At 66.6% G+C, this 112445-nt stretch carries 108 protein-coding genes and 2 tRNA genes (1 of these 110 running past the window's edge); 54 read left to right on the top strand and 56 right to left on the bottom strand.

The window, feature by feature from the left end; all coding sequences use genetic code 11:
• Window positions 1–603 carry the 3' portion of a hypothetical protein gene (locus ACQKLX_RS03260; RefSeq protein WP_427359460.1) on the top strand. It extends 69 nt beyond the left edge of the window, so only the last 603 of its 672 coding nucleotides appear in the window; its start codon lies beyond the left edge, outside the window; its stop codon occupies window positions 601–603.
• A 2-nt stretch (window positions 604–605) separates the two neighbouring features.
• Here the strand turns inward: ACQKLX_RS03260 and ACQKLX_RS03255 are convergent, their stop codons facing one another.
• A complete protein-coding gene (locus tag ACQKLX_RS03255; RefSeq protein ID WP_427359458.1) occupies window positions 606–1436 on the bottom strand; it encodes a DUF3108 domain-containing protein in 831 nt (276 codons plus the stop codon).
• Window positions 1437–1689: 253 nt separating this feature from the next.
• Here ACQKLX_RS03255 and rpmB point away from each other — a divergent pair, with 253 nt between their 5' ends.
• Window positions 1690–1977 (top strand): 50S ribosomal protein L28, encoded by a 288-nt coding sequence (gene rpmB, locus ACQKLX_RS03250; RefSeq protein ID WP_377800303.1) that lies wholly within the window; start codon window positions 1690–1692, stop codon window positions 1975–1977.
• Window positions 1978–2157: 180 nt separating this feature from the next.
• Here rpmB and ACQKLX_RS03245 read toward each other — a convergent pair whose 3' ends face one another.
• From ACQKLX_RS03245 to ACQKLX_RS03195, 11 genes are all read right to left on the bottom strand, one after another.
• Window positions 2158–3171, bottom strand: coding sequence for an esterase-like activity of phytase family protein (locus ACQKLX_RS03245; protein ID WP_427359456.1), 1014 nt, complete (start codon window positions 3169–3171; stop codon window positions 2158–2160).
• Window positions 3168–5063 (bottom strand): cobaltochelatase subunit CobT, encoded by a 1896-nt coding sequence (gene cobT, locus ACQKLX_RS03240; RefSeq protein WP_427359455.1) that lies wholly within the window; start codon window positions 5061–5063, stop codon window positions 3168–3170. Before cobT ends, ACQKLX_RS03245 begins: the two co-directional genes overlap by 4 nt.
• A complete protein-coding gene (locus ACQKLX_RS03235) occupies window positions 5060–5500 on the bottom strand; it encodes a GNAT family N-acetyltransferase (protein ID WP_427359453.1) in 441 nt (146 codons plus the stop codon). Before ACQKLX_RS03235 ends, cobT begins: the two co-directional genes overlap by 4 nt.
• Before the next feature lie 12 nt (window positions 5501–5512).
• Entirely contained in the window at window positions 5513–5863 is a 351-nt protein-coding gene (locus ACQKLX_RS03230) for a GFA family protein (RefSeq protein ID WP_427359452.1), read from the bottom strand.
• A gap of 67 nt (window positions 5864–5930) precedes the next feature.
• Complete coding sequence (gene cobS, locus ACQKLX_RS03225; protein ID WP_427359450.1) at window positions 5931–6923, bottom strand: cobaltochelatase subunit CobS; 993 nt, start codon at window positions 6921–6923, stop codon at window positions 5931–5933.
• A 158-nt stretch (window positions 6924–7081) separates the two neighbouring features.
• Window positions 7082–8221, bottom strand: a complete 1140-nt coding sequence (locus ACQKLX_RS03220) for a glycosyltransferase family protein (RefSeq protein ID WP_427359449.1) — start codon at window positions 8219–8221, stop codon at window positions 7082–7084.
• Window positions 8218–9489 carry a glycosyltransferase family 4 protein gene (locus ACQKLX_RS03215; RefSeq protein WP_427359448.1) on the bottom strand — a complete coding sequence of 424 codons (1272 nt, stop codon included), beginning with the start codon at window positions 9487–9489 and terminating at the stop codon, window positions 8218–8220. The genes ACQKLX_RS03220 and ACQKLX_RS03215 overlap by 4 nt, the downstream gene beginning before the upstream one ends.
• Window positions 9486–10151 (bottom strand): class I SAM-dependent methyltransferase, encoded by a 666-nt coding sequence (locus tag ACQKLX_RS03210; protein ID WP_427359446.1) that lies wholly within the window; start codon window positions 10149–10151, stop codon window positions 9486–9488. Before ACQKLX_RS03210 ends, ACQKLX_RS03215 begins: the two co-directional genes overlap by 4 nt.
• Before the next feature lie 73 nt (window positions 10152–10224).
• Window positions 10225–11985, bottom strand: a complete 1761-nt coding sequence (locus ACQKLX_RS03205) for an adenylate/guanylate cyclase domain-containing protein (RefSeq protein ID WP_427359444.1) — start codon at window positions 11983–11985, stop codon at window positions 10225–10227.
• A gap of 55 nt (window positions 11986–12040) precedes the next feature.
• A complete protein-coding gene (locus ACQKLX_RS03200; RefSeq protein ID WP_057189760.1) occupies window positions 12041–12490 on the bottom strand; it encodes a cyclic nucleotide-binding domain-containing protein in 450 nt (149 codons plus the stop codon).
• Window positions 12487–15213 carry an ABC transporter transmembrane domain-containing protein gene (locus ACQKLX_RS03195; RefSeq protein ID WP_427359442.1) on the bottom strand — a complete coding sequence of 909 codons (2727 nt, stop codon included), beginning with the start codon at window positions 15211–15213 and terminating at the stop codon, window positions 12487–12489. The genes ACQKLX_RS03200 and ACQKLX_RS03195 overlap by 4 nt, the downstream gene beginning before the upstream one ends.
• 319 nt (window positions 15214–15532) lie before the next feature.
• Between ACQKLX_RS03195 and ACQKLX_RS03190 the strand changes: the two genes are divergently transcribed.
• The 15 genes from ACQKLX_RS03190 to maiA all read left to right on the top strand — a co-directional run bounded on the left by ACQKLX_RS03190 (window position 15533) and on the right by maiA (window position 31736).
• The gene (locus tag ACQKLX_RS03190; protein WP_427359440.1) at window positions 15533–17422 is read left to right on the top strand and encodes an ABC transporter ATP-binding protein; all 1890 of its coding nucleotides are present in this window, start codon (window positions 15533–15535) and stop codon (window positions 17420–17422) included.
• Window positions 17422–19335 carry an ABC transporter substrate-binding protein gene (locus ACQKLX_RS03185; RefSeq protein ID WP_427359438.1) on the top strand — a complete coding sequence of 638 codons (1914 nt, stop codon included), beginning with the start codon at window positions 17422–17424 and terminating at the stop codon, window positions 19333–19335. Before ACQKLX_RS03190 ends, ACQKLX_RS03185 begins: the two co-directional genes overlap by 1 nt.
• 5 nt (window positions 19336–19340) lie before the next feature.
• On the top strand, window positions 19341–20339 hold the full coding sequence (locus ACQKLX_RS03180) for an ABC transporter permease (RefSeq protein WP_427360085.1): 999 nt from the start codon (window positions 19341–19343) through the stop codon (window positions 20337–20339).
• Window positions 20336–21514 carry an ABC transporter permease gene (locus tag ACQKLX_RS03175; RefSeq protein ID WP_427359436.1) on the top strand — a complete coding sequence of 393 codons (1179 nt, stop codon included), beginning with the start codon at window positions 20336–20338 and terminating at the stop codon, window positions 21512–21514. The genes ACQKLX_RS03180 and ACQKLX_RS03175 overlap by 4 nt, the downstream gene beginning before the upstream one ends.
• Window positions 21515–21542: 28 nt before the next feature.
• The gene (locus tag ACQKLX_RS03170) at window positions 21543–22682 is read left to right on the top strand and encodes a glycosyltransferase family 4 protein (protein ID WP_427359434.1); all 1140 of its coding nucleotides are present in this window, start codon (window positions 21543–21545) and stop codon (window positions 22680–22682) included.
• Window positions 22679–23470: a polysaccharide deacetylase family protein gene (locus ACQKLX_RS03165; RefSeq protein ID WP_427359433.1), complete on the top strand. Its 792-nt coding sequence runs from the start codon at window positions 22679–22681 to the stop codon at window positions 23468–23470. The genes ACQKLX_RS03170 and ACQKLX_RS03165 overlap by 4 nt, the downstream gene beginning before the upstream one ends.
• Before the next feature lie 93 nt (window positions 23471–23563).
• A complete protein-coding gene (locus ACQKLX_RS03160; protein WP_427359431.1) occupies window positions 23564–24844 on the top strand; it encodes a glycosyltransferase family protein in 1281 nt (426 codons plus the stop codon).
• 99 nt (window positions 24845–24943) lie between these two features.
• On the top strand, window positions 24944–26179 hold the full coding sequence (locus ACQKLX_RS03155; RefSeq protein WP_427359430.1) for a metal-dependent hydrolase family protein: 1236 nt from the start codon (window positions 24944–24946) through the stop codon (window positions 26177–26179).
• 33 nt (window positions 26180–26212) lie between these two features.
• The gene (locus ACQKLX_RS03150) at window positions 26213–27028 is read left to right on the top strand and encodes an ABC transporter permease (RefSeq protein ID WP_427359428.1); all 816 of its coding nucleotides are present in this window, start codon (window positions 26213–26215) and stop codon (window positions 27026–27028) included.
• Window positions 27028–28080, top strand: coding sequence for an ABC transporter ATP-binding protein (locus ACQKLX_RS03145; RefSeq protein WP_427359427.1), 1053 nt, complete (start codon window positions 27028–27030; stop codon window positions 28078–28080). The genes ACQKLX_RS03150 and ACQKLX_RS03145 overlap by 1 nt, the downstream gene beginning before the upstream one ends.
• Window positions 28081–28114: 34 nt before the next feature.
• The gene (locus ACQKLX_RS03140; protein WP_427359425.1) at window positions 28115–29164 is read left to right on the top strand and encodes an ABC transporter substrate-binding protein; all 1050 of its coding nucleotides are present in this window, start codon (window positions 28115–28117) and stop codon (window positions 29162–29164) included.
• Entirely contained in the window at window positions 29161–30030 is an 870-nt protein-coding gene (locus ACQKLX_RS03135; protein WP_427359424.1) for an ABC transporter permease, read from the top strand. The genes ACQKLX_RS03140 and ACQKLX_RS03135 overlap by 4 nt, the downstream gene beginning before the upstream one ends.
• 81 nt (window positions 30031–30111) lie before the next feature.
• Window positions 30112–30300, top strand: a complete 189-nt coding sequence (locus tag ACQKLX_RS03130; RefSeq protein ID WP_427359422.1) for a twin transmembrane helix small protein — start codon at window positions 30112–30114, stop codon at window positions 30298–30300.
• 100 nt (window positions 30301–30400) lie between these two features.
• Window positions 30401–31006, top strand: coding sequence for an acyloxyacyl hydrolase (locus tag ACQKLX_RS03125; protein WP_427359420.1), 606 nt, complete (start codon window positions 30401–30403; stop codon window positions 31004–31006).
• A 97-nt stretch (window positions 31007–31103) separates the two neighbouring features.
• Window positions 31104–31736 carry a maleylacetoacetate isomerase gene (maiA, locus tag ACQKLX_RS03120; RefSeq protein ID WP_427359418.1) on the top strand — a complete coding sequence of 211 codons (633 nt, stop codon included), beginning with the start codon at window positions 31104–31106 and terminating at the stop codon, window positions 31734–31736.
• 6 nt (window positions 31737–31742) lie between these two features.
• On the opposite strand, the gene ACQKLX_RS03115 is transcribed toward maiA, so the two are convergent.
• A complete protein-coding gene (locus ACQKLX_RS03115) occupies window positions 31743–31988 on the bottom strand; it encodes a hypothetical protein (RefSeq protein ID WP_427359417.1) in 246 nt (81 codons plus the stop codon).
• Between the two features lie 119 nt (window positions 31989–32107).
• Window positions 32108–32977, bottom strand: a complete 870-nt coding sequence (gene bla, locus ACQKLX_RS03110; protein WP_427359415.1) for a class A beta-lactamase — start codon at window positions 32975–32977, stop codon at window positions 32108–32110.
• 187 nt (window positions 32978–33164) lie between these two features.
• Here bla and ACQKLX_RS03105 point away from each other — a divergent pair, with 187 nt between their 5' ends.
• Window positions 33165–34055 (top strand): LysR substrate-binding domain-containing protein, encoded by an 891-nt coding sequence (locus ACQKLX_RS03105; protein ID WP_427359413.1) that lies wholly within the window; start codon window positions 33165–33167, stop codon window positions 34053–34055.
• 64 nt (window positions 34056–34119) lie between these two features.
• Here ACQKLX_RS03105 and ACQKLX_RS03100 read toward each other — a convergent pair.
• A tRNA-Val gene (locus ACQKLX_RS03100) sits at window positions 34120–34194 on the bottom strand.
• 123 nt (window positions 34195–34317) lie between these two features.
• Window positions 34318–34677, bottom strand: a complete 360-nt coding sequence (cpdR, locus tag ACQKLX_RS03095; protein WP_038363805.1) for a cell cycle two-component system response regulator CpdR — start codon at window positions 34675–34677, stop codon at window positions 34318–34320.
• A 289-nt stretch (window positions 34678–34966) separates the two neighbouring features.
• Between cpdR and ACQKLX_RS03090 the strand changes: the two genes are divergently transcribed.
• Both ACQKLX_RS03090 and hisN read left to right on the top strand, forming a co-directional pair.
• Window positions 34967–35887, top strand: a complete 921-nt coding sequence (locus tag ACQKLX_RS03090) for an N-formylglutamate amidohydrolase (RefSeq protein WP_427359410.1) — start codon at window positions 34967–34969, stop codon at window positions 35885–35887.
• Window positions 35888–36235: 348 nt separating this feature from the next.
• On the top strand, window positions 36236–37018 hold the full coding sequence (gene hisN, locus ACQKLX_RS03085; RefSeq protein ID WP_427359408.1) for a histidinol-phosphatase: 783 nt from the start codon (window positions 36236–36238) through the stop codon (window positions 37016–37018).
• Here hisN and ACQKLX_RS03080 read toward each other — a convergent pair.
• Window positions 36923–37993 carry an alpha/beta fold hydrolase gene (locus ACQKLX_RS03080; protein ID WP_427359406.1) on the bottom strand — a complete coding sequence of 357 codons (1071 nt, stop codon included), beginning with the start codon at window positions 37991–37993 and terminating at the stop codon, window positions 36923–36925. The genes hisN and ACQKLX_RS03080 overlap by 96 nt on opposite strands.
• A 177-nt stretch (window positions 37994–38170) precedes the next feature.
• Here ACQKLX_RS03080 and ACQKLX_RS03075 point away from each other — a divergent pair, with 177 nt between their 5' ends.
• On the top strand, window positions 38171–38632 hold the full coding sequence (locus ACQKLX_RS03075) for an Hsp20 family protein (protein WP_427359404.1): 462 nt from the start codon (window positions 38171–38173) through the stop codon (window positions 38630–38632).
• Between the two features lie 194 nt (window positions 38633–38826).
• Here ACQKLX_RS03075 and ACQKLX_RS03070 read toward each other — a convergent pair whose 3' ends face one another.
• Together ACQKLX_RS03070 and ACQKLX_RS03065 are read right to left on the bottom strand one after the other, a co-directional pair.
• Window positions 38827–39636, bottom strand: a complete 810-nt coding sequence (locus tag ACQKLX_RS03070) for a hypothetical protein (RefSeq protein ID WP_427359402.1) — start codon at window positions 39634–39636, stop codon at window positions 38827–38829.
• Window positions 39637–39738: 102 nt separating this feature from the next.
• A complete protein-coding gene (locus ACQKLX_RS03065) occupies window positions 39739–40797 on the bottom strand; it encodes a threonine aldolase family protein (RefSeq protein ID WP_427359400.1) in 1059 nt (352 codons plus the stop codon).
• Between the two features lie 610 nt (window positions 40798–41407).
• Here ACQKLX_RS03065 and gltB point away from each other — a divergent pair.
• Both gltB and ACQKLX_RS03055 read left to right on the top strand, forming a co-directional pair.
• Window positions 41408–46144, top strand: coding sequence for a glutamate synthase large subunit (gltB, locus tag ACQKLX_RS03060; RefSeq protein ID WP_427359398.1), 4737 nt, complete (start codon window positions 41408–41410; stop codon window positions 46142–46144).
• A 20-nt stretch (window positions 46145–46164) separates the two neighbouring features.
• On the top strand, window positions 46165–47589 hold the full coding sequence (locus tag ACQKLX_RS03055) for a glutamate synthase subunit beta (RefSeq protein ID WP_427359396.1): 1425 nt from the start codon (window positions 46165–46167) through the stop codon (window positions 47587–47589).
• 200 nt (window positions 47590–47789) lie between these two features.
• Here ACQKLX_RS03055 and mutT read toward each other — a convergent pair whose 3' ends face one another.
• The 5 genes from mutT to ACQKLX_RS03030 all read right to left on the bottom strand — a co-directional run bounded on the left by mutT (window position 47790) and on the right by ACQKLX_RS03030 (window position 51860).
• Entirely contained in the window at window positions 47790–48194 is a 405-nt protein-coding gene (gene mutT / locus ACQKLX_RS03050) for an 8-oxo-dGTP diphosphatase MutT (RefSeq protein ID WP_091838125.1), read from the bottom strand.
• Between the two features lie 8 nt (window positions 48195–48202).
• Entirely contained in the window at window positions 48203–48709 is a 507-nt protein-coding gene (locus ACQKLX_RS03045; protein ID WP_427359394.1) for a carboxypeptidase regulatory-like domain-containing protein, read from the bottom strand.
• Window positions 48706–49647, bottom strand: coding sequence for a DMT family transporter (locus ACQKLX_RS03040; RefSeq protein WP_427359392.1), 942 nt, complete (start codon window positions 49645–49647; stop codon window positions 48706–48708). The genes ACQKLX_RS03045 and ACQKLX_RS03040 overlap by 4 nt, the downstream gene beginning before the upstream one ends.
• Window positions 49616–50869, bottom strand: a complete 1254-nt coding sequence (gene argJ / locus ACQKLX_RS03035) for a bifunctional glutamate N-acetyltransferase/amino-acid acetyltransferase ArgJ (RefSeq protein WP_427359390.1) — start codon at window positions 50867–50869, stop codon at window positions 49616–49618. The genes ACQKLX_RS03040 and argJ overlap by 32 nt, the downstream gene beginning before the upstream one ends.
• A gap of 130 nt (window positions 50870–50999) precedes the next feature.
• Complete coding sequence (locus ACQKLX_RS03030; RefSeq protein ID WP_427359388.1) at window positions 51000–51860, bottom strand: peptidylprolyl isomerase; 861 nt, start codon at window positions 51858–51860, stop codon at window positions 51000–51002.
• Between the two features lie 306 nt (window positions 51861–52166).
• Here ACQKLX_RS03030 and secA point away from each other — a divergent pair, with 306 nt between their 5' ends.
• Complete coding sequence (secA, locus tag ACQKLX_RS03025) at window positions 52167–55013, top strand: preprotein translocase subunit SecA (RefSeq protein WP_427359386.1); 2847 nt, start codon at window positions 52167–52169, stop codon at window positions 55011–55013.
• 34 nt (window positions 55014–55047) lie between these two features.
• Here secA and ACQKLX_RS03020 read toward each other — a convergent pair whose 3' ends face one another.
• On the bottom strand, window positions 55048–55836 hold the full coding sequence (locus ACQKLX_RS03020) for a 2-keto-4-pentenoate hydratase (protein WP_427359384.1): 789 nt from the start codon (window positions 55834–55836) through the stop codon (window positions 55048–55050).
• Between the two features lie 139 nt (window positions 55837–55975).
• Here ACQKLX_RS03020 and ACQKLX_RS03015 point away from each other — a divergent pair, with 139 nt between their 5' ends.
• Window positions 55976–56533 carry a hypothetical protein gene (locus ACQKLX_RS03015; RefSeq protein WP_427359383.1) on the top strand — a complete coding sequence of 186 codons (558 nt, stop codon included), beginning with the start codon at window positions 55976–55978 and terminating at the stop codon, window positions 56531–56533.
• A gap of 3 nt (window positions 56534–56536) precedes the next feature.
• Here ACQKLX_RS03015 and ACQKLX_RS03010 read toward each other — a convergent pair whose 3' ends face one another.
• Window positions 56537–57742, bottom strand: a complete 1206-nt coding sequence (locus tag ACQKLX_RS03010) for an MFS transporter (RefSeq protein ID WP_427359381.1) — start codon at window positions 57740–57742, stop codon at window positions 56537–56539.
• Window positions 57743–57846: 104 nt separating this feature from the next.
• Between ACQKLX_RS03010 and ACQKLX_RS03005 the strand changes: the two genes are divergently transcribed.
• The gene (locus ACQKLX_RS03005; protein ID WP_427359379.1) at window positions 57847–58668 is read left to right on the top strand and encodes an AraC family transcriptional regulator; all 822 of its coding nucleotides are present in this window, start codon (window positions 57847–57849) and stop codon (window positions 58666–58668) included.
• 245 nt (window positions 58669–58913) lie between these two features.
• Here the strand turns inward: ACQKLX_RS03005 and ACQKLX_RS03000 are convergent, their stop codons facing one another.
• The 4 genes from ACQKLX_RS03000 to ACQKLX_RS02985 form a co-directional block, all read right to left on the bottom strand.
• Window positions 58914–59822: a TorF family putative porin gene (locus ACQKLX_RS03000; RefSeq protein ID WP_427359378.1), complete on the bottom strand. Its 909-nt coding sequence runs from the start codon at window positions 59820–59822 to the stop codon at window positions 58914–58916.
• A 211-nt stretch (window positions 59823–60033) separates the two neighbouring features.
• Window positions 60034–61452 (bottom strand): L,D-transpeptidase family protein, encoded by a 1419-nt coding sequence (locus tag ACQKLX_RS02995; protein ID WP_427359376.1) that lies wholly within the window; start codon window positions 61450–61452, stop codon window positions 60034–60036.
• Window positions 61453–61648: 196 nt separating this feature from the next.
• Window positions 61649–62602 (bottom strand): acetyl-CoA carboxylase carboxyltransferase subunit alpha, encoded by a 954-nt coding sequence (locus ACQKLX_RS02990; RefSeq protein WP_427360083.1) that lies wholly within the window; start codon window positions 62600–62602, stop codon window positions 61649–61651.
• 108 nt (window positions 62603–62710) lie between these two features.
• Entirely contained in the window at window positions 62711–63481 is a 771-nt protein-coding gene (locus tag ACQKLX_RS02985; RefSeq protein WP_427359375.1) for a class I SAM-dependent methyltransferase, read from the bottom strand.
• 135 nt (window positions 63482–63616) lie between these two features.
• Between ACQKLX_RS02985 and gloB the strand changes: the two genes are divergently transcribed.
• Genes gloB through ACQKLX_RS02970 form a run of 3 tightly spaced genes read left to right on the top strand, consistent with a single transcriptional unit; the run spans window position 63617 to window position 65620 of the window.
• Entirely contained in the window at window positions 63617–64381 is a 765-nt protein-coding gene (gene gloB, locus ACQKLX_RS02980; protein WP_427359373.1) for a hydroxyacylglutathione hydrolase, read from the top strand.
• A gap of 4 nt (window positions 64382–64385) precedes the next feature.
• Window positions 64386–64841, top strand: a complete 456-nt coding sequence (locus tag ACQKLX_RS02975; protein ID WP_346362594.1) for a cupin domain-containing protein — start codon at window positions 64386–64388, stop codon at window positions 64839–64841.
• Between the two features lie 2 nt (window positions 64842–64843).
• Entirely contained in the window at window positions 64844–65620 is a 777-nt protein-coding gene (locus ACQKLX_RS02970) for a GNAT family N-acetyltransferase (protein WP_427359371.1), read from the top strand.
• 3 nt (window positions 65621–65623) lie between these two features.
• Here ACQKLX_RS02970 and yddG read toward each other — a convergent pair whose 3' ends face one another.
• Window positions 65624–66508: an aromatic amino acid exporter YddG gene (gene yddG, locus ACQKLX_RS02965; protein WP_427359369.1), complete on the bottom strand. Its 885-nt coding sequence runs from the start codon at window positions 66506–66508 to the stop codon at window positions 65624–65626.
• 322 nt (window positions 66509–66830) lie between these two features.
• Window positions 66831–67661 (bottom strand): alpha/beta fold hydrolase, encoded by an 831-nt coding sequence (locus ACQKLX_RS02960; RefSeq protein ID WP_427359368.1) that lies wholly within the window; start codon window positions 67659–67661, stop codon window positions 66831–66833.
• 122 nt (window positions 67662–67783) lie between these two features.
• Between ACQKLX_RS02960 and ACQKLX_RS02955 the strand changes: the two genes are divergently transcribed.
• Window positions 67784–68770 carry a GlxA family transcriptional regulator gene (locus ACQKLX_RS02955; RefSeq protein ID WP_427359366.1) on the top strand — a complete coding sequence of 329 codons (987 nt, stop codon included), beginning with the start codon at window positions 67784–67786 and terminating at the stop codon, window positions 68768–68770.
• 33 nt (window positions 68771–68803) lie between these two features.
• Here ACQKLX_RS02955 and ACQKLX_RS02950 read toward each other — a convergent pair whose 3' ends face one another.
• Window positions 68804–69970, bottom strand: coding sequence for a pyridoxal phosphate-dependent aminotransferase (locus ACQKLX_RS02950; RefSeq protein WP_427359364.1), 1167 nt, complete (start codon window positions 69968–69970; stop codon window positions 68804–68806).
• Between the two features lie 44 nt (window positions 69971–70014).
• Here ACQKLX_RS02950 and ACQKLX_RS02945 point away from each other — a divergent pair, with 44 nt between their 5' ends.
• The gene (locus tag ACQKLX_RS02945) at window positions 70015–70674 is read left to right on the top strand and encodes a GntR family transcriptional regulator (protein WP_427359362.1); all 660 of its coding nucleotides are present in this window, start codon (window positions 70015–70017) and stop codon (window positions 70672–70674) included.
• A gap of 94 nt (window positions 70675–70768) precedes the next feature.
• Entirely contained in the window at window positions 70769–71965 is a 1197-nt protein-coding gene (locus ACQKLX_RS02940) for an MFS transporter (protein WP_427359360.1), read from the top strand.
• A gap of 81 nt (window positions 71966–72046) precedes the next feature.
• Here ACQKLX_RS02940 and phbB read toward each other — a convergent pair whose 3' ends face one another.
• The 3 genes from phbB to ACQKLX_RS02925 are packed head-to-tail and all read right to left on the bottom strand — an operon-like array spanning window position 72047 to window position 74220.
• A complete protein-coding gene (gene phbB / locus ACQKLX_RS02935) occupies window positions 72047–72772 on the bottom strand; it encodes an acetoacetyl-CoA reductase (RefSeq protein WP_427359358.1) in 726 nt (241 codons plus the stop codon).
• A 40-nt stretch (window positions 72773–72812) separates the two neighbouring features.
• Window positions 72813–73028, bottom strand: coding sequence for a DUF1737 domain-containing protein (locus ACQKLX_RS02930; RefSeq protein ID WP_427359357.1), 216 nt, complete (start codon window positions 73026–73028; stop codon window positions 72813–72815).
• A 13-nt stretch (window positions 73029–73041) separates the two neighbouring features.
• Window positions 73042–74220, bottom strand: a complete 1179-nt coding sequence (locus ACQKLX_RS02925) for an acetyl-CoA C-acetyltransferase (RefSeq protein ID WP_427359355.1) — start codon at window positions 74218–74220, stop codon at window positions 73042–73044.
• 250 nt (window positions 74221–74470) lie between these two features.
• On the opposite strand from ACQKLX_RS02925, the gene phaR reads away from it, so the two are divergent.
• Entirely contained in the window at window positions 74471–75046 is a 576-nt protein-coding gene (gene phaR, locus ACQKLX_RS02920; RefSeq protein ID WP_427359353.1) for a polyhydroxyalkanoate synthesis repressor PhaR, read from the top strand.
• Between the two features lie 39 nt (window positions 75047–75085).
• Here the strand turns inward: phaR and ACQKLX_RS02915 are convergent, their stop codons facing one another.
• The gene (locus ACQKLX_RS02915) at window positions 75086–76780 is read right to left on the bottom strand and encodes an EAL domain-containing protein (protein WP_427359351.1); all 1695 of its coding nucleotides are present in this window, start codon (window positions 76778–76780) and stop codon (window positions 75086–75088) included.
• Window positions 76781–76947: 167 nt separating this feature from the next.
• Here ACQKLX_RS02915 and ACQKLX_RS02910 point away from each other — a divergent pair, with 167 nt between their 5' ends.
• Window positions 76948–77166 carry a hypothetical protein gene (locus ACQKLX_RS02910; RefSeq protein WP_427359349.1) on the top strand — a complete coding sequence of 73 codons (219 nt, stop codon included), beginning with the start codon at window positions 76948–76950 and terminating at the stop codon, window positions 77164–77166.
• Between the two features lie 78 nt (window positions 77167–77244).
• Here the strand turns inward: ACQKLX_RS02910 and rpmF are convergent, their stop codons facing one another.
• Together rpmF and mtgA are read right to left on the bottom strand one after the other, a co-directional pair.
• Window positions 77245–77430: a 50S ribosomal protein L32 gene (rpmF, locus tag ACQKLX_RS02905; protein WP_057189713.1), complete on the bottom strand. Its 186-nt coding sequence runs from the start codon at window positions 77428–77430 to the stop codon at window positions 77245–77247.
• Window positions 77431–77569: 139 nt separating this feature from the next.
• Window positions 77570–78274 (bottom strand): monofunctional biosynthetic peptidoglycan transglycosylase, encoded by a 705-nt coding sequence (gene mtgA / locus ACQKLX_RS02900; RefSeq protein ID WP_427359347.1) that lies wholly within the window; start codon window positions 78272–78274, stop codon window positions 77570–77572.
• 100 nt (window positions 78275–78374) lie between these two features.
• Here mtgA and ACQKLX_RS02895 point away from each other — a divergent pair, with 100 nt between their 5' ends.
• The gene (locus ACQKLX_RS02895) at window positions 78375–79328 is read left to right on the top strand and encodes a polyprenyl synthetase family protein (RefSeq protein WP_427359345.1); all 954 of its coding nucleotides are present in this window, start codon (window positions 78375–78377) and stop codon (window positions 79326–79328) included.
• Between the two features lie 161 nt (window positions 79329–79489).
• On the opposite strand, the gene ACQKLX_RS02890 is transcribed toward ACQKLX_RS02895, so the two are convergent.
• The 3 genes from ACQKLX_RS02890 to ACQKLX_RS02880 all read right to left on the bottom strand — a co-directional run bounded on the left by ACQKLX_RS02890 (window position 79490) and on the right by ACQKLX_RS02880 (window position 83628).
• Window positions 79490–81475 (bottom strand): potassium transporter Kup, encoded by a 1986-nt coding sequence (locus ACQKLX_RS02890; RefSeq protein ID WP_427359343.1) that lies wholly within the window; start codon window positions 81473–81475, stop codon window positions 79490–79492.
• A 161-nt stretch (window positions 81476–81636) separates the two neighbouring features.
• Window positions 81637–82914: a flavodoxin-dependent (E)-4-hydroxy-3-methylbut-2-enyl-diphosphate synthase gene (gene ispG, locus ACQKLX_RS02885; RefSeq protein ID WP_427359341.1), complete on the bottom strand. Its 1278-nt coding sequence runs from the start codon at window positions 82912–82914 to the stop codon at window positions 81637–81639.
• 150 nt (window positions 82915–83064) lie between these two features.
• On the bottom strand, window positions 83065–83628 hold the full coding sequence (locus ACQKLX_RS02880; protein ID WP_427359339.1) for a transcriptional repressor: 564 nt from the start codon (window positions 83626–83628) through the stop codon (window positions 83065–83067).
• A gap of 117 nt (window positions 83629–83745) precedes the next feature.
• On the opposite strand from ACQKLX_RS02880, the gene ACQKLX_RS02875 reads away from it, so the two are divergent.
• The gene (locus ACQKLX_RS02875) at window positions 83746–84531 is read left to right on the top strand and encodes a 3-hydroxybutyrate dehydrogenase (protein WP_427359338.1); all 786 of its coding nucleotides are present in this window, start codon (window positions 83746–83748) and stop codon (window positions 84529–84531) included.
• Window positions 84528–85595 carry a patatin-like phospholipase family protein gene (locus ACQKLX_RS02870; protein WP_427359336.1) on the top strand — a complete coding sequence of 356 codons (1068 nt, stop codon included), beginning with the start codon at window positions 84528–84530 and terminating at the stop codon, window positions 85593–85595. Before ACQKLX_RS02875 ends, ACQKLX_RS02870 begins: the two co-directional genes overlap by 4 nt.
• 117 nt (window positions 85596–85712) lie before the next feature.
• Here ACQKLX_RS02870 and ACQKLX_RS02865 read toward each other — a convergent pair whose 3' ends face one another.
• The gene (locus ACQKLX_RS02865) at window positions 85713–86402 is read right to left on the bottom strand and encodes a hypothetical protein (protein ID WP_427359335.1); all 690 of its coding nucleotides are present in this window, start codon (window positions 86400–86402) and stop codon (window positions 85713–85715) included.
• A gap of 406 nt (window positions 86403–86808) precedes the next feature.
• Here ACQKLX_RS02865 and ACQKLX_RS02860 point away from each other — a divergent pair, with 406 nt between their 5' ends.
• Window positions 86809–87024: a DUF1059 domain-containing protein gene (locus ACQKLX_RS02860; protein WP_291672164.1), complete on the top strand. Its 216-nt coding sequence runs from the start codon at window positions 86809–86811 to the stop codon at window positions 87022–87024.
• Between the two features lie 17 nt (window positions 87025–87041).
• Here ACQKLX_RS02860 and ACQKLX_RS02855 read toward each other — a convergent pair whose 3' ends face one another.
• Complete coding sequence (locus tag ACQKLX_RS02855; RefSeq protein ID WP_427359334.1) at window positions 87042–87713, bottom strand: class I SAM-dependent methyltransferase; 672 nt, start codon at window positions 87711–87713, stop codon at window positions 87042–87044.
• Window positions 87710–88864, bottom strand: a complete 1155-nt coding sequence (locus tag ACQKLX_RS02850) for a glycosyltransferase family 4 protein (RefSeq protein ID WP_427359332.1) — start codon at window positions 88862–88864, stop codon at window positions 87710–87712. The genes ACQKLX_RS02855 and ACQKLX_RS02850 overlap by 4 nt, the downstream gene beginning before the upstream one ends.
• 143 nt (window positions 88865–89007) lie before the next feature.
• Here ACQKLX_RS02850 and ACQKLX_RS02845 point away from each other — a divergent pair, with 143 nt between their 5' ends.
• Window positions 89008–90432: a M20 family metallopeptidase gene (locus ACQKLX_RS02845; protein ID WP_427359330.1), complete on the top strand. Its 1425-nt coding sequence runs from the start codon at window positions 89008–89010 to the stop codon at window positions 90430–90432.
• Between the two features lie 85 nt (window positions 90433–90517).
• Here the strand turns inward: ACQKLX_RS02845 and ACQKLX_RS02840 are convergent, their stop codons facing one another.
• Window positions 90518–90835: a hypothetical protein gene (locus ACQKLX_RS02840; RefSeq protein ID WP_244543549.1), complete on the bottom strand. Its 318-nt coding sequence runs from the start codon at window positions 90833–90835 to the stop codon at window positions 90518–90520.
• 199 nt (window positions 90836–91034) lie between these two features.
• On the opposite strand from ACQKLX_RS02840, the gene ACQKLX_RS02835 reads away from it, so the two are divergent.
• Complete coding sequence (locus ACQKLX_RS02835) at window positions 91035–91562, top strand: hypothetical protein (RefSeq protein WP_427359327.1); 528 nt, start codon at window positions 91035–91037, stop codon at window positions 91560–91562.
• Window positions 91563–91565: 3 nt separating this feature from the next.
• Here the strand turns inward: ACQKLX_RS02835 and ACQKLX_RS02830 are convergent, their stop codons facing one another.
• From ACQKLX_RS02830 to rpsU, 5 genes are all read right to left on the bottom strand, one after another.
• The gene (locus ACQKLX_RS02830) at window positions 91566–92897 is read right to left on the bottom strand and encodes a TRAP transporter large permease (protein WP_427359325.1); all 1332 of its coding nucleotides are present in this window, start codon (window positions 92895–92897) and stop codon (window positions 91566–91568) included.
• Window positions 92897–93484, bottom strand: a complete 588-nt coding sequence (locus tag ACQKLX_RS02825; RefSeq protein ID WP_427359324.1) for a TRAP transporter small permease subunit — start codon at window positions 93482–93484, stop codon at window positions 92897–92899. The genes ACQKLX_RS02830 and ACQKLX_RS02825 overlap by 1 nt, the downstream gene beginning before the upstream one ends.
• An 87-nt stretch (window positions 93485–93571) precedes the next feature.
• Complete coding sequence (locus tag ACQKLX_RS02820) at window positions 93572–94687, bottom strand: TRAP transporter substrate-binding protein (RefSeq protein WP_427359322.1); 1116 nt, start codon at window positions 94685–94687, stop codon at window positions 93572–93574.
• A gap of 279 nt (window positions 94688–94966) precedes the next feature.
• Complete coding sequence (locus ACQKLX_RS02815; protein ID WP_427359320.1) at window positions 94967–95341, bottom strand: DUF6481 family protein; 375 nt, start codon at window positions 95339–95341, stop codon at window positions 94967–94969.
• Window positions 95342–95423: 82 nt separating this feature from the next.
• Window positions 95424–95687, bottom strand: coding sequence for a 30S ribosomal protein S21 (rpsU, locus tag ACQKLX_RS02810; RefSeq protein WP_110489825.1), 264 nt, complete (start codon window positions 95685–95687; stop codon window positions 95424–95426).
• 211 nt (window positions 95688–95898) lie between these two features.
• On the opposite strand from rpsU, the gene ACQKLX_RS02805 reads away from it, so the two are divergent.
• From ACQKLX_RS02805 to ACQKLX_RS02750, 12 genes are all read left to right on the top strand, one after another.
• A complete protein-coding gene (locus ACQKLX_RS02805; protein WP_427359318.1) occupies window positions 95899–96486 on the top strand; it encodes a hypothetical protein in 588 nt (195 codons plus the stop codon).
• Window positions 96487–96605: 119 nt separating this feature from the next.
• A complete protein-coding gene (gene proB / locus ACQKLX_RS02800) occupies window positions 96606–97745 on the top strand; it encodes a glutamate 5-kinase (protein ID WP_427359316.1) in 1140 nt (379 codons plus the stop codon).
• 96 nt (window positions 97746–97841) lie between these two features.
• Window positions 97842–99083: a glutamate-5-semialdehyde dehydrogenase gene (locus ACQKLX_RS02795; protein WP_427360081.1), complete on the top strand. Its 1242-nt coding sequence runs from the start codon at window positions 97842–97844 to the stop codon at window positions 99081–99083.
• Complete coding sequence (locus tag ACQKLX_RS02790; protein WP_427359315.1) at window positions 99080–99691, top strand: nicotinate-nucleotide adenylyltransferase; 612 nt, start codon at window positions 99080–99082, stop codon at window positions 99689–99691. Before ACQKLX_RS02795 ends, ACQKLX_RS02790 begins: the two co-directional genes overlap by 4 nt.
• A 123-nt stretch (window positions 99692–99814) precedes the next feature.
• Window positions 99815–100171 (top strand): ribosome silencing factor, encoded by a 357-nt coding sequence (rsfS, locus tag ACQKLX_RS02785; protein ID WP_427359314.1) that lies wholly within the window; start codon window positions 99815–99817, stop codon window positions 100169–100171.
• 111 nt (window positions 100172–100282) lie between these two features.
• Window positions 100283–100765 (top strand): 23S rRNA (pseudouridine(1915)-N(3))-methyltransferase RlmH, encoded by a 483-nt coding sequence (gene rlmH / locus ACQKLX_RS02780; protein ID WP_427359312.1) that lies wholly within the window; start codon window positions 100283–100285, stop codon window positions 100763–100765.
• Window positions 100762–102129, top strand: coding sequence for a murein hydrolase activator EnvC family protein (locus ACQKLX_RS02775; RefSeq protein ID WP_427359311.1), 1368 nt, complete (start codon window positions 100762–100764; stop codon window positions 102127–102129). Before rlmH ends, ACQKLX_RS02775 begins: the two co-directional genes overlap by 4 nt.
• Window positions 102129–103481 carry a S41 family peptidase gene (locus ACQKLX_RS02770; RefSeq protein WP_427359309.1) on the top strand — a complete coding sequence of 451 codons (1353 nt, stop codon included), beginning with the start codon at window positions 102129–102131 and terminating at the stop codon, window positions 103479–103481. Before ACQKLX_RS02775 ends, ACQKLX_RS02770 begins: the two co-directional genes overlap by 1 nt.
• Window positions 103482–103641: 160 nt before the next feature.
• Window positions 103642–104850, top strand: coding sequence for a divergent polysaccharide deacetylase family protein (locus tag ACQKLX_RS02765; protein WP_427359307.1), 1209 nt, complete (start codon window positions 103642–103644; stop codon window positions 104848–104850).
• Window positions 104847–105350, top strand: coding sequence for an RNA pyrophosphohydrolase (locus ACQKLX_RS02760; RefSeq protein WP_427359305.1), 504 nt, complete (start codon window positions 104847–104849; stop codon window positions 105348–105350). Before ACQKLX_RS02765 ends, ACQKLX_RS02760 begins: the two co-directional genes overlap by 4 nt.
• Before the next feature lie 62 nt (window positions 105351–105412).
• The gene (gene hisE, locus ACQKLX_RS02755) at window positions 105413–105829 is read left to right on the top strand and encodes a phosphoribosyl-ATP diphosphatase (protein ID WP_427359303.1); all 417 of its coding nucleotides are present in this window, start codon (window positions 105413–105415) and stop codon (window positions 105827–105829) included.
• A 137-nt stretch (window positions 105830–105966) separates the two neighbouring features.
• A tRNA-Arg gene (locus tag ACQKLX_RS02750) sits at window positions 105967–106043 on the top strand.
• A 284-nt stretch (window positions 106044–106327) separates the two neighbouring features.
• Here ACQKLX_RS02750 and ACQKLX_RS02745 read toward each other — a convergent pair.
• From ACQKLX_RS02745 to ACQKLX_RS02730, 4 genes are all read right to left on the bottom strand, one after another.
• Window positions 106328–107833, bottom strand: a complete 1506-nt coding sequence (locus ACQKLX_RS02745; protein ID WP_427359301.1) for a tripartite tricarboxylate transporter permease — start codon at window positions 107831–107833, stop codon at window positions 106328–106330.
• Between the two features lie 6 nt (window positions 107834–107839).
• Window positions 107840–108313, bottom strand: a complete 474-nt coding sequence (locus ACQKLX_RS02740; RefSeq protein ID WP_427359299.1) for a tripartite tricarboxylate transporter TctB family protein — start codon at window positions 108311–108313, stop codon at window positions 107840–107842.
• A 188-nt stretch (window positions 108314–108501) separates the two neighbouring features.
• Window positions 108502–109470 carry a tripartite tricarboxylate transporter substrate binding protein gene (locus ACQKLX_RS02735; RefSeq protein ID WP_427359297.1) on the bottom strand — a complete coding sequence of 323 codons (969 nt, stop codon included), beginning with the start codon at window positions 109468–109470 and terminating at the stop codon, window positions 108502–108504.
• Entirely contained in the window at window positions 109467–110213 is a 747-nt protein-coding gene (locus tag ACQKLX_RS02730) for a FadR/GntR family transcriptional regulator (RefSeq protein ID WP_427359295.1), read from the bottom strand. The genes ACQKLX_RS02735 and ACQKLX_RS02730 overlap by 4 nt, the downstream gene beginning before the upstream one ends.
• Before the next feature lie 101 nt (window positions 110214–110314).
• Here ACQKLX_RS02730 and ACQKLX_RS02725 point away from each other — a divergent pair, with 101 nt between their 5' ends.
• Window positions 110315–111223, top strand: a complete 909-nt coding sequence (locus tag ACQKLX_RS02725) for a dihydrodipicolinate synthase family protein (RefSeq protein ID WP_427359294.1) — start codon at window positions 110315–110317, stop codon at window positions 111221–111223.
• Window positions 111224–111302: 79 nt separating this feature from the next.
• Here the strand turns inward: ACQKLX_RS02725 and ACQKLX_RS02720 are convergent, their stop codons facing one another.
• On the bottom strand, window positions 111303–112016 hold the full coding sequence (locus ACQKLX_RS02720) for a TetR/AcrR family transcriptional regulator (RefSeq protein WP_427359292.1): 714 nt from the start codon (window positions 112014–112016) through the stop codon (window positions 111303–111305).
• Between the two features lie 154 nt (window positions 112017–112170).
• Here ACQKLX_RS02720 and ACQKLX_RS02715 point away from each other — a divergent pair.
• On the top strand, window positions 112171–112445 hold a 275-nt coding region (locus ACQKLX_RS02715), incomplete at its 3' end, for a Gfo/Idh/MocA family protein (protein WP_427359291.1).

Here is a 112445-nt window from a genome sequence, read left to right as displayed (position 1 = left end):
AAGGCTGGAACCCTTACTCTGCGACCTTTGCACCACGTCGTTAATCAGTTGATCGTCTGGCGAACGTCGGAGGCCGATCATTTCGAAGTAAACTGGCGCTGCTGCCCGGCATTCTCGGAGAAGTTCGCGGCCGGATGGGACGTCACTTTTTTGCAGGCGCAACACCAACTCTGGCGTTGGTCTACATCCGGCGTCCACGAAATCTTCATTGCCCGCGTCAATAACGAGATTTTACCACGAATGCAGGCCGCACAGACGATAGACGGCTTCTTCCAGCACGTCTCGGAGCCGGAATTTTCAGCAAGGCGGCTGGTCGATCACGTCGACACCGACATCCGCGTCGACATCGCTCGCGGCGATCTCGACACCGCCAGAATAAAATGCCGCGCGCTGCATGAACGCTGTGCCCGTGACCCGGAATCATACTGGGGACGCATCTGGCGCAAGACCACCGATCGCGCCGGCCCCCTGCTCGAAGCTGACGATCGACCCGCCTTGGCCGCCCTTTTATACGAATGGGAGCGCGAACTGATCAAGGAACGCGGCCTGGAATCGATCTACGAACCCACGCCCTTCCCGCTCGAACTCGCGGCCAGGGCCTGACCTCAATTCCGCGTCGCGGTCGCCGTCACGCCCGGATCGACCTTGAAGCTCGAGGCCTCGATCACCGCGGTGCCGATCATCGTCTTCACCGAGATGCGCACCGGCAGCATCATGTTCGTCCCGGCGACGGGGGCGAGCCAGGTCGAGATTTCCTTGTTCTCGGCCATGAACTTGGTCGAAGGGCGCAGGGAGCGGTGGCCGGCGATCGGCACATAGCGCGCCTGGCAGACCGAGACCGGTCCACTATAGCCGTCGATCTTGATCTCGCGCGTGCCGGAATAGCTCAGCTTGATGTCGTAGCGCGCCGCGCCATCGAAGATCGCCAGCGTGCGGTTACAGGCGGCCGCGCCGCCACTGCGGCCGGAGGCCTCGACCGGCATCAGGAAGGCGCTCAGCGGGTCCATGATGTTGCGCTGGTGCTCGTCCTTGAGCGGGACGCGATCGGGCTTGGCGTCGATCGGCGGCTCGATCGCCAGCGCCTGCACGGCATTGCCGCCGAGCGCCATGCGCACAGTCCGGCTTTCGCTGGAATTGGCCGAGGAGACCGCGAAGGTCGCAGGCGAAAGCCTGCTGCCGTTGAGATTGCCTGTGGCAGCGCCCGAGCCGCGCCCGCCGGTGAAGCTGCCGACAAGGCCGGTCAGCTTGGCATTGGCGTCGAGCTTGTAACTGCCGCCGTCGATGCCGCCGGAGAGATTGGCCTTGCCGAGCGAGAGGCCGAGCAGCGAAACGTCATAGGTCGCGTCGAGCGAGGCCGCCTGCGCGGCCGGAACCGGCAATGCGAGCATCAGCGCCGCGATCAGGGCGCTGCTGGCGGACGACAGAGCGAGCTTCATCTGGAGGCTCCGGGCGCGAGCGAGATCGTCGCATGCACTGAGATTCGGTCCGAATCGTGACTGGCTTTGCGTCAGCTTGGCGGGATAATGGTTACCGAGATGTTTCCGCAGGCGTTTCCACGCACGTGCCTTGACGGCCCGCCAGCCGGCAGCTATAGACCCGCCACTTCAATTTGACTTCCGGTGCTTGCCTGCCGGCACGTCGCGTGTCGGCAATTTGCGTTGAGCATTCGGAGATTTTGGGAACACGATCATGGCCCGCCGTTGCGAACTGACCGGGAAAGCCACCCAGACCGGCCACCTCGTCAGCCACTCGAACCGCAAGACCAAGACGGTCTTCCGGCCGAACCTCGTCAACGTCACGCTGCAGTCGGACACGCTCGGCCGTTCGGTCCGCCTGCGCGTCTCGGCGAATGCGCTGCGCACCGTCGACCATCGCGGTGGCCTCGACGCCTTCCTGGTCAAGGCTCCGGCCGGCGACCTGTCGACCGGCGCGCTGGCCCTGAAGCGCGACATCGAGAAGAAGCTCGCCGCCAACTGAGCGCGGGCTTCCCTCGGGATTGGATGAAGCGGCCGCAAGGCCGCTTTTTTCGTTTGAACTTGGTCCGTCATTCTCGGGCGGAGCGAAGCGCAGACCCGAGAATCTCCTGATGAGAAGGCGCTGATCGGAGCCTCATCCGGCCTGAGATGCTCGGGTCAAGCCCGAGCATGACGCGCACTGTTACTGCGCCAGCTCGAACTCCAGCAGCACCGTCCGCTGCAGGAAGGTCGAGAAATTATCGTCCGAGATCAGGGTGATGATGGTCCGCCCCCCTTCCAGGTGGATGGCCATCCCCTCCATATTGTCGATCTCCTGGCCGAGATCGGCCTCGATCAGAAGCGGCCCATCCAGCTTCGCGCCCGGCCGGATCGTGGCGCCGGCAATGCGGCGGATGCGCATGCCGACGCCGCGCAGCGGCCTGTACCAGCGCTCCAGCAGCAGCATGTCGCCGCCCGGCAGGAAGGCGAGATCGGTGATGTCGTAGCCGTCGCGGCGGACCACCTGCAGGGTACCGGGCTGGCGACCGCCGATGATGAAGCCCGCCGTTGGCTCATCCTCCCGGCCCGAGCGTTCGGAGATCGCGATCAGCGCACCGGCGAGCGGGTGGCCGGTCGGCATCACGCCGAGCGCTTCGAAACCACGATTGCTCGGCAGGCGTTTCGCAGCCGGCGGCGTCGGCACCAGCTGCGCCCGCGCCTCGACGCCATGGCGGGCGAAGTCGAAGCGCAGGATGTCATGGGTGCGCTCGACGCCGATGAAGGCGGTGCCGCCCTGCATGGCGAGCGCTTCGGTGTCGTAGTAGCGCGAGCGATGCAGCGGCTTGCCGGAAGCACCCAGGATCGGCGCGAGCTCGGCCTCCTCCAGCCCGGCGAGCTTGCCCTGGTTGCCTCGAACAAGCTTTGCCGTGAGCCAGAAGCCATTATCGGTGATGGCGATGAGGCGCACCCCGTCAGGCGAGCGCCACAGCCCCGAGAAACCGCCGAAGCGGGGATGGCTCCCGGTCAATTGAAGCCCGCCGCGGAAGACCAATTGGCCGAAGCGGGTCTTCGTCGAATTGCTGGCCTCGAAGCTCGCGATCGGTCGGGCCGAGATGCTGACGGGTATGCGTCCCGGCTCGAGGCTCTGCGCCCGCGCAGGCAGGCTGACAGCCGCCGCGCCGAGGCCGGCGAGAACGCTGCGCCGGCTTGGGCTCATTGCAGGCGGCGCGAGCCCCGCGAGGACGCCCCACCGGCATCCTCTTCGAACAATTCCGCCAGCTTCTCGGTCATCACGCCGCCGAGTTCCTCGGCATCGACGATGGTGACGGCACGCCGGTAATAGCGGGTGACATCGTGGCCGATGCCGATCGCGATCAGCTCGACTGGCGAGCGCGTCTCGATCTCGGCGATGACATGGCGCAGATGCCGTTCCAGATAGCTGCCGGCATTGACCGAGAGCGTGGAATCGTCGACCGGCGCGCCGTCCGAGATCACCATCAGGATCTTGCGCTGCTCGGAACGGCCGAGCAGGCGCTTGTGGGCCCAGTCGAGCGCCTCGCCGTCGATATTCTCCTTGAGCAGCCCCTCGCGCATCATCAGCCCGAGATTCTTGCGCGCCCGCCGCCAAGGGGCGTCCGCGGCCTTATAGATGATGTGGCGGAGGTCGTTGAGACGGCCGGGATTGGCCGGCTTGCCCGATTGCAGCCAGGCCTCGCGCGACAGCCCACCCTTCCAGGCGCGGGTGGTGAAGCCGAGCAATTCGACCTTGACGCCGCAGCGCTCCAGCGTGCGCGCCAGGATGTCGGCGCAGGTCGCCGCGACCGTGATCGGCCGGCCGCGCATCGAGCCGGAATTGTCGATCAGCAGCGTCACCACCGTGTCGCGGAAATTCGTGTCCGATTCCTGCCGGAAGGAGAGCGGCTGGAACGGATCGATGATGATGCGCGGCAGGCGCGACGGATCGAGCGCGCCCTCCTCCAGGTCGAACTGCCAGGAGCGGTTCTGCTGCGCCATCAGGCGGCGCTGCAGCCGGTTGGCGAGGCGCGCGACGACGCCCTGAAGATGCGCCAGCTGCTTGTCGAGATAGGCGCGCAGGCGCGTCAATTCCTCGGCGTCGCAGAGTTCCTCGGCAGTGACGATCTCGTCGAACTTCTGGGTATAGGCCTTGTAGTCAGTCTGTGGCCGGTCGTTGGCGCGGCTGTCGCGCGGGCGCGGCGCCTCGCCAGCTTCCTCGGCCTCGGAATTCTCGTCTTCCTCGTCCCAGTCGCCGGCCGGCGCATCGGCAGCCTCGGAGGCGCCCTCCTGCAGTTCCTCGGCGGCGTCCTCGCTGGTCTCGGTCTCGGAGCGCTCGCCCTGGCTCTGCTGCTCGGCCTCGCCCTCTTCCTGCTGCTGCTCGTCCGAGGACTGGTCCTGGTCGTCCTCATCTTCCTCGGCATCATCGCCCTGGCTCGATTGCTCGGCCATGTCGAGCGAGACGAGGAGGTCGCGCACGGTGCGGGCGAAGGCACGCTGATCCTCGATCGACTTCGCCAGCCGGTCGAGATCGTCGCCCGCCTTGGCCTCGATCTGCTCGCGCCAGAGATCGACCAGCTTCTCGGCCGCCTTGGGCGGCTTCAGGCCGGTCAGGCGCTCGCGCACCATGAGGGCGAGCGCATCCTCCAGCGGCGCATCGGCCCGGTCGGTGATCTCCTCATAGCGGCCGCCGCGATGATAGCGGTCCTCCAGCATCGCCGAGATGTTGCCGGAAACGCCGCTCATCCGGCGCGAGCCGACGCTCTCGACGCGTGCCTGCTCGACCGCGTCGAAGACGGCGCGCGCCGCATCGCCCTCGGGCGCGGCGCGGCGATGCACCGCGGCGTCGTGGCAGGCGAGGCGCAGCGCCATCGAATCGGCATGGCCGCGCAGGATCGCGACGTCGCCTGCGGTGAGCTTGCGCGGCGGCTCCGGCAACCGGGCACGCTCGCCGACCAGAGAGGGTTTGTCGGCGGCGAAGACGATCTCCATCTCGGGCTTGCGTGCGATCGCCTTCATCGCGCCCGAGACCGCCCGCTTCAGCGGCTCGGCCGGCGCTTCCTTCGGGGTTCCGGGCTTGCGGTTGGAGATGCTCATAGCGCCTTCATGAAATGGTGGAAGGTCTGCCCGGCGACCGGATAGCCCTCCATGCGGCCGCATTCGCGATAGCCCATGCGGGGATAGAAGCCCGGCGCCTGGATGCTCATCGTGCCGAGATAGACGCCGCGCGCGCCATAATCGCGCGCCGCCTGCTCTGCCATCGCCAGCAGCGCCTCGCCATGGCCGGCGCCGCGATGGGCTTCGTCGATCCAGAACAGATCGACATAGAGCCATTGCCATTTCAACTCGCCGACGAGGCCGCCCACCATCACGCCGCTCTCGTCGCGCAGGCTGAGCGCCAGGGGTTCCGCATTGCGCGGCCCGACCCTGGCTTCGTTATGGGCAGAAAGCCCGCGCACGACGACTTCGCGCGTCGCGGCGAAATCCGCCTCGCGCTGAATCGTGGCCCGCTTGCTGTCGGCGACGGCGCTCATCAACGCGCTCCCTTAGCGCGCCCGCCCGTCATACATCGTCGGACTCAGCTCGGTCGGCTCGACGCCGGCAAGGCAGCGCACATTGATCGCCACGGTCGGCGTACCGTCGGGTGCGTTGGCGCGCGCGAAGGATTCCATGCCGCAGGTCTCGCAGAACAGATGCTGGATCTTCTGCGAATTGAAGCGGTATTCGGTCAGCGCGTCCTCGCCCTTGGTCAGGGTGAAACTGGTCGCCGGGCTGAAGGCCAGCACCGAACCGCGGCGCTGGCAGTAGGAGCAGTTGCAGGTGATCGTCCGCGAGAGGTCGGCCTCGACCTCATAGGCGACCCGCCCGCAGTGACAGGAACCTTCATACCGAGCCATGGCCGGCCTCCTGCTAATTGAGCACGCTCCGATCGCGAAGGCGGGGCCCGCCCTCGCGGACCATGCTTCAGCTCAGAACGACGTTGACCGCGCTCTCCGGCAGCTCCTTGCCGAAGGAACGCTGGAAGAACTCCGCCACCAGCGTGCGCTCCATCTCGTCGCACTTGTTGAGGAAGGTGACGCGGAAGGCGAAGCCGATATCGCCGCCGAAGATCGCCGCGTTCTCCGCCCAAGTAATGACCGTGCGCGGGCTCATCACGGTCGAGAGATCGCCGTTCATGAAGGCGTTGCGGGTGAGATCGGCGACGCGGACCATCTTGTTGACGATGTCCTTGCCCTCCGGCGAGGCCTGATAGTGCTTCGACTTGGCGAGCACGATCGCGACCTCGTTGTCATGCGGCAGGTAGTTCAGCGTGGTGACGATCGACCAGCGGTCCATCTGGCCCTGGTTGATCTGCTGGGTGCCGTGATAGAGGCCGGACGTATCGCCGAGGCCGACCGTGTTGGCGGTGGCGAACAAGCGGAAGGCGGCGTGCGGACGGATCACGCGCTTCTGGTCGAGCAGCGTCAGCTTGCCGGACTGCTCGAGCACGCGCTGGATCACGAACATCACGTCCGGGCGGCCGGCATCGTACTCGTCGAAGACCAGCGCGATGTTGTTCTGCAGCGCCCAGGGCAGGATGCCGTCCTGGAACTCGGTGATCTGCTTGCCTTCCTTCAGCACGATCGCGTCCTTGCCGACGAGGTCGAGGCGCGAGACGTGGCTGTCGAGGTTGACGCGGACGCAGGGCCAGTTCAGCCGGGCCGCGACCTGCTCGATATGGGTCGACTTGCCGGTGCCGTGATAGCCCGAGATCATGACGCGGCGGTTATGGGCGAAGCCGGCGAGGATGGCGATCGTCGTGTCGCGGTCGAAGCGATAGTCGGCGTCGAAGTCAGGCACATGCGCCTCGGCCTTCGAATAGGCCGGCACCTCCATGTCGGACTCGATGCCGAAGACCTGACGCACGGACAATTTCATGTCCGGCATGCCGGGGGCGGAGGCAGTCGTCGTTGTCATCATTCTTCTCCGGGCGCAGGACAGGGGCCGGTAAGAGCCGGGTGTCCTTGTGAGCCGACCGAAAGGGAGGCGTGTAGAACCTCCTTAGATCGAAAGCAGCGGAGCAGCAATTCGCAAGAGGCATGCCGTCCCTTCGCCGGCATGCATTCACGCACGGCTCAGGCGCGGTTCGCGAGCAGCTTCGCAACCGCCGCGACGGTGCCCTTCGCGCCATTCAGATCGACCTTTGCGGCTGGTGGGACACCTCGCGCCAACGCTGCTTCGATCGCCGCAGCCAGTGTCTGCGGCTGTCCATCAAGTTTCACGACCTGCGCCAGCCCCGCCCGTTCCAGCGCCGAGGCGCGCAAACCCTGCTCGGTCTCGCTGCCGGCGTCGAAGGGAGCCAGCAGCGCCGGCCGCCCCGCCTGCAGCAGGTCGAGCGCCGTGTTGTAGCCGGCCTGGCTGATCGACAGCGCACAGGCGGCGAGCAAAGCCGGGAAATCCGGCCGTGCCCGCTCGACGCGAGCATTGTCCGGCGCCGATTGTCGCAGCCTCGCGAATTCAGCTTCGGCGATCCCGCGGCCGATCAGGAGATGGAAGGTTCGCTCCGGCAAGAGGCGTGCCGCCGCGAGGGTCATCTCGAACAACGGCAGGGCCGCCGCCGAGCCGCCGCCAGAGACGAGGATCGTCTTCGACGAGCCTTCCGAGCCCCCCGGCAATGACGGGAGCTCCGCCAGATACCCCGTATAGACCAGCTTGCCCGCGATCTCCGGTGTCACCGGCCAAGAGGCTTCGAGCGGCAGCACGCGCGGGTCGCCATGAACCAGCACAGCGTCGAACAGCGTCTCGACCCGCTCGGCCGTCTCAGCCAGTCGCTCCGACCGCTGCGGCGCGACCAGCACGTCACGGATCGAGGCGAGCACGAGCGCGCGCGAGTTGGCTGCGCGCGTCGCCGCGATCAGCGCCAGGAACTCCCCTGCGAGCTGGCGCCGCCCGAACGGGAAATGCTCGGTAATCACGATATCCGGAGACAGTTCCTCCGCCAGCGCAACCAATTGCTCACGTCGTGCCGCAAGCCGCTCAGGTGCCGCCGTAACGCCGTCCTCATCGAGAAGGTTGCGGAAATCCGTGCCTTGCGTGCGCACCGGCGGCACTTGCACGAAGCGATAATCCGCCGCGTCCTTGCCGTCCGGCATGCCGCCGCTGGCGAGCGTGACCTCATGGCCCGCTCCAGCCAGCGCCCGCGCCAGTTGTCGCGCCCGCACCAGATGCCCGATCCCGAGCAGATGCGTGACCGCGATCAGGATGCGCGCGTTCATGGCGCCCCGCCATCCTTGCCGGCGCCCGCGACCAGCAGCGCCCGGTGGACCCGCTCCACCCCGGCCTGCGCCGAGAACTCCGCCTTCAACCTGTCGAAGGCAGCCGCACCCAGTGTCGCCCGCCATTGCGGATCGCGGGCCAGTCCGTCCAGTGCCTTGGCCAGGGCCGTGACGTCACCGGGCCGGAGCAGCCACCCTTCTCGGCCATGCCGCACGAATTCCGGGATGCCGGCGAAATCGGTCGCGACGATCGGCAGGGCCTGGCTCGCCGCCTCCATCACCACATTCGGCAGGCCGTCGCGGTCGCCGTTCTCCGCCTGCTTCGAGGGCAGCACGAAGAGATCGGCCTCGCGCAAAGCCGCAATCACCGCATCCTGCGCCTGCGGTCCGCGCCATTCGATCCGCGCCGCGAGGTCCAGCTTCTCGGCTTGCGCCTTCAAGGCGGCGAGCATCTCGCCGCCGCCGATATGGATGAGCCGCCAGTTCAGCTCCGCCGGCAGGATCGCCAGCGCCGCCAGCAGGTCGTCGAAGCCCTTCTTCGCCACCGCCCGTCCGATGGTGATGAATCGCGCCGGCTCGGCCGGGTCGGAGCCGTCGCGCGCCGGGCGCGTCTCCGGCGCCGCCGGAAAGCGCGCCAGATCGAGCCCATGATAGAGCAGCGCGACCTTGCCCGGCCGGTCGGCGAAGCGCTGAAGCTCGGCATGGCCGTCGCGGGTGCAGGTCACGCCCCAGCGCGCATCCGCGATCTTCTCGCGCTTCTCCCAGTCCGGCGTCGTCCAGATGTCCTTGGCATGGGCCGAGAACGACCAGGTCAGCCCCCGGCTCAGCGCCGCATAGCGGATCACCGAGGCCGGCGTGTGCAGGTAATGGACATGGAGATGGCGGGTGCTCGCCGGCAGTTCGCGCGCCATCACGCAGGCCTGGCCGAAGCGGCGCAGCCGGTTGCGCGTGCGATCGCGGGAGAGATCGCGCAGGAACACGCCGAGCAGGCTGACGATGCTGGGCTTCGCGAAGGCCCTGATGATCCCGCGCAGCACGCGCGGCCAATCATCGTGCAGATACTCCGGCAGATAGTGCAGCGGCGCCGTGATCTCCTGGTGCATCATGTGCCGCGCCCCATCGGTCGGATGGCGCAGCGACCAGACCGCGAAGGGCAGGCCGAGCCTCTGCAGCCCGAGCAATTCCTGCGCGATGAAGGTCTCCGACAGGCGCGGATAGCCCTTCATCGCGATCGCGATCGCCGGCCCCTCGGACTCACCCGTGCTCATCTGCGACCGATCAGCATGAAGCGGGTGTAGTTCTTGGTCGGCAGCGCGCCGGCGAACCATAAGTCAGACAGCCCGGCCTGGGCCTTGAAGGCATCGAGCGAAGGCACGCAGCTACGATGGTCCGGCTCGCGGAAGTAGTCGTTCGACTGCAGGAGCAGCGGCAACCCGGCCGGAAGGCTCGCGATCCAGCCTGGCACATCGTCGAGATGCTCACAGCTCGTGTTGATCACCAGCCCCGGCCGCCTGCCCTCGGCTCCTTCGAAATCGAGGCTCATCATGTCAGCCGTCAATGCACGGAAGCGTCCCGTCGCCACATGGCGGTGATTGAGAATCTCTGCGATCGGCGCGCAGTCGGGGTCGATGTCGAGGCTGACCAGTTGCGGGACCACGAGCCGCTCATCGGCCAGCAGCATGGCGCCGAGGACGCCATGCCAGGCGCCGAGCACCCAGACAGGTCCGTCCGGCTTCGGCAAGACCTCGGCAAGCATCTCGACCAGCCAGCGCTTGGAGGCGATCTGCTTGGGATTGAAGGCGATCGAGATGTCGGCCCGCACGCCATTGCCGACCAGCCGAGCGAGATCGGCGACGATGGCGTTGTCGGTCAGCGCCGCGACGCCGCGCAGGATGTCGTGCAGCGCCTCGCGGGAAATCTCGTCGGTCATCGAAACTCTGGTAATCGGGAGGTCGGTCGCGGCGGGACCATAGGCAGGCAGACCGGGAATTGCCAGCCGGACCCTAACCGCGATCCGGGCCCGGATCGGCCAAGTCGGGCGTGGCGTCCTTCGCTGCCGAGACCCACCCCCCGGTTCCGTCCTTGGCCTGCGCCGCCTGTCCGGCATCAGCCTTGGCCTCGCCAGCCGGCGTGCTGCCGAAGCCGTAGACCTGCATCGGCTTGTCGCGTCCCTTGACCGAGATCTTGTGCGGGACGGTGTCGCGATAGCTGCGGCCGGTCGCGCTCACCGTCTCGGCCGAGACGACGATGTCCGAGAGGAGCCGGCGCGTCGCCGCCTCGAGCTGGCTCGCGATCATCACGGTCTCGCCGACCGTGATCTCGCGCCGCCCCATGCTCTCGTTCTCGACCGCGCCGACGATCGCCTGGCCGCCATGGATGCCGATGCCGATACGCAGCGGCAATGGCAGGGCGTTGGCGTATTCGCGGTTGAGCGCTTCGACGGCACGGACCATGTCGCCCGCCGCCGCGATCGCCGCCACGCTCGCCCGTGCCGGCGTCGTCTCCAGCCCGAACACCGCCATCAGCCCGTCGCCATAGATCGCCTCGATCCGACCGCCATGGGCCGCGATCGCCTGGGACATCTCGTCATAGAAGCGGTTGAGCAGATTCATCAGCTCATGCGGCAGTTGCCGCTCGGACAGCGCAGTGAAGGCCCTGAGGTCCGCGACCATCACGGTGAGGCCCTTCTTGCCGATCCTGTCGTCGGGATCGATGGTGCCGCTCGGGCCGGCGCCGCGCTGCTTGGCGGCCAGCAGGATCTGAACCTGGAGGTCGCGCTTCGGCCTGATCTGGCAGGCGAGCCGGACATGGTCGCCGGCCGAGATCCGGCGCAGCAGCCGCGCCTCGTTCGGGCCGGGCGGCGGCAGATCGTCGGCGCCGTCGAGCACCAGAACGCGGCAGGTGGCGCAGCGCGCCCGCCCGCCGCAGAGCGCCGCATGGGGAATGCCGAAGCGGCGGAAGATCTCGAGCAGGGTCGGGCCCGGAACGACGCGGCGCACGCCGTGGCCGACGAAGCGCACGGCGATGGCGCCGAGCGCCCGCGCCCGGAGCTCGCGCAGCACGACGAAGCCGGCGAAGCCACCGATCAGGCCGAAGAAGGCGCGCTTGGCCCAGGTCACGTTCAGGTTGAACATGTCGACCTGCTGGGCCGTATAGAGTTCGGGCGGCAGCGCCATCATCTGCGCCTCGCGCCCGGCCACCGAAAAGCCGATCAGCGCCAGCAGCGGCACTAGGATCGCCGCTAGCAGGAACGGGTCGCGCCAGCGCGCATAGGCGTCGCGCGCCCGGAAGGTGAAATGCAGGCCGATCACGCCATGGGCCCAGACCAGCAGCAGCAGCAGGCTTTGCGACAGAGCGAGATTGGGCCAGAGCCGTCGCAGCACGGCGTGATAGCTCTCGTCCTGTCCGAACAGCACGCCCTGCACCCGCGTGCTGACGATATGGTCGATCAGCAGCAGCGGGATCGCGACGCCGAGCACGATCTGGATCACTTCGCGGCCGGGCATGCGGAAGGTGCGCCGCTGTGCGACGCGCAGCAGGGCGAAGACCGGGTGGACGATCAGCGAGCCGTAGAGCGCGACCGTACCGATCCAGCTGTGCCAGAACCAGTAGCGCCACTCCTGCGCCGCCTCCATCGCCGCGACGCCGAAGATGCCGAGCGCGTGGTTGAGAAAATGCGTGGTCGCGAAGACCATCAGGATGCAGCCGGAGGCGAAGCGCACATCGCGGCTCCAGGACGACATCTGGTCGAAGCCGGAGTTCACAGGCCTGCCTCCCGCTGGCGTGCTCGGAACCGCAGTCATCGGCGCACCCGCCGCTTCAATGTGTCTTCTCGCCATGCAGCACGGAGTCCGCCAGACGGTAGAGCCGTCCGGCGAGGTCGCGCGAAAGCGCGACCGAGAACTCCGGAATGTTGTCGAGCAGCTCGAAGAACAATGTCCGTGGCAACCGCAGCGCCACCACATCGGTCTTCGCCGTCGAACGGGCGGCATTGGTCTGATTGCAGAGCAGCGGCACGTCGCCGATGATGCTGCCGGTCGCGAGCCGGAACGTCTTCCGCCTCCCGTCCGAGAAATCGTGCGACAACTCGACCTCGCCCTCCAGCACGCAATAGACCTCTTCGGGCTTGTCGCCTTCCTCGGTGATGACGGTGCCCGCCGGGAAATAGAGCCGCTCGCCCATCAGCGCGAGCAGCTTCAGCCGCGGCCCCGGCAGCCCGCGGAACAGGGGGATCGATTTCAGGCAGCCTATATCGCTCTCGAGCGTCATGTCCTTGCCTCGATCGGAACCGCGCGGTTGCGGATCGGCAGCTCGTCCGCCTCGTCGGCGGATCCGCCCTTGCTGCTCACCCGGGCCACGGCTCCGTTGAATACGACCTTCTCATGGATATCGGCAGCCAGCCCCGGGTCGGTCAAGAGCAGGAAGGCCGTTCTGTCCTGGCAATACTCGCCGATTCGCCGGATCAAACTGCCGGGATCGGAACAGGTGACGGCGAAGGCGTCGAGATCGAGCACCAGGATGTCCGGTCGCTTGATCAACGCCTGTGCCAGCGGCACCATCAGCCGCAGTCGCAGCGGCAGATAGCGGCCGCGCAGGCCGACATCGGTGTTGAGCCCGAGACGATAGGCGGAGGAATCGAGCCCGGCGCGCGACAGCGCCGTCCGGGCGATCTCCGCCACTTTGCGCGCGGCATCGGGAACGCCGAAGCCGATGCGCCCGAACAGCAGGTTGTCGCGCACGCTCGCGCCATGGATGACGTCGGCCGGATCGTAGAACTCGATCTCGTCGGCCTTCTCGCCGGGCAGATAGGTCTTGAAGCTGTGCCGGGCCCGCAAGACCCTGCGCCGCAGGGCGATGTCAAGCAGATTGAGCCGGTGCTTGGGCTCGATATAGCCGAGCGCGAGCGCAACGAGCTCGCGCTGCACCGTCGGGTCGAGCGGGCTGCGCCGGTCGTGTCGTCGCAGTGCCTCGGCGAGCTCGCCGAGCTTCTCCAGATCGACCTCGCCGCCGAACGCGTAGCGCTCGAACAGGACATGGCCCTGCGGCAAGCCGGCGAAGATCTCGACCAGCGTCGAGGCGATGCGCCCGCCAATCTCGGCCAGCGGCTCTTCCAGCGCCTCGGCCTGCAGCACAGAGCGGGCATAGGCGTCATCGAGCAGGAAATCGGCTGGCTGGCGGCCATTACGCATCGCGCCGAAGACCAGGTTCTCGGCGATCGTCGCATTGGCGTTGTAGCGATCGAGGTCGAAGGTCTCGATCAGCCCGCCGAGCTTTCCCTTGGTCAGCTCGGCCGCCACGACCTTGCGAGCCTCGATGATACGCTCGGCAGCCCCTTCCGGCAGCGGAGCGATCACCTTGGCGTCGAGGCCGAGCTCATAGACCTCGTCGGCGCAGCCGAGCGTGTCGAGCACGGCGAGCATGCGCTGCTCCAGCGCCTCCTCCCCGTCGAGGCCCACCCCCTCATAGTCTGTCCAGTCGGCCACGAACGGCAGGGGCGTGTTGCCGGCGCGCAGCGCCTCGATGAAGCGGCGATGCTCCTCCTGGTCGATGGTCCTGTCCGGCTTCACCACAGGGCGCCTGCGCTTCAGCGGCAACAGGATGTTGTCACGCAGCGAGCCATTGATGATCTCGACCTCGGAACCGGCATAGCCGATGACGTGGCTGGCGCGCTCGACGCTGATTGCCGCGAGCGGCTCGCCATCGATCAGGACGCGCCCGCCATAGCTCATCGTCTGCCGACCGAGGATGCGGCCGAGCGTGTCGCGCCCGCTGCCGGCCGGCCCGATCAACGCGACCCGGCCGGGCCGCTGGAACGTCGTCATCAGCGGGGCGAGCAGCGGCTGACCGCGATTGTCGATCATCTCGACCTTGTCGAGCCTGATCTCGCCGCGCAGCGGCAGCGGCGCGATCTCGCCCTTTTCCTCAAGCGTCACCACCTCGCTCGGGCTGAACTGGGCGATCACCTGCTCGTATTTGATGGTGACGTCGTTGCGCTGCTGCTCCCAGTCGATCAGCTCCTTGATCGGCGGCGGCAGGTCGCGATAGGCCGCGATCACCGCGACCAGCTGGCCGATGTCGAGCCTGCCCTGCAGGGCGAAGAAGCCGCCGACCGCGTAGAAGAAGAAGGGCGTGACCTGCGCCATCAGGTTATTGAGGAATTTGACGGCGAATTTGCGCTTGTAGAGCGCATAGCGGATGTCGAACAGCGCACCCAGCCGCCCGGCAATGTCGGACTGGATATAGGTGGTCGCGCCGTTTCCCTGGATGGTCGGCCCGGCATCGACGATCTCGCCGATCCGCCCCGCGAGCTGGCGCGAGGCGATCTGGCGCTCGCGGCCGAGCCGGAGCTGCTCCTTGCGCAGGATCGGGATGATCACCGCCTGCATCAGCACGATGACCAGGGCGATCGAACCGAGCCAGACGCTCTGCATCATGATGAAGGCGAGAGCGGTCAGCGCCTGGCTGAGCAGGAAGGCCGGCTGGATGAAGGCGTCGCCGACGAAGCTGCCAATCGGCTCGACCTCGTCCTTGATCATGCTGGCGACCTCGGCCGGCTTGACCGAGCGGATATCCTCCGGCCGGAAGCGCATCAGCTGGCCGAACAGATCGTAGCGCATACGCCGGAGCATGCGCTCGCCGAGCACGCCCTTCTGCAGGTTGACGATGTATTTGAAGCCGCCATTGATCAGGACGAGAGCGAGAAAATAGAAGCTCAGCGTCAGCAGCAGGCCGAGCTGGTTGACCTTGAAGCCTTCGAAGAGCTGGACGCTGCCGCCGCCGAGGAACTCCGGCCAGTGCAATGTCCAGTCGAACACCGTCGCCGTCGTTCTGCCGTCCTTGAAGGCGCCGCCCTGGATGGCGTCGTTGACGATGCGCTTGGGGACGTCGAAGGACAACCAGTTGAACGGGATCGAGACGAGGATCACCAGCAGAACGATGATCTGCTCCCGGCGGCTCTTCTGCCAGACATAACGGAAGAGACTTCTCTCCAAGGGGCTTTCCCATCCCGAATCCGGCAGAGCGGACACTGCGCCGGTTCGCTCCCATATGTGGGCAGTTCACGACGGCGCGCAACACGCCGCGGGACTCGACAAGTCCGGCGATTTCAAGTTCGGTCGGGTGAGGCGACGCGTCGGGAGCGCTCGCCTTGTTGCAAGATCGTCATCGAGACGGGACAAGGACGACGGGACGGGAAGACGAACGCAGCACGTAGCGGCAAAAGCAAAGTTTCGGCGGCAAACGGATCCGGATGGCGGGATCGGCCGTTGCTCCGGCGATGCGAACATCAGGGGACGACGGCAGCGGCCGCAGATGAACATTCTCGAGATCAACGACCTGCGGATCGGCTTCACCATTCACGGCTTCGCTCGCGATGTCGTGAAGGGCGTCGACTTTCGGATTCCAGCCGGCAAGACCGTGGCGCTCGTCGGCGAGTCCGGTTCGGGCAAATCGGTGATCTCGCAGGCGATCATGGGCCTGCTGCCGCGCGCCGGCGCCGTCACCGGCGGAAGCATCCTGTTTCGCGATCCGCAGACGCCCGATGCGGTGATCGACATCGCCGCCCTGCCCGCCGAGGGCCAGGAGATCCGCGACCTGCGCGGCGGCCGGATCGGCATGATCTTCCAGGAGCCGATGTCCTCGCTCTCGCCGGTCCATACGATCGGCAACCAGATCGAGGAGGCGCTGCAGCTGCACCGGCCGATGCCGAAGCCGCAGGCGCGCGAGCTGATCGAGGCGATGCTGAAGCGGGTCGGCTTCAAGGACCCGGCCCGCGCCTACGACTTCTACTCCTTCGAGCTCTCCGGCGGCCTGCGCCAGCGCGCCATGCTCGCCATGGCGCTGATCTGCCAGCCCGCGCTGCTGATCGCCGACGAGCCGACCACGGCGCTCGACGTCACCATCCAGGCCCAGGTGCTCGACCTGATGCGCGATCTCCAGGCCGAGATGGGCATGGCGATCCTGCTGATCACCCATGATCTCGGCGTCGTCGCCAACATGGCCGATGAGGTCGTGGTGATCTATCATGGCGAGATCATGGAAAGCGGCCCGGCCGAGGACATCTTCCGCCGCCCGCAGCACCCCTATCTCAAGGCCCTGCTCAAGGCCTCGCCGCATTTCGACATGCAGGAGGGCGAAAGGCTGGTCGCCCTGCGCGAGGCGAGGCCGCGGACACCGGCGGCGCCGAAGCCGGCGCCGGCTCCTGCTTTGCAGAATGGCGACCAGCGGGCGCCGCTGCTCGCCGTGCGGAATGTCACCAAGACCTATACGACCCACTCCAGCCGCTTCTTCGGCAAGGGTACGACCTCGACCGTCACCGCCGTCAACGACGTCAGTTTCGACATCGAGCGCGGCGAGTGCCTCGGCCTGGTCGGCGAGAGCGGCTGCGGCAAGACCACGCTCAGCAAGGTGATCATGCGGGCGGTGACGCCCGATTCCGGCGAGATCCGCTTCGACGACGGCAAGGATTGCCTCGACATCCTCTCGCTGCAGGGCGAGGATTTGCGTGGCTTTCGCCCGAAGCTGCAGATGATCTTCCAGGACCCGGTCTCGTCGCTGTCGCCGCGGATGACCGTGATGAACATCCTGCGCGAGCCGCTCGTCATCCACGAGCGCGGCGGCGGCGCCGAGCAGAAGGCCCGGGTCAAGGCCCTGATGGACGATGTCGGGCTCGATCAGCGCTTCCTCTCGCGCTACCCGCACTCCTTCTCCGGCGGCCAGCGCCAGCGCATCGGCATCGCCCGGGCGCTCGCGCTCGATCCGGAACTGATCATCTGCGACGAGCCGGTCTCGGCGCTCGACGTTTCCGTCCAGGCGCAGATCCTCAACCTGCTCAAGGACCTGCAGGCCGAGCGCGGCCTGACCTTCCTGTTCATCTCGCATAATCTGGCGGTAGTGAACTACATGGCCGACCGCATCGCTGTGATGGCGAACGGCCGCATCGTCGAGCTCGCGCCGCGCCATACCCTGTTCACCGCGCCGGTCCACCCCTACACCAAGGCTCTGCTGAAATCGGTGCCCTTCGCCGATCTCGACCGCAAGCTCGACTTCAAGCTGGCGGCCCCCGGCGGCGCCTCCGACACGCGCCACTGGCCGGCCTCGTTCAAGCCCGATCCTGCCGGCGAGGCGCTCGCCCATCTCGATCTCGGCGCCGGACATCTCGTCCTCGCCAAGCCCGGCGCCGATGTCAGGGAGCTCGCCTGATGCGGATCGCACGCAGGAGCTTCCTGATCGGAACGGGCGCCGCATTGCTCGCGCCGCGGCTCGTCCGCGCCGGCGTCGAGACGCTGATCGACAGCCCGGCGTTCGCCGCCAAGGTCACGGCCGGCGAACTGCCACCGCTAGCCGAGCGCCTGCCGAAATCGCCGCGGCTGATCAATGTCGCCGCGATGGGGCGCGCGCCCGGCCGGCATGGTGGCAATATCCGCATGCTGATGGGCGACCAGCGCGACATCCGCATGATGACGATCTATGGCTACACCCGCCTCGTCGTCTACGATGACAAGCTCGAACTGGCGCCGGATCTGCTGGAGAGCTACGAGGTCGAGCGGGGCCGCGTCTTCACGCTGCGGCTGCGCGCCGGCCATCGCTGGTCGGACGGGCACCCCTTCACCGCCGAGGACTTCCGCTACTGGTGGGAGGACGTCGCCAACAACAAGCGGCTCTCGCCGGGCGGCCCGCCGCAGGCGATGCTGATCTCCGGCCAGCCCTGCCACTTCGAGATCCTCGACGAATTCACGTTGCGCTATAGCTGGACCGAGCCGAACCCGGTCTTCCTGCCGGCGCTGGCCGGCGCGCAGCCGCTCTACATCACCATGCCGGCGCATTACCTGAAGCAGTTCCACCAGCGCTATGCCGGCAAGGAGGAGCTTGAGCAGAAGGTCAAGAACGCCCGCGTCAAGGACTGGGGCTCGCTGCACGAGCGCTTCTCGCGCCAGTACCGGCCCGAGAATCCCGACCTGCCGACGCTCGACCCCTGGCGCAACACCACGGCGATCCCGGCCGAGCAGTTCAGCTTCGTCCGCAACCCCTATTTCCACCGGATCGACGAGAACGGCCGGCAACTGCCCTATGTCGACGAGGTCACCATGACCATCGGCAGCTCGGCCCTGATCCCGGCAAAAACCGCTGCCGGCGACGCCGACCTGCAGGCCCGCTATCTGCGCTTCGACAACTACACCTTCCTCAAGGACGCCGCGAAGCGGATGAACTTCGAGGTTCGCTTGTGGAAGCGGGGCGAAGGCGCCTGGTTCGCGCTGATGCCCAATCTCAACGCGATCGACCCGGTCTGGCGCGATCTGAACCGCGATGTGCGCTATCGCCGCGCGCTCTCGCTGGCGATCAACCGCCGCGACATCAACCGCGTCATCTTCTTCGGCCTCGCCAAGGAAAGCGGCAACACCGCGTTGCCCGAGAGCCCGCTCTATGACGAGACGCTGGCCGGGCTCTACATGACGCCCGATCTCGCCGAGGCCAACCGCCTGCTCGACCAGATCGGCCTCACCAAGCGCGACGGCGAGGGCATCCGCCATTTCCCGGACGGACGTCGCCTGGAATTCACCGTCGAGACCGCCGGCGCCTCGACCGAGGAGACCGACATCCTCGACCTGATCAAGCAGGATTTCGTCGCGATCGGCATCAAGATCCACCCGCGCTCGAGCCAGCTCGACGTCTTCCGCCGCCGCATCCTCGCCGGCCAGACGATCATGTCGGGCTGGACCGGCATGGACAATGCGCTGGTCGCGGCCGAAATGGAGCCCGACGCGCTGGCGCCGACCTCGCCGGCGCAGTTCAACTGGCCGCGCTGGGGGCAGTATCTCGAAAGCGGCGGCCGCGAGGGCGAGGCGCCCGACATTCCCGAGGCGAAGGAGCTCGTCGCGCTTTACAGGGCCTGGCGCCATTCGACGACGCATCAGGAGCGCCGCGAGATCTGGCAGACCATGCTGAGGATCAACGCCGAGCAGCTGTTCACGATCGGCGTGGTCAATGCCACGCTGCAGCCGATCGTGGTAGCGAAGTCGCTGCGCAACCTGCCGGAAAACGGTCTCTACAGCTTCGAGCCGGGCGCCTTCTTCGGCCGCTATATGCCGGACACGTTCTGGTTCGAGGGGAAGTAATCGTGCTGCTGAAGTACATCTTCAAGCGCATCCTGGTGATGATCCCGACGCTGTTCGTCACCAGCGTCCTGATCTTCACCGTGATCAATCTTCCCGAAGGCGACTATTTCGAGACGATGGTCGCCGAGATGCAGGCCCAGGGCGAGAAGGCGGACATGAGCCGCGTCGAGTTCCTCAAGAAGGAGTACGGGTTCGACAAGCCACCGCTCGAACGCTACTTCTGGTGGGCCACCGGCCTGCTCCGTGGCGACATGGGCTATTCCTTCGAGTACCAGCTTCCGGTGCGCGACGTCGTCGGCGACCGCCTGCTCCTGACGATGATCGTCTCCTTCTTCACCATCATCTTCACCTGGATCGTCGCCTTCCCGATCGGCATCTATTCAGCGACGCACCAGTACAGCTGGGGCGATTACGGCCTCACCTTCATCGGCCTGCTCGGCCTTGCCGTGCCGCATTTCCTGCTGGCGCTCATCTTCCTCTATTTCGCCAATATCTGGTTCGGCACCTCGATCGGCGGCCTGGTCGATCCGCAATATCTCAACCAGCCGATGAGCTGGGCAAAGTTCAAGTCGGTGCTGGAGCATCTCTGGATCCCGGTGATCATCATCGGCGCCGGCGGTACTGCCGGCATGATCCGCAAGCTGCGCGCCAACCTGCTCGACGAGCTGCAGAAGCAGTATTACGTCACCGCCCGCGCCAAGGGGCTGCCGCCGGGCAAGGCGCTGCGCAAATACCCGCTGCGCATGGCGCTCAACTTCTTCATCTCGGATATCGGCGACATCCTGCCATCGATCGTCTCCGGCGCCGAGATCGTCGCGATCGTCCTCTCGCTGCAGACCACCGGCCCGCTGCTGATCCGAGCCTTGCAGAGCCAGGACATGTATCTCGCCGGCTCCTTCCTGATGTTCCTGTCCTTCCTGACCGTGATCGGCGTGCTGATCTCCGACATCGCGCTCGCGCTCCTCGATCCACGCATCCGCCTGCAGGGGACGGCGACCAAGTGACGACGCCTTCCGCCCCGCCACCGTCCGAGCCGCTGCCGCATCGCTGGTCGACCGCGCCGTTCGAGCCCTATGCGATCGAGAAGATGTCGCCCGAGCAGGAACGGGTCTATCTTGCGCCGCAATGGAAGCTGATGTGGTGGAAGTTCCGCAAGCACAAGCTCGCGGTGATCTCCGGCGTCGTCATCCTCCTGATGTATCTGTCGGTCGCGATCTGCGAATTCCTCGCGCCCTATCATTACACGACGCGCAACACCGACTTCATCCGTGCCCCGCGCCAGGAGCTGCATCTCTTCCACGAGGGCAGCTTCGTCGGGCCCTTCGTCTACCCGTATACCCAGCGCCTCAACATGGAGAACCTGAAGCGCGAATACGACGTGGACGAGAGCAAGCCGCAGAAGCTGCGCTTCTTCTGCCGCGGCGATTCCTACGAGTTCTGGGGCCTCATCCCCGGCAACCTCCATCTGGTCTGCCCACCTGAAGGCGGCACGCTCTATCTGCTCGGCACCGACCGGCTCGGCCGCGATATGCTCTCGCGCATCCTCTATGGCGGGCGGATCTCGCTCACCATCGGCTTGCTCGGCGTCAGCGTCTCCTTCGTGCTCGGCATCATCATCGGCGGCATCGCCGGCTACTATGGCGGCAAGGTCGATCTGATCGTCCAGCGCATCATCGAGATCGTGCAATCGCTGCCGCATATCCCGCTCTGGCTGGCGCTCGGCGCGATCATGCCGCCATCCTGGAGTCCGCTGCTGGTCTATTTCGGCATCACCGTGATCCTCGGCCTGATGGACTGGACCGGGCTGGCGCGCGCCGTGCGCTCGAAACTGCTGGCGCTGCGCGAGGAGGACTATGTCGTCGCCGCCCAGCTGATGGGCGCCAAGCCGGCCCGCATCATCGGCCTGCATCTTGTGCCCGGCTTCATGAGCCATCTCATCGCCGCGGCGACGATCACCATCCCCAAGACCATTCTGGGCGAGACCGCGCTCTCCTTCCTCGGCCTCGGCCTGCGGCCTCCGATCACCAGTTGGGGCGTGATGCTGAACGAGGCGCAGAACATCAACGTCGTCGCGCTCTACCCTTGGCTGCTCTACCCCTGCGTTCCGGTCATCGTGATCATCCTCGCCTTCAACTTCCTCGGCGACGGCCTGCGCGACGCGGCCGATCCGTATCGCTGAGGCCCGCTCGCCCCATCGCAAACCAGTCGTGAAGATCGCCTTCCACACGCCGCTGAACCGCTATGGCGACGGTGCTCCCTCGGGCGACCGGCTGATGGCGCGCCAGCTGGTAACGCTGCTGGAAAGCCTCGGCCACGCCGTCGCGATCGTCCCCGCCGAACGCAGCTTCATGCGCCAGCCCGATCCGGCGCTGCTCGCGGCTCACAAGGGCGTCGCACGGGGCGTGATCGCCTCCCTGACGGAACGCTGGCGGGCGCCGGAGGCTCGACCCGACCTCATCTTCACCTATCACTGCCATTATCGCGCGCCGGATCTGATCGGCCCTGCCCTCGCCGAGCGCTTTGACCTGCCCTATCTCGTCGCCGAGGCCAGCGATGCGCAGAAGCGCTTCGACGGGCCTTGGGCCGAGGCCGCCGCCCTCGCCCGCACCGCGATCCTGCGCGCCGATCTGCATCTGTGCATGACCCGACGCGACCGCGAAGGCCTGAGCCGGCTCATCCCGGAGCCGGACCGCATAGTCGAGCTGCCCCCCTTCCTGCTCGGCGTCGACAAGATTCCTGAGCGTACCGCCGCACTTCGTGCAGACGAAGAACCTGTCCGGCTGATCGCCGTCGCAATGATGCGTCAGGGCAACAAGGCCGCCTGCTACCACTTCCTCGCCCGCACGCTGGCCCGTATCGCCGACCTGCCATGGACGCTGACCCTGATCGGCGACGGACCAGAACGTGCCGCCGTCGAGGATGCCTTCGCAGGTTTCTCGCCTGGCCGGGTCAGCTTCCTCGGGAAACAGGCTCGCGCCGACATCCTCGGCCAACTCACGACGCACGACCTCTTCGTCTGGCCCGGCCTGAACGAGGCCTATGGCGTGGTCTATCTCGAAGCGCAGGCGGCGGGGCTCCCCGTCGCGGCGCTGGACAGCGGCGGCGTGCCTGCCGTGGTCGCGCGCGACCGCACCGCCCTGCTCGCGCCTCATGGCGACGACGACGCGCTGGCGGAGACCATCGCTCGTCTGATCGGCGATCCCGCACTGCGCGTCGGCATGGGCGCGGCCGCCCGGAGCTTTGCCCGCGGGGAGCGCAATGGCGACAGCGCGCGCATGATCCTCGCCGAGGCGCTGGACGCCGCCATCGCCCGGCATGATCGCAGGACCTCGGAGGTGATACCGTGACCGAGGAAGCCGCCTGGGCCGCCCTGCTCGCCGAGCTCGATCGCTGGGCGGAAGCCGGCAGGCGCCTCGAGCTCTGGCTGCGCGACGACGACGCGACCGTGCCCAGCGACCAGCTCGACCGGCTCGTCGCTCTCGCCGAGCGCTTCGCGGTCCCGGTCCTGCTGGCCTCGATCCCGATGCTGGCGCAGGAGGCGCTGGCGCGGCGGCTCGAAACCGCGCCGCTTCTGCGGCCCTGCCAGCATGGTTCCTGGCATCGCAACCATGCGCCGGCGGGCGAAAAGAAGAGCGAATTCGGCCTGCATCGGCCGCTCCCAGACATCCTCGCCGAGATCGCCATAGGCCAGCAGCGCCTGCGCCAGCTGTTCGGCGATGCTGTCCTTCCCGTCTTCGTGCCGCCATGGAACCGCATTCATCCGGATGTCGCGGCGGAGCTTCCAGGGCTCGGCTTCGCCGGCCTGTCCTGCTTTCGCAACTTCGGGCTCGGTCCCGCCAGCGGCCCACGCCTAGTCAACACCGATCTCGACCTCATCGACTGGCATCATGGCCGTGTCGGACGGCAGCCCGCCGACCTCCTGGCCGAGATGGTTGGACTGCTCGCCGAGAACCAGGCGAAGCCCGAGCCAGGCCAACCTTTCGGCCTGCTGCTGCACCATCACGATCACGACAGCACCACGTGGAGCTTCCTCACGAATCTGCTGTCACGGCTGTCCGGTCATGCAGCCGTCGCATTCTCCGGTCCCGATACGCTCTTCGGCGCGACAACCTACTCGGCAATGGGCTTGGATTGACGCGCCGGCAGCGCTATGGTTTTGGCCAGTTCGGGTGCGTTCTTGCGTCCCCCGAAGGCCATCTGACCTTCAAGCAGAGGACGCGACGGACGCATGGGGCTCAGTCTGATCGACGATAGCGGGGTGCGCCGCCCGCCATGCAGCCCGCATGCACCGCGCGTCCTGATCTATAGCCACGACACCTTCGGTCTCGGCCATATCCGCCGCTGCCGGGCGATCGCCAATTCGCTCGTCGCGAGCTACCCTCATATATCAGTGATCATCGTCTCCGGCTCGTCGATGATCTCGAGCTTCCAGTTCGGCGACGGCGTCGACTATGTCCGCATCCCCGGCATCGAGAAGCAGAGCGACGGCCGCTATCTGCCGCATCATCTCAACCTCGAGCTCGCCGACACGATCCGGCTGCGCACCGACCTGATCAAGCAGACGGTGCTCTCCTTCGACCCGGACATCGTCATCGTCGACAAGGAGCCGATCGGCCTGCGCGGCGAGCTCATCCCCTCGCTCGAGATCCTGCGCCGGCGCGGTGCCCGTATCGTGCTCGGCCTGCGCGACGTGCTCGACGAACCGACCAAGCTGCACGAGGAATGGCGCCAGAGCGGTGCGCTCGACGTGCTCGCCAATACCTATGACGACATCTGGGTCTACGGGCTCGACAGCATCTACCGGCCGCTCGACGGCTTGCCGAACCAGCATCTCTTCGCCGACAAGATCCGCTATACCGGCTATCTCAAGCGCGCCGTGCCCTCGCCGATGCCGCCGAACCGGCATCCGCGCATCACCAAGGGCCCATTCATCCTGGTGACGCCTGGCGGCGGCGGCGACGGCGCCGGTGTGATCGACTGGGTGATCTCTGCCTATGAGGCCGATCCGACCATCGAATTGCCGGCGCTGATCGTCTTCGGCCCGTTCATGTCGCGCGAGAAGCGCAAGGAGTTCACCGAGCGCATAGCCAAGCTGCCGAAGCTGGAGAGCATCGGCTTCGAGCCGCGCCTCGAACTCCTGATGAACCGCGCTCACTGCGTCGTCGCCATGGGTGGCTACAACACCTTTTGCGAAATCCTCTCCTTCGACAAGCCGGCGCTGATCGTGCCGCGCGTCCGGCCGCGCCTTGAGCAGGCGATCCGGGCCGAGCGCGCCGACAGCCTGCGCCTGATCGACGTGCTGTTCGACCCGACCCAGACAGGCGCCAGCACGCGCGACCCGATGCAAATGGCCAAGGCGCTGCACGCGCTGCCCAAGCGCCTGCCGCCCTCGCAAGCCTTCCTGCCGGACCTGCTCGATGGGCTGCCGGCGATCAATCGCGCCCTCGCCGACGATCTCTCGCTGCCGGTCCGCGGGCGGGCGCTGGCGCAGAACGCCGCCGCTGGCTGATCAGAAAAGGCGACTCTGCCGCTCCATTACGCGCAAGGCGCGATGGACACCGCTGGCGAAGCTCATAATATATCAGGAGCTTTGCCGGGAGACATCGCCATGACGCAGGTCCTGTTCCGCAATTTCGCGATGCTGGAGCCCGATCACGGCGAGCTGCGCAAGGGCCATGAGCTGCTCGTCGAAGGCGAGCTGATCCGCGAAGTCTCGGACAAGTCGATCAAGGCCGACAAGGCTGATGTGATCGATTGCGGCGGGCGCACTTTGATGCCCGGCCTGATCGACAGCCATGTCCATGTCATGCTGTCGGAAGTCTCGATTCCCCTGCTGGAGAAGGTGCCGCTGACGCTGGCCACCGCCCGCGCCGCACGCTTGATGAAGGGCATGATCGACCGCGGCTTCACCTCGGTGCGCGATACCGGCGGCGCCGACTGGGGCATCAAGGAAGCGGTCGAGAAGGGCGATGTCCCCGGCCCTCGCCTGTTCATCGCCGGCGCCGCGATCGGCCCGACCGGCGGCCATAGCGATCCGCGCCGGCGCACCGATTTCGGCTCGCGCTGCCATTGCTGCAACGCCATGGCCTATTCGATGAACATCTCCGACGGCGTCTCCTCCGTCATCAAGTCGACGCGCGAGCAGATGCGGTTAGGCGCCGACCACATCAAGATCATGATGTCCGGCGGCGTCGCAAGCCCTTACGACCCGCTCGACTCCATGCAGTTCACGGTCGAGGAGGTCACCGCCGCCGTCACCGAGGCCAAGGCCTTCGGCCGCTATGTCTGCGCCCATGCCTATACGCCCGAAGCGATCACTCGCGCCGCGCAATGCGGCGTGCGCGCCATCGAGCATGGCAATCTGATCGACGACGCCTCAGCCAAGCTGATGGCGCAGAACAACATGTTCCTGACCGCCAATCTCGTCGCCTACTATGCGATGCGGGAACGTGCCGCCGAGTTCGGCATGAATGCCGACATGCTGGCCAAGAACGACCTCGTCATCGATGGCGGCCTGAAATCCCTCGAGATCTGCAAGCGCGCCGGCGTGCCGGTCGCCTATGGCTCCGACCTGCTCGGCCAGCTCCAGGTCGACCAGTCGCGCGAATTCCTGCTGCGCCGCGAGGTGCTGTCGCCGATCGAGATCATCCGCTCGGCCACCTCGGTCGGCGCGCAATTGCTGCGCATGGAAGGCAAGCTCGGCACGCTACGTGCAGGGGCCTATGCCGACATCATCCTGGTCGACGGCGATCCGCTGAAGAGCCTGGAGCTGTTCCAGGATCAGGGCGCGAAGCTGCCCGTGATCATGAAGGGTGGCGCGTTCCACAAGAATACGCTCCACTGAGAGCGGGTAGCTGGTTATGAAGAGGGCAGCAATTTGAGCGTCGCGCGACCCAGCCTGGGACGTCTCGCGCTGAACGGCGCCGCCACGCTCTCGCTCGGCTTCATCCTGATGCCGCTGTTCTTCGTCGTCTGGCTCGCCTTCTTCCGCCAGGAAATCCCGTCCTTCCCGCCGGAGGGCTATTCGCTCAAGTGGTTCCAGGCGGCGGCGAACAACAAGCCCTTCGTCGACGGCTTCATCCTCAGCCTGCAGGTCGGGGTGCTCGCGACCCTGATCGGGCTCCTGCTCGGTGTGCCGGCCAGCCTCGCTTTGATGCGCCATCGCATCGCGCTCGGCCCTGCGATCAATACCCTGCTGCTGCTGCCGCTGGTGATGCCCGGCATCGTGCTCGGCACCTCGCTCTACGTCTTCCAGATCGAGACCGAGATCAATACGGGCCTGCCGGTACTGGGCTCGCTCGGCGGCCTCGTCGCGGCCCATAGCCTCGTCGTCATCCCCTGGGTGGTGAAGCTCGTCACCGCCAGCCTCGCCGGCTTCGATCGCACCATCGAGGAAGCCGCGCAGAATCTCGGCGCCGGCCCCTGGACGACCTTTCGCCGCATCACCCTGCCGAGCATCAGGCCGGGCCTCGTCGCCGGCTCGCTCTTCGGCTTCGTCACCTCCTTCGGCAATCTCGAGATGAGCCTGTTCCTGGTCGGGCCCGGCCGAACGACCCTGCCGATCGCGATCCTGCAATACCTCGAATGGAAGATCGATCCGACGGTCGCCGCCGCCTCGGTCATCCAGATCGTCCTGATCGGAGCGGCGATGATCGTCACAGACCGTTACGTCAAGCTGAGCCGGGTGGTCTGATGGCCAGATTGTCGATCAGCCACCTGCGCAAGGTCTATGGCGAGTTCACCGCCGTCGACGATTGCAGCATCGACATCGCCGAGGGCGAGTTCCTCGTCCTGCTCGGCCCCTCCGGCTGCGGCAAGACCACGACCCTGCGCATGGTCGCCGGCTTCATCCAGCCGACCGCCGGCAAGATCACCATCGGCGAGCGCGACGTCACCAATCTGCCGCCCTGGAAGCGCAATTGCGGCCTGGTCTTCCAGTCCTATGCGCTCTTCCCGCATATGACGGTCGCCGAGAACGTCGCCTTCGGCCTGGAGATGCGCAAGATCGCGCCGGCCGACCGCGCGCCGCGGGTTACCGAGGCCTTGCGGCTCGTCCGCCTGACCGGCCTCGACGAGCGCTATCCGCGCCAGCTCTCCGGCGGCCAGCAGCAGCGCGTCGCGCTCGCTCGCGCCCTCGCCATGGAACCGGACGTGCTGCTGCTCGACGAGCCGCTCTCCAATCTCGACGCCAAGCTCCGGCAGGAAGTCCGCGTCGAGATCCGCGACCTGCAGCGCAAGCTCGGCTTGACCACGATCATGGTCACGCACGATCAGGAAGAGGCCCTCACCATGGCCGACCGGCTGGTGGTGATGGAGAAGGGCAAGGTCCGCCAGATCGGCTCGCAGCGCGAGCTCTACGAGAAGCCGGCCGACCGCTTCGTCGCCGGCTTCATCGGCCGCAGCGCCTTTCTCGAAGGCGAAGCGACCGGCGGGCGCTTCCGCAGTGAGGGAGGCCTCGACATCAATTGCAAGGCAGCCACGACCGGCCCGGCGACGCTGGCGCTCCGGCCCGAGCGCCTCGCCATCGGCACGGACGCTGCGGCCTGCGCCAACCGCTTCCCGGCGCGGGTCGAGCACGTCTCCTATCTCGGTGCATTGCTCGACATCGACGTCCGGCTGAGCGAGCAGGATCGCATCCTGCTGCAGGTACCCAACCGCCCGGGCGCGGCCGAACCGAAGCCGGGCGACATGATCACGATAGGCTGGGCCGAAGACGCCGGGCTCGTCTATCCGCGCGAGCCCTGAACCAGCTCGACGGGCGTCCAACAGGGGAACGAACATGAAAAAGATCGACAGACGCGATGTCCTGAAGGGCTTGGCCGGTGCAGCGGTTGCTATGCCTGCGCTCGGTGGCGCCGCGCAGGCACAATCCGGCGGCAAGGTCGTGGTCGGCACCTGGGGCGGCGACTATGCCCGCCTGCTGACGAAGAACATCGAGGACCCGCTGCTGAAGCCCAAGGGCCTCGAAGTGGTGCAGGATCAGGCCGGCGACGCGCCGCGCCGCGCCAAGATGGTGGCCGAGCGCCGCCTGCCGCGCGGCACGGTCGACATCCAGGGCTTCTCGGCAGCCAACATGTTCGAGATGAACGAGGCGGGAGTCACCGAGCCGCTCGACTACGCCAAGATCCCGAACGCCAAGAACCTGTTGCCAACGATGAAGTATCCGTACGGCATCGGGCACATCTATTCCGGCAACGTCGTCATCTACAATCCCAAGCTGATCAGCCCGGCCCCGACCGGCTTCAAGGACTGGCTCGATCCGAAATGGGGCAACAAGATCGGCTTCATCGACATCCAGTACCAGGCGATCATGATCGCCGCCTCGATGGCCGCCACCAACGGCGCCAGCATGAACGACATCGACAAGGCCAAGGAGGTCCTGCTCGCGGTCAAGAAGGCCGGCGCGCGCGTCTACCCGACCAACGAGGCCTTCGCCCAAGCGATGAAGAACGAGGAAGTCGGCATCAGCGCGATCTGGAAGGCGCGCGTGGTGCAATGGCAGAACGCCGGCATCCCCTGCGAGGCCGTCTCCCCGGTCGAGGGCATCCCGGCTTATGTCTCCGGCTTCGTCATCGCCAAGAACGCGCCCAACAAGGAGAACGCCTACGCCTATATGAACGCGATGCTGGCCAAGGAGCCGCAGGAGGCCTTCGCGGTCGACATGGGCTATAACGGCACCGTCTCCGGCCTCTCCGTCGCACCCGACCTGCAAAAGCGTATCGGCTTCACCCCGGACGAGGAGAAGCGCATCAAGGATCTCGACTACGCCTTCCTCGCCAAGAACGACTCCGCGATGAAGGAATGGTGGGACAAGGTGTTCAAGGGGTGAGCGCAGCTCCCGAACCAGTCGCGGGTGCACGCACCAGCCTTGCCGGGATGCTTGTCGTCCCGGCAACGATCTTCGTCGCGATCGGGCTGATCGGCCCGATCGCGATCCTGTTCCGCTACTCGCTCAACCAGTTCATTCCCGGCCAGTTCATGGTCGACGGGCTGACGATCGAGAACTACGTCAAGTTCTTCACCGACGCCTTCTATCTCAACGTGCTCTGGCGGACCGTCCGCGTCGCGGTGATCTGCACCGTCGTCTGTTTGGTCATGGGCTTCCCGCTCGCCTATGTGCTGGCGCGCACCGAGAGCCGCTTCAAGAACCTCCTGATCATGCTGGTGGTGCTGCCGCTCTTCGTCGGCAACGCCGTGCGCGCCGCCGGCTGGATGACAGCTTTCGGCAGCAAGGGGGCGCTCAATGCCTCGCTGATGGGCCTGGGGGTCATCGACCAGCCGCTCGAGATCATGTTCACCGAGACCGCCGTGATCATCGGCATCATCGCGGTCAACCTGCCCTTCATGGTGCTGACGCTGCAGAGTGTGATCGAGGGCATCAATCGCAATGTCGAGGAGGCCGCCTTCAGCCTCGGCGCCGGCCCGGCCGCGATGTTCGCCCGCGTGCTCTGGCCGCTCGCCATGCCCGGCATCCTCGCCGGCACGATCCTGACCTTCATCCTGGCGATGAACGCCTATGCCACCCCGGTCCTGCTCGGCGGCCCGAAATTCCAGACCATGGGCCCGCTGGTCTACGGCCAGTTTGCCCAGCAGAACAACTGGCCCTTCGGCGGCGCCATCTCCTTCATCCTGATGACGGCGACGCTGCTGCTCACCATCGCCGCCAATCTGATCGTGCAGCGGCGCTATCGCTAGCCTGGCTGTTCTCCACGGCTGTGGCGCTTCGCCGCCACGGCCATGCTGGTCAACCGCCCCCGCGAGGATTAAAGCACGGCGATGAACGTCTCCTCCGCCATCGTCCCGATCGCTGTCGGTGCCGTCGCCGTCGTGCTGCTGCTCGGCCTGGTCAACATGCTGCGCGGCGGCAGCTCCAACACCTCGCAGAAGCTGATGCGGCTACGCGTGGTGCTGCAATTCGTCGCGATCCTGGTGATCCTCGGCGTGCTCTGGTGGCGCTCTGGCTGATCGTTCCGCGGTGCGTAAGGCTGGCGTCGTCACATTGCGGCCACCACTCTCTGCGCCTCTCTAACCTTTAAAACCTCCGCCGAAAGCCCAACTCACCGCCATGGTTCGCGTCGCGTCGCTGTTCGTTGCCTTCTCGGTCCTGTCTGCGCCCGCGCTGGCGCAGGGCGACCGCGGCGGCACCCGCGCGCTCGGCTACGCCCCCGCCACGGAAGCGCCCGCCCCGGCCTGGGAAGCACGCTTCGGATTGGGTGCTGCCAATCCCGGCGGGCGCGAGAGCGGCCTTGTGAACTTCGGCGGTGAGATCCTGACGCCACGCATCGCCACGCTGAACGACCGCTTCGCCAACGCCTTCGTGCCGCGCTTCCATCTCGGCTCCAGCCTCAACGTCAACGGCACGCAATACGCCTATGCCGGCGCGACCTGGACCTTCGACGTCTCGCAATCGGTCTTCCTCGAGGCCAGCCTCGGCGCTGCCGTCAACAACGGCAAGACCGGCGCCGTCATCCCCGAGAACCGCCTGAATGTCGGCTGCAATACCGGCGCGCGCAGCGCCGCCGCCCTCGGCTTCCGCCTCAGCGATCGCTGGAGCCTGATCGCGACGCTGGAGCATTTCAGCACGACCGGCTGCTCGGACAATCCGCTCGCCAATGCCGGCAATCCGCGCGGCCCCTCGAATTTCGGCGCCCGCCTCGGCTATACGTTCTAGAAGCAATTCCAGCAGAAGTGTGCAGCGGTTCCGCGTCCGGAATTGCGTAGCAAGAAACGGCCGGTCGCTCGAGCCGGCCTTCCCGGGAGGCGGCACAATGAAGCTGCATGGCTATTTCCGCAGTTCCGCCGCCTGGCGCGTGCGCATCGCGCTCAATCTCAAGGGCGTCGACGTCGAGCACGTCTCGCACCATCTGCGCCATGGCGAGCAGCGCGACCCCGCCTATCTCGCCCTCAACCCGCAGGGGCTGGTGCCGACGCTGGAGCTCGACGATGGCACAGTGCTGACCCAGTCGCTCGCCATCATCGAATGGGTCGACGAGACCCGCCCGGACCCGGCGCTGCTGCCGAAGGAGCCCTTGGAGCGGGCCAAGGTCCGCGCCTTCGCCCAGGCGATCGCCTGCGACACCCATCCGGTCCAGAATCTGAAAGTGCTCAACCGGCTGCGCGAGCTCGGCCATGACGGTGCGGTGGCGCTGGCCTGGGCAGCCGGTGTCAATGTCGACGGGCTATCAGCCTGCGAGCGGCTCGCGGCGAACAATCCCGGTCCCTTCTGCTTCGGCTCTGAACCCAGCCTCGCCGACATCTGCCTCATGCCGCAGCTCGGCAACGCCCGGCGCTTCAAGGTCGATGTCGCGCAATTTCCGCGACTGTTGCAGGCAGAAGCGGCCGCGATGGAACTCGCCGCCTTCCGCGATGCGGCACCCGATCGTCAGGCCGACGCCGAGTAGCGGCGCTCACCAGCGCCGATACGGCCACGGCCCCCAATAAGACCCATAGAAGCCGGACGCCTCCAGCCTTGCCCGCCGGCCAGCCGAACGGTCGAGATCGACTTCCAGCAGGCAATTGGCGAAGCTCTCCGCTCCCGGTTTGAATCCGTAGGAACGGCAGCGCGCTTCATCGGCGCTGCGCTGCTCAGCCGCCGTCATGCAGCCGCCGAGGGCAGCTGCCAGCCCCAATGCGATGAGCCAGGTCGCACGCATCGTCAGATCCTCCAGGCCGTGCGGGATTCGCTGGGATTATGCCATGAAAGCGGCGCTTTGACGCTAGTTCTCACGGGCGGCCTGTAACGACCTTCTGTTTTTGAGGCTTTTGCTGCTTTTCAGAGCGAGGAGGCGAGCCGCCCGACTTCCGCCAGCACGGCTTCGCGCTCGGGGAAGGCTGCAGACGATTCCGCATAATAGGCCGTGACAACCAGTGGTGCTCGGCCGGGCGGCCAGATCACGCCGATATCGTTCGTCGCATTGTTGTTGCCGGTCCCGGTCTTCTCGCCGATGCGCCAGCCCTTCGGCACGCCGGCCCGCAAGCGCTTGTCGCCGGTCTTGTTGGCGACCAGCCAGGCCGTCAGCTGCTGGCGCGACGCCGGCGACAATGCACCGCCGAGCACAATCTGGCGCAGCACGCCGGTCATGGCAACCGGCGTCGTCGTATCGCGCGGATCGCCGGTCCTGGCCTCATTGAGCTCCGGCTCGCGCCGGTCGAGCCGCGACGCCTCGTCGCCGAGCGAGCGCATATAGTCCGTGAGCCCCTTCGAACCGCCGAACGAGTCCAGCAGGAGATTGCCGGCGGTGTTGTCGCTCAGTGTGACCGCCGCATCGCAGAGCTCGGCCACGGTCAGGCCCTTCTCAACATGTTTCTCGGTCACCGGCGAATAGGTGATGAGATCGGCCTTGCTGTAGCTGACACGCCGTTCGAGCTCCTCCTCGCCGCGGTCGACCCGCGCCAGTGCAAACGCAGCTGCGACGAATTTGAACGTGCTGCACATGGCGAAGCGTTCCTCGCCGCGGTGGGCGACGATGCGGCCAGTGCCGCTGTCGAGGATGGCGACGCCGAGCCGCCCGCCATGCTTACGATCGAGCGCGAACAGCGCTTCGCGCACCTTGTCTTCGCGTTCCTGCGCCAAAGCAGGCAGGCCGCCCAGCATGGGCGCGGCCATCAGGGAGCCGATCAGCAGCTCTCGGCGTCGGATCATCGGTTGTCTCCATGCGCCAGCCATCGCTCACGAGCGGCATGCCGGCGCGGGAAGCGGAAATCGGTTCTGGTGGGGACGCCGCGTTCCACGCAGTGGGGGCGATGCCCGCCGCTGTTCTCGCCGCGGGCTTGCCTAATCGCAAACGATGATATCTTGACGGAGCCATTAGATTTCCTAAGGCTCGTTCATGCTCCGACCGCATCTGCCGCTGAACGCATTGCGCGCCTTCGAAGCCTCGGCCCGCCATCTCAGCTTCACCAAGGCTGCGATCGAGCTCTGCGTCACCCAGGCCGCGATCAGCCATCAGGTGAAGGGGCTGGAGGAACGGCTCGGCGTCGAGCTCTTTCGCCGCCTGCCGCGCGGCCTTGCCCTGACCGATGAAGGCCGCAGCCTGCTGCCGACGCTGCGCGACAGCTTCGACCGCATCGCCGGGCTGCTCGAGCGCTTCGAAATCGGGCGCCCTGTCGAGGTGTTGAATGTCGGCGCGGTCGGCACCTTCACGCTCGGCTGGCTGCTGCCGCGCCTGGCCGGCTTCCGCCAGGCCCATCCGCAGATCGACCTCAGGCTCACCACCAACAACAACCGCGTCGACCTCGCGGCCGAGGGGCTCGACTATGCCTTGCGATTCGGCGACGGCGCCTGGCACGGCACGGCGGCACTGCGCCTGTTCGAGGCGCCGATGGCTCCCGTCTGCGCGCCAGGCACGGCAAGCGTCCTGAGGCGCCCGTCCGATCTCGCCGAACAGGTCCTGCTGCGCTCCTATCGCGCCGATGAATGGAAACTGTGGAGCGAAGCGGCCGGGATCGAGCTGTTGCAGGCGCGCGGACCGGTCTTCGACACCTCGATCGCCCTGGCCGAGGTCGCAGCCGCCGGCGAAGGCGTCGCCCTCGTGCCGGCGCTGCTGTTCTCGCGCTATTTCGACGATGGCAGGCTGGTCCGCCCCTTTCCCATCGCGGTCTCGCTCGGCAGCTACTGGCTGACCTGGCTGCAATCGCGTTCGTTGACGCCGGCCATGCTGGCCTTCCGCGACTGGCTGACGGATGAAAGCCGCAAAGAGGCCGCACCACCAGCGGACTGACCCGCCATAAGCAAAACGGCCGCCCGGTAGGGCGGCCGTCTGTCCTTGGATCCAAGGAGGAAAATGGTGGGCGCGACAGGGATCGAACCTGTGACCCCTACGATGTCAACGTAGTGCTCTCCCGCTGAGCTACGCGCCCGTTTCGCCCGAAGGCGTCCGGAACGACACCGGCCCGGGGGCGGCATCGCTGCGAGGTGGAGGGGCTATAGCGGAGGCGTGCGCGCCTTGCAAGGCGCTTAATCGGCTTCCTTGCAGGAAACCGTCACGCCGCCAGCAGCTTCTCGACCTCGTTGACCAGTTCGCGCAGATGGAAGGGCTTCGACAGCACCTTGGCATCCTTCGGTGTCTGCGAATCCGGATTGAGCGCGACCGCCGCGAAACCGGTGATGAACATCACCTTGATGTCGGGATCGAGCTCGGTGGCGCGGCGCGCCAGCTCGATGCCGTCCATTTCGGGCATGACGATGTCGGTCAGCAGCAGCTCGAACGGCTCCTCGCGCAGCCGGTTATAGGCCGATAGCCCGTTGTCGAACGAGGCGACGTCGTAGCCCGCATTCTGCAGCGCCTTCACCAGGAAGCGGCGCATGTCGTTGTCGTCTTCGGCCAGGAGAATCTTCGTCATGGCGCCTTGCTTCGTCCGTGATGTTGCGCCGAGCCCACGCCACCTGCCCGCCTGGCCGGAAGCCGATTCGCTCGCCTCGTCGTCCCTCGTACCGGGTGGCCGTCCCTGCCATTCCGGGCTTCGCCGGTCCAGCCCGGCGTGAGGCGAGTTCATCGCTCGCACACACCCTGATAGATCAGCCAGTTCTATTTGGCGACATTACGGTAAACAACCAGTGAAGCCCCGCAAGCCAAATGACGAAAGGTCAGGCCCTTCAACCGGGATCGGCTTTGTGCTTGAGTCCGGCGACATGACGCCGACACCCAGTTTCTCCTTTCCTCGCCCGGACGACGTGATCGCCGAGATCGAACGGCCGTTCACGCTCCATCAGCCGGCGCTGCAGGTCGTTCCCGTCATCGTCGACGTGCCGCATGCCGGGCGGCGCTATCCGCGCGCCTTCGTCGAGGGCTCGCGCCTGCCGCTGCGGGCGCTGCGCCGCTCGGAGGACGCTTATGTCGACCTGCTCTTCTCCCATGCGGTCGCGCTCGGCGCGCCCCTGCTCGTCGCCGAGTTCCCGCGCGCCTTCCTCGACGCCAATCGCGAGCCCTATGAGCTCGACCCGCGCATGTTCGACGGCCGCCTGCCCGGCTTCGCCAACACCCGCTCGCTGCGCGTCGCCGGCGGGCTCGGCACCATCCCGCGCATCGTCGGCGAAGCCTATGAGATCTATTCGGGCCGCATCCCGGTCGAGAGCGCGCTCAGCCGGATCGAGGAGCTCTACCGGCCCTATCATGCCGGCCTGCGCCATCTGGTGAACCGCACCCAGGCCAGCTTCGGCAGCTGCATCCTGGTCGATGCCCATTCCATGCCGTCGACCGGGCTCGACCGTGACGGCATCGCCAAGGCTGACATCATCCTCGGCGACCGCTTCGGCACCAGTGCCGCGAGCTTCGTGGTGGATGCGGCCGAAGAAGCGTTCACGCGCGCCGGGCTGACCGTGACCCGCAACCGCCCCTATGCCGGTGGCTTCATCACCGAGCATTACGGCGCGCCTGGTTCCGGCGTCCATGCCTTGCAGATCGAGGTCAGCCGCGGCCTTTACATGAACGAGGCGACGCTCGAGCCGAACAGCGGGTTCCCGGCGCTTCAGCAGGTGATCAGCGCCGCCATGGCCGAGTGCTTCGCGCGCTGGAGCGGCTGGAGTGACGACTGGCGCCAGGCGGCGGAGTAAGGACCTCCGAACGCCGCCAACTCCCTGGGATGCAAAAGAAAGAGGGCCGCGCACTTTCGTGGCGGCCCGAAGTCTAGGGAGGAAACGCCCAAGGAGGGCAACGAAGGTTTGAGGTCATCTCCCCTTCGCAGTGCACAATAGCGCATTGCGCTGCAAAAACGCAAGTCCAAACGCAAATCCAGCCATGCAAAATTTGCATGACAGACGACGCATTATCCGCAGTTCGTCCGATTTTGCAGAACTGAATGAAGCTGAACTGTCCTGGCCTGATCGGACTCCAGCCCGCGACGCTTGTCTTCCCGCCCGCCGCACAGCATGAAAGCGGCGGATGCAGCCAAGGGAACCCTGATGAGCGCGGTCGATTTCACGGAATTCGTCTCCCAGCTAGCAACCTTGTCGGGGCAGGCGATCCTGCCCTTCTTTCGCGCCCGGCACACCACCGAGGACAAATCCGGCGGCGGCGTCTTCGACCCGGTCACCGAGGGCGATCGCGCCGGCGAGGACGTGATGCGCAACCTGATCAAGCGCACCTTCCCGGCCCATGGCATCCTCGGCGAGGAATTCGGCTCCGAGAATGCCGATGCCGACTATGTCTGGGTGCTCGACCCGATCGACGGCACCCGCGCCTTCATCTCCGGCATCCCGGTCTGGGGCACGCTGATCGGGCTGACCCGCAAGGGCGTTCCGGTCTACGGCATGATGAACCAGCCCTTCACCGGCGAGCGCTATTCCGGCGACGGCCGCATGGCGCGCTATGAGGGGCCGAACGGCCCGCGCACGCTGCATACGCGCCAGGTCACGAACCTCGCCGAGGCGACTCTGATGACCACCAGCCCGCATCTCTTCGTGGAGGGGCAGAAGGCGGCCTATGGCCGCGTCGAAAGCGCCGTGCGCATGGCCCGCTATGGCTGCGACTGCTACGCCTACTGCATGCTCGCCGCCGGCCATGTCGATCTCGTCATCGAGAGCGGGCTGAAGCCCTATGACATCGTCGCGCTGATCCCGATCATCGAGGGCGCCGGCGGCATCGTCACCTCATGGGACGGCGGCAGTGCCGCCCAGGGCGGCACCATCCTCGCCGCCGGCAACAAGGCCTTGCACCAGGCCGCCCTCGCTTTGCTCAACGGCTGAAGCGGATTCGCCGGCTTTTTCGTCCGGCAGTTCCTCGCCCGGGATGAAGGCGTCGAATGCCGCCCAAAACTGCGCGCGGATCGCGTCGCTCTCCATCAGGATCTCGTGGCGCGCGGTCGGAAGCACCAGGGCCGAGCCGGTCTTGAGCCGCGCCGCGAAGCGTTCGATCGCCGGCGTCGACACGACAGGATCCTGCCCGGCAGCGATGATAAGCGTCGGCACGCGCACCTCCAGCGGTGCGCGCGGCATGGCGAGCCGGTCCATCAATTGGAAGGCGGCATGGATCCAGCCGACGCTGGGGTCGCCGATCGCGAGCTCGCGCGCCGCCGCCGACAGGGCCGCGTTGCGGGCATAGCGGACCGGATCGGAGCTCAGCCGGTTGCCCTCGAACGGCTTGGTCCCGATCGCGGTGTCGCCGCCGCCGGGCACGAAGGCCTTGCCGAAGCCGAGCCAGTACAGCACTCGCGCCAGCCAGCGCGCCCCACGCGGATTCTCGATCATGCTGATGCCGAGCATCGGCGCGATCGCGACCAGCCGCGCCACCGGCAGCGCCTCGCGCCTGGCAGCATCAAGGCAGAGCGCCGCGCCCATCGAATGCGTCAGAGCGAAATAGGGTGGCGGGAAACGTTCCTGCATCTGCGCCACGACGAGAGCGAGGTCGCGCTCGTAGTGCACGAGGCGGCCGACATGCCCCTTGCGTTTCCTGTCGGTGAAGCGTTGCGAACCACCTTGCCCGCGCCAGTCGAAGGTCAGGACATGGAAGCCGCGCCGGCGCAGTTCGGCGATCGTCTCGCTGTAGCGCTCGATGAATTCGGCCCGTCCCTGCGCGAGGAGAATCGTGCCCTTCTCGCGCCGCACGCTCGGGCGCCAGCTCGCCAGCCGCAGGCGCGCCCCGTCGCTGGTCGCGGCGAACCAGACTTTGCCATGACCTGGCACCGGGTAATCCGGCTGATGGAAGAATTCGGCCTCGCTCATCGGCGCTCCGGCAGACTCATGGCCTCGTTATGCCCGTCGGGCCCGGCTCTTGAAAAGCCGGAAACGCCACCCAGATCATTGTTGCGCAGGCCGTCAAGCGGCTGTGCAAAGCCAAACCTGGCCCGCGCTCATGACGAGGCGGGCTGACACGAATGTCGCTTCCTTTGGAGGACAATCATGCGTTCCTACGATCTTTCCCCGCTCTATCGCTCGACCGTCGGCTTCGACCGCCTGTTCTCGCTGCTCGACCAGGCCGGCAGCGTCGACAACGCCCCGAGCTATCCGCCCTACAATATCGAGCGCACCGCCGAGAACGCCTATCGCATCTCGATCGCGGTCGCCGGTTTCGGTGAAGCCGACCTCTCGATCGAGAGCAAGGAGAACGCCCTGACCGTCCGCGGCGAGAAGAAAGTCGCCGATGACGAGCAGAAGCGCGAAGTCCTGCATCAGGGCATCGCTGCCCGCGCCTTCGAGCGCCGCTTCCAGCTCGCCGACTACGTTCAGGTCACCGGCGCCAGCCTCGAGAACGGGCTGCTCCACATCGACCTCGTCCGCGAGATCCCCGAGGCCAAGAAGCCGCGCCTGATACCGATCGGCGGCGGCGCGCCGAAGGTGATCGAGGCCAAGAAGGCCGCTTAATCTCCAGCTCGGCGACACCATCGCCGGCCTGAAGCGGGAGAGCCTCCCTGGGAAGCCCGGGAGGCTCTTTTCTTGTCCGGAGCATCGAACCGAAAAGTGGAATCCACTTTTCGGAGAAATCCGATGCCGAAACAAAAAGCTAGATCGCCACTTTGCGTCCGGTAGGACGCGCGGCGTTCTAGAGCCGCGCGAGCTCAGTTCGGCGGATTGACCGGCGCGATCGCCGTTTCCGACTTGGGCTGTGCCGTCTTCATGTCCTCGATCTGCACTGGCGGCAAGGTCGTATCCGGCACCGGAATGCCGCTCGGATGCGCTCGCGCCAACGGCGGCAGGCGATCGGGCTCATCGGTCCCGCGGACATCCTGCGGATTGACGAGCTTCGGCTTGCCGATGTCGCTCGGCGCAACCGAGGGCACCGCAGCAGGCTTCGCCGCCGGTGCATCGGGCTTCGGCACGGCCGGCGACGGCGGAACGGTGGTCGCCGGCGCGCTCGCCTCCGCTGGCGGCTGGGGCGGCTTCAGCGCCGCCGGCCGCTCCGGCGGACGCGGCGTCAGCTTCTTTTGAGCCGGACGCTCCTCCTCGCGCGGATCGAGCCTGACGGTCCGTGGCGGCGGCTGCAGCACGATCCGGTCGATCAGCTCGCCGCTGAACCGGTCGATGATGAGCCGCAGCCGCGACCCGTTCGCCGCCAGGCCGTCGACGATGATGGCCGAGCGGGTCCGCATCGTGCGCTGCACGTCGCGCAGGCCGAACTCCTGCACGGCGATCCGCTCGACCGTCCGCGGCGGCATCGGCGCCGCCCGGCGCGGCGCATAGTCGTAGCGCGGGCCGTAACCGTCGTCATAGTCGTAGCCATAGCCGTAGCGAGCATAGCCGCCGCCATAGTCGTCGATCTGCGCCAGGGCCGGGCCGCTCGCACCGGCCATGACGGCCAGGACGGTGAGGCCGGCCAGGCGGCGGCGCAGGGGACGCGGCGCGGCGGCGGGCGAAACGAAGACTGCCATGGTCTGTCCTCTGTCAGACGAAATTCGCAGCCTTCAGTTCTCGGTAAGGATTGCGGCGCGCTTGCGGCGTGAATCCGCTGCGAAACAGGCGCTTTCTGAGGCTCAGACGTCAGCCAGCACGGCGGCAAGCCGATCGACCTCTTCTGCCCGCGTCGCAAAGGAGCAGACGAAGCGGCCGACCACCTCACCGGGCTGCAGCTGCTCCCGTTCCGGCAAAGCGTCGCCCGACCAGGCGATATACTGCACGCCTTGCGCCGCCAGCGTGGCCTGTGCCTGTGGCGGCAGCACCAGGAACACCTCGTTCGCCTCGCAGGCCCAGGCCAGCTGGAGCTTGCCCGCAGCCGCGACCGCATCGGCCAGGCGCTTGGCCATCGCATTGGCGTGGCGGGCAAGGTCGAGCCAATGGCCGCCGGCCAGCAGTCCCTCGAACTGCGCCCCGATCAGCCGGCCCTTGGACAAAGTGTGCCCGGCCCGCTTGCGCCGCCATGGCATCTCACCGGCATTGGCCGGATCGAAGACGATCACCGCCTCGGCGGCAAAGGCACCGTTCTTGGTGCCGCCGAAGGAGAGCACGTCGACGCCCGCCTTCCAGGTGATCTCGGCTGGCGTGCAGCCGAGCGCCGCAACCGCATTGGCGAAGCGTGCGCCGTCCATGTGCAGCCTGAGGCTTCGCGACGCGATCGCCTGCTTCAGTGCCGCGATCTCGGCCGGCGTGTAGACCAGCCCGCACTCGGTCGCCTGCGTGATCGACAGCATCTGTGGCTGCACCTGGTGCAGCGAGCCCGCTCGCATGCGCGCGAGCTGCTCGGTTACGACCCCCGGCGCGAGCTTGCAGCCATCGCCGGGCAGGCCGACGATCTTGGCCCCGCCGGTGAAGAATTCGGGCGCGCCGCATTCATCGGAAGCGATATGCGCCTCGTGATGGCAGAGTATCGCGCCCCAGGGCTGGACCAGGCTCGCCAAGGCCAATGAATTCGCCGCCGTGCCGGTCGTGACGAGGAAGACCGCGACCTCGCGCTCGAACAACTCGCCGAACAGGTCCTCGACCCGCTTCGTCCAGGCATCATTGCCATAGGCGGCGGCGAAGCCGTCGTTGGCGGCCGCCATCGCCTGCATCACCGGCGCGCTCGCCCCGGCCAGATTGTCGCTGACGAAATTCATGGCAGGCTCATATCCGGCGGGCGCTGAGTGGTCGCTGACGGATAAGCAGCCTCCTGCCGCAGCGCAATCGGTGGCGACGCAGAACAGCCCCGATTCCTGCGACCGACAACTTCCGGCTTGGCTCACAGGGCCGCACGATGCGAAAATGTCCAGACGTCTATGTAGATAGCAATAAAATGTCGCCGCAGTGCAAAATCGCCGCTTGTGCCCAGATTGGAATTCTGGCAAGGTCAAGGCAATAGGACAGCTATGCTGTCCCATTTTCAGAGTGGGCCTCGCCGAGGCCCTGGCGCGAGCGGACGGAGCGGACGATGACGGGAGGTACGGCGAATAAAGCCAAAGCCAACCGTACGACGCGCGCCGCCCGCAAAACGGCGGCGTGACCAGGCGCGACAGGGCAAGATAGAGCCCGAGGCGCCTGCGGAGGACGCGGGCGCAAGAGAAGACCGGCGCAAGCAACCTTCGCAAACCGAGACTAAAGCCGGACCGGCCCGATCCTTGCTCGGCAAGGACCAAGGCCGGCGCGGCAGCGGCGCTGACACGCCGTGTGGACTTTGGCTGGCTTCCAAGCAGATGCTTCGGAGCCCAAGGCGGATGGGCGGAGGTGACGATGAGCGAAGGCAGGAAGGCGAGCGCGATGGCCAACACCACTGCTAAAGCTGCCACCACGACGACGACCGCTGTCGAGCGTTTTCCGGAGGTGCGTGACCCCGCCATGCCGGAGCGCCAGGGCCTCTACGATCCGTCCTATGAGAAGGACTCCTGCGGCGTTGGCTTCATCGCCGACATGAAGAACCGCAAGAGCCATGCGATCGTCGCGCAGGGCCTGCAGATCCTGCACAATATCGACCATCGCGGCGCGGTCGGCGCCGACCCGAAGCTCGGCGACGGCTGCGGCATCCTCACCCAGATCCCGCATCGCTTCTTCAAGGAAGAATGCGCCAAGGTCGGCATCGACCTGCCCGAGCCCGGCCATTACGCTATCGGTCAGTTCTTCATGCCGCAGGAGGCCGACAACCGCGCCGTCTGTGAGGAGATCGTCGCCCAGACGGTCGAGGAGGAAGGGTTGATCTTCCTCGGCTGGCGCGACGTGCCGGTCGACAACAGCGACCTCGGCGAGGCGGTCAAGGAGACCGAGCCCTGCCATCGCCAGATCTTCGTCGGCCGCCCGGCCGAGATCACCGGCGAGGACGAGTTCGAACGGCAGGTCTATGTCCTCCGGAAGTCGGTCTCGAACAAGGTCTACAAGCGCCATGACCGGGCGACCGCGACCTATTATCCGGTCTCCTTTTCCTGCCGCACCATCGTCTACAAGGGCATGGTGCTGGTCACCCAGCTCGGCGACTACTTCAAGGACCTGACCGACGAGCGCTTCGAGAGCGCGCTCGCCCTCGTCCACCAACGCTTCGCCACCAACACCTTCCCGTCCTGGCGCCTCGCCCACCCCTACCGGATGGTCGCCCATAACGGCGAGATCAACACGCTGCGCGGCAACGTCAACTGGATGGCGGCTCGCCAGGCTTCAGTCGATTCCGATCTCTTCGGCGCCGACATCTCCAAGCTCTGGCCGATCTCCTATGAGGGCCAGTCCGACACCGCCTGCTTCGACAACGCCCTCGAATTCCTCGTCCAGGGCGGCTATTCGCTCGCCCACGCCATGATGATGCTGGTGCCCGAGGCCTGGGCCGGCAACCCGCTGATGGACGAGAGCCGGCGCGCCTTCTACGAATACCACGCCGCCCTGATGGAGCCCTGGGACGGCCCAGCTGCGATCGCCTTCACCGACGGCCGCCAGATCGGCGCGACGCTCGACCGCAACGGCCTGCGCCCCGCGCGCTATCTCGTCACCGATGACGGGCTGGTCGTGCTCGCCTCGGAATTCGGCGTGCTGCCGATCCCGGAGGAGAAGATCGTCCAGAAGTGGCGGCTCCAGCCCGGCAAGATGCTGCTGATCGACCTCGAAGAGGGCCGCATCATCGGCGACGACGAGATCAAGAGCACGCTCTGCCTCGCCAACCCCTACAAGGACTGGCTGAAGCGCACCCAGATCGTCCTCGAGGAGCTGCCGCCAGTCGAGGCGCGGGCCTCGCGCACCGACGTCGCCCTGCTCGATCGCCAGCAATCCTTCGGCTACACCCAGGAAGACACCAAGCTCCTGATGGCGCCGATGGCGGTGACCGGCCAGGAAGCCGTCGGCTCGATGGGCACCGACACCCCGATCTCGGCGCTCTCCTCGAAGTCGAAGCTGCTCTACACCTATTTCAAGCAGAACTTCGCCCAGGTCACCAACCCCGCGATCGACCCGATCCGCGAGGAGCTCGTGATGAGCCTCCTCTCCTTCATCGGGCCGCGGCCGAACATCCTCGACCTCGAAGGCACCTCGCGCCGCAAGCGCCTGGAAGTGCGCCAACCGATCCTGACCAATGACGATCTCGAGAAGATTCGCTGCATCGGTCACTACGAGGACCGCTTCGACACCAAGACCCTCGACATCACCTATCCGACGCGCGAGGGCGCAGGCGGCATGGAAGGCGCGATCGAGCGCCTGTGCGAGCGCGCGGAAGCCGCCGTCCACGGCGGCTACAACATCATCATCCTCTCCGACCGGCAGGTCGGGCCCGACCGCATCCCGATCCCGGCGCTGCTGGCGACGGCAGCGGTCCACCACCACCTGATCCGCAAGGGCCTGCGCACCTCGGTCGGCCTCGTCATCGAATCCGGCGAGCCGCGCGAGATCCATCACTTCGCCCTGCTCGCAGGCTTCGGCGCCGAGGCGATCAACCCCTATCTCGCCTTCGAGACCATGGAGGCGCTGCTCGAGGCCGGCGAGTTCCCGCCGGAGGTCGACCGCTACGAGGTGGTCAAGCGCTTCATCAAGTCGATCGGCAAGGGCCTGCTCAAGGTCATGTCGAAGATGGGCATCTCGACCTATCAGTCCTATTGCGGCGCCCAGATCTTCGACGCCGTCGGCCTGCGCACCGAGTTCATCGACAAGTACTTCACCGGCACCATCTCCTCGATCGAGGGCGTCGGCCTCGCCGAGATCGCCGAGGAAAGCGTGCGCCGTCATCGCGACGCCTTCGGCGAATCGCCGATCTACCGCGACGCGCTCGACATCGGTGGCGAATACGCCTTCCGCCTGCGCGGCGAGGCGCATGCCTGGACGCCGGAGAACATCGCGCTGCTCCAGCACGCCGTGCGCGGCAATGCCCGCGACAAGTTCAAGGCCTATTCCGAACTGGTCAACGACCAGAGCGAGAAGCTCTCGACCATCCGCGGCCTGTTCCACGTCAAGATGGCCGGGGAGCTCGGCCGTCAGCCCGTACCGCTCGACGAAGTCGAGAGCGCGGCCTCGATCGTCAAGCGCTTCTCCACCGGCGCCATGTCCTTCGGCTCGATCAGCCACGAGGCGCATTCGACGCTGGCGCTGGCCATGAACGCGATCGGCGGCAAGTCGAACACCGGCGAGGGCGGCGAGGAGCCGGAGCGCTTCAAGCCGCTGCCTGATGGCCGCTCGATGCGCTCGGCGATCAAGCAGGTCGCCTCGGGCCGCTTCGGCGTCACCACCGAATACCTCGTCAACTCGCAGATGATGCAGATCAAGGTCTCGCAGGGCGCCAAGCCCGGCGAGGGCGGGCAATTGCCGGGCCACAAGGTCGATGCCCGCATCGCCAAGGTCCGGCACTCGACCCCGGGCGTCGGCCTGATCTCGCCGCCGCCGCATCACGACATCTATTCGATCGAGGATCTCGCCCAGCTGATCTTCGACCTGAAGAACGTCAACCCGGCCGCGGACGTTTCGGTCAAGCTCGTCTCCGAACTCGGCGTCGGCACGGTCGCCGCCGGCGTCGCCAAGGCGCGGGCCGACCACATCACCATCGCCGGCTATGAGGGCGGCACCGGCGCTTCGCCGCTGACCTCGATCAAGCATGCCGGCTCGCCCTGGGAGATCGGCCTCGCCGAGACCCACCAGATCCTGGTGATGAACAAGCTGCGCGGCCGCATCGCCCTGCAGGTCGACGGTGGCCTGCGCACCGGCCGCGACATCGTCGTCGGCGCGCTGCTCGGCGCCGACGAGTTCGGCTTCGCCACCGCGCCGCTGATCGCCGCCGGCTGTATCATGATGCGCAAGTGCCATCTCAACACCTGCCCGGTCGGCGTCGCGACGCAGGATCCGGTGCTGCGCAAGCGCTTCAAGGGCCAGCCCGAGCACGTCATCAACTTCTTCTTCTTCCTCGCAGAGGACGTGCGCGAGATCATGGCGGAGATGGGCGTGAAGAGCTTCGACGAGCTCGTCGGGCGCTCCGACTGGCTCGACAAGAAGCAGGCGATCGACCACTGGAAGGCCAAGGGGCTCGATTTCGCCCGCATCTTCCACAAGCCGGAGCCCGGCAAGGGCGTCGCCATCCGCAATGTCGAGCGCCAAGTCCACCCGATCGAGTCGGTGCTCGACCGCACGCTGATCGCCAAGGCCGGTGCTTCGCTCGACACCGCTGCGCCGGTGGTGATCGAGAGCGCGATCCGCAATGTCGACCGCTCGACCGGCGCGATGCTCTCGGGCGAAATCGCCAAGCGGCATGGCTCAGCCGGCCTGCCAGAGGACACGATCACGGTGAAGCTCACCGGGACCGCCGGCCAGAGCTTCGGCGCCTGGGTCGCCGGCGGCCTGACGCTCGACCTCACCGGCCAGGCCAACGACTATGTCGGCAAGGGCCTGTCGGGCGGCAAGCTGATCATCCGGCCCGATGCCAAGTCACGCGCGCTGGCCGAAGAGGCGATCATCGTCGGCAACACCGTGCTCTACGGCGCGATCTCCGGCGAATGCTACTTCCGCGGCGTCGCCGGCGAGCGCTTCGCGGTGCGCAACTCCGGCGCGATCGCGGTGGTCGAGGGCACCGGCGACCATGGCTGCGAATACATGACCGGCGGCGTCGTCGTCGTGCTCGGCCAGACCGGACGCAACTTCGCGGCCGGCATGTCGGGCGGCATCGCCTACGTCCTCGACGAGGACAAGAGCTTCGCCAAGCGCTGCAACCTCTCCATGGTCGATCTCGAGCCGGTGCCGGAGGAGGAGGAGCTGACCCAGCGCCTCTACCACCATGGCGGCGACCTCGAGTTCAAGGGTCGCATCGACGTCATGGCCAACATGTCCGGCTACGACGCCGAGCGCCTGCACCAGCTAATCGCCAACCACCTGAAATACACCGGGTCGGCGCGGGCGCAGGCGATCCTGGAGAATTGGGCGGACTACCTGCCCAAATTCGTCAAGGTCATGCCGGTCGAGTACCGGCGCGCACTACTGGAAATCGAGCGGGCCCAGGCCGGCGTCTCGGTCGCGGCCGAGTAATCGAACAGGCGGATGAGACGATGGGCAAGGTAACCGGTTTTCTCGAGATCGACCGTCGCGACCGGAAGTATCTTCCGGCGTCCGACCGGATCAGGAACTACAAGGAGTTCGTGATCCCGCTCGGCCGGGAGGCGACCCGCGACCAGGCGGCGCGCTGCATGAATTGCGGCATCCCGTATTGTCACAATGGCTGCCCGGTCAACAACCAGATCCCCGACTGGAACGACCTCGTCTACAACGACAAGTGGCAGGAGGCGCTGACCAACCTGCACTCGACCAACAACTTCCCGGAGTTCACCGGCCGCGTCTGCCCTGCCCCGTGCGAGGCATCGTGCACGCTGAACCTCGAGGACACCCCGGTCACCATCAAGTCGATCGAATGCGCGATCGTCGACAAGGGCTGGCAGGAAGGCTGGATCAAGCCCGAGCCGGCTTCGACGAAGACAGGCAAGAAGATCGCCATCATCGGCTCCGGCCCGGCCGGCCTCGCCGCCGCCCAGCAGCTCGCCCGCGCCGGTCACGAGGTCCATGTCTATGAACGCCAGGGCCGCGCCGGCGGCCTGCTGCGCTACGGCATCCCCGACTTCAAGATGGAGAAGTCGCATGTCGACCGGCGCGTCGCCCAGATGGAGGCCGAAGGCGTGGTCTTCCACTACGGCGTCAATGTCGGCATCGACATCGATCCGCAGGAGCTGCTCGCCCAGTACGACGCGATCGGCCTGACCGGCGGCGCCGAGAAGCCGCGCGACCTGCCGATCGAGGGCCGCGACCTCGACGGCGTCCAGTTCGCCATGGACTTCCTGCCGCAGCAGAACCGCCGCAATGGCGGCGAGCCGGACACCACGGGCAATGCCCGCCCGATCCTTGCCGGCGGCAAGCATGTCGTCGTCATCGGCGGCGGCGACACCGGCTCCGACTGCATCGGCACCTCGGTCCGCCAGGGCGCGCTCTCGGTCACCCAGCTCGAGATCATGCCGCAGCCACCGGAGAAGGAGAACAAGGCGCTGACCTGGCCGAACTGGCCGCTGAAGCTGCGGACCTCCTCCAGCCATGAGGAAGGCGCCGAGCGCGACTTCGCCGTCGGCACCGTCAAGTTCACCGGCGAGAACGGCAAGGTGAAGACCCTGCACTGCGCCAAGGTCGATGCCCAGTTCAAGCCGATCGAGGGCAGCGAGTTCCAGCTCAAGGCCGATCTCGTCCTGCTCGCCATGGGCTTCGTTTCGCCGGTGCATGACGGGCTGCTCGCCAAGCTCGGCGTCAAGATCGACGGGCGCGGCAATGTCGACGCCAACATGCTGGCCTACAAGACCTCGGTCGAGAAGGTCTTCGCCGCCGGCGACATGCGTCGCGGCCAGTCGCTGGTGGTCTGGGCGATCCGCGAGGGCCGCCAGATGGCGCACTCGATCGACAAGCACCTGATGGGCGAGACCATCCTGCCGCGTTGAGCGATTGAGACAAACGCGGGGAACCCCTCTCCCGGATGGGAGAGGGGCAGGGGTGAGGGACCGCCGCTGATTGTTAGGGAGGCGGCGCCGTTGCACCTTCTCTGGGTCGGGCAGGCCCTCATCCCTGCCCTTCTCCCACACGGGAGAAGGGTTCCCGGCGCCTTTCAGTTACGCATTCACCCGAGAATGACGGCTGAGATTCACGCCCCCAGCAAATCCACCAGCGGCGGGATCAGCGGCTCGTCGGCCGGCGGCATGGCGAGATCGCGCAGCTTGCCGGGCCGCACCCATTTCAGCGCCTGCCCCTCGCGCGACATCGCCGTCCCCTCCCAGCGCCGGCAGATATAGAGCGGCATCAGGAGGTGGAACTCGGGATAGGCGTAGCTGGCGAAGGTCAGCGGCGCGAGGCACGCCTCCTTCACCTCGATGCCGAGTTCTTCGGCGAGCTCGCGGATCAGCGCCGGCTCCGGCCGCTCGCCGGCCTCCAGCTTGCCGCCGGGGAACTCCCAGAGGCCGGCGAGTGCCTTGCCCTCGGGACGTTGGGTGACGAGCACGCGATTGTCGGAATCGACCAGCGCGCAGGCGACGACGAGCAGCAGTTTCACGGCAAGAACTAATGTCCCGAGAGGATGACCTCGACCGGCTCGGTTTCCTTGCCGGTCAGCGTGACCTCGTCATAGACCGTCCCGCCCTCGCGGAAAATCGCATCCTCCTCGCCCCAGATCACCTGGGTCGAGACGAAGTAGGTACCAGGCGCGACCTTGTCGAAGCTGAAGCGCCCTCTGGCCGTTGTCTTGGTCGTCCGGGTGAACTGAGCATAGAGCGGATCGACCTGGCCGTTGGGATAGCGCCAGTGCGGCAGGAACTTGGTCTTCTCGAAGAGGCTGCTGAAGCGTTCGCGCGCATAGGATGTCGCCGGGATCAGCCTGACGACCTCGCCGGCGGCGTTGACGACCTGTCCCTTCGAGCGCGTACGGAAGGCATGACCCGCGATGACGCCGGTCCCGGTCTTCCGGATGAACCCCGCCTCCTCGGCCGAGAACGACGTCGTCGTCACCGGCTGCTGCACACAGGCACCTAGCAGGGCCGCAAGGCCCAGCACATATGCGATCCTCGTCATCTGGTTCGTCCCCCCGCAGGCGCCGTCGATACCAGGAAGACGCCTGCGAGGATGATGCAACCTCCGATAATCTGCCGCAACTCCAGCGTTTCACCGAGCACGAATACACCCATTCCGGCAGCGACCGCCGGAACGAGATAGCCGGTCATCGCCGCGCGCGTTGGACCGGCGGCGCGGATCAATCGCATGAAGAACGTCACCGGCAGCGCCGTCGCGAACACGCCGAGCGCCAGGACCGCCTGCCAGTGCGGCACAAGAGCAGCGAGCGCCGCACCGCCGGAGAAGGTAAGCGTCAGCAGCAGTGCGCCCGAGCCCGAGACCATCTGCTGGCCGAGCGCCAATCGGATCGGGTCACCCGCCCGCGGCGGCACGGCGCGCGTATAGAGATTGGCGCAGGCATAGGACAGCGTCGCGCCGACCATGGCGAGAAGACTGAGCGCCGTGCCGCCGCCCTCGAGCAGGCGCGGCCCGATCAGGATGGCGACGCCGGCCATGCCGACGAGGATGCCTGTAAGGCGGCGCCGGCTCAGGCGTTCTTCGGAGAACAGGACATGCGCGAACAGCGCCGTGACCAGCGGCCCCGCCGCCTGGATCATCGCCGCCGGGCCGCTGGCGAGCTGAATCAGCGCATAGGCGACGAGCACATTCGGCAACCAGCCATTGCATGTACCGAGCACCAGCCAGTGGCGAAGCTCATGGCGACGCGGCAGAGGGCTCTGGCCGCGCATGGCGACGTAAAGCGCAAGCGTCGCAGCGCCAAGCAGCCCGCGCCCGGCAGCGATCGCCCAAGGGCTGACCTCGCCGGCCATCAGCTTGATGAACAGGTAGCTGCTCCCCCAAAGGAAAGAGCAGGCAGCGAGGTTGCCGACGATGAAGGCCTTGCTGGGGCCAATCGGCCCCGAGGGCTCAGGAGCGATAGTCGCCGTTGATCTCGACATAGGCCTTGGTCAGGTCGCAGGTCCAGACGGTGGCCTTGCCGCGGCCGAGGCCGAGATCGGCGGTGACGACGATGTGCTCGCCCTTCATGTAGTCGGAGACGGCCTGCTCGTCATAGGAGCCGGCGCGAGCGCCCGCTTCCGCGACCTTGATCGCGCCGAAGGAGATGTCGAGCCGATCGCGGTCGGCCGGCTCGCCCGCCTTGCCGACGGCCATGACGATGCGGCCCCAATTGGCGTCTTCGCCGGCGATCGCGGTCTTGACCAGCGGCGAATTGGCGATCGAGAGCGCGACCTTCTTGGCCGAGCGCGCCGACTGTGCCCCGACGACGCGGACCTCGACGAATTTGCGGGCGCCCTCGCCGTCCTTGCAGACCAGATGCGAGAGCTCCAGCAGCAGGGCGTTCAGCGCCCGCTTGAAGCCGGAGAGCCGGGCATCGCTGGGATCGGTGATCTCCGGCACGCCGCGGGCCTTGGCCTTGCCGGTCGAGAACAGCATCAGCGTGTCGGAAGTCGAGGTGTCGCTGTCGACCGTGATCGCGTTGAACGAGCCCTTGACGCCCTTCGACAGCAGAGCCTGCAGCACGGGAGCGGCGATCGGCGCATCGGTGAAGACGAACGAGAGCATCGTCGCCATGTCGGGCGCGATCATGCCGGCGCCCTTGGCGATGCCGGCGATGACGACCTCATGCCCGTCGATCTTGGCCTTGCGCGAGACCGCCTTCGGGAAGGTGTCGGTGGTCATGATCGCCTTGGCAGCATCCGACCATGGGCCGTCGGCGGCGCGCTTGGCGCAATCGGCCAGCACGCCCTCGAATTTGGTCGCATCGAGCGGCTCGCCGATCACGCCGGTCGAGGCGATGAAGACCTCCTCCGCCTTGCAGCCCGCGGCCTTGGCCGCGATCTTCGCCGTCAAGGCGACCGAGTCGCGGCCCTTCAGGCCGGTGAAGGCGTTGGCGTTGCCGGAATTCACGACGATGGCGCGCGCCTTGCCCTGCGCCAGATTCTCACGGCACCAGTCGACCGGCGCCGAGGGGCATTTCGAGCGGGTGAAGACGCCGGCAGCCTGCGAGCCCTCGTCGAGCAGGACGAGCACCACGTCGGTGCGGCCCTTGTAGCGGATGCCGGCCTCGGCAGTGGCGAAGCGCACGCCCGGCACGGCTGGGACCTTGGGCTGGCGCTTCGGCGCGAGCGGAGAAACGGGAACATCCTTGCCGGCCATCATGCGTCTCCTCGTATGGTTGGCCCGATGTGCCGCAGCGGCGGGGCGAAGACAAGAGTCCGAGCCCCTCCAAAAGCAAACGCCCGGGCATGGCCCGGGCGCATCACGACGATACGATGAAAAACGCGGCCGATCAGGGCTTCTTCGGTTCGGCCGGAGCCGGGGTCGCAGGTGCGGGTGTCGCCGGAGCGGCCGGCTTGTCGAGGCGCTCGACCTTGGCCTTCTCGCGCAGCGCCACGATGATGTCCTGCTGCGCCTTGCGAACCAGGTACTGGTCGATCTGCGGCTTGACCTCGTCGAAGCTCGGCAGCGGCTTGCTACGCTTGTCCTCGACCTTGATGACGTGCCAGCCGAACTGGCTCTTCACCGGCTCGGAAACCTGACCCTTGTCGAGCTTGAAGGCGGCTTCGGCGAACTCCGGCACCATCCGGTCCTTGGCGAACCAGCCGAGATCGCCGCCCTCCTTGCCCGAACCGGGATCCTTGGAGAGCTCGGCAGCGACCTTGGCGAAGTCCTCGCCCTTCTTCACACGCTCCAGCGCCGCCTTGGCCTGTGCCTCTTCCGGCACCAGGATATGGCGGGCATGGACCTCTTCCTCAGGCTTCATCGCCTTGACGGTGTCCTCGAACAGCTTCTTGGCCGCTTCCGGCGTCGCGGCCTTCTTGGCCTCGACCGTCAGGTACTCGTCGAGCAGCAGCTTCTCTCGGTTATAGGCGAGGCGCTTGGCGAACTCCGGCCCGTCACCGATCTTGGCGGCCGTCGCGGTCTTGGCGCCGAGCTTGAGGTCGACCAGATAGTTGATCAGTTCCTCGCGCTTGCGCTCCTCCGGCATCTGCGCGGTGCGCTCGCCGAGATCTTCCTCCGCGAGCTTGAGGTCGCCCTCGGTGATGGTGATGCCGTCGACCTTGGCGACGGGCTTGTCCTGCTGCGCGAGGGCCGGCGCGGCGGCCAGCGCGAAGCCAAGCGACAGCATGGCGAGACGGGAGGACAACATCGGTGCGGCCTTTCAACTGGACGGCGCGGAGATCGATCTCGCCGGCTGAGTGCCAGCAGAACGCGGCGTTGGCAAGACGAGGCTTCGCACATCAACGCGAGCCGGCAGGCATGGTTCAATCGGCCGCAGCACCTGGCGCCATGGCCGGGGCCTCTTGGAACACGCCCTGCCGGACCCCACATCCGCGCGACAAGCGCGTGCTGGACCACGCGCCCGCGCCCGTCTAAACACGCGCGTGAATTTCTGAGGGTTACCGCTTCGGCCGCGCTCCCGGCGCCGGCTGGATTCGCCATTGAAAGGCCAGACATGCTTGGCGCGCTTGCAAAGAAACTCTTCGGCTCGTCGAACGACCGGCGGGTGAAGGGCTACCAACCCCGCGTCGCCGCGATCAACGCGCTTGAAGCCGAGGTCTCCCAGCTCTCCGACGAGGCTCTTCGCGCCCGCACCGAAACCTTCAAGCAGCAGCTCGCCGACGGCGCCAAGCTCGACGACCTGCTCGTGCCGGCCTTCGCCACCGTCCGCGAAGCGGCCAAGCGCGTGCTCGGCCAGCGCCCTTACGACGTCCAGCTGGTCGGCGGCATGGTGCTGCACGAAGGTTCGATCGCCGAGATGAAGACCGGCGAAGGCAAGACTCTGGTCGCGACCCTGCCGGTCTATCTCAACGCGCTCGCCGGCAAGGGCGTCCATGTCGTCACCGTGAACGACTATCTCGCCCGCCGCGACGCCGAGTGGATGGGCAAGATCTACAACTTCCTCGGGCTCACCGTCGGCATCATCGTCCATGGCCTCGACGACGAGGAGCGCCAGCGCTCCTATGCCTGCGACATCACCTACGGCACCAACAACGAGTTCGGCTTCGACTACCTGCGCGACAACATGAAGTACGAGGTCGCGCAGATGAGCCAGCGCGGCCACCATTTTGCTATCGTCGACGAGGTCGACTCGATCCTGATCGACGAAGCCCGCACACCGCTGATCATCTCCGGCCCGCTCGACGACAAGTCGGATCTCTATGTCGCGATCGACAAGGTTCTGCCCAAGCTGATCAAGGGCGACTACGAGGTCGACGAGAAGCAGCGCACGGCCGCGCTGACCGAGGCCGGCAACGAGCATATCGAAGAGCTGCTGCGCGAGGCGGGCCTCCTCACGGAAGGAGACCTCTACGATTCCGCCAACGTCACCCTCGTCCACCACGTCAACCAGGCGCTGCGCGCCCATACCCTGTTCACGCGTGACAAGGACTACATCGTCCGCAACGACGAGGTCGTGATCATCGACGAGTTCACCGGCCGCATGATGCCCGGCCGGCGCTATTCGGAAGGCCTGCACCAGGCGCTCGAGGCCAAGGAGCACGTCACCGTCCAACCCGAGAACGCGACGCTCGCCTCGATCACCTTCCAGAACTATTTCCGCCTCTACAAGAAGCTCGCCGGCATGACCGGCACGGCCGGCACCGAGGCCGACGAATTCGAGCAGATCTACAAGCTCGAAGTGGTCGAGATCCCGACCAATGTCCCGGTCGCCCGTATCGACGACGACGACGAGGTCTATCGCAGCTTCCCGGAGAAGGTGAAGGCGATCATCAAGGAGCTGGAGCGCGCCAGCGAGCGCCTGCAGCCGGTCCTGGTCGGCACCGCCTCGATCGAGAAGTCCGAGCAGATCGCCGAGATGCTGGTCGCCGCCGGCTTCAAGCAGATCGACTTCAGCCAGCCGAATGCGCTCGACAGCCTCTACGCCGCCGCCCGCACCGGCAAGAGCACCAAGCAGTTCGCCGTGCTGAACGCCCGCTTCCACGAGCAGGAAGCCTTCATCGTCGCCGAGGCCGGCGTGCCCGGTGCGATCACCATCGCCACCAACATGGCCGGCCGCGGCACCGACATCAAACTCGGCGGCAATGTCGAGATGCGCGTCGCGATCGAGACGGCGGGCATGGATGACGGGCCGGAGAAGCAGGCCAAGATCAAGGAGATCGAGGCCGAGGTCGCCCGCTTCAAGGAGATCGTCCTGGGCGCCTCCGAGACGATCGAGCTCGAGCCGGCCAAGGGCTCGCGCCCAGCCAAGACCATGACCCGTCCGGGCGGTCTCTACATCATCGGCACCGAGCGCCATGAGAGCCGGCGCATCGACAACCAGTTGCGCGGCCGCGGCGGCCGCCAGGGCGACCCGGGCCGCTCCAAGTTCTTCCTGTCGCTGCAAGACGATCTGATGCGCATCTTCGGCTCCGACCGGATGGACGGCATGCTGCAGAAGCTCGGCCTGCAGGAGGACGAGGCCATCGTCCACCCCTGGATCAACAAGGCGGTCGAGAAGGCGCAGGGCAAGGTCGAGGCGCGCAACTTCGACATCCGCAAGAACATCCTGAAATACGACGACGTCATGAACGACCAGCGCAAGGTCGTGTTCGAGCAGCGCCGCGAGTTCATGCGTACGGATAGCGTGCGCGAGACCATCGACGACATGCGCCACGGCGTCGTCGAGGACACCGTCTCGCGCCGCATCCCCGAGGACGCCTATCCCGAGCAGTGGGATGCCGCCGGCCTGAAACAGGACGTCGTGACCTATCTCAACCTCGAGCTGCCGATCGAGGACTGGGCCAAGGAAGAGGGCATCGCCGACGCCGAACTGCGCGAGCGCATCCGCAAGATCGCCGACGAGGACTATGCGGCGCGCATCGAGCGCAACACCGAAGAGGTGATGACCTATATCGAGAAGCAGGTGCTGCTGCAGACGCTCGACCATCTCTGGCGCGAGCATCTGGTCACGCTCGATCATCTGCGCCAGGTCATCGGCTGGCGCGGCTATGCCCAGCGCGACCCGCTGAACGAGTACAAGCAGGAAGCCTTCGAGCTGTTCGATGGGCTGATCGGCCGCCTGCGCGAGCAGGTCACCGGCAATCTGATGCGCGTCGAGGTCCGCTTCGAGCAGCCGACGGAGGACGGCCAGGTCATCGATCAGGGCGGCAACGACGCCCTGCCGCCCCCGCCCGCCGGCTTCTTCGCCAACCAGCCGCAATTCGCCGCGACCGATGGCGACGTCGCCCTCGCCGAGCGCAATCCGGCCGATCCCTCGAGCTGGGGCAAGGTCGGCCGCAACGAGCTCTGCCCCTGCGGCTCCGGCAAGAAGTTCAAGCATTGCCACGGCCAGTTCGTCTGAACCGCGGCGCCGGAGTTCTCCTCCAGCACGGACTTCAGGCGAAACCAGCCTCTATGGCTCCGAGCGCATCGATCTCGATGCGCGCTGTCGCACCGGCACTGAGCCATTGCGTCCTGACCAGGCTGCCGAGCAGGACGATCTCGCCCGCCTGTAGCGGCTGACCGCGCTCGCGGGCGTGTTCGGCAAGCCAGGCCAAAGCGGCGTAGGGGTGGCCGAGCACATCGGCGCCGATGCCGGTGCCGACCTCGACCCCGTCGATCAGGATTCGCCCGCGTAACGTCGCGAGGTCTGGCAGCGCCGCAGGATCGTGCTCGCGGCCAAGCACCGCTCCGGCAGCGAAGAAATCGTCGGCGACCAGCATCGGCGTGCCCGTGCTCTGCCAGTCGACATAGCGGTCGTCGACGATCTCGATCGCCGCCATCACCGCTCCCACCGCATCTCTCACGCTCGCCGGCGTGAACGGCCCTTCCCGCAGATCGCGCGCCAGCCGCACCGCGATCTCACATTCGACACCGACCCTTACGAAATCGCCGTGCCGAAGCACCGCGTCGCCACGATGCGTCGTACCGACGAAAAGCCCGGCCGCACACGGGTGAGCGATGCCAAGATAGGCCTGCATCACCGGCGTGGTGCAGCCGATCTTCCAGCCGATACGCGCGCCGAAACGGCTGCCAGCCAGGCGCACATGAACCGCGTCGCGAACCGCATAGGCCTCGGCAAGATCGCGCGGCGCGGCCCCGGCGGGCGGGGGCGCCAGAGGCATCAGGCTCAGCCGCGCCGTGCTGACCTGTTCGGCTGCTGCGGCGATGGTCGTGTCAGGCAAGGCAAGGCTCCGCAGGTTGGATAAGGCAACCTGCCATGCCAGGGCTTCCGCTGGCCAGCACAGGCGCAACCGATGCCAGCGAGATCCGGTCTCGCTATAGCAAGGGGACATGAGCGCCCGATCACGAGGATATCTGGCTGTGCCGGCTGCTGGCGAAACCGCGAAACAAGCCCGTATCGAGCTCATCCTCGACTACACCGATGACGAGCTCGCCCGGTTCGACACGCTGCTGGCGCAGCAAGCCATTGCCGAAGCCAAGCCGACGGTCTGGGAAGGCTGGCCCGCCTTCATCGGGCTGGGCGTCGCCGTGGCGATCGGCGCGACCCTGCTCGCCACCGCCGGCGGGATCGTCGCACCCCGCTCCGGCGCCGGCATCGCCGCGCTCTGCTTCGGGGCGTACTGGATCGGGATGACCGCGCCGGGCCTGGCAGCCGGCATCGCCGACAAACGGCGGCGGCAGGCGACCTATGACGCCTTCCGCGCGGAATGGAACGGCACGCGCCTGCTGGCGACGCGGAACGGTGTCTGGTTCCGGCGCGCAGGGCTGCGCAGCTTCATCGGGCGCAGCGCGATCCGCAAGACGAGCAGCGGCGACGGCTTGTTCCTGCTGCACCTGCGTGTTGGCCAGCCGACCATGATCCCGCTGCGTCTGCTGACGACGGAGCAGCAGGAATCCCTTGCCGCCCTTGCGTCGTAAGGGTCAGTCCTGCGCCCGCCTCGGCAGCCGCGGCAGCAGGATCGTCAACAGCCCCAGCAGCGGCAGGTAGGAACAGACCTTGTAGACGAAGGTGATGCCATAGGCGTCGGCGAAGCCGCCGAGGAAGGCGGCGCCGAGCCCGCCGGCGCCGAAGGCGAAGCCGAAGAACATGCCGGCGATCAGGCCGACGCGGCCCGGCACCAGCTCCTGCGCGAACACCACGATCGCCGAGAAGGCCGAAGCGAAGATCAGGCCGATCATCACGCTCAGCACGCCGGTCCAGAACAGGTTGGCATAGGGCAGGAGCAGCGCGAACGGGATGACGCCGAGGATCGAGAACCAGATCACGAAGCGCGCGCCGAAGCGGTCGCCGATCGGCCCGCCGGCGAAGGTGCCGACCGCGGCCGCACCGAGGAACAGGAACAGCATCAACTGCGCGTCGCGGAAGCCAAGCTGGAACTGCTCGATGACATAGAAGGTGAAGTAGCTGGAAATGCTCGCCATGTAGACGTTCTTGGTCGCAGTCAGCAGTACCAGGACGAACAGAGCGAAAGCGACACGACGCCCCGGCAGCGGCAAGGCACGGCTCGCCGGCGGCCGGCCGGCCTGGGTCCGACGATGGGCCGCATACCAGTATCCGACGCGGCTGAGCACGATGACTCCAGCCATGGCGATGACCGAGAGCCAGGCGACGCTGCCCTGGCCGAAGGGCAGCACGACGAAGGCCGCCAGCAGCGGCCCCAGCGCCGAGCCGAGATTGCCGCCAACCTGGAACAGCGACTGCGCCAGGCCATGCCGCCCACCTGACGCGAGTCGCGCGATCCGCGACGCCTCCGGATGGAAGATCGCCGAGCCCAGCCCGATCAGGCAGGCCGCCAGGATCAGCACCGCGAAGTTGTGGGCATTGCCGAGCAGGATCAGGCCGCCGAAGGTCGAGGCCATGCCGACCGGAGCCGAATAGGGCATCGGCCAGCGGTCGGTGACCATGCCGACGACCGGCTGCAGCAGCGAGGCCGTGACCTGGAAGGCCATGGTCAAAAGGCCGATCTGGACGAAGTCCAGAGCGTAGTTCGCCTTGAACAGCGGATAGAGCGAGGCCAGCAGCGACTGCATGACATCGTTCAAGAGGTGGCAGAAGCTCACCGCCAGCAGGACGGAGATCGTCGTCTTCTCGAAGCGGGGACGGCTCCCCTCCATCGTGGCAACCATTGCGATGTCCCTGCGCGCAAACCTCGACCGGCGCTCCTTCTACCGCGCTTGCCCATGACCTGCTTTCGTGTTTCGGTCGAATTCTTTCGAGTTTGGGCCATTCGATGAGAAAGCTGCCGCAGCAACAGGTCGATACGCTCCATGCCGATCATCGCAAGGTTCACGGCTCGGTTGCCGACGCCGACGGCGATGTCCTGGTCCGCATCTCCGACAACCCCGCCGGCTATACGATACCCCTGCACAGCCATCGCCAGATCCAGCTCCTCTGCGCCTTCTCCGGCGTGGTCCAGATCAACACCGAGCGCGGCAGCTGGATGATCCCGCCCGGCCATGGCCTGCTCATCCCGGCCCAGTTGCAGCATTCCGTGGAGATGCTGAGCGATGTCAGCATCAAGTCGGTTTATCTCTTGACCGGCCATGAGGAGCTGGCGCAGCGCCTGCTGCAGGTGCTTGGCGTCACCGATCTCGCCCATGCACTGATCGTCGAGGCGATCCGCCTCAGCGACACGCCACCCGGCACCCGCAAGCTCGCGCTCGTGCTGGAGTTGCTGACGGCGGAGATCGCCGCCCTGCCGATCCGGCCGCTCGGTCTGCCCTTCCCCGTCGACAGACGCCTCGCTGCCCTCTGCCGCGCCTATATGGCCGCCCCGTCGGTCAATGAGCGCCTCGACGACTGGGCCGCGAAGCTGGCGATGAGCCGGCGGACCTTCACACGGCTTTTCCAGCGCGAGACGGGCCTGAGCTTCGTCGCCTGGCGCCAGCAGGCCAGCCTGTTCGCCTGCCTTCCCAGGCTGGCTGAAGGCGTACCGGTCACTGAGGTCGCCATGCTGGCGGGCTATGACAATGTCGCGGCGTTCACCACCATGTTCAGGCGACGGCTGGGCACGGCGCCGCGCAATTACATGAAGGCTTCGCTGGCGCGATAGAGCGCGGATTTGCTCAGGACCACGCCGTCATCCCGGACAAGCGGCGAAGCCACGCAGATCCGGGATCCATCATAGGGCTCCGGAGCTCTACGATGCTTCCCGGGCCGAGCTTCGCTCGCCCAGGATGACGGGAGTGGTTCCGGGCGAAGGCAGCACGCCCTAGCTTCCTCATACGTGGTCGCGACAACGGAAAAGGGCCGCTCTCGCGAGCGGCCCTATCCAAAGCACTTTGTGCGACCGAGCGCTTACTTCGGCGCGAAGATGCCGACGCTGCTGGCGGTGATGTCGAAGGAGAGCGTCGCCACTACGGTCGGATTGCACCACTTCGAGCGGCCCGAACCGGAGGTGATGCCGCGCGGATCGGCGGTCAGCAGGAAGCAATCGCTCTTCGACAGATTGGTGTCGTGATAGCGCAGATCCGCCGTCAGGTTCTTCCAGGTGTAGGAGACGCCGGCGTTCCAGTAGGCATAGTCGGGCAAGTTGGTCGGCGGCACCGTCGACCAGATCGCGAGGTTGGTCGTGCCGAGCCAGTAATGGCCGAACTCGCCGGACACCGACAGGCCTTCGAGGAACGGCAGGTTGTACTTCGCCGTCACCGAGGCGTAGGTGCCGGAGGCGCCGGTGCCAAGCCAATCCCAGGCGTAGAAGACGTTGGCGCCAAGGATCAGCTTGTCCTCGAAATTATAGCTGAGCTTGCCGTAGACCTCGGTGAAGTCGGTGTTCTTCGGCGTCCAGAACACGCCGGCCGTGTCGATATAGGCCTTCTCGCCCGGGTAGTAGTACTGCCAGACGCCGACATCGACGGTGACCGGGCCGAATTTCGGCCGGATGCCGGCGTAGAAATCGATCTCGGCCGGCGGGCTGGTCGCCAGGTCGACATTCGAGGCGTAGACGCCGGCATAGACCAGGTTGTCGTAGAATTGCAGCTCGGCGCCGCCCTGGATCGCCGGCTTGCGGTCGGTCTGCGAGATGCCGCGGAAGTTATAATCCGTCATGCCCTTCACGCTGACCGCGATGTCGAACCAGGTGATGCTGGGCGCCACCGGCGCCGGCGGCGCGCCTTTGCGGCTCGGCAGGTCAGAGGCGAGCGCCGAGACCGCGAATGCCGTCGACAGCGCCAGGCCCGTCAGCAAACCCGAAATCTTGAAAGCCATTACGAACTCCATCGAAGGTCCGCATGACCGCGTCATGCCTTCGTCACGATGAAGCCTTCGCAACCGCGAAATCGGCAAGACGAGCTTTTCGGCAACCTGCCGCGGCAATGGGCAAAGACGCCGATTTCGGCGGGTTTCGCGCCTAGAAAAGCGCCCGCGGCCATCGCTGGCCGCGGGCGTGATATTTTTACATCAGCTGATGGAGAGGCGGTCAGCGCGCCGTGGGCTGGCTCGCATAGGCGGCGTCAGGCTGCTGCAGTTGCGAGGTCCGCAGGGTCGAAGCCCGGCGCGGCGGCAGCGGCGCTCTCACCGTCTGCGGGGTCTCCGGCGCGGTCGAGACAACCGGCGCCTGCTCCTTCGACTCGGAGGAGCCACCGAGCAGCGGCACGAAGCTCAGCGCCCGCTGATAGAAGGAAGGCTGCGCCGGCTCGGCCGAGGCCGTCTGGATCGGTTCCGGCGTCGCGGCTCCGGCCGTCGCCTTGGCGACCTGCGTCGCCGCATCGCCAGCCGGCTTGACGGCAGGCTGGGCAGCCACCGGCTTGGCCGGCGCGGCCGCGACCACGGGCTTGGCCTCCTCCGCCTGCGCGCTGCTGACAGCAGCGAGCACGGCGTCGTTCTCAGCCGATTCGGCCCGGACTGTCGCCTTGGTGCGACCCTTGTCATCGAGTACGACGACGCGCGGGCCGATCAGCGAATCGACGCGGCTGATGCCGACATCGCGCGAGCCCCAGGCCACCGACCGGTTCATCGAATCGGCGCCGGACTGGGCCAACTGGCGCTTGAACGAGGAGTGCTGGTCGCCGTCGTCATAGATCAGCTTGATCGCCGGCGTGCCCTTCGACACCAAAGCCGCGACCTGGATTTCGTCCTGCTGGCGCTTCTGCGCGATCGCCTGCGTCAGCGACGGATCGATCTGAACGCCGTCGCGGTTGAAGGCATAGCGCCCACTCACCACCGAAACCGAAGGCTCGTCCTTGGCAACCTCGAAATAATCCGAGCCTTCCTTCAGGTTCTTCCAGAAGGCGATGTTCGGATCGGCTCGGTGCTTGGCGAGGTTCTCCGGTGTCATCCGGAAGGGATAAGCCTGCATCTGCACGGCGCGCTGCCCGCCATTCTGGGCTTCGCGCACCAGCGCATAGATCTCGCCGATCTGGTCGTCGGTCATCGAATAGCAGCCGGCAGAGGAGCAGGCGCCGTGCACCATCAGATGCGCGCCGGTGCGGCCATGCGCCCGGTCATAGGCGTTGGGATAGCCCATGTTGAACGAGACGTAGAAGGACGAGTTCGGGTTCATCTGCGCCGGGCTGATGGCGTAGAAGCCCTCCGGCGCCATGCGGTCACCCTCGCGCACCTTCGGGCCGAGCTGGCCGGACCAGCGGCACATCGGGTAGGTCTTGAGCAGCGCGTACTTGCCGTCGGCGCGCTTCTTCCAGACCTCGAGCTCCGACTCCTTCTTGTAGGAGCGAATCACGATCGGCTGGCTCTTGCTCATGCCCTTCTCGGACATCAGCGTGTAGGTCGCCGACGGAATCGGGATATTGTGGCGCGCGGAGCCGCGATAGCGGTCCTCTTCGCAGGCTGCCAAAGTGAGGCCGAGGAGCGCCGCCAGCGCGAAATGTCTCACAGCCACGTCGTCAATCCCATCTCGCGCGGACGCGTCAAGCCGACAATTCACCACGCAACAAGGCCAAATTATGCCCGTTGCCCGGTTGTAGGACCGTTAGCCTTGACCGTTCCTTACCACAGGGGGTCTGCAGATGGCCATATGGTGAAGCCGCGGTAAAGCGTCCGCCTGGCCGAGCGCGCGGTTGCGCACAAGTCCCAGGCTAGAGGGCCCGGCCGATCGCCAGATACTTCTGCGCCCGGCGGTCGATGATCTCGTCGGCGCTGAGGCCGGCAAGATCGGAGAACGCGGCCTCGATCGCCGCGCCCGCGCGCTCGATCGCAGCCTGGGGATCGCGATGGGCCCCGCCGGTCGGCTCGGCGACGATCCTGTCGATCACGCCGAAGCGCAACAGGTCCTGAGCGGTGATCTTCATGCCTGTCGCGGCATCCTGCGCGCGCGCCGTGTCGCGCCAGAGGATCGAGGCCGCGCCTTCCGGCGAGATCACCGAATAGATCGCATGCTCCAGCATCAGCACCTTGCTGGCGGCGGCGATGGCGATCGCCCCGCCCGAGCCGCCCTCGCCGATCACCAGCGCGACGCTCGGCGTGCGCAAGGCGAGGCAGGTCTCGGTCGAGCGCGCGATCGCCTCGGCCTGGCCGCGTTCCTCCGCCTCGATGCCGGGATAGGCGCCGGCGGTGTCGATGAAGCTCAGCACCGGCAGCCCGAACCGGTCGGCCAGCTCCATCAGGCGCACCGCCTTGCGGTAGCCCTCCGGCTTGGGCATGCCGAAATTGTGCCTGATGCGGGTCTCGGTCGAGTTGCCCTTCTCTTGGCCGATGACGCAGACCGGCTCGCCACGGAAGCGGCCGAAGCCGCCGACGATCGCCTCGTCCTCGCCGAAGGCGCGGTCGCCCGCCATCGGCGTGAACTCGTCGATCAGGGCCGAGCAATAATCGAGGAAATGCGGGCGTTGCGGATGGCGCGCCACCAGTGTCTTCTGCCAGGGCGTGAGCGCGCCGTAGAGGTCTTTCAGCGCCTGCGAGGCCTTGGCTTCGAGCTTGCCGATTTCCTCGGCCAGCGAATAGCCGTCGCCCTTGCCGTCGAGCGCGCGCAGTTCATCCGCCTTCGCCTCAACTTCGGCAACCGGCTTTTCGAAATCGAGATAGCTTCGCATCGACATCCAGATCTGGTCCCGCTTCCTCGGGGAAAGGCCACGCCCAGGGTCGCGGCGACGGAACGGTCAAAAAAGGCGGCGGACCTTGGCCGCGCCCCGGCGAAATTGTCAACCCGCCGGCATCTTCGTCTCTTCCTGCCGCGGCAGCCGGCTCGAAGGATGGGCTTGCGGCAGCAGCACCGGCCGGAAGGCGAAGCTGCGCCGCGTCGCGCGCAGGGGCGCGCGGCGGTAGAACTGCTTTGTCGCGTCGATGACGTAGACGCCGGCGAAGGGCAGCGACAGGCCGGCTCCGACCTTCTCCCAGGCCATGGCCGAGCGCATGAACAGGCGCCGGCGCAGCGGCGGCACATAGAGCGCCTCGGCCCAGTGCTCCGGCGAGAACATGGCGCGGCGCATCAGCGCTTCGATCTGCGAGCGGCTGAACGGCCGGCCATGGCCGAAGGGCGTCGTATCCATTCGCGCCCACAAGCCGCGCCGGTTCGGCACGACGACGATCAGCCGCCCGCCTGGGCTCAGCACCCGCGAGATCTCCTCAAGCAGATCCTCCGGGCTCTCGGTCTCTTCCAGCGCGTGCACGAGGAGTACCCGGTCGATCGAGGCGGTTGGCAGCGGCAGCAGGGTCGGCTCGACCAGGGCCGAAGCGGACAGTCCGGGCAAGGGCCAGTTCACCACGCCCTGCGCCGCCGGCATGAAGGCGATGACGCGCTCCGCCTCGCCGCCGAGCAGCGGCAGATAGGGCGTTGCAAAACCGAGACCGAGCAGGCGCTGGCGTCGACAATCCGGCCAGAGCCGCAAAATCATCTTGCCAACGACCCGACGCGCCACATGCCCGAGCGGGCTGGCATAGAAGGTGCGCAGGTCGACGACGTCCAAGGCCATGTCGACGGAGATGGCGCAGCAGCCTTGCAAGCGCAAGAGCGGGCGGCGCCGGACGGCCGTAGGGAGAGCAGATTGTCTTGCTCCCGACGCCGGCTTGCTTCAAGCAGGCGTCCCGACCGATTGCCGGAGCCTCCCATGCCTCTCGACATCCATGTCTTCCGCACGCTCAGCGACAATGCCGGCGCGCTGCTGCGCGATCCCGCCACCGGCGCCTGCGCCACTGTCGATGTTCCCGATGCCGGCGAGGTGCTCGCCGCCGCCAGGGCCAAGGGCTGGACGATCGACCAGGTGCTGGTGACTCATGAACATGCCGACCATGTCCAGGGCATCGCGGAGCTGAAGCAGGCGACCGGCGCCAAGGTGTTCGCTCCGGAAGCCGCGCGCGCCGGCGCTCCCGTCGACGTCGTCATCGGCGAAGGCGACCGCGTCTCGCTCGGCAGCTATGACTTCGAGACCTGGGCGACGCCCGGCCATGCCGAGGGCCATGTCAGCCTCGTCAGCCAGAAGGCGAAGCTCGCTTTGGTCGGCGACGTCGTCTTCGTCATGGGCTGCGGCCGCGTCATGCCGGGCCGGATGGAGGCGATGTGGACCTCGCTCTCGCGGGTCATGACGCTGCCGGACGCGACCACGCTGATCGGCGGCCACGACTACACACTCTCGAATGCCCGCTTCGCCGCGGCGATGGATCCGAGCAACGCCGCCGTTGCGGCGCGTCTCGCCGAAGCCGAGGCCGCGAAGGCCGAGGGGCGCTTCTGGGCCGTGACCACGATCGGCGAGGAACGGGCGACCAACCCGTTCTTCCGCGCCGGCGAGCAGGCTCTGGCTGCGACGCTCGGCATCGTCGGCAAGCCGGCAGGCGAGGTCTTCGCCGCGCTGCGCGAGGCCAAGAACAGGTTCTGACCGCATGAACACGCTGAGCGGCCTCAGCGCCGCCGAGGTCATCCGCCTGCTCGAGCTGAAGCCCCATCCGGAAGGCGGGCACTATCGCGAGACCTTCCGCGACCCCGCCGGGCCGGAAGGGCGCGGCTTCTCGACCGCGATCTACTATCTGCTCGATGTCGGCGAGACCTCGGAATGGCATCGCGTCGACGCAGCCGAGATCTGGCACCACTATGCCGGCGCGCCATTGGTGATCACGCTCTCGCCAAATGGGCATGACGCCTCGGCCCATCATCTCGGCAAGGACCTTGCCGCCGGCCAGCGGCCGCAGATCGTCGTCCCCGCCGGGCACTGGCAGAGCGCGACCTCGCTCGGCGCCTGGACATTGGTCGGCTGCACGGTCGCACCGGGCTTCGCCTTCTCCGGCTTCGAGATGGCTCCGCCTGACTGGCGGCCGACGCCGCGGCCGGCCGGAGGCTGAGCATGGACAAGCCCGTCACCGACATCCTTGCGATCGACTTGGCGCTGGTGAGTGCCTGCGAGACCCGCATCGTCAACGCCTGGCCGGCGCCGACCACGCTCGTCGTCGATCAATGGGTGGTACGCTTCGCCAATGGCTATTCCGGCCGGGCCAACTCGGCCTCATCGCTGCGCGAAGGCGGCGACATGGACGAGGCGACCCTGGCCTTCGTCGAGGACCTCTATCGCCAGGCCGGCCTGCCGCCGCGCATCCGCTTCACGCCGCTGGTCGCCGAGGACGCCCGTCGCCGCTTCGCCGAGCGCGGCTACCGCATCGAGACCGCTTCCTTCGGCATGGTCGCCGAGCTCGATCCCAATCTGCACCCACCCGTTCCCGGCATGATCGCGACCGCGCAGGCGGAGGATGCCTGGATCGACGGCGTCTGCGCTCACCAGACCGGCAACAAGCGCAATCGCGAGCATCTTGCCGCCATCGTCTCCGGCGTGCGCGTGCCCGCCGCCTTCGCGACGCTGCTGCATGAGGGGCGCCCGGCCGCCTATGCGATGAGCGTCGCCGAGCGCGGCATGGCCGAGATCGGCGCGGTGATCGTCGACGAAGCCCTCCGCGGCAAAGGCCTCGGCAAGCAGATGATGCTGGGACTGATGGGCTGGGCGGCGGCGCAGGGCTGCAGCCAGGCCTATCTCCAGGTCGACCAGAGCAATGGCCTTGCCTTCGAGATGTACAAGCGGCTCGGCTTCCGGTCGGTCTACGCCTACGAAACGCGAATCCTCGACATCTGAATTCTAGCTGCCGGCGGCTTTCGGCTCAGTGCTTCGTCCTGCTGACCCGAAGCTCGCGACCAGCGCCCCGACGACGATCAGGATGCAGGACACGGCGAGGAGCCAGCTCGCCGGCGCATAACCGGCGATGACCAGGATCACGGTCGAGAGCACCGGCGCCGCATAGGAGGCGACGCCGAGAAAGGCGACGTCGCCCTTCTTCATCCCGATGTCCCAGCAGATGAAGGCGAGCCCGATCGAGCCCAGGCCGAGGCCGAGCACCCCGCCCCATTCGACTGCGTTCGGCGCCCACAGGGTCGTCTCGAAGGCGAGGTGGCAGGCGAAGGCGGGAATGGCGCAGCCGAGCATGGTGATGGCGAGGCTCTCCGACGGCACGCCGGCGAAGCGCCGCGACAGCACCGAATAGCTCGCCCAGACGAAGGCCCCGAGCGCCGCCAGCATATGGCCGAGCTGGATGCCGGCGCCGGAGCCGAGGCTGCCGGAGATCAGCAGCGCCGTCGCGACGAGGCCGATCAGCGCCCCGACCAGATGGCGGGCCTTGAGCCCACCACCAGGCAGCAGCGCCGCGAACAGCACGATCAGCAGCGGCCAGAGATAATGGATCAGATTGGCCTCCGCCGCCGGCGCCGTCTTCACCGCGGCATAGTAGAGCGCGGTGTCGCCGAACGGCCCGTAGAGCCCGAGCAGGAAGGAGGCCGGCGTCGGCCGCGCCAGATGCAGGCGGCCGCGAACGGCGGCGATCGCCAGCACGAAGATGCCGCCGATGACGAAGGTCATGCCGACCAGTTGGAAGGGGGGCACCCGCCCGGACATGGCAGTGAACAGCGCCAGCGTCGACCAGAGCAGGATGGCGGCGAAGCCGGTCGTGGTGGCGGTACGGGAGGTCATGACAACGAGTTTCAGCGTGACGGCTGGAGACCCGTTAAGCGCTGCGCCGCGTCCCCGCCAGTGCGTTTCGGTACTCTTTGCCGGTCAGCAACCCAATTTCATGCGAAAGGCTGATCGCCCAAGCTCCTCTCTTCCCCCTTGTGGCGAAGGGATGGGGATGGGGGGCGAGCGACCGGGTGCAAGGTTGCTGGTAGCAGTGGACCGGCCCAACTCCCGGCGAATTTGCTCCGACTTTGCGCCCCCCACCCCTGCCCCTCCCCACAAGGGGGAGGGGTTAGCGTGCCCCCCATCTGGTTTCGCAGGGGAATTCCTCTACGTCGCATCAGCCCTTGATGAAGGCGAGCAGGTCGGCGTTGATCACGTCGGGATGGGTGGTGCACATGCCGTGCGGCAGGCCGGCATAGGTCTTCAGCGTACCGTTCTTCAGCAGCTTGACCGAAAGCGGGGCCGAGTCGGCATAGGGGACGATCTGGTCGTCGTCGCCATGCATCACCAGCACCGGTACATCGATCTTCTTGAGATCCTCGGTGAAGTCGGTCTCGGAGAAGGCCTTGATGCAGTCGTAATGGGCCTTGGCGCCGCCCATCATGCCCTGCCGCCACCAATTGTCGATGATGCCCTGCGAGACCTTGGCGCCTTCGCGATTGAAGCCGTAGAACGGGCCGGTGGGGATATCGACATAGAACTGGGCGCGGTTGGCGACCAGCGCGGCGCGGAAGCCGTCGAAGACCTCGATCGGCAGGCCACCCGGATTCGCCTCGGACTTGACCATGACCGGCGGCACCGCGCCGATCAGCACCGCCTTGGCGACGCGGCCAGCTTCAGCCCGGGCGACGTAATGGGCAACCTCGCCGCCGCCGGTGGAATGGCCGATATGGACGGCGTTGCGCAGGTTGAGATGCGCGGCGAGCTCGGCGACATCAGCGGCGTAGGTGTCCATCTCGTTGCCGGTCGCCGTCTGGCTCGAGCGGCCATGGCCGCGGCGGTCATGCGCGATCACCCGGAAGCCCTGATGCAGGAAGAACAGCATCTGGTTGTCCCAGTCGTCGGCACTGAGCGGCCAGCCATGATGGAAGACGATCGGCTGCGCGTCCTTCGGCCCCCAGTCCTTGTAGAAGATCTCGGTGCCGTCCCTGGTGGTGATCGTGCTCATCTGTCGCTTCCTTCGGCTTTCCGGGCGGCGGGAGCGTCGCCCTTCGATGTGGACGGTTATAGGCGGGGCGTTGCATGCTGCCGCTTGGCGGAACCGACAATCAGCAGGGCAAAACTGACAACATGACGACAGGCAAGCAGATTGTCGCAGAGATCGGACTCCTGCTCTATCCGGATGTGCAGCTCGCCGCCGTCTACGGCCTGACCGACCTGTTCCGCATCGCCGGCGAGATGAGCCAAGCAAGCGGTGGGCCGGAAGCGCCTGCCATCCGCGTCAGCCATTGGCGTCAGTCGGCGGACGGCGCCGGCGTGGAGTGCGTCTTCGACAGCCATCCCGGCGCCCTGCACGATCCGAGCCATCTGATCGCGCCGCCGAGCCTGATCATGCCGGCGAAGATGCAGAAGATGAACGGCCTCGCAAGCTGGCTTGCCGAGCGCCATGGCGAAGGCGCGACGCTCTGCTCGGTCTGCGCCGGCGCCTTCCTGCTCGGCGAGGCTGGCCTGCTGGAGGGCCGCGAGGCGACGACGCATTGGGCCTTCGCCGAGGAGCTGGCCGCGCGCTTCCCGGCTGCGAAGGTCGATACCGACCGCATGGTGATCGACGATGGCGACATCATCACCGCCGGCGGCATCCTGGCCTGGACCGATCTCGGCCTGACCCTGGTCGAGCGCCTGCTCGGGCCAAGCGTGATGCTGGAGACCGCCCGCTTCTTGCTGATCGACCCGCCGGGGCGCACGCAGCAGCCCTATAGCCATTTCGTGCCGCGACTCGACCATGGCGACGCCGCGATCCTCAAGGCGCAGCACTGGCTGCAGGCGAGCGGCGCCAGGGATCACGACGTCCCGGCGCTGGCGAAGCGGGCGGGGCTGGAGGAGCGCACCTTCCTGCGCCGCTTCCGCAAGGCGACCGGCCTGCGCCCGACCGAATACGCCCAGCAGGTCCGCATCGCCAAGGCGCGCGAGGCGCTGGAACTAAGCCGCCGCCCGGTCGCGCAGATCGCCTGGGATGTCGGCTACGAGGACGCTTCGGCCTTCCGCAAGCTGTTCCAGCGCATCACCGGGCTCGCCCCGGCCGACTACCGCCGCCGCTTCGGCGTCGCCGCCGCCTGAACAGGTAACCGACTTCGCCGATTGAACCAGTAGCTACAAGCCGAGCGCTGCACGAACGCGGTCGCCAAGTCTGCGCAGGCGCTCGACCGGTTCGTTGGCATAGACGAAGCGGATGTGCTGCGTGCCATGCGTCTCGCCCCAGCCGGCCATGGCGGTGGCGCAGACGCCCTGCTCCAGCAGCCGCTCCGACATCGCCGCGCCGTCCAGCCCGAAATCCGAGACGCGCAGCAGCAGCGACCAGCCGCCGCCGGGGACGCCGACCGGCAGGCCGCGCAGCTCCTCGAGCATGCAATCGCGCCGGGCTTGCAGTTCGTCGACATAAGGCGCCAGCGTCGTCGCGGAATTCTCCAGCGCGGTCGCGACCGCGTCCTGCCCGATGCCGACCGGCACCACGACATTGGCGAGCGACACGGCGACGAGATCCGGCATGAACGCCTCCGGCGCCACGATCCAGCCGACGCGCCAGCCGATCATCCGCAGCTCCTTGGCCGAGGAACCGACGGTGATCGTCCGCTCCGCCATGCCGGGCAGGCCAGCCGGATGCAGCACCGGCCTGCCGTCGAAGACCAGCCGCTCCATCGCCGTGTCGAGGATCAGCAAGAGGTCGTGCGCGACGCAGAGTTCTGCGACGAGCGCCCAGTCGCCGGCATCGAGGCAGCCTCCCGAGGGCATCGAGGGCGACATCAGCAGCATCGCCGTGGTCTTCGGCCCGATGCTGGCACGCAGCGCCTCGCGGTCGAGCCGCCATTCGCCGCCCGGTTCGAAGATGAAAGGCGTAAAGCGCGGCACGCCGCCGGCGAGCCGCACGCGGTTGATCAGCCCGGCATAGGTCGGATCGGTGACGACAACCTCGTCGCCGACCTCGATCGTCGCCAGCAGCACGTTGAGGATGCCGGAGAGGCCGCCGGCCGAGATCACGCAGTTGCGCTCGCCGCTATAGCTCACGCCCGAAAGCGCCGAGACATGCCGCGCCGCGACCTCGCGCAAACGCGCCTGGCCGATGAAGGGCAGATAGCTGTTGTCGGCATCCTCGCTGGCAGCGCGGAGCGTGCGCGCAATCGCCTCTGGATCGGGAAGAATGTCGGTGTCGAGGTTTTCCAGCCGCAGGAAATCCTTGCCGGAGGCGTCGGCGATTGATCCCATGCGGTCCACGCCGATTCCGGCGATATGGCGTAGGCGGGCTGGACGAGAGCGTGACATCGTGACACCTCATTTCATATATTATCTATGAAATCATACGAGCCATGAGCTTTCAAGACGAGAACGAGGCCGGCGCCTCGCTGACCAGCCGCATCGCCAGGAGTCTGTCGCAGCGCATCCTAACCGGGGCGTTGGCGCCCGGGGCCGCCGTGCGGCAGGACCATGTCGCGGCCGAGTTCGGCGCCAGCCATGTGCCGGTGCGCGAGGCCTTCCGGACATTGGAGGCGCAAGGGCTGCTCGTCAGCGAGCCCCGGCGCGGCGTGCGCGTCGCACCGCTGGAACCGGGGCTGGTGCTGGAAGTGACGGCAATGCGCGCCGCGCTGGAGGTCCTCGCCTTGCGTCGCGGCTTCCCGAGGCTCGCGGCACCCGATCTGGAGGAAGCAGCAGCAGCGATCGCCGAGTCCGAGACGAGCGACGCGGTCCTGGTCTGGGAGGCCGCCAACCGCCGTTTCCATCACGCGATCACGGCCCCTTGTGGCATGCAGCGCCTGCTTGCGACGATCGAGGACCTGCAACGGACGAGCGCGCGCTTCCTGTTCGCCACCTGGCGGGAGCTCGACTGGCAACCGCGCTCGGAGGCGGAGCACCGGCAGATCCTCGCCGAACTCCGAACAGGCCGGATCGAGCCCGCTGCCCAGGCGCTCGAAACGCACATCCTCGAAGCGGGCAAGGCGCTGGCGACAAAGCTGCTGGCGTCACGCTGATGCGCCTTCGGCGCGCGCATGTGCGATAGCGGCCATGCAACCTGCGCGCCGTGCGGCGATTGACCGCGCTCGCGCGCAGGCGCATGCGTGCGCCATGACCACGCTCCCCCTGCCGACCGCCGCCCGCCCGCTGATGCCGGTCCTGGCGGCCCTCAGCGTCGCCCATCTGCTCAACGACCTGATCCAGTCGATGATCCCGGCGGTCTACCCGCTGATCAAGGAGGCCTATCAGCTCGACTTCGTGCAGATCGGCCTGATCACCTTGGCCTTCCAGGTGACCTCCTCGCTGCTGCAGCCGCTCCTCGGCTATGTCACCGACAAGAAGCCCTGGCCCTATGCGATGGTCGCCGGCATGGGCGCGACGCTGGCCGGCCTGCTCTCGCTCGCCTTCGCCCACAGCTACCCGATGGTGCTGGTCGCCGCAGCGCTGGTCGGCACCGGCTCGGCCGTATTCCATCCCGAAGCGACCCGCATGGCCCGCCATGCGGCCGCCGGCCGGCAAGGGTTGGCGCAGGGCGTCTTCCAGGTCGGCGGCCATGCCGGCTATGCGATCGGCCCGCTGCTCGCCGCTGCCGTGGTCGTGCCGAACGGCCAGCAGAGCCTGTCCTGGTTCTCAGGGATCGTGCTGGTCGCCATGCTGCTGATGGCCTGGATCGGCTCGCGCTACTCGGCCTTCCGCCGCGAGCAGGTCGCCTCTAAGACCCATGCCGAAGACGTCGCCTCGCATGGCATGCCGCGCAGCCGGGTCCTGCTCGCCATGGCGGTGCTGATCGTCATCCTGTTCTCGAAGAACGCCTATACCGCCTCCTTCACCTCCTACTACACCTTCTACCTGATCGAGCGTTTTCAGGTCTCGCTGCAGCTCTCGCAGATCCTGCTCTTCCTCTATCTCGTGGTCGGCGCCGTCGGCGTGATCATCGGCGGCATGATCGGCGATCGCATCGGCCGCCATCGCGTGATCTGGCTCTCGATCCTCGGCTGCCTGCCCTTCGCGCTTGCCCTGCCCTATGCCGATCTCCTCTGGACCGCGATCCTCAGCGTGATCATCAGCTTCATCATGGCGAGCGCCTTCTCGGCGATCCTGATCTACGCCATCGACCTGGTGCCGCATCGCGTCGGGCTGGTCGGCGGGCTGTTCTACGGCCTCGCCTTCGGCCTCGGCGGCCTGGCAGCGGCAGCGCTTGGCGCGCTGGCCGACAGGATCGGCATCACCCAGGTCTTCGCGCTCTGCGCCTGGCTGCCGGCCTTCGGCCTGCTGACCTTCCTGCTGCCGAAGGAAGCGCGCCGCTGAATGGTGCCGACACCAGTCATTAGAACGAAAAAGGGCGGAGCCAGTCGGCTCCACCCTTCGCATATCGGCCGATGAATGGCCTCAGGCCATGTACTGGCCGCCATTGGCGGAGAGCGTCGAGCCGGTGATGAAGCCGGCATCGTCGCTGGCCAGGAACACGACGGCCCGCGCGATCTCTTCGGGCTCGCCCAGGCGCCCGACGGGGATATGCGGCAGGATCGACTTCTCGATCACGGCCGGGTCGATCGCCTTGACCATCTCGGTCGCGATGTAGCCGGGACAGATCGCGTTCACCGTGATGCCGGCCCGCGCGCCCTCCTGCGCCAGCGCCTTGACGAAGCCGATGTCACCGGCCTTGGCAGCCGAGTAGTTGACCTGACCCATCTGACCCTTCTGGCCGTTGATCGACGAGATGCAGATGACGCGGCCGAACTTGCGCGTGCGCATGCCCTCCCAGACCGGGCGGGTCATGTTGAAGAGCGAGTTGAGGTTGGTGTTGATGACGGCGTCCCACTGCTCCTTGGTCATCTTGTGGAACATGCCGTCGCGGGTGATGCCGGCATTGTTGACGAGCACGTCGACCGGCCCGAGCTCGGCCTCGACCTTGGCGATCCCGGCCACGCAGGACTCATAGTCCGAGACGTCCCATTTATAGGTCTTGATGCCGGTCTCTGCGGTGAATTTGGCCGCAGCCTCGTCATTGCCGGCATAGCTCGCCGCTACAGTGTAGCCGGCCGCCTTGAGGCCTTTCGAGATCGCCGCGCCGATGCCGCGCGAGCCCCCTGTCACCAATGCAACCTTAGCCATCGTCGTCTTCTCCCTCTTAGACGCGGCTATGAAGGCCGCGTTATTCTTTGCTGAGATCAAGACCGGGCTCGTAAGTCCGGTCCACATCCTTGATGATCGCTTGGCCGCAGATCACCCGCCCCACCTTCTCGTCATAGGTCAGGGTCGGGTGCCCATAGAGCACCCAGCCCCGGCTCAGCGCATCCGAGACCCGATGACAGAACGAAGCGTCATCGGGGCCGGTGAGATAGCGGTAGAGCGTGGTCTGCTTCGGCATGACGGAAAGCGGCTCAGCGCTCCACGGCAAGAGCGATACCCATGCCGCCGCCGATGCAGAGCGTCGCGAGCCCCTTCTTGGCGTCGCGCTTGGCCATTTCGTGCAGCAGCGTCACCAGCACGCGCGCGCCCGAAGCGCCGATCGGATGGCCGATCGCGATCGCGCCGCCATTGACGTTGACGATCGAGGGATCCCAGCCGAGATCCTTGTTCACCGCCAGCGCCTGCGCCGCGAAGGCCTCGTTGGCCTCGACCAGATCGAGGTCGCCGACCTTCCAGCCGGCCTTCTCCAGCGCCTTGCGGGTCGCCGGGATCGGGCCCGAGCCCATGATCGCCGGATCGACGCCGGCCGTCGCCCAGGAGGCGATGCGGGCGAGCGGGGTCAGGCCGCGCTTGCTTGCCTCTTTGGCGGTCATCAGCACGAGCGCGGCGGCGCCGTCATTGATGCCAGAGGCGTTGCCGGCGGTCACGGTGCCGTCCTTCGAGAAGGCCGGCCTGAGCTTGGCCATGGCCTCCAGCGTCGCGCCGTCGCGAATGTATTCGTCGGTGTCGACGACGATGTCGCCCTTGCGCGTCGAGATTGTGATCGGCGCGATCTCGTCCTTGAACCGCCCGGCCTTCCTGGCCGCCTCGGCCTTGTTCTGCGAACCGACGGCGAAGGCGTCCTGCTCCTCACGGCTGATCTGCCATTTGGTCGCGACGTTCTCGGCCGTGGTGCCCATGTGATAGCCGTGGAAGATGTCCCACAAGCCGTCCTTGATCATGGTGTCGATGAACTTGACATCGCCCATCTTGGTGCCGGCGCGCATATGGGCGGCATGGGCCGAGAGCGACATCGATTCCTGGCCGCCGGCGACGATGATGCTGGCATCGCCATTGGCGATCTGCTGCATGCCGATCGCCACCGCGCGCAGGCCCGAACCGCATACCTGGTTGAGGCCCCAGGCGGTCGCGCCCTGCGGGACCCCGGCGTCCACCGCCGCCTTGCGGGCCGGGTTCTGGCCCTGCGCCGCCGTCAGCACCTGGCCGAGGATGACCTCGTCGACCTCACCTGCGTCGACCTTGGCGCGCTTCAGCACATCCTTGATCACCGCCGAACCGAGATCGTGAGCCGGCGTGTTGGCGAAGGCCCCGTTGAAGGAGCCGACCGCCGTGCGCGCTGCGCCGACGATCACGATGTCATTCTCAGCCATGGGGCTCATCCTCCGGTTCTCTCGCCGGCCACACGGCCGAACGGCTTGTCTTGCCCACCTTCGAAGCGCGAAACGACGCCGTCAAGACGGCTAAGCGGCCAAGCTCATCTTCAAGGCAAACTCGGCGCGATCTCGCCTCGCGCTCAAAAAACTTGCAGCAAGCAGCCGAAGAGTTATCGTTCCTTTCGGGACCGTTCTCCGGCCTTGCCCGATCCCTGAGGCTTGGCCGCAACTAGCCGTGTGGGTGTCGATGGCCAGCGACAAAGAACCGACTGTCATCAAGAAATACGCCAATCGGCGATTATACCACACGGGTACGAGCTCCTACGTGACGCTGGAGGATCTGGCCGGGCTGGTGCGCAAGGGCGAGGATTTCGTCGTCTACGATGCCAAGAGCGGCGAGGACATCACCCGCTCGGTGCTGGCCCAGATCATATTCGAGGAGGAGAGCAAGGACGGGCAGAACCTCCTGCCGATCGCCTTCCTGCGCCAGCTGATCCGCTTCTATGGCGACAGCATGCAGGCGCTGGTGCCGCGCTATCTCGAATTCTCGATGGAGAATCTGACTCAGGACCAGAACAAGTTCCGGGAGCAGATGAGCAAGGCCTTCGGCACCGGCGCGATGGATGCGCTCCAGGCCCAGACGCGCGCCAATATGGCGATGTTCACCGAGGCGTTCCGCCTGTTCAACCCGTTCGCGGCCGCCGCCGCCGCGAAAGGCAAGGGCGAAGCCCCGGCCCAGGGCGAGAACGGCGAGCTCGGCGACCTCAAGCGCGAGCTCAACGAGATGCGCGAGCGGCTCGACAAGCTGGCCAAGGGCAAGTGAGGCGGCTCAGCCCCTTGCTGGGCTGATCACAGCGATCTCTCAGCCCGCCGCGCGCAGCGGCGGGTTCTGCTCTGCATCTGCTGGCGCGCTGATCTCGGCCTTCCCGACCAGGTGTCCCTGCAGATAGGTGACGCCCCAATCGCACAGCATCGAGGCCTGCAGCTCGTCGTCGACCCATTCGGCAACCGTCTCCACGCCGAGGTGATGGGCCAGTTCGAGCAGTGTCCGCACGAAGAAGCGGTCATCGGTCGAACGCCGCAGATTCTGCGTGAAGGCGCCGTCGAGCTTGAGGATGTCGATCGGAAAAGCGCGAAGATGCCGGAGCGAGGTGTGCCCCGCTCCGAAATCATCGATCGCGACCCGGGCGCCCCGCTGCTTGATCCGGGTCAGCAGCTCGGCCATCCGGCCGGGATCCTCGATCGTCGCCGTCTCCGTGACTTCGACGATCAGACGCTTCGCCGCAACCGGGTTCGCCCTGGCGCTCGCCTCGAACCCCTCGATCCAGTCCGCTTCCGCCAGCGTACGCGGCGACACGTTGATCGACAGCACCGTGTCCTGCCGTTCCGCCAGATGCGTCATCGCGAGCTCGAGCACGCGATGGTCGAACAGGCTGACCAGACCCCGCCGTTCGAGCAGCGGCACCAGTTCCGCCGCGGCGAGGAAGCCGCCCATCGGGCGCTCGACCCGCAGCAGCGCCTCGTTGAACGCGAACGCACGGCCCTTCGCCGTCACCACCGGCTGGAAGGCGAGCCTCACCTTGCGCTCGTTGAGGGCGGCGACCGCTTCGAGATCGAGCCGCGGCGCAGCGCCACCGGCTTCGGGCGCGATGGCCCGACGCGCGATCACGGCATTGTCGAAACCCATCGCTTCTGCACCGGCGAGCGCGTTCTCGGCCGCCTTGACCAGCACCGAGCCGTGACGGGACAGGTCCGGAGCGATCGCGGCGCCGACACGCAGCCGGGCCAGCGCGATCCCGCGCGAGGTCTCGACCGCCGAACGTGCCACGGCCTTGGTGAAACGCTGCGCCGCCGCCTCGATCTGGTTCGCCGGGCAGCCGCTGAGCAGGATGGCGAAGCGGTTGCCGGAATAGTGCATCAGCTGGTCGCGCCGGCGCATCACCGAGTGCAGGCGCTGGCGGACCTCCTCGATGATCTCTTCGGTGCCCTCATGGCCGAAATCGCTGTTGAGGCGCGAGAGCTCGCCGATCGCCGCGATCAGCACGACCACGGGGCGCTCGGCCGGCAGATGCTCGGCCAGGGCCTCCTCGACGCGCTCGACCAGCGCATTGCGGTCGCAGAGATCGGTATCGCTCGCCATCAGCTCTTCAGGCCGCACCGCGCGCTCCAGTCTGAGCACGCCGCGGGCACGGCTGGGGCGGCCATCGATGCCGGCGAACCAGCGCCCGGCGTCCTCGATCCACATCTTGCGGCCGGCGAGGTCGGCGGCGTAGCGCGTGCGATAGACCGCGCCGTCGCCGAAATCATGCCCTCCGGAGGAGAAGATCGCATCATAGCGGCTGCGGCCACTGCCGGGCTCGACCAGTCCGGCAAAGGCAAGACCGCGCTCCAGCACCGCTGCCGGCACCGGCCCCAGCACCTCGGCCGCGTTCGGGCCCCAGCTCAGCGTGTCGCTACCGATGTCCCAGCTATACGCGACTTCGCCAATCGAGGAGAGCAGGCTGCGCGGCTCGACGATCCTCTCGTCGCGGGAACCGAACAGGGACGGCGCAGACATGGTGCGGCTGCCTTGGACGACGGAGTGGGGGACCGTCCCATTCTGGAGACGGCGGGCAAGAATCTGTCTCGAAACGATGCATATTCTTGCGTGAATGAACGGTTAAGATCGGCACGCTGATTGCTGTGATTCGCTCTCGAAACCCCTGGTTTTTTCGGAGCGCTAGGATGATCGGGACGGAATCGCCCTCTGCGACGGCCTCCATGGAACAGGACGAGCGCACCCCGCGCGTTCCTTCGGCTTTCCTCGTCCAGCTCGCCGCCAGCCAGGCTGGGATCGGCCCGTTCGCCGGCCGCGACCGCGAGACGCCCTTCATCGGCGCCCGCCGGTACTATGAGGGAATGGCGCGCCGCCGACCGCCGTTGAAGTTTCTGCGCTCGGCCTGAGGCACAAACGAAAAAGGCCGGCCTTGCGGCCGGCGCTCTTCGGTCTTGAAGACGGGGGCCCCGAAGGGCCTCGCCATATCAGGCCTCGGTCTTGGCCTTCAGCACCTGACGGCCGCGATACATGCCGGACTTCAGGTCGATATGGTGCGGACGGCGCAGCTCGCCCGAGTTCTTGTCTTCGATATAGGTGGGCTGCTTCAGCGCGTCGGCCGAGCGGCGCATGCCGCGCTTCGACGGCGAAGTCTTTCTCTTCGGAACGGCCATCGGTACTCTCCATCATGCCTTCGCGCGAGGCGGGGCATTTCACCCGCACCACTGTCGCGACGACGTCACATTCGTGATGAGGGCTGGCCTTTACACGCTCGCGCGGGCTCTGGCTAGTGCGCCGGGCGGAAAAAGTAGTCTAAGTTCTCGGCAGCGCACAATCACCAAGTGACCCGAGCTGGCTCATCCGTCGCTGCACCCGCCCTGCCGCCGACTGCAGGCCCCTGCTCGGCCGCGAAGGGTTGCGCAGGATCGGATTGGGCAGCGCGCCAGCGAGCCGCGCCGCCTCTGCCGGCGTCAAGCGCAAGGCCGACTTGCCGAAATGATGCTGGGCCGCCGCTTCCGCCCCGAAGATGCCGTCGCCCCATTCGGCGATGTTGAGATAGACTTCGATCACCCGCCGCTTTGGCCAGGCGAAGTCGATCGCCAGCGCCATCGGCAGTTCCATCCCCTTGCGCAGATAGGAGCGGCCCGGCCAGAGGAAGAGGTTCTTGGCGGTCTGCATGGTCAGCGTCGAGGCGCCGCGGCTCGGCCCGTCCTCATCCTGCAGCACGGCGTTGAGCTCGCCCCAGTCGACCCCCCTGTGCGAGCAGAAGCGCTGGTCCTCCGAGGCGATCACCGCACGGATCAGGTGCGGCGAAATCTGGGCGAGCGGCACCCAGTCGCGCTCCACCGTGCGCAAGGTCAGCCAGCGCCCAAGCATCAGCGTCGAGGGCGCCGGCGCGAAGCGGTAGAGCAGCAGAAGAGCGACGAAGACGATCGCCAGCGCCAAACCCAGCCGCACCAGCCCGCGAACGATCCGCCCCGCGAGGCTCCCGCGTCGCGGAGCCGGATTGTCAGCCATCTGCGTCATCCCCCCACGCTTGACGATCGCAGCGGCCTCCGGCAAGCCCCGCGCGCCAAACTAGTACGTCAGGTCAGGCAGCCAAACGCGAGAGATGATGATGAGTTCCGTGGAACGGACCGCCCCCGCCGCGGCGCTTGCCAGCGCCCTTTCGGAGACGGCGGCGGCCATCGAGACCCTGCTCGATGCATTGCTGCAGGACAAGGCCGAGGCGGGCGAGGTCCATCGTCCCGCCCGGTTGCTCGCGGCGATGCGCCATGGCGCCCTCGCCGGCGGCAAGCGCCTGCGCCCCTTCCTCGTCGTCGAGACCGCAAAGCTCTTCGGCGTGCCGGTTGAACAGGCTCTGCGCGCCGGCGCTGCCGTCGAGCTCGCCCATTGCTACTCGCTCGTCCATGACGACCTGCCGGCCATGGACGACGACGACACTCGCCGTGGCCGGCCGACCGTGCACAAGGCCTATGATCAGGCGACCGCCATCCTCGCCGGCGACGGCCTGCTGACGCTCGCCTTCGACGTCATCGCCGATCCAAGGACGCATCCTGACGGGCAGACACGCGCCGCGATCATCCTGCTCTTCGCCCGTTCGCTCGGGCTTGGCGGCATGGTCGGCGGGCAGATGCTCGACCTCGCCGCCGAAGGGCGCTTCGCCGGCGACGGAGCTCCGAGCAAGCTCGGCGAAGCCGAGATCCGCCGGATGCAAGCGATGAAGACCGGCGCCCTGCTTGCCGGCAGCGTCCTGATCGGCGCCCGCCTCGGCCAGGCCGACGCGAGGCAGACGGCCGCGCTGGAACGCTATGGCAAGGCTCTCGGCGCCGCCTTCCAGGTCGCCGACGATATTCTCGATATCGAGGCCAGTCCCGAGCAGATGGGCAAGGCGACGGCGAAGGACGACGCCAAGGGCAAGGCGACGCTGGTCACGGCGCTCGGGCTCGACGCAGCCAAGCGCGAGCGCGACCGGCTCAGCGAGGAGGCGATCGCGGCGCTCGCCGGTTTCGGGCCGGCGGCGGCGATGCTGCGCGCGGCGGCCGAGTTCACCGCGCAACGCAAGAGCTGAAGGAACTCGTCATTCCGGCGCACTGCGCAGCAGCGAGCCCGGAACCCATGACCACGACGCTTGCCGGACCATGCACTCAGCGTCGGCACTCGACTTGTCGACGACAATGTTCATGGATTCCGGGCTCAGGCCTGCGGCCTGCCCCGGGATGACGAGGAACCTTAAACCGTCACCTGCGTGCCGACCTCGACGACGCGGCCGGTCGGGATCTGGAAGAAGTTGGTGGCGTCGGTCGCGCTCTTGGTCAGGCCGATATAGAGATTGTCCTGCCAGACCGGCATGCCCGATTGCGGCGAGGCCTTGATCGAGCGGCGCGACAGGAAGAACGAGGTCGACATGATGTCGAACTTGAAGCCCTGCTTGCGCAGGATGGCCAGGCCCTTCGGCACGTTCGGGCTTTCCATATAGCCGTAGACCATCTCGACGCGCCAGAAATCGTCGGTGATGCGTGAGAGCCTGACGCGCTCGCTCTCGGCGACGCGCGGCGTATCGGCCGAGCGCACGGTCAGGATCACGTTGCGCTCGTGCAGCACCTTGTTGTGCTTGAGGTTGTGCAGCAGCGAGGCCGGCGCGGTCTCGGGGTCGCTGGTCAGGAACACCGCCATGCCCTTGACCCGGTAGGGCGGGCTTTTGGTCAGCATGCCGACCAGTTCGAGCAGCGGCACGTCGGTCTTGCGGGTCTTGTCGAACAGGATCTTGGTGCCGCGCACCCAGGTCCACATCAGCACGATCAGCGCAGCGGCGAACAGCACCGGCACATAGCCGCCGCTGAGCAGCTTGAGCAGGTTCGCCGAGAAGAAGGCGACGTCGATGATCAGGAAGGGCAGGATCACCGCCGCAGCGGCAGCCACGCCCCAGCGCCAACCCTTCCAGATCACGATGAAGGCGAGCAGCGAATCGACCAGCATCGCGCCGAACACCGAGATGCCGTAGGCATGCGACAGGTTGGACGAGGTCTTGAAGGTCCAGACCAGCAGCAGCACCGTGAACAGCAGCAGCACGTTGATGCGCGGGATGTAGATCTGCCCGGAGGTGTGCTCCGAGGTGTGGCGGATTTCCAGGCGCGGCAGCAGGCCAAGCTGGATCGCCTGGCGGGTCAGCGAATAGGCGCCGGTGATCACCGCCTGGCTGGCGATGATGGTGGCGAGCGTCGCCATGATCACCAGCGGCAGGATCAGCGCCGGCGGTGCCAGCTTGTAGAACGGATTATCGATCGTAGTCGGGTCGGCGAGGATCAGCGCGCCCTGGCCGAGATAGTTGAGCCAGAGCGCCGGAAACACCAGGAAGATCCAGGCGCTGCGGATCGGCCCGCGGCCGAAATGGCCCATATCGGCATAGAGCGCCTCCGCTCCGGTCACGGCCAGGCAGACGCTTCCGAGCACCGCGAGCGACAGCCCCGGATGATCGAAGAAGAAGCGCACGCCGTAATAAGGGTTGATCGAGGCGAAGACGCCGAGATCGTCGGCGATATGGTAGATGCCCAGGCCCGCCAGGGTCAGAAACCAGATCGTCATGATCGGGCCGAAGAAATTCGCCACTTTGCCTGTGCCGCGGCTCTGCACCAGGAACAGCGCGATCAGGATCACCGAGGCGATGGTGATGACGTAGTCGTCGAACACCGGCGTCACCAGCTTCAGGCCCTCGACCGCCGAGAGCACCGAGATCGCCGGCGTGATCACCGCATCGCCATAGAACAGCGCCGCGCCGGCCATGCCGAGGAAGAGCACGATGCCGCCGCGGGTGCGCCCGAGCGCGCGCTGCGCCAGCGCGACCAGGGTCAGCGTGCCGCCCTCGCCGTTATTGTCGGCACGCAGCAGCAGCACGACATATTTCAGCGTCACTACGACGACGAGCGACCACAGGATCAGCGAGAGCACCCCGATCACCGCCGCGCGTGGCAGCGGGCCGGTCAGGACGATTTCGGCGCTGCCGCCATGCCCGCCGGAGGCCGCGCCGGTCGCGGCCAGGATCGTCTCGCGCAGCGCATAGAGCGGGCTGGTACCGATATCGCCATAGACGACGCCGAGCGCCCCCAGGGCCAGCGCTGCATAGCTGTGCGTGGAGTGGCCGTTGCCGGCCGGCTCGTCGAGCCCGAAGCGATCCCCATCCGGCTTGGAGGCCGGCGGATGCTGCTGGTCATGACCCATCAGGGCGCTCCGCGGGTGCTGCAATGCAGCGAAAGGCCGGGGCCTCTAGCACGGCATGTCTTTCAGGCAAAGACGCTAGAGCATGTTCCACGGAGGGAGGAGGTATTTTGTAGGGCCACGGCGCTGAACCGATTTAGCCGACCCGCTACCGGTTGAACGGCCTATTCCGCCGCGGCCGCAGGGGCGCCGTAGCGCCGCTCGACATAATCCTCGACCATCGCCTTGAACTCGGCCGCGATCGAAGGGCCGCGCAGGGTCGCGACCTTCTTGCCGTCGACGAAGACCGGCGCGGTCGGCGCCTCGCCCGTGCCCGGCAGCGAAATGCCGATATCGGCGTGCTTGGACTCGCCGGGACCGTTGACGATGCAGCCCATCACCGCGACGTTGAGCGCCTCGATGCCGGGATAGCGCGTCTTCCACTCCGGCATGGAGGTCGAGATCCAGCTCTGAATGTCCATCGCCAGCTCCTGGAACACCGTCGAGGTCGTCCGCCCGCAGCCCGGGCAGGCCGCAACCAGCGGCACGAAGGCGCGAAAGCCCATGGTCTGCAGCAGTTCCTGCGAGGCTTTCACCTCCAGCGTACGGTCGCCGCCAGGCTCCGGCGTCAGCGAGAAGCGGATGGTGTCGCCGATCCCGTCCTGCAGCAGCACCCCGAGCGCCGCCGAGGAGGCGACGAGCCCTTTCGAGCCCATGCCGGCCTCGGTCAGGCCGAGATGGATGGCGTAGTCGCCGCGCTCCGCCAGCATGCGATAGACCGCGATCAGGTCCTGCACGCCCGAGACCTTGGCCGAGAGGATGATCCTGTCCTTGCCGAGGCCGATCTCCTCGGCCCGCTCGGCCGAGAGCAGGGCCGACTGCACCATCGCCTCGCGCATCACCGCGCGCGCGTCGAGCGGCTTGGCGGCGGCGGCGTTGATGTCCATCAGCGAGGTCAGCAATTCCTGGTCGAGCGAGCCCCAGTTGGCGCCGATCCGCACGCTCTTGCCGTGCCTGATCGCAAGCTCGACGATCTGGCTGAACTGCTTGTCCTTCTTGTCCTTGAAGCCGACATTGCCGGGGTTGATCCGGTACTTCGCCAGCGCCTCTGCGCACGCCGGATGGTCGGTCAGCAGCTTGTGGCCGATATAGTGGAAGTCGCCGACCAGCGGCACGTCGATGCCGAGGATGTCGAGCCGCTCGCGGATATGCGGCACGGCCGCCGCCGCCTCGTCACGGTCGACCGTGATCCGCACCAGCTCCGAGCCGGCGCGCGCCAGCGCCGCGACCTGTCCGACCGTCGCCGGAATATCGGCGGTGTCGGTATTGGTCATCGACTGCACGACGATCGGCGCACCACCTCCGACCTGCACATGGCCGACCATCACCGGCACGGTGCGCTTGCGCGGCGCCGGCGCGGCTTCAGGCCCTTCGGGCAGGCAGGTCAGCGGCTGGTCGCTCATGGAATGGTCCGGATCCTTCGCCGGCAGCGGCTCGTCGCGGCTGCACTGCGCCCTTGCTCGGTGATCGTCAAGCCGTCCAGGAGCCGGATCCGATCAGGTTGAACCAACCTGATCGGTGAATCCGTCTCCCACTTTAAGATGGAGACCGTTTTACCGACCAGCTTGCAGTGCAAGCTGGTCGGAACGGGCTCCAGCGTCGCGACAATGCTCGCAGCGGCCGACGATCTCGACCACCTGATAGGAGGTCTGGAAGCGCCTGCCCTCGGCCATGCCCCTGATCGCCTGGCGCATCGCCGGTGAGGCATCCTCGTCGACGCCGCCGCAGATTTCGCAGATCAGGAAGGCGACCGCCTCGTTGGCGCCATGGCCGTGCGGGCAGGCGATGAAGGCGTTGCGCGAGCTCAGGCGGTGCACGAAGCCCTGCTCGACCAGGAAGTCGAGCGCCCGATAGATCGAGATCGGCGCTAGCCGGCGTCCGCCCGGCGGCGAGATCCGGTCGGCAAGGTCATAGGCGCCGACCGGCTTGTGGTCGGCATAGAGCGCCTCCAGCGCCTTGCGCCTGATCGGCGTGAGCCGCAGGCCACGCTCGCGGCAGACCTTCTCGGCCCGCGCCAGACCCGCGGCGGCATGGCGGGAATGGTCGTGCGCGTGCTGGCACAGACCATGCTCGTGATCGTGATGATGGGCGTCGCTCGCAGGCTGCATTTTCGTCATGTTGCGTTGCAATAGCACATCGGGCACCGTCCTGGTGACCGACGCTCCCTCGCTGGCGCAATGCCAGCTTTCGCCGGTAAGTTAAGCGTTCTCAGGCCAAATGTCAGGAGCCGCCCCATGTTCCTCAAAGATCGCACCGCCCTCGTCACCGGCTCCACCTCCGGCATCGGCCTCGCCTACGCCCGCGCGCTCGCCGCCGAAGGCGCCAATGTCGTGATCAACGGCTTCGGCGATGCCGACGCGATCGAGAAGGAGCGCGCCGGCATCGAGACCGACTTCAAGGTCAAGGCACGCTACTCCGCCGCCAACATGATGAAGCCGGACGAGATCGCCGCCATGATCGCCGAGGCCGAGAAGGAGTTCGGCGCGATCGACATCCTCGTCAACAATGCCGGCATCCAGCATGTCGCGCCCGTCGACGAGTTCCCGATCGAGAAATGGGACCAGATCATCGCGATCAACCTGACCTCGGCCTTCCACACCACCCGCGCCGCTTTGCCGAAGATGAAGGCGAGGGGCTGGGGCCGCATCATCAACACGGCATCCGCCCACGCCTTCGTCGCCTCGCCGTTCAAATCGGCCTATGTCTCGGCCAAGCACGGCATTGCCGGCTTCACCAAGACGGTGGCGCTCGAGGTCGCGACCCACGGCATCACCGTCAACGCGATCGCGCCGGGCTATGTCTGGACGCCCCTGGTCGAAAAGCAGATCCCCGACACGATGAAGGCGCGCGGCCTGACCAAGGAGCAGGTCATCAACGACGTGCTGCTGCTGGCCCAGCCGACCAAGGAATTCGTCACCGTCGAGCAGGTCGCGGCGCTCGCCGTCTTCCTCTGCACCGATTCAGCCAAGTCGATCACCGGCACCACCCTGCCGATGGATGGCGGCTGGACCGCCGCGTGACCGGCCGCAAGCGCAGCCGCGTCCCCCAGGTCAAAGGGCTGGCGGGGCCGAAGGCCGAGAAATCGGTCAACCTCGCGCTTCAGGGCGGGGGCGCGCATGGCGCCTTCACCTGGGGCGTGCTCGACGAGATCCTCGCCGATGGCCGCATCGCCATCGAGGCGATCACCGGCGCCAGCGCCGGCGCGATGAATGCGGTGGTGCTGACCGAAGGCTGGCTCGACGGCGGCATCGACGGCGCCCGTACGGCATTGGAGAATTTCTGGCGCCGGATCAGCGTCGACGGCAAATATGGCGGCTCCGAGCGCTCGCTGCTCGACACCATGCTCGGCGCCTGGACGGATGGGCGCCCGCCGGGACTGATCTGGTTCGAATTGCTGTCGAAGGTAGCGAGCCCCTATGACGTCAACCCGCTCAACATCAATCCGCTGCGCGGCGTGATCGCCGACCTGATCGACTTCGGCAAGGTCCAGGGCTGCGCCGACGTCAATCTCTTCATCTCGGCGACCAATGTCCGCACCGGCAAGATCAGGATCTTCACACGCCAGGAGCTGACCGCCGACCATCTGATGGCCTCGGCCTGCCTGCCGATGCTGTTCCAGGCGGTCGAGATCGATGGCGAGGCCTATTGGGACGGCGGCTATATGGGCAATCCGCCGCTCTTCCCGCTGTTCTACGAGGCCGCCGGCGACGACATCATGCTCGTCCAGATCAACCCGCTCGAACGCCGCGAATTGCCGACCAATGCGAGGGCGATCCAGGACCGGCTGAACGAGATCACCTTCAACGCCTCGCTCCTGCGCGAATTGCGCGCCATCGACTTCGTCAACCGTCTGGTCGACGATGGCAAGCTCTCGACCGGCGACTACAAGCGCGTGCTGATGCATCGCATCGATGGCGGCTTGCCACTGGCGCAGCTGACCTCCTCCTCGCGCCTCAACTCCGAATGGAATTTCCTGCTCAGCCTGCGCGATCTCGGCCGCACCGCCGCCAAGCGCTGGCTGAAGCGGAATTACGAGGCGATCGGTACGCAGGGGACGTTGGATCTGAAGGAGGCGATTTCGTAGGGCGATCGTGACAATAACGAGTTCGCCTCCGACTCATCTTGCCCTTTTGGGAATTCCGCCCGAGTCGCTTGCCCTCGATAGCCGAAACGAAACGTTGCCGCGTTCAGCAGCCTACCCTCACGAACTCGGCAATATCACCGACAATTTGTCGCCGACCAAGCTAACGCTGCCACCTCCGCTCCCGAAGCTTGCGCGAGCGGAACCAGGTGAGATCACAAGGCTACCGAAATTCGGCAACGACTTGCCGATGAGAACGATCTTCTCTATCTCCCTTTCTTCTATGAATGCCTTGAGTTTGTCTCTCAGGATTTTTTGTTCATCCACTTTCATCTTCGCACCGATATAATTCTCGCCGCTGATCATGTAATTTACCGCCCGCCACCCATCGTATTCATCTCTTGGACTATAAGATAATAGGTTATCGACGTGATCTTTGACTATCTTCAATAATGCCTTAGCTCTATCGAATCCGATCTGCGAAATTAATCTACGGACGATCATCGAAATATAATCACTCTTATCGATGCCGGATTCATCCAAAACTGCACTCGCCATATATGCCATCTCAATAAATCTATTGTCGCTAATTTGTCGAAAATTTCGTCCAAATGATCTAAAAAATTCCAATGCAAGAAGACATTGCTGAGCTTTTAAATGATTAGCTCGCGATTCAATTTCCGTTTTTGCGTGAAATAAAACGATGAAGCACAAAATCTGAGCAGTATGTTTTTCATTATTATCGATACTTGGCAAAGCCTTGTCAAAAACGTCCGATAGCCATTCAGAGATTCTATCGATATCGGTCATAGCTACCTCCGCAAGCCAGAGCCCGACGGCATGCTGCCATTATGTCGGGAGCAGTGCCCTATGACCAAGAGAATCCTTTTTACAGCTCTACTCGCTTCACATGGCCCCGGCAGGCGCATGCCGAATACCCGGTTCTCAGCCAATGGCCAATTTCGGCTCCTCATCCATTGCAGCCGCACGCGCCGACAAACTGCCTAAAGCCCTCCGCTCTTAGCCTCCACACCAAGCTCTTCTTGATCTCGGCACCCTCCAGCGCCCGCGCCACCGACGCCGATAGACCGAATAGTCACACCCGCCGCCATCGTCGGGCCGCATATCGCTTTTGCGGCAATCGCGCCCGGGCGTATTGTGAGCCAGGCAGCCCTTTGATGTGAGGGGCACCTGATCTTCCAATCGGGAGGATGCCATGGGACGCAAATTCATCGACTGCCGTGAATTCCCGAGCGAGATGAACTGCTCGATCGCGATCGGCGCCGATAGCGAGGGCGAATTGCTGGAGGCCGCCGTCCAGCATGCCGTCAAGGTTCACGGGCATCAGGATACCCCCGAATTGCGGGACATGCTCAAGAGCGTCATCAAGGACGGCATACCCCCGGAGAAGGCGCCGAGCCGGGCCGCCTGAGCGAGAGCCTCCGCGGCCTACCGCCCCTCGCCTGCCAGCCGCCACACCGAGCTCTTCTTGATCTCGGCGTCCTCCAGCGCCCGCGTCACCGGGACCTGATAGGTCGCGACCTCGCTGAGCCGGTCCTTGGGCAGATAGCTGCGGCCGGGATCGCCGATCAGCACGGTCGCGCCGCGCTGCGACAGCGTTGAGAGCCAGTCGATCACCTGCCCCGCCAATTCGCGCTCATAGCAGATGTCGCCGGCGAGGATGACGTCCCAGCCCTGGTCGAAGCCGAGGAGGTCATCGAGCCGGGCTTCGATCGAGACGCCGTTCGCCCTAGCATTGAGGCCGATCGCGGCGGCAGCGAAGGCATCGATATCGGCCGCGATCACCTCTGCCGCCCCCGCCTTCGCCGCGGCGATGGCGACGAGCCCGGAGCCGCTGGCGAAATCGAGCACGCGCTTAGCCCGCGCCATCTCGGGATGGTCAAGGATATAGCGCGCCAGCGCCTGGCCGCCGGCCCAGGCAAAGGCCCAGAAGGGCGGCGGCAGGCCGATCGTCGCCAGCTCGTCCTCGGTCTTCTGCCAGAGCTCTGTCGCCTCTTCGGCGACATGAAGCGAAATCTCCGGCGCATGCGGCACCGGCAGAAGCCGCGTATGGGCGCGGATGAAGGCGAGCCGGTCCAGCGTCGCGCTAACCTCGCTCACGCGACCAGATCCGCCTGGCGCTGGCCGAGCAGCGAGCGATAGAGCGCCTTCACCCCGTCCATGACGTCGCGCTCGGTATAGCCTGCGAGCAGGCGCTCACGCGCACTGGCCCCCATGCGCTCGACCTGCCCGGGCGAGGCGGCGAGCGTCACCAGCGCCTGCGCCAATGCGGCGATGTCGTTCGCTGGAACGACGAAGCCGTCCTGGCCGGTGCGGACGAAGGAACGGCAGCCCGGCACGTCGGTCGTCAGCAGCGCCCGCCCGCAGGCGGCGCCTTCCAGCAAGGTCCGCGGCAGGCCCTCGCCGCCGCGCGAGGGCAGGCAGCAGACATGGTGCTCCCGCCAGACGCCCTCGATGTCGCGTGTCGGCCCGGCCCAGGTGATCCCCGGCCGCGCCGACCATTCGCGCAAGGTCGCCTCCGGCACCGCCTTGGGATTGGACGGATCGGGCGCGCCATGCAGGGTCAATTCGACGCGCGCACCCTGCTTGCGCGCCAAGGTCACCGCCTCGACCGCAAGGTCGACGCCCTTCGACCAGAGCATGCGGGCGACGAGCGCGACCTTGAGCGGCGGCTGCGGCGGCATCGGCTCGGGCATCAGAATCAGCGGATCGACGCCCGCGCCGCCGACGATGGCGACCTTCCCTGCATCGGCCGGATCGAGCCCAAGCGTCAGTGGATCGTCGGGGTTCTCGAACAGGAAACGCACCTGCGGCCCGTCGATCGCCTCACGCAGCCAGAGCTTGGCTGCCAGCCGCGCCGCATCGGCGAGCCCGCCTTCGCGCGCTCCGAGGAAGCCTAGCCCGGTCAACGCATAGACACGCCGGTCGACGCTAGCCAGCCGTCCGGCGAGGCCGGCGAGCGCGATCGGCTTCAGCGCGATGCAGTGCAGGATGTCCGGCTTCTCCCGCGCGATCAGGCGCTTCAACGCCAGGATCTGCTTGATCAGCGCCACCGGCGAGAGCGAGCGCCGCTCCGCCTCGAGCGCGATCAGCCTGGCGCCGGTCGCCTCGATCGCCTTGCGATGATTGCGTTCCCGGGCGATCACGGCGACATCGAGCCCCATCTCCGCCGCGGCGCGCGCCATCGGCAGGAAATGCGAAGCGAAGAACCAGTCCTCGGTGGCGACGAACAACAGCTTCTGGCGGGCCATGGCGCGCATCAGGCCGATGCGGCGTCGAAAAGCAAGCGCATAAGAAAGCCGGGAGGCAGAGCCGCCATGCCCTGCGGTTGCTGGACGCATGGCCATGCGCTTGCGAAAAGACGGCAAGCCTTCCTCCTCCAGCGAGAAGAAACATGGACAATCGCAACGACCTCTGGCGTCACGTCGACGCCAGCAAAGAGCGCTTCATCGAACTCAGCGATCGGGTCTGGGCCATTCCCGAGGTCTGCTACACCGAGAAGCGCTCGGTCGCCGAGCATGTCGCCGAGCTCCAGCATCAGGGCTTCCGGATCACTGAGAATGTCGCCGACATCCCGACCGCGGTGATCGGCGAAGCCGGCGAAGGCGGCCCGGTCATCGCCTTCCTCGGCGAATACGACGCACTGCCGGGGCTCAGCCAGGAATCCGGCGTCGCCAAGCACAGCGAGATCGAAACCGGCGGCCACGGCCATGGCTGCGGACACAACCTGCTCGGCTCGGCCGCGCTGCTGGCGGCGACCGCGATGAAGAACTGGCTCGCCGAGAACAAGCTGCCCGGCCGCGTCCGCTATTATGGCTGTCCGGCCGAAGAGGGCGGCGCCGCCAAGGCCTTCATGGTCCGCGCCGGCGCCTTCAAGGACGCCGACATCGCCATCTCCTGGCATCCGAGCAGCTTCTGGGAGGTCACCCCGCCGCTCTCGCTCGCCAACACCCGCGCCGACTTCGTCTTCACCGGCCGCGCCTCGCACGCCGCTGCCTCCCCCGAGCTCGGCCGCAGCGCCCTCGACGCCGTCGAGTTGATGAGCGTCGGCGTCAACTACATGCGTGAGCACATGCCGAGCGACGCCCGCGTCCACTACGCCCTGCTCGACACCGGCGGCATCGCTCCCAATGTCGTCCAGGCCCATGCCCGCGTGCGCTATTCGATCCGCGCCCGCGACCTGCCGGGGATGCTCGAGCTGGTCGGGCGCGTCAAGAAGATCGCCGAAGGTGCCGCTCTGATGACCGAGACGACGATGGAGATGAAGATCGTCTCCGCCGTCTCCAACGTCGTCGGCAACGGCCCGCTGGAGCAGGCGTTGCAGGGCATCATGGAAGATCTCGGCCCGCCGCATTTCGACGACGCCGACAGGGAGTTCGCCCGCCAGATCCGCGCGACCCTGTCGCAGAAGGACATCGACGCCGTCTGGCGCGCCATCGGCGTATCGAAGACCGATGCCGAGCTTGCCGACTTCACCGTGCCGCTCGATTCGCCGCGCAATCCGGCGATCGGATCGACCGATGTCGGCGATGTCAGCTGGGTCGTCCCGACCGTGCAGGCCCATGCGCCGACGGTCGCGATCGGCACGCCCTTCCACACCTGGCAGGTGGTGGCGCAGGGCAAGATGCCGGCGGCGCACAAGGCGATGGTCCAGGTCGCCAAGGCCATGGCCGCGACCGGCGCGGCGGTCCTGACCGATCCCGCGCTGATGGCCGCCGCCAAGGCCGACTTCCAGAAGCGCGTCGCTGCCGATGGCGGCTATACCTCGCCGGTCCCGGCCGAGGTGAAGCCGCCGCTGACCATGTCGACCGGCGGCTGAGCCCCGGCACAAAAAAAGCCCGCCGGGCGAACCGGCGGGCAAGGATTTCGGGCCGGGGAGGAAGGCCCTTTGGGGAACTCGAAACTCAGTAATAGGTGCGGCAGACGCGGCGGGTGCCGACGTATTCGCCGTAGTAGTTGACGTTGTCGACGAGGTGGCAGCGGCGAACCGGGCCGGGGCCGTAGGCGTAAGCCGGGGCATAGCCGCCGTCATAGTAGCCATAGGCCGGGCCGCTGGCCGCGCCGGCGGCGAGGGCACCGAGGGCGAGCGCACCGACGATGCCGGCGCCGATCGCAGCGCCGCGATAGCGCGGGCGGGCCTCGGCATCAGAGGTGGCGAAAACGGAAGCGCCGATCGCAAGGGCGGCAAGGGCGGCAGCGAAGCTCTTCTTGGTGCGGGTCATGTTCGTTCTCCGATTTGGTAGCCGGGTGGCGAACGGTTCGCCATGCAGCAAGCTTGTCGGTCGCAGGACCGGAATCGCGTGGGTCGCATAAAAAATTCCCGAAAAGCCGTCAGGTTCCCATTCGCACCGGCACGCGGCAGCTTGCCGAGCGGCGCCGGATGTCGTCGGATCGGTCGTCCTTGCACGGAGAAACTGCGCCATGACGATCGCTCGGCTCGCTCTCGCCATCGGCTTCGCAACCATGTTGGCTGCGCCGCTCCGGGCCGAGCAATGGGTCAGCAGCTACACGACTCATGACTACGCCAAATGCCGCAAGGACAAGGGCAATGGCGACCCCGTCTCGGTCCATCGCTGCCCGGGCAAGGCGGGCATCACCGTGGTCTGGACGGCCGGCGACGATTCATCCGCGGTCGAGTTCGGCACGAAAGCAGCGCAGGAGACGATCTCCGACAAGGCCTCCTTCTTCGAAGCTGGCCGGACGATCGAATGGCGCGGGCCGAAGGGCGGCCGGCCGCAGGCGGCGATCCTGCGCTACGCCACCGGCGCGCGCGTCGGCAAGCTCGACGGCAGCAGGCTCGTGATCTATCGGCTTGCGCCGGATGGCTCGTCCTGCATCATCGGCAGCGTCGACGCCCGCAAGCCGGACGCCAATGCCGCGGCCCGCCGCCTCGCAGATGAGAAGGCGGCAGGCTTCCGCTGCGGCCAGGACACCCGGTCCGAGGACTGAACGCTAGCCGTAGAGATATTTCGGCAGCCAGAGCGCAATGCCCGGGAAGCCATAGACCAGGACCATCGCGAACAGCACGATCGCCAGATAGGGCATCACCCCGGAGAAGATCTGGTTGATGGTGACATGCGGCGGCGCGATCCCCTTCAGGTAGAAGGGCGCCATCGCCACCGGCGGCGACAGGAACGAGGTCTGGATGTTCAGGGCGATCAGGATGCCGAAGAACAGCGGGTCGATCTTGAAGAACTCCAGCAGCGGCAGGAAGATCGGCACGAAGATCACGATGATCTCGGTCCATTCCAGCGGCCAGCCGAGCACAAAGATGATCAGCTGCGCCACGATCAGGAACATGGTCGGCGACAGGTTGAGCGCCGTGACCAGGTTCTTGATCGGCTCGTGCCCGCCGAGGATGGCGAAGATCGACGAGAAGATGAAGGATCCCACGAAGAGCCAGCAGACCATGGCCGAGGTCCGCGCCGTCAGGATCACCGATTCCTTGACCTTGCCGAAGGTGAGCGAACGATAGGCGGCGGCGAGGATGAGACTCCCGAGCGAGCCGACAGCGGCCGCTTCCGTTGGCGTCGCCAGCCCGAAGAAGATGCAGCCGAGCACCGACATGATCAGGATGGTGAGCGGGAAGAAGCTGGTGACGAGCGCCCAGAGAACCGTCGTCCACGGCACGTCGGTCTGCTCCTTCGGCAGCTTCGGCGCGAGTGCCGGGTTGAGCCAGCAGCGGATCAGCACATAGAGCATGTACATGCCGGCGAGCAGCAGGCCGGGGAAGAGCGCGCCGGCATAGAGCTTCGGCACCGAGACGCCGGCGGTCGCGCCGTAGAGGATCAGCATCACCGAGGGCGGGATCAGGATGCCGAGGCAGCCGCCGGCGCAGACCACGCCGGCCGAGAGCTTGACGTCGTAGCCGGCCCGCAGCATCGCCGGGAAGGCGAGCAGCCCCATCAGCGTCACCACCGCGCCGACGATGCCGGTCGCGGTCGCGAAGATCGCGCAGGTCGCCAATGTGGCAATGGCGAGAGAGCCCGGAACGTTGCCGAGCGCGAGCTGGATGGAGTGGAACAGCCGGTCGAGGATGTTCGCCCGCTCGATGATGTAACCCATGAAGATGAAGAGCGGGATCGAGACCAGCACATCGTTGGCCATCACCGAATAGGTGCGCTGGACCACGAGGCTGAAGACGGTATCGCCCATCGCCCAGTAGCCAAAGCCGACTCCGAGCGCCATCAGCGTGAAGGCGATCGGGAAGCCGAGCATGATGAAGACGATGAACAGGACGAGCATCACCACGCCCAGTTCCGGATTGGAAAGACCGAACAGCATCAGACCGTCTTCCCCGCATCCGGCGCGGCTTGCGCGGCCTGTTCGAGAATGAGCTTCTCGGTTTCCTCGACATCGTGCAGCCGCGGCGGCCATTCGCCGGTGCGCAGGCAGATGACGCAGCGCGCCACCTCGGCCAGTCCCTGCAGCGTCATCAGCACGCCGGCGATCGGGATCAGCGACTTGAAATGGTAGAGCGGCGGCCCATTCGGCGAGTTCGAGGAGTGCTCCTTGATCATCCAGGAGAAGGCCGCGAACTTGTAGCCGGCCCAGGCCAGCGCAATGATGCCGGGAAAGAAGAACAGGATGTAGAGCGCCAGATCGAGCCTGGCCTGCGTCTTCGGGCTCCATGAGCGATAGAGGAAGTCGCCGCGCACATGCGCGTTGCGGGCAAGCGCATAGGGTCCCGCCAGCATGAACAGCGTGCCGTAGAGGATATAGCTGACGTCGAAGGCCCATTCGGTCGGCGCCCGCAGCGCGTAGCGTGAGAACACCTCATAGCTGATCGCCAGCGTCAGGATCAGGATCGTCCAGCCAGCGAGCTTGCCGATGGCGGTGTTGAACTTGTCGATCGCGAGGATCAGTTTCATCCGCGTCGTCGCCTGCTGTTCCGGGATTGGCAAAGAACGCCCGCCATCGCAGGGATGGCGGGCGCGGGCTTGGCGAGGCAGCGATCTTCAGGTCTTGAAGAAGTGGTTGAAGGCGAGGTCGCGCGAGGGCTCGTTGAGCCGCTCGAAGGATACGGTGCGCTTGACCCAGTCCTTCTGGCTGTCGACCACCTTCTTGAAGAAGGCGTTCTCGGCGCCGAGCTTCTCCAGCACCTTGTCCCAAGCGGCGAGCTGCGCCTTGAGGATCGCCTCGGGCGTGGCGACGACGTTGACGCCCTTGGAGCGCAGCAGCTCCAGATCCTTGGAATAGCGATCGAGCGCCTTCCAGTTCATGTCGGACGAGGCGGACTCGCCGGCATATTTCACGATCGCCTTGAGCTCGGGCGAGAGCGCGTCGAACTTGGTCTTGTTGAAGAGCAGTTCGAAGCTCTCGGCCGCCTGATGATAGCTCTGCAGCATGTAGACCTTGGCGACGTCCTGGAAGCCGAGGATCGAATCCGAGGACGGGTTGTTGAACTCGGCGCCGTCGATGACGCCGCGTTCCAGCGCCGGCACGATCTCGCCACCGGCGAGGATGGTGACCGCCGCGCCCATCTCGCGCATCAGGTCGGCGGCAAGACCGACGGTGCGGTATTTCAGCCCCTTGAAGTCATCGGCGGTCTTCAGCTCCTTCTTGAACCAGCCGAGCGGCTGGCACGGCATCGGCCCGGAGAAGAAACCGACCAGGTTGAGTTTGAGCTGGTTCTGGACGAGGTCGTTGTAGAGATCGTAGCCGCCGCCATGGTTCATCCAGCCGAGGAAGTTGGTGGCGTCCCAGCCGAGGGCCGGCGGCGTGCCGAACAGCGAGAACGCCTTGTTCTTGCCGTACCAATAGGCGGAGACGCCGTGGCCGCCGTCGAGAATGCCGGCAGCGACCGCATCCTGCATCTGGAAGGCCGGCACGACGGCACCGGCGGCGAGCACGTCCATCTTCAGCCGACCACCGGACATGTCGTTGACCCGCTTGGCGAAGTCGCCGGCAAATTCGTGGAAGATGTCCTTGGTCGGCCAGGTCGATTGGAATTTCCAGGTCACGGTCTGCGCACGGCTGACCTGCGGCATGGCGATGGCGCCGGCGCCTGCAAGGCCGGCGACTTTCAGGAAGTTACGTCGATTGGCACGCGTCTTCGTCGCTTCGGACGTCATGGTTCTCTCCCCGGAGAAATGGCGCCGTTGAGGCCGGCGAACATTGTTTGCGGCTCTGCTGGCCGCCAGCCTTCACCGTTTCGGCGACACGGGAAGATGGCAAGTAGGAAGGACTATGAACTTTAGTTGCACGCGAAACCAGTACTGTTCCCGGATGGAACGAGTGCTATTCCGCAACGGAAAGAAACGGCGCGACGAAGCCTTGCGTCAAAACAAAAACGGCGCCGCATGGGATGCGGCGCCGTCGGCGATCGAACGAGCTCGATCGAGAATTCGTGTTCAGCGGCGCTTACCGGCGACCCGCATTTCCATGTACTGCACGGCTTCGAGCAGGACGCGGCGCGGCCGCTCGGCATCGCGCTTGGCCTGTTCAGCCTTGCGCAGCGCCTCGCGCTCGGCCTCGGCCTGACGCTCGGCCTCCTCGCGCGCGGCGCGCTCGATGGCGGCGATGCGCTCGAGCTCCAGGCGCTCCGCTTCCTTCTTGGCCTCGCGCTCGGCGCGCGCCACCGCAATGGCCTCACGCTCGGCCCGACGCTGCATCATCACCGGATCGTCCGGCCCGGGACGCTTCTTGAAGCGCTCAAGCAGAGCCTTCTTCGCATTCGCGGAATTGGACTGGCGATCAGTGAAATGGCGGTCGTTCGGGTTCTTCAAGGTTGGCCTTCAGGAGTTGCTCGGGCGAGAATGCCGCCCGCGCGCTGCAAATAGGGCAGCTCGCGGGAGTTTTGTAGTGAAATCAGCGCGGGGCGGCTGCGCCGGCAGCGCGGGGCTTCAGCACCTTCGGCTTCGGCGCGGCGATGAGGCCTTCGCGCTGAGCCTGCTTGCGGGCGAGCTTGCGGGCGCGGCGCACGGCCTCCGCCTTCTCGCGAGCGCGCTGCTCGGACGGCTTCTCATAGGAAGCGCGACGCTTCATCTCGCGAAACACGCCTTCGCGCTGCAATTTCTTCTTCAGAACGCGAATGGCCTGATCGACATTGTTGTCGCGCACGAGAACCTGCATCCGTGTCTCCAGCTTTGCAGGATGGAAGGAAAAAGGGTCAGGCAATGCCCGACCCTTTGGGATTTGTGCGCCGCGGTAGCAGAATTCCGCGCCCAGCGCCACCCCCAATCGTGTCCCGCGCGGCGCATGGCAAGCACGCAAGATCTCGGCCCCTTGGCACAGAGCAGCCCGCCATGCACCTTTGAGCCACCTTTCGACCACGCCGAATGCCATGGATCCTCAAGCCGTCAACGAGCTCTTCCCGCATATCCGCATCGTCATCGGCATGGTGATCGGTCTGGGGATCACACGGCTGCTCACCGGCATCGCCAGGCTGATCCAGCATCCCAGGCGCTACCGCCTGTCGGCGATCCATCTGCTCTGGGTCTTTTCCCTGCTCGTCGAACTCGCCCTGTTCTGGTGGTGGGAGTTCGCCCTGTCCCGACTGCCGAGCCTGACCTTCGCCACTTTCATCTTCCTGATCGCCTACGCGCTGACGCTCTTCCTGCTCTGCGCGCTGTTGTTCCCCGACGATCTCGACGAGTACGCCGATTACGAGGACTACTTCCTCAACCGCCGGCACTGGTTCTTCGGGCTGTTCGCCCTGACCTTCCTGCTCGACGTCGTCGATACCGCCCTGAAGGGTCCGGCGCGCTGGAGCCATTACAGCGCCGACTATCTCGTCCAGGTCCCGCTCGGGCTCGGCCTCTGCCTGGTCGCCTCGCTCTGGGCGAACCAAAGGCTGCAGCTCGGAACGGCGCTGCTCCACATCGCCTATCAGACCTATTGGGTCGTCCGGGTGCTCGGCGCGCCCGTCTGAAGCGATCTATGCCGCGACAGGCGCAGCAGGATTGCAGCTGCGCTGCTTTACAACGCCAGCGATTTGGCCAAGGAACGGCGCCGGCGTCGTCTTGCCGCCTTACTAGCTCGGTCCCGCCCGTGAACCTGCCCGCCCTCGACCAGTTCCGCCGCATCGTCGTCAAGGTCGGCTCGTCCCTGCTCGTCGACCGGGCGCAGGGACGCCTGCGTCACGCCTGGCTCGCCGCGCTGGCCGAGGATCTTGCCGAACTGCACGGGCGCGGCGCCGATGTGCTCGTCGTCTCGTCGGGAGCGATCGCGCTCGGCCGCACCGTCCTGAAGCTGCCGGCCGGCCCGCTCAGGCTCGAAGAGAGCCAGGCCTCCGCCGCAGTCGGACAGATCGCGCTGGCGCGCAACTGGTCGGAAGCGCTTGGCCATCACGGCCTCAACGCCGGCCAGATCCTGCTGACCCTCGCCGACACCGAGGAGCGCCGACGCTATCTCAACGCCCGCGCGACGCTGGGTCGCCTGCTCGATTTGCGCGCCGTTCCGGTCATCAACGAGAACGACACCGTCGCCACTTCCGAGATCCGCTATGGCGATAACGACCGGCTCGCCGCCCGCGTCGCCACCATGGCCGGCGCCGACCTCCTGGTGCTGTTCTCCGACATCGACGGGCTCTACACCGCTCCGCCTGCGTCGAGCCCCGATGCCAGGCACATCCCGGTCATCCCGGCGATCACGCCTACGATCGAGGCGATGGCCGGCGGCGCCGCTTCCGAGCTCTCGCGCGGCGGCATGCGCACCAAGATCGAGGCCGGCAAGATCGCGACCGCCGGCGGCGCCCATATGCTGATCGCCGATGGCCGGGCCAAGAACCCGCTGCGCGCCGTCACGCAAGGCGCCCGCTGCTCCTGGTTTCTCAGTGCCTCGACGCCCGCGACCGCTCGCAAGACCTGGATCGCCGGCTCGCTCGAGCCGCGCGGGACCCTCCATGTCGACGACGGCGCCGCTCGCGCCTTGCGCGGCGGCGCGAGCCTGCTGCCGGTCGGCGTCACCCGGATCGAGGGTGCCTTCAGTCGCGGCGACGCCGTGATGATCCGCGCCGGCGACGGCAGCGAGCTCGGACGCGGCCTCGTCGCCTACGATGCGGACGAGGCGGTGCGCGTGCTCGGCAAGGCCTCGCGCGAGATCGAGACAGTGCTCGGTTACCCCGGCCGCGCCGAGATGATTCACCGGGACGACATGGCGCTGCGCCTCGGCTACGATCCCGATGCGTAAGCAAAATCCAGGGCAGCGATGACCCAAGAGAATGCACGGCAGAACGCAAGGCGCGTCCCTGCGCCCGACAATGAGAACGGCGACGTCGCCGCGCTGATGCGCGGGCTCGGCCAGGGCGCTCGCGCCGCGGCGCGCCGGGTCGGTACCGCCTCCACGGAGCAGCGCAACCGCGCGCTCGCGGCGATGGCCGAAGCCCTGCGTCGACGCGCACCGGCGATCCTCGCCGCCAATCGCCAGGATCTCGCAGACGGGCGGGCTGCCGGTCTCGCCGCGTCCTTCATCGACCGCCTCGCCCTCGACGAAGCTCGCCTCGAAGCCATCGCCCAGGCTGTCGCCGATATCGCCGCCCTGCCCGATCCGGTCGGTCGGGTGCTGGCGAGCTGGACGCAGGCCAACGGCCTTGTCTTCGAGCGCGTCGCCACCCCGCTCGGCGTCGTCGCGGTGATCTTCGAAAGCCGCCCCAACGTCACGGCGGACGCCGGCGCGCTCTGCCTGAAGAGCGGCAATGTCGCGATCCTGCGCGCCGGCTCCGACAGCTTCCGCAGCTCCAGCGAGATCGCTGCCGCCATGCAGGACGGGCTTAGCGCCGCCGGCCTGCCGCGCGAGGCGATCCAGCTGGTGCCGAGCCGCGACCGCGCCGCCGTCGGTGAAATCCTGAAAGGGCTGGACGGCGCTGTCGACGTCGTCGTGCCACGCGGTGGCAAGAGCCTGGTCGCACGCGTGCAGCAAGAGGCGCGCGTGCCGGTCTTCGCCCATCTCGACGGCAACAACCATGTCTATGTCCATGGGCAAGCCGATCTCGCCATGGCCCATGCGATCCTGCTCAACGCCAAGCTGCGCCGCACCGGCGTCTGCGGCGCCGCCGAGACGCTGCTGGTCGACGAAGCTTGCGCCGCGACGCATCTGCAGCCGCTGGTCACGGCCTTGCTCGACGAAGGCTGCGCGGTACGCGGCGACGCGACGACGCTGGCCGTCGATCCGCGCGTCACGCAGGCGAGCGAGGAGGACTGGCGCACCGAGTATCTCGACAGCATCATCGCAGTGAAGCTCGTGCCCGGCCTCGACGCCGCGATCGCCCATATCGAGACCTACGGCTCGCACCACACCGACGCGATCGTAACGGCCGACGAAGAAGCAGCCGCCCGCTTCCTCGCCGAAGTCGATTCGGCGATCGTCCTGCACAACGCCTCGACCCAGTTCGCCGACGGCGGCGAGTTCGGCTTCGGCGCCGAGATCGGCATCGCCACCGGCCGCATGCACGCGCGCGGCCCCGTCGGCGTCGAGCAGCTCTGCTCCTTCAAGTACCGCGTCCACGGTCAGGGTCAGGTCCGCCCGTGAGCTCCGACGAGCTACGCCTGCCGCCGCACGCCCCCGGTCTGCGCATCGGGCTGTTCGGCGGCACCTTCAACCCGGCCCATGACGGCCATCGCATGGCGAGCCTGACGGCGCTGCGCCGGCTCCAGCTCGACCGCGTCTGGTGGCTGGTGACGCCGGGCAACCCGCTGAAGGACAACCACGCTTTGCCGCCGCTGACGCAGCGCATCGCGACGGCCCGCGCCCTCGCCAATCACGGCCACATCAACGTCACCGGCATCGAGGCCACGCTGCGCACGCGCTACACCGCCGACACCCTGCGTCAGCTGAAGCGCCGCTGCCCCGGCGTGCGCTTCGTCTGGATCATGGGCTCGGACAATCTGGCGAACTTCCACCGGTGGAACGAATGGCGCACCATTGCCCGGATGATGCCGATCGCGGTCATCGACCGTCCCGGCTCGACCCATCGCTCGATCGCCTCGCCCGCCGCGAACTGGATGGCGCGCTGGCGTTTGTCGGAGAATCAGGGCGCGGCTCTGCCGGTGCGCACCCCGCCCGCCTGGATATTCCTGCACGGCCGGCGCTCCGACCTGTCCTCGACCTATCTGCGCGAACTCGCCGAAAGCAATTGAACTCGCCCCCTCCGGCGCTTAAATTGGGGATGTCGCGCCCTGAGCGCGTCGTCACGTGAGGATACGGCACTGAACCGTCAATCCATTGGCGAAGCCGGCACCGAGCCGCTTCCCCCGGCTGCCATGACCGAGAACCCCGCCGCGAGCAGCATCGCGCTCGCCCTGCAGGTCCTGGACGACATGAAGGCCGAGGACGCCACCGTGATCGACCTCGTCGGCAAGACTTCGCTGGCCGACGCCATGATCATCGCTTCTGGCCGAGTCAATCGCCACGTCGCCTCGATCTCGGACAGCTTGGTCGAGGCCTTCAAGAAGGCCGGCCATGAGACACCGAAGGTCGAGGGCTTTCCCGCCTGCGACTGGGTGCTGATCGACACCGGCGACTTGATTATCCACGTCTTCCGCCCGGAAGTGCGCCAGTTCTACAATCTCGAGAAGATGTGGGGCGCCGACCGGCCTCGCGAGCGCCTCGACGGCTGAGACCCTTGACATCGGACCGAAAAGTGGAATCCGATTTTCGGGACAATCCGATGCCCAGCCCAAATACTGGATCGCCAGATTTGCGTCCGAACGGACGCATGGCGATCTAGCGTGCGCCTGTCGGTCATCGCGGTCGGCCGCCTCAAGGACGGGCCGGAGCGTGATCTTTGCGCCCGCTATCAGGAGCGGGCACAAGGCCTTGCGCGTGGTCTCGGCCTGAGCGGCCCGGAAGTCGTCGAGCTCTCTGAGGGCCGCGGCCGCCGCACAGAGGAGCGTCGACGCGAGGAAGCGAAGCTCATTCTCGAGCGCTTGCCGCCTTCCGGCCTCGTCATTGCCCTCGATGAACGCGGCAGGAGCCTCGACAGCGATGCCTTCGCGAATCGCCTCGCGGTCGCGCGCGACGCCGGTACGCCCGCCGCCACCCTGCTGATCGGCGGCGCCGACGGACTCGATGGCGAGCTGCGCGAGCGCGCCGCGCTGGTGCTCTCCTTTGGCGCCCTGACCATTCCGCACCAGATCGTCCGGGCGCTCACGCTCGAACAGCTCTATCGGGCAATGACGATCATGGCCGGACACCCCTATCATCGCGCATGACCCGCCATTCCCGGCTGATTCGGATTTCGCGCAAGCTTCGACCCTGGACGGCGCTGCTGTGCGCCTGCCTGTCGGCCGGCGCAGCCGTGGCCCAAACGCCGACCGCCCCTGATTCGGAACAGACCGCCCGCGAAACCGAACAGAAGCGCGAGGAAAAGCGCGCCCGCGAGGCTGATCTCAAGGCGATCGAGGAACGGCTCGCCGGCAATGCCGAGGCCCGCGCCAAATTGGAGGCCGAGATCGCCGGTATCCGCGCCGACCGGACCAAGCTCAACCAGGCCTTGCTCGACACCACCGCGCGCACCCAAGCCGCCGAAGGCCGCATCGCCGGGCTCGAACAGCGCCTCTCCCTGCTGCAGACCAGCGAAACCGCGATCCGGCGTTCGCTGGAGAGCCGGCGCGGTCTGATTGGCGAGGTGCTGGCGGCGCTGCAGCGCATCGGCCGCCGGCCGCCACCGGCGGTACTGGTCCGGCCGGAGGACATCCTGGAGGCGGTGCGCGCTTCGATGCTGCTCGGCGCGGTCGTGCCCGACCTGCGCCAGGAGATCACCATCCTCGGCACCGATCTCGCCGAGCTGGTGCGCCTGCGCGAACGCATCGCCGATGAGCGCAAGGCTATCGCCGGCGAAATGGAAGGACTGGCTGGCGAGCGCCAGCGCCTGGCTTCGCTGATCGAAGCTCGGCGCGCCCGCGAGACCAGCGCCGCCCAGGATATCGAGACGCAGCGCGCTGCCGGTGGCGAGCTCGCGGCACAGGCAAAAACCCTGCGCGATCTGGTCGAGCGCATCGAGAAGGACATCTCCGTCGCCACCCGCGCTGCCGAGGCCGCTCGCCGAGCGCTCGAAGCGGAAACGCAGGAGCAGCGCCAGCGCATGGCTCAGCTCGCCTTTCGCGATCCGGCCCGGCTCGCGCCCAAGGCGGCCTTCCAGGAATTGCGCGGCATGCTGCCTTTGCCGGTCGCCGGTTCACAATTGCGTGGATTTGGCGCAACCGATGAAGTTGGCGGTGCAACCCGCGGAATTTCGCTGTCGACCCGGCAAAATGCCGTGGTTTCGTCACCTTCCGATGGCTGGGTGGTCTATGCGGGGTCGTTCCGCTCCTTTGGCCAACTCTTGATCCTCAATGCCGGCAATGGTTACTATATTCTTCTGGCGGGCATGCAGCGCATCGACGTGTCGTTGAACCAGTTTGTGCTGGCCGGAGAGCCGATTGCGGTGATGGGCGAGACCGCGGAAGCGGCCGCGACGAATGTGGGAGCGGGGGCCGGCGAGCCGGTCCTCTATGTCGAGTTCAGGAAAGACGGCGTCTCGATCGATCCGACGCCGTGGTGGACGAAATCGCAAGGCGAAAAGGTTCGCGGATGATGCGCAAGGTTTCTCTCGTTCTGGTCGGCGCCATCGCCGGCGCTGGCCTCACCGGCGTCGTGACGCAGACGCATCTGCTCTCCTCGACCAGCGCGGTCGCGGCCTCGGCCGAGGTCTATCGCAGCCTCAATCTTTTCGGCGACATCTTCGAGAAGATCCGTACCGACTATGTCGAGAAGCCGGACGAGCAGAAGCTGATCGAGGCCGCCATCAACGGCATGGTCTCCTCGCTCGATCCGCACTCGGCCTATCTCGATGCCAAGAGCTTCCGCGACATGGACATCGACATGCGCGGCCAGTTTGGCGGCCTCGGCATCGAGGTGACGATGGAGAACGAGGTTCTCAAGGTCGCCAAGCCGATCCGCGACACGCCTGCCTCCAAGGCCGGCATCCTGGCCGGCGACATCATCCGCAAGATCGACAATGACGAGGTCAAGGGCCTCAGCCTGAACCAGGCCGTCGAGAAGATGCGCGGCATCATCAACACGCAGGTCAAGCTGACGATCGAACGCACCGGCAAGACCGAGCCGCTGGAATTCACCCTGACCCGGTCCAACATCGTCGTCCCGGCGGTGGAGGAGCGCGTCGAGGGCGATGTCGGCTATATCCGCATCGGCACCTTCAGCGAGCAGACCTATGAGGGCCTGCGCAAGGCGCTCGACAAGGTCAACGCCGAGATCGGCTTCGACAAGGTCAAGGGTTACATCATCGACCTGCGCAACAATCGCGGCGGGCGCCTCGACCAGTCGGTGCTCGTTTCCGACGCGTTCCTCGAGCGCGGTAAGATCGTCTCCACCCGCGGCCGCAATGCCGAGGAAACCCAGGTCTTCAACGCCAAGTCGGGCGATCTGACCAAGGGCAAGCCGGTCGTCGTGCTGATCAACGGCTCGTCCGCCTCGGCCGCCGAGATCGTCGCCGGCGCCCTGCAGGACCACAAGCGCGCCACCGTCATGGGCTCGCGCTCCTTCGGCAAGGGTTCGGTGCAGACCGTGATCCGCCTCGGCGACAATGGCGGCCTCAGGCTGACCACGGCGCGCTACTACACCCCGTCCGGCAACTCGATCCAGGCCAAGGGCATCACGCCCGACATCGAGATCATCCAGGACGTGCCGACCGAGCTGAAGGACAAGGTCGAGAACAAGGGCGAGGCCTCGCTCAAGGGTCATCTGCGCAATGGCGACGGCAAGGAAGAGCAGGCCGGCTCGCCGTCCTATGTTCCGATCGACTCGGCCAAGGACACCCAGCTTACCGCGGCGCTCAACCTGCTGCGCGGCAAGAAGGATGTGGCGCTGCCCGCCAACCCGGCGCCCGCCACGCCTGCTCCCGCTCCGGAAGCCGGCAAGTCCAACTGAAGCCGCCGGCTGTCCCAGCCGACAACTCGACACTTGTGCAACGGCCGCAGGAGATTGTTTTCCCTGCGGCCGATTGGCGATTGATTCCGGCCCGAATCATCCGACTCTAGCGCTGCGAACTGATTCGCATACGTTTGGATGTCAGTGAGGACGGCGCCTCTTGGCCGGATTGCCGCTCAGCGAACTCGACCAGCCGCTCGGGCAGGCGAAACGCGCGCGCGCGCAAAAGCCCTATGGACGCTGGCTCTGGCGTGGCCTGACTGGTGGGCTGGCGGTTATCTTCGCCGGACTGATCCTCTACGCCGCACTGAAGCGCGACCCCAATGGCGGCGAGCCGATCGCCACCGCCATGATCCGCGAGCGGCCAGCGGCTCCCGAAATCGCCAAGGCCATGCCTCAGCCGCCCGCGCTGGAGGAACGGCGCGGCCCGGCCAGCGCCAGCCAGCTTGAAGCCGACTCCGGCGTCACCGTTGTCCGGCCGGGCTCGGATGCCCCCGGCGCGATCGTCATCACCGTGCCCGATGACGGCACGATCAAGCTTGCGCCGGCGCCGGACAAGCGCCTGGTCGAGCGCACGCGCCACGGCCTCCTGCCGAAGATCGGCTCCGATGGCGCAACGCCGGCGCAGGTCTATGCCCGCCCGCTCGGCCCCGCTCCCGCGACCAAGCCGGCGGGCCGGATCGCCATCCTCGTCGGCGGCCTCGGCATCAGCCAGAGCTCGACCAGCGAGGCGATCGCGCGCCTGCCGGGACCCGTTTCGCTCGCCTTCGCTCCCTATGGCGCCGAGCTGGAAAAGACCGTGCAGCGGGCCCGCGGCGAAGGCCATGAGGTCTTCCTGCAGGTTCCGATGGAGCCATTCGACTATCCCGACAACGATCCTGGCCCGCACACCCTGCTCACCGGACCGAAGGGCACCGACAATCTCGATCGGCTGCAATGGGTGCTCGGCCGCTTCTCCGGCTATGTCGGCATCGTCAACTTTCTCGGCGGCCGCCTCACCTCTGACGACACCGCCCTGACCCCGCTGCTGCGCGAGCTCGCTGGGCGCGGCCTGATGGTCGTCGACGACGGCTCGTCGCCGCGCAGCCTGCTCGCCTCGGCGGCGAGCAAGGCCCAGATCCCGGCGCTCAAAGCCGATCTTGCGCTCGACGCCGTCCCCCGCCCCGAGACCATCGACAAGGAGCTGGCGCGCCTCGAGACCCTCGCCCGCGACCAGGGCGCGGCCGTCGCCACCGCCAGCGCCCTGCCCGTCACGGTCGAGCGCATCGCCCGCTGGGCCCGTACGCTCGAGGGCAAGAACCTGGTCATCGTCCCCGTCAGCGCCGCCCGCGGCTTCCGCAACCCTTCGACCACCGGTTCGCTGCGATGATCAGACCTCCCCCCGGCTATCGTCCCTGCGTCGGCCTTGCCCTGTTCAACCCGGCCGGCCTCGTCTTCATCGGCCGCAGGGCCAATCGCAGCCAGCGCGAGCATGTCGCCCCGGGGCATGAATGGCAGATGCCGCAAGGCGGCATCGACCCCGGCGAACAGCCGATCGAGGCCGCCTATCGCGAGTTGCGCGAGGAGACCAATGTCGCCTCCGTCTCGCTGCTCGCCGAAGCGCCGGACTGGCTGAGCTACGACCTGCCGCGCGAGATCGGCAAGGAGGCCTGGCGCGGCAAATACCGTGGCCAGTCGCAGAAATGGTTCGCCTTCCGCTTCGAGGGCGACGAGAGCGAGATCGACATCCTCAATCCCGGCGGCGGTCACAAGCCCGAATTCGACGCCTGGCGCTGGGTCCCGCTGGAAGAGACGCCGGAGCTGATCATCCCGTTCAAGCGCGACGTCTACCGCGAGGTGGCGCGGCTATTCGCAGGAGTGGCGCGATGAGCGCCCGGCGCAGGAGGCGGGAGCGTCACGAAACCCTTACATGGCGCCCCGATTCTGTGCCGATGACTGATTCGGTCCAGAGACTCTACGCCGCCGTCCTGACGGCCAGGGCGCGCGATCCCTCCCGGTCGCGAACCGCCAAGCTGATCCGCGAAGGCCTACCGAAGATGGCCAAGAAGCTCGGCGAGGAAGCGGTCGAGGTCGGGATCGAGGCGGTGCAGCACAATCGCCCGGCAGTGGTCCGCGAGAGCGCCGACCTCCTTTACAATCTCGTCGTCCTGTGGAGTGAGCTCGGCATCACGCCCGGTGAGATCTGGCGCGAAATGGACCGGCGCGAGGCGCTCTATGGCATCGCCGAGAAACTGCCGAAAGCGCGGCATGGCGCCAGCCGAGCAGTCGCGCCGGAGATCGAAGCGAGCGAGGACAGGCCGCGGCAGGACACCCCGCCGCCGCTGCTCCTGCACGGCAAGCATGGCTGACGACGTCCTCGCCAACGTCCGGCAAGCTCTGTGAGAAAGCGAACGATGACCACAGAACGGGGCTTGCCAAGCGCAGCGTGAGCCTTTAAGTCGGCTCTCGTCAGCCCACGGCGGCCTTCAAACCGCTCCGCTGTCACGCGCCCGTAGCTCAGCTGGATAGAGCATCAGACTACGAATCTGAGGGTCAGAGGTTCGAATCCTTTCGGGCGCGCCACTACTTAGCTCCTTTTGAGGGGCACCGTTCACAACTTCCCAATCATGCTTGATCCAAGCCTTCCGCTTCACGCGGAGGTCATTGACGTTGCCGACCGTGGCCCGCCTGTTGTCGACGAGGCCGCGACGTTCTGCCTGCCGGCGATCGATTTGCCTGCCCCCGCGCATTGGCCTTCTCGGCAGGAATGAACCCGCCGGCCAGCATCAGCCTCGTGGACAGTTATCTCCGGTCCTGCGGCGAAGGAAGAGCCGAGCCTTTTTCATGGTCAGGCGGTCGGCTTCACGTCACTTGCCCTCCGAGAGCTTGCTTGCTCTCCCTGCCCTCACGGAAACGATGATGGTCCAGCCGATGATTCCGATCGTGATCGCGGCGAGGACGGCGGCGATCGGCCGGTCGACCAGGCCGATCAGCCGGCCGTCGGACTTGATCATCGAGTTGATGAAGTACTCCTCCAGCAGCGGCCCGAGCACGACGCCGAGGATCACCGGTGCGACCGGGAAGTCGTTCTCCTCGAGCACGAAGGCGAGCACGCCGAAGGCGAGCATGACGCCGACATCGAACAGCGAGTTGTTGATCGCGTAGGAGCCGACGATGGCGAAGAGCAGGATGATCGGCATCAGCACGCGTCGCGGCACCGAGAGCACGCGCGTCGCGACCTTGATGATCGCCCAGCCAAGCGGCAACATCATCAGGTTGGCGATGACGAAGACGAGGAAGAGCGCGTAGACGTTCTCGGGATTGTTGACGAAGATCGTCGGCCCCGGCGCCATGTTCTTCATCATCAGTACGCCGATGGCGATCGCGGTGATCGAGTCGCCGGGGATGCCGAAGACCAGGGCCGGGATCCAGGCGCCGGCGAGCGAGGAGTTGTTGGAGGCGCCGGCCTCGATCAGCCCCTCGGGATGGCCGGTGCCGAACTTCTCAGGCTCCTTCGAGAAGCGCTTGCTCATCGCATAGGACATCCAGGCCGCCATGTCGGCGCCGCTGCCCGGCTGGATGCCGATGATCGTGCCGAGCGCGCTGCCGCGGATCAGCTGCCAGGGGTATTGCTTGGTCAGGCGCCACATATTGGCGAAGATCGGGCCGATCTTCTGGATCACCACCGGCGGCGCGCCACCGCCCGAGACCATGTGCCGCATCACCTCCGAGCAGGCGAACATGCCGACCATCGTCGGGATCAGCGAGACGCCGCCGAGCATCTCGGTCGACTCGAAGGTGAAGCGCGGTTGGCCGGCCGGATTGTTCATGCCGATCATCGCGATCAGCAGGCCGATCAGCAGCGAGATGCAGGCCTTCAGCGGCGTCGAGGAGCCGATGAAGACGGCGCCGCCCAGGCCGAGCATGACGATCCAGAAGAACTCGACCGAGCCGAAGCCGAGCGCAAAGTCGGCGATGGCCGGCGAGGCCACCATCATCACCGCGGTGCCGAACAGGCCGCCGAGCACCGAGAACCACAGGCCGATGCCGAGGGCGAGCTCGGGCTTGCCCTTCAGCGTCATCTGGTAGGAATCGTCGACATAGGCAGCCGAGGCCGGCGTGCCGGGGATGCGTAGCAAGCAACCCGGAATATCGCCGGAGAAAATCGCCATGGTCGAGGTCGTCACAATCGCGGCGATCGCCGGCACCGGCGGCATGAAGAAGGTCAGCGGCACCAGCAGCGCCGTCGCCATCGTCGCCGAGAGGCCGGGAATGCAGCCGACGACGAGGCCGTAGATCGCCGAGGCGGTGATGACGAAGAGCACATAGGGATCGAGCACCATCCCGAGCGCGGTGACATAGGCGTCGAGCATGGCGGGCTACCAGCGGAAGGGTTCGAGCGGACCCCAGGGCAATTGCACGCCGAGGGCCAGATAGAAGATCGAGTGGATGACGAGCGCGGCCGCGAGCGAGAGCCCAATCGCGTGCAACGGCTTCGTGCCACCCGCGAGGAACAGGACGACGAGGATCGTCGTCGCGCAGATCAGGAAGCCGAGCGTCTCGGCGCAGAGCATGTAGAAGATCACCGCCGCCGGCACGAGCAGCAGGCGCAGCACCGCATTGCCGCTGCGGGCCCAGTCGGCAATGCTGACCAGCGGACCGGCTTGCGTCGCGCGGGCGCCGTTGACGGCGAGGAGCGCGGCGCAGAGCGCGAGCAGGCCGGACAGGATCAGTGGAAAGGCCGAGGGGCCGAGCGGCTGCTGCGACGGGTTCGGCAGGTTCCAGGAGGCGAAAGCGATCAGGCCCGCGAGGACAAGGAAGACGAAGCCTCCGAAGAGATCGTTGAACTTCATGGCGGGGACCTGTCGATCTTGCTCGGTATCACGCTGTCTTTCCGGGGCAGGCCATAGGCCTGAGCCCGGAATCCATGAACACGGTGCTTTTCAAAGAGAGCGCATATCGCGCCCCCAATCCGGCGATGCCGGCGGATATGGGTTCCGGGCTCGCCGCTTCGCGGCGCCCCGGAATGACGATGGAGGTGCTACTGGCGCAGGCGCAGGCCGAGCGCGCCCATGATCTCGCCGTTGCTCTTGTGCTGGGTGGCGAGGAAGCTGCCGAAGGCCGGGCCCTTGGCGAAGGCGTAGCCGAAGCCGCGCTCGGCCAGGAAGGACTTGTAGGCTTCGGAATTGGCGACCTTCTCCGTCGCCTCGACGAGGCGGGCCGTCACATCCGCCGGCAGGCCGGCCGGAGCGGCGAGGCCACGCCAGGTGCCGCCCTCATACTCCTTGCCGATCGCATCCTTGACCGTCGGCACGCTCGGGAAGGCGCCGATCTTCTCCTTCGACATCACCGCCAGCGACTTGACGCGGCCGGCATCGAACATCGGCTTGCCCTCGGGCAGCGAGGACGGGACGATCTGGACGCCGCCCGAGGCCAGCTCCTGGAAGCCTGGCGCCGCGCCCTGGCTCGGCACCACGACGACTGCCTTGGGATCGATGCCTTCCAGCTGCATCAGGCCGGCGAACGCGAGGTGATAGGCGGCGCCCGCCGCCATGCCGGAGAGCTTGTACTTGCCGGCCGGCTGCTTCTTGATGTCGTCGAGCGCGGCGCGCAGGTCCGCCCAGGGCGAATTGGCGGCGACATTGAAGGCGGCCGAGTCGAAGTTCACCAGCGCGATCGGCGTCAGCTTCTCATAGGTGAAGGGCGCGGTGTTCGACCAGTAGAAGGTCGTGACCTCGGCCGTGGCGAGGCCGATCGTGTAGCCGTCCGGCTTGGCGTTGACGATCTCGGTATGACCGACCACGCCGCCGCCGCCGGTGCGGTTGACGACGTTGACCGGCTTGCCGAGTTCCTTCTCCAGCCCGGCCGCGAGGATGCGGGCGACAGCATCGGTGCCACCGCCGGCCGCCCAGGGCACGACCAGTGTGATCGGTCGCTCGGGCCAGGCGGCAAAGGCGGGCAGCGATACCGCCGCGACGGCGGCGGCGAGCAGCAGCTTTACGAATTTCATGGCGTTTCTCCCGGTTCGGTTTTCTTTTTGGGGTCTGTTCCGGCCGCGAGCTCGGGGCTGGAGAGCATGTGGCCGCGCGTGTAGCCGAGCACCTGCCGCATCGCCTGACGGGCCTGCTCGGGCTCGCCGGCGGCAATCGCGTCAACGACCGCGGCGTGGTTGGCGAGGTTGCCGGCGAAGACATCGACGGTGAAATCGAACATCGCGCTGAGGATCGTGTCGATCGCGCCGCGGAAGCTGCGCAGGATCGGATTGTTGGTGGCGTCGAGGATGGCGAGATGGAAGCGCTTGTCGGCGGCGATGGCGGTTGCCGGATCGTCCTGACCGGCTTCCATCTCAACTAGCGCGGCGCGAATGCGGGCGAGGTCCTCGGGCGTGGCGCGGGTTGCCGCCAGCGCCGCTGCTTCCGGCTCGATGATCTCGCGCGTCTCCTCCAGAGCGAGCAGCAGGTTGCGGTCGAGCCCATCCTCGCTGCGCATCCAGCCGAGCACTTCGCGGTCGAGCAGCGTCCAATCATGCTGCGGGCGAACCTGCGTGCCATGGCGCGGACGCACGGTGAGCAGGCCCTTGGCGACGAGGATCTTCACGGCTTCGCGGACGACGCTGCGGCCGGCGCCGTAGCGCTCGGCCAGTTCCGGCTCAGGCGGCAGCACGGTGCCGGCAGCGATCTCGCCACGCACGATCGCGGCGCCGAGCGCTGCAACCATCGTGCCGATCTTTCCTGGCTTGCTGCCCCGCGCCATGGCTCGTTTTCTCTCCCGCGGCGGGAAACTGTCACGTCCGGGGCTTGCGCGCAAGCATTCATCTGATGTTTAACATCTGATCATTGAAGCGAGGTACGATCATGCCCACTCAGACCGCGTTCACCGGCATCCATGCGATCCTCTATGCGCTGTTCGATGCGCAGGAACGGCTCGACCGGCAGGCGATGCGGCGGCAGGTCGAGATCTGCATCGAGCACGGCGCCCATGGCATCGCCGCGCTCGGCCTTGCGACGGAGGTCTCCAAGCTGACCGTGCCGGAACGCCGGACGGTGATGGAGTGGACCTCGGAGGATGTCGGCGGACGCAAGCCCCTGGGTTTCACCATCTACGGGACCTCGGTCGCCGAGCAGGTCGAGCTGGTCAGGGCCGCGGAGATTGCGAAGGCCGACTGGGTCATCCTGCAGCCGCCCATGGTCGGCAGCTTCGCCGCCGGCGAGTACATCAGCTTCTTCGGCCGGATCGCTGACGCCACGCACCTGCCGGTCGCGATCCAGAACGCGCCGGCCTATATGGGCCGGGGGCTCTCGGCCGAGGATATCCGCAGCCTCGTCGCGCAGCATCCGAACATCAGGCTGGTGAAGGGCGAGGGACCGGCGACCGAGATCCGGCAGCTGATCGAGACCACAGAAGGCCGGTTGCCGGTGATGAACGGCCGCGGCGGGCTCGAATTGATCGAGAATCTGCGCGCCGGCTGCGTCGGCATGATCCTGGCGCCCGAGCTGATCGACCTCACTGTAAAGGTCTATGACAGCTTCATCTCCGGCGACGAGGCCGAGGCGGAACGGATCTATCGTGAGGTGCTGCCGGTGATCGTCTTCATCATGCAATCGCTGGAAAGCCTGATCTGCTACGGCAAGCGCATCTACGGAGCGCGTGCCGGCGTCACGATCCACGATCGCGCGCCGGCCATGCGACCGACCGCGTTCGGCCAGACGCTGGTTGCCGACCACGCCGCCAGGCTCGGCCGCTTTTCCTCGCGCAAGAGCTAGTCGAAATCTGGCCCGGCGAAACTGGGCGACGTCATGCAGCCGCGGCTACATCCACTTCCTGTGCGCCTCGGCTGAAGCTCTAGCGTTCCGGCCTGGCCAATCCCTGATCGGTGCTCGCCGGCGCCTTGTCGCTGCGGACATAGCGCCACAGCACCTCGGCGACCTCCACCCTGCGCCGGGCTTTCGCCTCGGGCGAGGACATGTCCCAGCGGAATTGCGCCTCGAACGTATGCCGGTTCGCCACCGAGAAGATCGACAGGGCATTCAGCGTGACGTGGAGTTCGTGCGCATCGACCTCCGGCCTGATGGCCCCCAGGCTCTTACCCTTGTCCAGCACGCGCTCGATCTGACCGATGATTGGGCGCGTCATCCGCTTGAGCTTGTCGCTGCGGCCGATATGCCGGCCGCGATGGATATTCTCGATCGCGACGAGCCGGACGAACTCCGGGTTGGCCTGATGGAAGTCGAAGGTGAACTCAGCGAGCCGGCGGATCGCCAGCTCCGGTGCGAGGGCCTCGAGATGCAGGCTCTCCTCAGCCTGGCGCATCCGGCCATAGGCCATCTCGAGCACCGCGATGAAGAGCTCCTCCTTCGAGTTGAAGTAGTAGAAGATCAACCGCTTGGTGATTCCGGCCCGGGCGGCGATCGCGTCGGCATTGGCGCCGAGCAGCCCGTTCTCGGCGAACTCCTCGAAGGCGATCTGCAGGATCTCCGCCTTCGTCTTCTCGCGATCCCGGCGGCGGACCTTGGTGGGCTCTTCGCTCGCCGACGTCTGCACGCTCGCTGCCTTCATCCCGCGATCCCGGTCGTCCGTTCGGATAGGGTTCCGCCTGCTTAGCCGATTTTGCGTCGCTTGACAGTAATTATCCACGGGGATAATTATTGATTAATTATCCTACAAGTTAATTGCAATCGAGCCTGTAGCTCGCCAAGGGATCCGTGGGAGCATGACGAGCATCGCAATCGGCGTGATCGGCGCTGGGCTGATCGGACGCAAGCACCTGGCCAAGATCGCCGCGCATCCCGACTTCGAGCTCGCCGGGATCGCCGACGTCAACGCCGAGCAGGTCGCGGCCCAGAACCCCGATGCGCGCGTCTTCGCCGACTACCGCGTGATGCTCGACGAAACCCGGCCGGACGCCGTGATCATCGCCTCGCCCAACCAGCTCCATGCCGAGAACGGTATCGAATGCGCCCGCCGCGGCATCCACATCCTGATCGA

This window comes from Allobosea sp. NPDC003192 (genome assembly GCF_050275675.1).
GTDB lineage: Bacteria > Pseudomonadota > Alphaproteobacteria > Rhizobiales > Beijerinckiaceae > Allobosea.
Note: the sequence above shows the minus strand (reverse complement) of the source record. Positions and strands in the feature narration are given on the sequence as shown.

Coding starts and splice junctions, on each gene's coding strand:
- ACQKLX_RS03255 (WP_427359458.1), bottom strand. CDS start 1,436: ATGAAGCTCGCTCTGTCGTCCGCCAGCAGCGCCCTGATCGCGGCGCTG.
- rpmB (WP_377800303.1), top strand. CDS start 1,690: ATGGCCCGCCGTTGCGAACTGACCGGGAAAGCCACCCAGACCGGCCAC.
- ACQKLX_RS03245 (WP_427359456.1), bottom strand. CDS start 3,171: ATGAGCCCAAGCCGGCGCAGCGTTCTCGCCGGCCTCGGCGCGGCGGCT.
- cobT (WP_427359455.1), bottom strand. CDS start 5,063: ATGAGCATCTCCAACCGCAAGCCCGGAACCCCGAAGGAAGCGCCGGCC.
- ACQKLX_RS03235 (WP_427359453.1), bottom strand. CDS start 5,500: ATGAGCGCCGTCGCCGACAGCAAGCGGGCCACGATTCAGCGCGAGGCG.
- ACQKLX_RS03230 (WP_427359452.1), bottom strand. CDS start 5,863: ATGGCTCGGTATGAAGGTTCCTGTCACTGCGGGCGGGTCGCCTATGAG.
- cobS (WP_427359450.1), bottom strand. CDS start 6,923: ATGACAACGACGACTGCCTCCGCCCCCGGCATGCCGGACATGAAATTG.
- ACQKLX_RS03220 (WP_427359449.1), bottom strand. CDS start 8,221: ATGAACGCGCGCATCCTGATCGCGGTCACGCATCTGCTCGGGATCGGG.
- ACQKLX_RS03215 (WP_427359448.1), bottom strand. CDS start 9,489: ATGAGCACGGGTGAGTCCGAGGGGCCGGCGATCGCGATCGCGATGAAG.
- ACQKLX_RS03210 (WP_427359446.1), bottom strand. CDS start 10,151: ATGACCGACGAGATTTCCCGCGAGGCGCTGCACGACATCCTGCGCGGC.
- ACQKLX_RS03200 (WP_057189760.1), bottom strand. CDS start 12,490: ATGACGCTCGAGAGCGATATAGGCTGCCTGAAATCGATCCCCCTGTTC.
- ACQKLX_RS03190 (WP_427359440.1), top strand. CDS start 15,533: ATGAACATTCTCGAGATCAACGACCTGCGGATCGGCTTCACCATTCAC.
- ACQKLX_RS03185 (WP_427359438.1), top strand. CDS start 17,422: ATGCGGATCGCACGCAGGAGCTTCCTGATCGGAACGGGCGCCGCATTG.
- ACQKLX_RS03160 (WP_427359431.1), top strand. CDS start 23,564: ATGGGGCTCAGTCTGATCGACGATAGCGGGGTGCGCCGCCCGCCATGC.
- ACQKLX_RS03155 (WP_427359430.1), top strand. CDS start 24,944: ATGACGCAGGTCCTGTTCCGCAATTTCGCGATGCTGGAGCCCGATCAC.
- ACQKLX_RS03145 (WP_427359427.1), top strand. CDS start 27,028: ATGGCCAGATTGTCGATCAGCCACCTGCGCAAGGTCTATGGCGAGTTC.
- ACQKLX_RS03140 (WP_427359425.1), top strand. CDS start 28,115: ATGAAAAAGATCGACAGACGCGATGTCCTGAAGGGCTTGGCCGGTGCA.
- ACQKLX_RS03130 (WP_427359422.1), top strand. CDS start 30,112: ATGAACGTCTCCTCCGCCATCGTCCCGATCGCTGTCGGTGCCGTCGCC.
- ACQKLX_RS03125 (WP_427359420.1), top strand. CDS start 30,401: ATGGTTCGCGTCGCGTCGCTGTTCGTTGCCTTCTCGGTCCTGTCTGCG.
- maiA (WP_427359418.1), top strand. CDS start 31,104: ATGAAGCTGCATGGCTATTTCCGCAGTTCCGCCGCCTGGCGCGTGCGC.
- ACQKLX_RS03115 (WP_427359417.1), bottom strand. CDS start 31,988: ATGCGTGCGACCTGGCTCATCGCATTGGGGCTGGCAGCTGCCCTCGGC.
- bla (WP_427359415.1), bottom strand. CDS start 32,977: ATGATCCGACGCCGAGAGCTGCTGATCGGCTCCCTGATGGCCGCGCCC.
- ACQKLX_RS03105 (WP_427359413.1), top strand. CDS start 33,165: ATGCTCCGACCGCATCTGCCGCTGAACGCATTGCGCGCCTTCGAAGCC.
- cpdR (WP_038363805.1), bottom strand. CDS start 34,677: ATGACGAAGATTCTCCTGGCCGAAGACGACAACGACATGCGCCGCTTC.
- ACQKLX_RS03090 (WP_427359410.1), top strand. CDS start 34,967: ATGACGCCGACACCCAGTTTCTCCTTTCCTCGCCCGGACGACGTGATC.
- hisN (WP_427359408.1), top strand. CDS start 36,236: ATGAGCGCGGTCGATTTCACGGAATTCGTCTCCCAGCTAGCAACCTTG.
- ACQKLX_RS03080 (WP_427359406.1), bottom strand. CDS start 37,993: ATGAGCGAGGCCGAATTCTTCCATCAGCCGGATTACCCGGTGCCAGGT.
- ACQKLX_RS03075 (WP_427359404.1), top strand. CDS start 38,171: ATGCGTTCCTACGATCTTTCCCCGCTCTATCGCTCGACCGTCGGCTTC.
- ACQKLX_RS03070 (WP_427359402.1), bottom strand. CDS start 39,636: ATGGCAGTCTTCGTTTCGCCCGCCGCCGCGCCGCGTCCCCTGCGCCGC.
- ACQKLX_RS03065 (WP_427359400.1), bottom strand. CDS start 40,797: ATGAATTTCGTCAGCGACAATCTGGCCGGGGCGAGCGCGCCGGTGATG.
- gltB (WP_427359398.1), top strand. CDS start 41,408: ATGAGCGAAGGCAGGAAGGCGAGCGCGATGGCCAACACCACTGCTAAA.
- ACQKLX_RS03055 (WP_427359396.1), top strand. CDS start 46,165: ATGGGCAAGGTAACCGGTTTTCTCGAGATCGACCGTCGCGACCGGAAG.
- ACQKLX_RS03045 (WP_427359394.1), bottom strand. CDS start 48,709: ATGACGAGGATCGCATATGTGCTGGGCCTTGCGGCCCTGCTAGGTGCC.
- ACQKLX_RS03040 (WP_427359392.1), bottom strand. CDS start 49,647: ATGTCGAGATCAACGGCGACTATCGCTCCTGAGCCCTCGGGGCCGATT.
- argJ (WP_427359390.1), bottom strand. CDS start 50,869: ATGATGGCCGGCAAGGATGTTCCCGTTTCTCCGCTCGCGCCGAAGCGC.
- ACQKLX_RS03030 (WP_427359388.1), bottom strand. CDS start 51,860: ATGTTGTCCTCCCGTCTCGCCATGCTGTCGCTTGGCTTCGCGCTGGCC.
- secA (WP_427359386.1), top strand. CDS start 52,167: ATGCTTGGCGCGCTTGCAAAGAAACTCTTCGGCTCGTCGAACGACCGG.
- ACQKLX_RS03010 (WP_427359381.1), bottom strand. CDS start 57,742: ATGGTTGCCACGATGGAGGGGAGCCGTCCCCGCTTCGAGAAGACGACG.
- ACQKLX_RS03005 (WP_427359379.1), top strand. CDS start 57,847: ATGAGAAAGCTGCCGCAGCAACAGGTCGATACGCTCCATGCCGATCAT.
- ACQKLX_RS03000 (WP_427359378.1), bottom strand. CDS start 59,822: ATGGCTTTCAAGATTTCGGGTTTGCTGACGGGCCTGGCGCTGTCGACG.
- ACQKLX_RS02990 (WP_427360083.1), bottom strand. CDS start 62,602: ATGCGAAGCTATCTCGATTTCGAAAAGCCGGTTGCCGAAGTTGAGGCG.
- ACQKLX_RS02985 (WP_427359375.1), bottom strand. CDS start 63,481: ATGGCCTTGGACGTCGTCGACCTGCGCACCTTCTATGCCAGCCCGCTC.
- gloB (WP_427359373.1), top strand. CDS start 63,617: ATGCCTCTCGACATCCATGTCTTCCGCACGCTCAGCGACAATGCCGGC.
- ACQKLX_RS02975 (WP_346362594.1), top strand. CDS start 64,386: ATGAACACGCTGAGCGGCCTCAGCGCCGCCGAGGTCATCCGCCTGCTC.
- ACQKLX_RS02970 (WP_427359371.1), top strand. CDS start 64,844: ATGGACAAGCCCGTCACCGACATCCTTGCGATCGACTTGGCGCTGGTG.
- yddG (WP_427359369.1), bottom strand. CDS start 66,508: ATGACCTCCCGTACCGCCACCACGACCGGCTTCGCCGCCATCCTGCTC.
- ACQKLX_RS02960 (WP_427359368.1), bottom strand. CDS start 67,661: ATGAGCACGATCACCACCAGGGACGGCACCGAGATCTTCTACAAGGAC.
- ACQKLX_RS02955 (WP_427359366.1), top strand. CDS start 67,784: ATGACGACAGGCAAGCAGATTGTCGCAGAGATCGGACTCCTGCTCTAT.
- ACQKLX_RS02950 (WP_427359364.1), bottom strand. CDS start 69,970: ATGTCACGCTCTCGTCCAGCCCGCCTACGCCATATCGCCGGAATCGGC.
- ACQKLX_RS02945 (WP_427359362.1), top strand. CDS start 70,015: ATGAGCTTTCAAGACGAGAACGAGGCCGGCGCCTCGCTGACCAGCCGC.
- ACQKLX_RS02940 (WP_427359360.1), top strand. CDS start 70,769: ATGACCACGCTCCCCCTGCCGACCGCCGCCCGCCCGCTGATGCCGGTC.
- phbB (WP_427359358.1), bottom strand. CDS start 72,772: ATGGCTAAGGTTGCATTGGTGACAGGGGGCTCGCGCGGCATCGGCGCG.
- ACQKLX_RS02930 (WP_427359357.1), bottom strand. CDS start 73,028: ATGCCGAAGCAGACCACGCTCTACCGCTATCTCACCGGCCCCGATGAC.
- ACQKLX_RS02925 (WP_427359355.1), bottom strand. CDS start 74,220: ATGGCTGAGAATGACATCGTGATCGTCGGCGCAGCGCGCACGGCGGTC.
- phaR (WP_427359353.1), top strand. CDS start 74,471: ATGGCCAGCGACAAAGAACCGACTGTCATCAAGAAATACGCCAATCGG.
- ACQKLX_RS02915 (WP_427359351.1), bottom strand. CDS start 76,780: ATGTCTGCGCCGTCCCTGTTCGGTTCCCGCGACGAGAGGATCGTCGAG.
- ACQKLX_RS02910 (WP_427359349.1), top strand. CDS start 76,948: ATGATCGGGACGGAATCGCCCTCTGCGACGGCCTCCATGGAACAGGAC.
- rpmF (WP_057189713.1), bottom strand. CDS start 77,430: ATGGCCGTTCCGAAGAGAAAGACTTCGCCGTCGAAGCGCGGCATGCGC.
- mtgA (WP_427359347.1), bottom strand. CDS start 78,274: ATGGCTGACAATCCGGCTCCGCGACGCGGGAGCCTCGCGGGGCGGATC.
- ACQKLX_RS02895 (WP_427359345.1), top strand. CDS start 78,375: ATGAGTTCCGTGGAACGGACCGCCCCCGCCGCGGCGCTTGCCAGCGCC.
- ACQKLX_RS02890 (WP_427359343.1), bottom strand. CDS start 81,475: ATGGGTCATGACCAGCAGCATCCGCCGGCCTCCAAGCCGGATGGGGAT.
- ispG (WP_427359341.1), bottom strand. CDS start 82,914: ATGAGCGACCAGCCGCTGACCTGCCTGCCCGAAGGGCCTGAAGCCGCG.
- ACQKLX_RS02880 (WP_427359339.1), bottom strand. CDS start 83,628: ATGACGAAAATGCAGCCTGCGAGCGACGCCCATCATCACGATCACGAG.
- ACQKLX_RS02875 (WP_427359338.1), top strand. CDS start 83,746: ATGTTCCTCAAAGATCGCACCGCCCTCGTCACCGGCTCCACCTCCGGC.
- ACQKLX_RS02865 (WP_427359335.1), bottom strand. CDS start 86,402: ATGACCGATATCGATAGAATCTCTGAATGGCTATCGGACGTTTTTGAC.
- ACQKLX_RS02860 (WP_291672164.1), top strand. CDS start 86,809: ATGGGACGCAAATTCATCGACTGCCGTGAATTCCCGAGCGAGATGAAC.
- ACQKLX_RS02850 (WP_427359332.1), bottom strand. CDS start 88,864: ATGGCCCGCCAGAAGCTGTTGTTCGTCGCCACCGAGGACTGGTTCTTC.
- ACQKLX_RS02845 (WP_427359330.1), top strand. CDS start 89,008: ATGGACAATCGCAACGACCTCTGGCGTCACGTCGACGCCAGCAAAGAG.
- ACQKLX_RS02840 (WP_244543549.1), bottom strand. CDS start 90,835: ATGACCCGCACCAAGAAGAGCTTCGCTGCCGCCCTTGCCGCCCTTGCG.
- ACQKLX_RS02835 (WP_427359327.1), top strand. CDS start 91,035: ATGACGATCGCTCGGCTCGCTCTCGCCATCGGCTTCGCAACCATGTTG.
- ACQKLX_RS02830 (WP_427359325.1), bottom strand. CDS start 92,897: ATGCTGTTCGGTCTTTCCAATCCGGAACTGGGCGTGGTGATGCTCGTC.
- ACQKLX_RS02825 (WP_427359324.1), bottom strand. CDS start 93,484: ATGAAACTGATCCTCGCGATCGACAAGTTCAACACCGCCATCGGCAAG.
- ACQKLX_RS02820 (WP_427359322.1), bottom strand. CDS start 94,687: ATGACGTCCGAAGCGACGAAGACGCGTGCCAATCGACGTAACTTCCTG.
- rpsU (WP_110489825.1), bottom strand. CDS start 95,687: ATGCAGGTTCTCGTGCGCGACAACAATGTCGATCAGGCCATTCGCGTT.
- ACQKLX_RS02805 (WP_427359318.1), top strand. CDS start 95,899: ATGGATCCTCAAGCCGTCAACGAGCTCTTCCCGCATATCCGCATCGTC.
- ACQKLX_RS02795 (WP_427360081.1), top strand. CDS start 97,842: ATGCGCGGGCTCGGCCAGGGCGCTCGCGCCGCGGCGCGCCGGGTCGGT.
- rsfS (WP_427359314.1), top strand. CDS start 99,815: ATGACCGAGAACCCCGCCGCGAGCAGCATCGCGCTCGCCCTGCAGGTC.
- ACQKLX_RS02775 (WP_427359311.1), top strand. CDS start 100,762: ATGACCCGCCATTCCCGGCTGATTCGGATTTCGCGCAAGCTTCGACCC.
- ACQKLX_RS02770 (WP_427359309.1), top strand. CDS start 102,129: ATGCGCAAGGTTTCTCTCGTTCTGGTCGGCGCCATCGCCGGCGCTGGC.
- ACQKLX_RS02760 (WP_427359305.1), top strand. CDS start 104,847: ATGATCAGACCTCCCCCCGGCTATCGTCCCTGCGTCGGCCTTGCCCTG.
- hisE (WP_427359303.1), top strand. CDS start 105,413: ATGACTGATTCGGTCCAGAGACTCTACGCCGCCGTCCTGACGGCCAGG.
- ACQKLX_RS02745 (WP_427359301.1), bottom strand. CDS start 107,833: ATGCTCGACGCCTATGTCACCGCGCTCGGGATGGTGCTCGATCCCTAT.
- ACQKLX_RS02740 (WP_427359299.1), bottom strand. CDS start 108,313: ATGAAGTTCAACGATCTCTTCGGAGGCTTCGTCTTCCTTGTCCTCGCG.
- ACQKLX_RS02735 (WP_427359297.1), bottom strand. CDS start 109,470: ATGAAATTCGTAAAGCTGCTGCTCGCCGCCGCCGTCGCGGCGGTATCG.
- ACQKLX_RS02730 (WP_427359295.1), bottom strand. CDS start 110,213: ATGGCGCGGGGCAGCAAGCCAGGAAAGATCGGCACGATGGTTGCAGCG.
- ACQKLX_RS02725 (WP_427359294.1), top strand. CDS start 110,315: ATGCCCACTCAGACCGCGTTCACCGGCATCCATGCGATCCTCTATGCG.
- ACQKLX_RS02720 (WP_427359292.1), bottom strand. CDS start 112,016: ATGAAGGCAGCGAGCGTGCAGACGTCGGCGAGCGAAGAGCCCACCAAG.